At 67.3% G+C, this 99,094-nt stretch carries 93 protein-coding genes and 1 other RNA gene; 40 read left to right on the plus strand and 54 right to left on the minus strand.

Translation table 11 applies throughout. From position 1 onward, the window contains the following. Nucleotides 1-1,080 (minus strand): DNA polymerase III subunit gamma/tau (dnaX, locus tag N5K27_RS19770; protein WP_279818290.1); only part of this gene is annotated, 1,080 nt, incomplete at its 3' end. A 307-nt stretch (nt 1,081-1,387) separates the two neighbouring features. Between dnaX and ffs the strand changes: the two genes are divergently transcribed. The 6 genes from ffs to N5K27_RS19800 all read left to right on the plus strand — a co-directional run bounded on the left by ffs (nt 1,388) and on the right by N5K27_RS19800 (nt 8,062). Beyond that, an RNA gene (gene ffs, locus N5K27_RS19775) (signal recognition particle sRNA small type) lies at nt 1,388-1,485 on the plus strand. A 322-nt stretch (nt 1,486-1,807) separates the two neighbouring features. Further along, the gene (gene trxA, locus N5K27_RS19780; protein ID WP_087840746.1) at nt 1,808-2,134 is read left to right on the plus strand and encodes a thioredoxin TrxA; all 327 of its coding nucleotides are present in this window, start codon (nt 1,808-1,810) and stop codon (nt 2,132-2,134) included. A 195-nt stretch (nt 2,135-2,329) separates the two neighbouring features. After that, complete coding sequence (gene rho, locus N5K27_RS19785) at nt 2,330-3,586, plus strand: transcription termination factor Rho (RefSeq protein ID WP_087840747.1); 1,257 nt, start codon at nt 2,330-2,332, stop codon at nt 3,584-3,586. Nucleotides 3,587-4,353: 767 nt separating this feature from the next. Next, nucleotides 4,354-4,620: a type B 50S ribosomal protein L31 gene (locus N5K27_RS19790; RefSeq protein WP_087840748.1), complete on the plus strand. Its 267-nt coding sequence runs from the start codon at nt 4,354-4,356 to the stop codon at nt 4,618-4,620. Between the two features lie 212 nt (nt 4,621-4,832). Then, the gene (locus tag N5K27_RS19795; protein ID WP_243724439.1) at nt 4,833-6,635 is read left to right on the plus strand and encodes a glycosyltransferase; all 1,803 of its coding nucleotides are present in this window, start codon (nt 4,833-4,835) and stop codon (nt 6,633-6,635) included. After that, nucleotides 6,632-8,062 carry an MATE family efflux transporter gene (locus N5K27_RS19800; protein WP_087840749.1) on the plus strand — a complete coding sequence of 477 codons (1,431 nt, stop codon included), beginning with the start codon at nt 6,632-6,634 and terminating at the stop codon, nt 8,060-8,062. The genes N5K27_RS19795 and N5K27_RS19800 overlap by 4 nt, the downstream gene beginning before the upstream one ends. Here the strand turns inward: N5K27_RS19800 and orn are convergent. Next, complete coding sequence (gene orn / locus N5K27_RS19805) at nt 8,059-8,604, minus strand: oligoribonuclease (RefSeq protein WP_087840858.1); 546 nt, start codon at nt 8,602-8,604, stop codon at nt 8,059-8,061. The genes N5K27_RS19800 and orn overlap by 4 nt on opposite strands. A 188-nt stretch (nt 8,605-8,792) precedes the next feature. On the opposite strand from orn, the gene N5K27_RS19810 reads away from it, so the two are divergent. The 4 genes from N5K27_RS19810 (at nt 8,793) to N5K27_RS19825 (ending at nt 12,258) form a co-directional block, all read left to right on the plus strand. Further along, the gene (locus N5K27_RS19810) at nt 8,793-10,055 is read left to right on the plus strand and encodes a M48 family metallopeptidase (protein WP_132979439.1); all 1,263 of its coding nucleotides are present in this window, start codon (nt 8,793-8,795) and stop codon (nt 10,053-10,055) included. Beyond that, complete coding sequence (locus N5K27_RS19815) at nt 10,052-10,396, plus strand: 4a-hydroxytetrahydrobiopterin dehydratase (protein ID WP_087840750.1); 345 nt, start codon at nt 10,052-10,054, stop codon at nt 10,394-10,396. The genes N5K27_RS19810 and N5K27_RS19815 overlap by 4 nt, the downstream gene beginning before the upstream one ends. Further along, on the plus strand, nt 10,393-11,322 hold the full coding sequence (gene rsgA / locus N5K27_RS19820; RefSeq protein ID WP_087840751.1) for a ribosome small subunit-dependent GTPase A: 930 nt from the start codon (nt 10,393-10,395) through the stop codon (nt 11,320-11,322). The genes N5K27_RS19815 and rsgA overlap by 4 nt, the downstream gene beginning before the upstream one ends. Before the next feature lie 108 nt (nt 11,323-11,430). Next, complete coding sequence (locus N5K27_RS19825; protein ID WP_279818295.1) at nt 11,431-12,258, plus strand: EAL domain-containing protein; 828 nt, start codon at nt 11,431-11,433, stop codon at nt 12,256-12,258. A 15-nt stretch (nt 12,259-12,273) separates the two neighbouring features. Here N5K27_RS19825 and N5K27_RS19830 read toward each other — a convergent pair whose 3' ends face one another. The 8 genes from N5K27_RS19830 to N5K27_RS19865 all read right to left on the minus strand — a co-directional run bounded on the left by N5K27_RS19830 (nt 12,274) and on the right by N5K27_RS19865 (nt 19,867). Continuing rightward, nucleotides 12,274-12,834 (minus strand): ferritin-like domain-containing protein, encoded by a 561-nt coding sequence (locus N5K27_RS19830; protein ID WP_087840753.1) that lies wholly within the window; start codon nt 12,832-12,834, stop codon nt 12,274-12,276. Between the two features lie 68 nt (nt 12,835-12,902). Next, the gene (locus N5K27_RS19835) at nt 12,903-14,948 is read right to left on the minus strand and encodes a TonB-dependent receptor (RefSeq protein ID WP_243724440.1); all 2,046 of its coding nucleotides are present in this window, start codon (nt 14,946-14,948) and stop codon (nt 12,903-12,905) included. A gap of 194 nt (nt 14,949-15,142) precedes the next feature. After that, nucleotides 15,143-15,307: a hypothetical protein gene (locus N5K27_RS19840; protein WP_165963085.1), complete on the minus strand. Its 165-nt coding sequence runs from the start codon at nt 15,305-15,307 to the stop codon at nt 15,143-15,145. Nucleotides 15,308-15,322: 15 nt separating this feature from the next. Beyond that, nucleotides 15,323-16,381 carry a YeeE/YedE thiosulfate transporter family protein gene (locus tag N5K27_RS19845; RefSeq protein WP_279818368.1) on the minus strand — a complete coding sequence of 353 codons (1,059 nt, stop codon included), beginning with the start codon at nt 16,379-16,381 and terminating at the stop codon, nt 15,323-15,325. Nucleotides 16,382-16,504: 123 nt separating this feature from the next. Next, a complete protein-coding gene (locus N5K27_RS19850; RefSeq protein ID WP_087840860.1) occupies nt 16,505-17,455 on the minus strand; it encodes a rhodanese-like domain-containing protein in 951 nt (316 codons plus the stop codon). A gap of 207 nt (nt 17,456-17,662) precedes the next feature. Continuing rightward, nucleotides 17,663-18,442: a fumarylacetoacetate hydrolase family protein gene (locus N5K27_RS19855; RefSeq protein ID WP_087840756.1), complete on the minus strand. Its 780-nt coding sequence runs from the start codon at nt 18,440-18,442 to the stop codon at nt 17,663-17,665. Then, nucleotides 18,439-19,260, minus strand: a complete 822-nt coding sequence (locus tag N5K27_RS19860; protein ID WP_087840757.1) for a fumarylacetoacetate hydrolase family protein — start codon at nt 19,258-19,260, stop codon at nt 18,439-18,441. The genes N5K27_RS19855 and N5K27_RS19860 overlap by 4 nt, the downstream gene beginning before the upstream one ends. Nucleotides 19,261-19,360: 100 nt before the next feature. Next, entirely contained in the window at nt 19,361-19,867 is a 507-nt protein-coding gene (locus N5K27_RS19865; RefSeq protein ID WP_279818301.1) for a MarR family transcriptional regulator, read from the minus strand. 186 nt (nt 19,868-20,053) lie between these two features. Between N5K27_RS19865 and N5K27_RS19870 the strand changes: the two genes are divergently transcribed. The 3 genes from N5K27_RS19870 to N5K27_RS19880 all read left to right on the plus strand — a co-directional run bounded on the left by N5K27_RS19870 (nt 20,054) and on the right by N5K27_RS19880 (nt 23,624). After that, complete coding sequence (locus N5K27_RS19870; protein ID WP_087782228.1) at nt 20,054-21,511, plus strand: 2-hydroxymuconic semialdehyde dehydrogenase; 1,458 nt, start codon at nt 20,054-20,056, stop codon at nt 21,509-21,511. 47 nt (nt 21,512-21,558) lie between these two features. Beyond that, complete coding sequence (locus N5K27_RS19875) at nt 21,559-22,533, plus strand: LysR substrate-binding domain-containing protein (RefSeq protein WP_279818303.1); 975 nt, start codon at nt 21,559-21,561, stop codon at nt 22,531-22,533. Nucleotides 22,534-22,652: 119 nt separating this feature from the next. Continuing rightward, complete coding sequence (locus tag N5K27_RS19880) at nt 22,653-23,624, plus strand: tripartite tricarboxylate transporter substrate binding protein (RefSeq protein ID WP_279818304.1); 972 nt, start codon at nt 22,653-22,655, stop codon at nt 23,622-23,624. Between the two features lie 15 nt (nt 23,625-23,639). On the opposite strand, the gene N5K27_RS19885 is transcribed toward N5K27_RS19880, so the two are convergent. Then, entirely contained in the window at nt 23,640-24,530 is an 891-nt protein-coding gene (locus tag N5K27_RS19885; protein WP_087840761.1) for a LysR substrate-binding domain-containing protein, read from the minus strand. A 99-nt stretch (nt 24,531-24,629) separates the two neighbouring features. On the opposite strand from N5K27_RS19885, the gene glcF reads away from it, so the two are divergent. From glcF to N5K27_RS19925, 8 genes are all read left to right on the plus strand, one after another. Next, nucleotides 24,630-25,991, plus strand: coding sequence for a glycolate oxidase subunit GlcF (glcF, locus tag N5K27_RS19890; RefSeq protein WP_087840861.1), 1,362 nt, complete (start codon nt 24,630-24,632; stop codon nt 25,989-25,991). Nucleotides 25,992-26,040: 49 nt separating this feature from the next. After that, complete coding sequence (locus N5K27_RS19895; protein ID WP_087840762.1) at nt 26,041-27,555, plus strand: FAD-binding oxidoreductase; 1,515 nt, start codon at nt 26,041-26,043, stop codon at nt 27,553-27,555. Nucleotides 27,556-27,565: 10 nt separating this feature from the next. Further along, complete coding sequence (locus tag N5K27_RS19900) at nt 27,566-29,134, plus strand: sulfatase-like hydrolase/transferase (RefSeq protein ID WP_087840763.1); 1,569 nt, start codon at nt 27,566-27,568, stop codon at nt 29,132-29,134. A gap of 239 nt (nt 29,135-29,373) precedes the next feature. After that, on the plus strand, nt 29,374-29,910 hold the full coding sequence (locus tag N5K27_RS19905) for a 3-hydroxyanthranilate 3,4-dioxygenase (protein ID WP_124690483.1): 537 nt from the start codon (nt 29,374-29,376) through the stop codon (nt 29,908-29,910). Then, complete coding sequence (locus N5K27_RS19910) at nt 29,907-30,803, plus strand: MBL fold metallo-hydrolase (RefSeq protein WP_087840765.1); 897 nt, start codon at nt 29,907-29,909, stop codon at nt 30,801-30,803. The genes N5K27_RS19905 and N5K27_RS19910 overlap by 4 nt, the downstream gene beginning before the upstream one ends. A 29-nt stretch (nt 30,804-30,832) precedes the next feature. After that, on the plus strand, nt 30,833-32,008 hold the full coding sequence (locus N5K27_RS19915; protein WP_087782232.1) for an ABC transporter substrate-binding protein: 1,176 nt from the start codon (nt 30,833-30,835) through the stop codon (nt 32,006-32,008). A gap of 91 nt (nt 32,009-32,099) precedes the next feature. After that, nucleotides 32,100-33,266, plus strand: a complete 1,167-nt coding sequence (locus tag N5K27_RS19920) for an ABC transporter substrate-binding protein (protein ID WP_087782233.1) — start codon at nt 32,100-32,102, stop codon at nt 33,264-33,266. A gap of 78 nt (nt 33,267-33,344) precedes the next feature. Continuing rightward, the gene (locus N5K27_RS19925; protein ID WP_279818305.1) at nt 33,345-34,388 is read left to right on the plus strand and encodes a glycosyltransferase family 9 protein; all 1,044 of its coding nucleotides are present in this window, start codon (nt 33,345-33,347) and stop codon (nt 34,386-34,388) included. Between the two features lies 1 nt (nt 34,389). On the opposite strand, the gene msbA is transcribed toward N5K27_RS19925, so the two are convergent. Next, entirely contained in the window at nt 34,390-36,141 is a 1,752-nt protein-coding gene (msbA, locus tag N5K27_RS19930) for a lipid A export permease/ATP-binding protein MsbA (protein ID WP_279818306.1), read from the minus strand. 186 nt (nt 36,142-36,327) lie between these two features. Here msbA and N5K27_RS19935 point away from each other — a divergent pair, with 186 nt between their 5' ends. Genes N5K27_RS19935 through N5K27_RS19945 form a run of 3 tightly spaced genes read left to right on the plus strand, consistent with a single transcriptional unit; the run spans nt 36,328 to nt 39,472 of the window. Continuing rightward, nucleotides 36,328-37,236: a glycosyltransferase family 9 protein gene (locus N5K27_RS19935; protein ID WP_279818307.1), complete on the plus strand. Its 909-nt coding sequence runs from the start codon at nt 36,328-36,330 to the stop codon at nt 37,234-37,236. Then, the gene (locus N5K27_RS19940; RefSeq protein ID WP_279818308.1) at nt 37,233-38,411 is read left to right on the plus strand and encodes a glycosyltransferase family 9 protein; all 1,179 of its coding nucleotides are present in this window, start codon (nt 37,233-37,235) and stop codon (nt 38,409-38,411) included. The genes N5K27_RS19935 and N5K27_RS19940 overlap by 4 nt, the downstream gene beginning before the upstream one ends. Further along, entirely contained in the window at nt 38,408-39,472 is a 1,065-nt protein-coding gene (locus N5K27_RS19945; RefSeq protein ID WP_279818309.1) for a glycosyltransferase family 4 protein, read from the plus strand. Before N5K27_RS19940 ends, N5K27_RS19945 begins: the two co-directional genes overlap by 4 nt. Here N5K27_RS19945 and N5K27_RS19950 read toward each other — a convergent pair. The 6 genes from N5K27_RS19950 to N5K27_RS19975 form a co-directional block, all read right to left on the minus strand. Next, complete coding sequence (locus N5K27_RS19950; RefSeq protein ID WP_279818310.1) at nt 39,457-40,242, minus strand: glycosyltransferase family 25 protein; 786 nt, start codon at nt 40,240-40,242, stop codon at nt 39,457-39,459. The genes N5K27_RS19945 and N5K27_RS19950 overlap by 16 nt on opposite strands. After that, complete coding sequence (locus N5K27_RS19955; RefSeq protein ID WP_144389564.1) at nt 40,239-41,525, minus strand: O-antigen ligase family protein; 1,287 nt, start codon at nt 41,523-41,525, stop codon at nt 40,239-40,241. Before N5K27_RS19955 ends, N5K27_RS19950 begins: the two co-directional genes overlap by 4 nt. A 4-nt stretch (nt 41,526-41,529) precedes the next feature. Next, the gene (gene dnaE, locus N5K27_RS19960) at nt 41,530-45,021 is read right to left on the minus strand and encodes a DNA polymerase III subunit alpha (protein ID WP_132979370.1); all 3,492 of its coding nucleotides are present in this window, start codon (nt 45,019-45,021) and stop codon (nt 41,530-41,532) included. A gap of 69 nt (nt 45,022-45,090) precedes the next feature. Further along, on the minus strand, nt 45,091-46,062 hold the full coding sequence (locus N5K27_RS19965; protein ID WP_087840772.1) for a tripartite tricarboxylate transporter substrate binding protein: 972 nt from the start codon (nt 46,060-46,062) through the stop codon (nt 45,091-45,093). Nucleotides 46,063-46,081: 19 nt separating this feature from the next. Then, nucleotides 46,082-47,062: an alpha/beta fold hydrolase gene (locus N5K27_RS19970; RefSeq protein ID WP_132979371.1), complete on the minus strand. Its 981-nt coding sequence runs from the start codon at nt 47,060-47,062 to the stop codon at nt 46,082-46,084. Beyond that, nucleotides 47,049-47,375: a hypothetical protein gene (locus N5K27_RS19975; protein ID WP_132979372.1), complete on the minus strand. Its 327-nt coding sequence runs from the start codon at nt 47,373-47,375 to the stop codon at nt 47,049-47,051. The genes N5K27_RS19970 and N5K27_RS19975 overlap by 14 nt, the downstream gene beginning before the upstream one ends. A gap of 84 nt (nt 47,376-47,459) precedes the next feature. Between N5K27_RS19975 and N5K27_RS19980 the strand changes: the two genes are divergently transcribed. Then, complete coding sequence (locus N5K27_RS19980; protein WP_165963087.1) at nt 47,460-48,374, plus strand: LysR family transcriptional regulator; 915 nt, start codon at nt 47,460-47,462, stop codon at nt 48,372-48,374. Between the two features lie 4 nt (nt 48,375-48,378). On the opposite strand, the gene N5K27_RS19985 is transcribed toward N5K27_RS19980, so the two are convergent. Next, nucleotides 48,379-48,843 (minus strand): MarR family winged helix-turn-helix transcriptional regulator, encoded by a 465-nt coding sequence (locus N5K27_RS19985; protein WP_279818316.1) that lies wholly within the window; start codon nt 48,841-48,843, stop codon nt 48,379-48,381. A 129-nt stretch (nt 48,844-48,972) separates the two neighbouring features. Here N5K27_RS19985 and N5K27_RS19990 point away from each other — a divergent pair, with 129 nt between their 5' ends. After that, complete coding sequence (locus N5K27_RS19990; RefSeq protein WP_243724442.1) at nt 48,973-50,127, plus strand: M20 aminoacylase family protein; 1,155 nt, start codon at nt 48,973-48,975, stop codon at nt 50,125-50,127. Between the two features lie 21 nt (nt 50,128-50,148). After that, nucleotides 50,149-51,126 (plus strand): tripartite tricarboxylate transporter substrate binding protein, encoded by a 978-nt coding sequence (locus N5K27_RS19995; RefSeq protein ID WP_243724443.1) that lies wholly within the window; start codon nt 50,149-50,151, stop codon nt 51,124-51,126. An 83-nt stretch (nt 51,127-51,209) separates the two neighbouring features. On the opposite strand, the gene N5K27_RS20000 is transcribed toward N5K27_RS19995, so the two are convergent. The 10 genes from N5K27_RS20000 to N5K27_RS20045 all read right to left on the minus strand — a co-directional run bounded on the left by N5K27_RS20000 (nt 51,210) and on the right by N5K27_RS20045 (nt 60,362). Next, a complete protein-coding gene (locus N5K27_RS20000; protein WP_087840776.1) occupies nt 51,210-51,989 on the minus strand; it encodes an SDR family oxidoreductase in 780 nt (259 codons plus the stop codon). A 139-nt stretch (nt 51,990-52,128) separates the two neighbouring features. Continuing rightward, nucleotides 52,129-52,824, minus strand: coding sequence for an ABC transporter ATP-binding protein (locus N5K27_RS20005; protein WP_087840777.1), 696 nt, complete (start codon nt 52,822-52,824; stop codon nt 52,129-52,131). Nucleotides 52,825-52,839: 15 nt separating this feature from the next. Continuing rightward, the gene (locus tag N5K27_RS20010) at nt 52,840-53,595 is read right to left on the minus strand and encodes an ABC transporter ATP-binding protein (protein WP_087840778.1); all 756 of its coding nucleotides are present in this window, start codon (nt 53,593-53,595) and stop codon (nt 52,840-52,842) included. Further along, entirely contained in the window at nt 53,592-54,602 is a 1,011-nt protein-coding gene (locus tag N5K27_RS20015; protein WP_087840779.1) for a branched-chain amino acid ABC transporter permease, read from the minus strand. Before N5K27_RS20015 ends, N5K27_RS20010 begins: the two co-directional genes overlap by 4 nt. 122 nt (nt 54,603-54,724) lie before the next feature. Next, nucleotides 54,725-55,639 carry a branched-chain amino acid ABC transporter permease gene (locus N5K27_RS20020; protein WP_087840780.1) on the minus strand — a complete coding sequence of 305 codons (915 nt, stop codon included), beginning with the start codon at nt 55,637-55,639 and terminating at the stop codon, nt 54,725-54,727. A 295-nt stretch (nt 55,640-55,934) separates the two neighbouring features. After that, a complete protein-coding gene (locus N5K27_RS20025; RefSeq protein WP_087840865.1) occupies nt 55,935-57,095 on the minus strand; it encodes an ABC transporter substrate-binding protein in 1,161 nt (386 codons plus the stop codon). Between the two features lie 38 nt (nt 57,096-57,133). After that, a complete protein-coding gene (locus tag N5K27_RS20030) occupies nt 57,134-57,325 on the minus strand; it encodes a 2-hydroxymuconate tautomerase (protein ID WP_087840781.1) in 192 nt (63 codons plus the stop codon). Between the two features lie 10 nt (nt 57,326-57,335). After that, on the minus strand, nt 57,336-58,790 hold the full coding sequence (locus N5K27_RS20035; protein ID WP_087840782.1) for a 2-hydroxymuconic semialdehyde dehydrogenase: 1,455 nt from the start codon (nt 58,788-58,790) through the stop codon (nt 57,336-57,338). A 10-nt stretch (nt 58,791-58,800) separates the two neighbouring features. Continuing rightward, entirely contained in the window at nt 58,801-59,502 is a 702-nt protein-coding gene (locus tag N5K27_RS20040; protein ID WP_207958608.1) for a class II aldolase/adducin family protein, read from the minus strand. Further along, nucleotides 59,499-60,362, minus strand: coding sequence for a VOC family protein (locus N5K27_RS20045; RefSeq protein WP_087840783.1), 864 nt, complete (start codon nt 60,360-60,362; stop codon nt 59,499-59,501). Before N5K27_RS20045 ends, N5K27_RS20040 begins: the two co-directional genes overlap by 4 nt. Nucleotides 60,363-60,567: 205 nt before the next feature. Here N5K27_RS20045 and N5K27_RS20050 point away from each other — a divergent pair, with 205 nt between their 5' ends. After that, a complete protein-coding gene (locus N5K27_RS20050) occupies nt 60,568-61,299 on the plus strand; it encodes an FCD domain-containing protein (protein ID WP_242621595.1) in 732 nt (243 codons plus the stop codon). 456 nt (nt 61,300-61,755) lie between these two features. Here the strand turns inward: N5K27_RS20050 and N5K27_RS20055 are convergent, their stop codons facing one another. The 12 genes from N5K27_RS20055 to N5K27_RS20110 all read right to left on the minus strand — a co-directional run bounded on the left by N5K27_RS20055 (nt 61,756) and on the right by N5K27_RS20110 (nt 72,079). Then, a complete protein-coding gene (locus tag N5K27_RS20055; protein WP_087840785.1) occupies nt 61,756-62,712 on the minus strand; it encodes a PDR/VanB family oxidoreductase in 957 nt (318 codons plus the stop codon). A gap of 20 nt (nt 62,713-62,732) precedes the next feature. After that, the gene (locus N5K27_RS20060; RefSeq protein ID WP_087840786.1) at nt 62,733-63,152 is read right to left on the minus strand and encodes a RidA family protein; all 420 of its coding nucleotides are present in this window, start codon (nt 63,150-63,152) and stop codon (nt 62,733-62,735) included. A gap of 58 nt (nt 63,153-63,210) precedes the next feature. Further along, a complete protein-coding gene (locus N5K27_RS20065) occupies nt 63,211-64,230 on the minus strand; it encodes an aromatic ring-hydroxylating dioxygenase subunit alpha (protein ID WP_087840787.1) in 1,020 nt (339 codons plus the stop codon). A gap of 10 nt (nt 64,231-64,240) precedes the next feature. Then, nucleotides 64,241-64,471, minus strand: coding sequence for a recombinase-like helix-turn-helix domain-containing protein (locus N5K27_RS20070; RefSeq protein WP_207958609.1), 231 nt, complete (start codon nt 64,469-64,471; stop codon nt 64,241-64,243). Beyond that, nucleotides 64,468-64,791, minus strand: coding sequence for a hypothetical protein (locus N5K27_RS20075; RefSeq protein ID WP_087840789.1), 324 nt, complete (start codon nt 64,789-64,791; stop codon nt 64,468-64,470). The genes N5K27_RS20070 and N5K27_RS20075 overlap by 4 nt, the downstream gene beginning before the upstream one ends. Nucleotides 64,792-64,800: 9 nt before the next feature. Then, complete coding sequence (locus tag N5K27_RS20080) at nt 64,801-65,760, minus strand: VOC family protein (RefSeq protein ID WP_087840790.1); 960 nt, start codon at nt 65,758-65,760, stop codon at nt 64,801-64,803. A gap of 129 nt (nt 65,761-65,889) precedes the next feature. Continuing rightward, a complete protein-coding gene (locus N5K27_RS20085; RefSeq protein ID WP_087840867.1) occupies nt 65,890-67,365 on the minus strand; it encodes an aldehyde dehydrogenase in 1,476 nt (491 codons plus the stop codon). Between the two features lie 6 nt (nt 67,366-67,371). Then, on the minus strand, nt 67,372-69,051 hold the full coding sequence (locus N5K27_RS20090) for a thiamine pyrophosphate-binding protein (protein ID WP_087840791.1): 1,680 nt from the start codon (nt 69,049-69,051) through the stop codon (nt 67,372-67,374). Beyond that, the gene (locus N5K27_RS20095) at nt 69,044-69,841 is read right to left on the minus strand and encodes an SDR family oxidoreductase (protein WP_087840792.1); all 798 of its coding nucleotides are present in this window, start codon (nt 69,839-69,841) and stop codon (nt 69,044-69,046) included. The genes N5K27_RS20090 and N5K27_RS20095 overlap by 8 nt, the downstream gene beginning before the upstream one ends. After that, nucleotides 69,841-70,683 carry an IclR family transcriptional regulator gene (locus N5K27_RS20100; protein WP_087840793.1) on the minus strand — a complete coding sequence of 281 codons (843 nt, stop codon included), beginning with the start codon at nt 70,681-70,683 and terminating at the stop codon, nt 69,841-69,843. The genes N5K27_RS20095 and N5K27_RS20100 overlap by 1 nt, the downstream gene beginning before the upstream one ends. Nucleotides 70,684-70,829: 146 nt before the next feature. After that, nucleotides 70,830-71,147: a chaperone modulator CbpM gene (locus N5K27_RS20105; protein ID WP_087840794.1), complete on the minus strand. Its 318-nt coding sequence runs from the start codon at nt 71,145-71,147 to the stop codon at nt 70,830-70,832. A gap of 2 nt (nt 71,148-71,149) precedes the next feature. Next, the gene (locus tag N5K27_RS20110) at nt 71,150-72,079 is read right to left on the minus strand and encodes a DnaJ C-terminal domain-containing protein (RefSeq protein ID WP_132979374.1); all 930 of its coding nucleotides are present in this window, start codon (nt 72,077-72,079) and stop codon (nt 71,150-71,152) included. 256 nt (nt 72,080-72,335) lie between these two features. Here N5K27_RS20110 and gluQRS point away from each other — a divergent pair, with 256 nt between their 5' ends. After that, the gene (gene gluQRS, locus N5K27_RS20115) at nt 72,336-73,226 is read left to right on the plus strand and encodes a tRNA glutamyl-Q(34) synthetase GluQRS (RefSeq protein ID WP_279818329.1); all 891 of its coding nucleotides are present in this window, start codon (nt 72,336-72,338) and stop codon (nt 73,224-73,226) included. Between the two features lie 43 nt (nt 73,227-73,269). Here the strand turns inward: gluQRS and N5K27_RS20120 are convergent, their stop codons facing one another. Then, nucleotides 73,270-74,670 (minus strand): DEAD/DEAH box helicase, encoded by a 1,401-nt coding sequence (locus N5K27_RS20120; RefSeq protein WP_279818331.1) that lies wholly within the window; start codon nt 74,668-74,670, stop codon nt 73,270-73,272. Nucleotides 74,671-74,852: 182 nt separating this feature from the next. On the opposite strand from N5K27_RS20120, the gene N5K27_RS20125 reads away from it, so the two are divergent. Both N5K27_RS20125 and dinB read left to right on the plus strand, forming a co-directional pair. Then, a complete protein-coding gene (locus N5K27_RS20125; RefSeq protein ID WP_087840798.1) occupies nt 74,853-75,587 on the plus strand; it encodes a glycosyltransferase family 2 protein in 735 nt (244 codons plus the stop codon). 27 nt (nt 75,588-75,614) lie between these two features. Continuing rightward, nucleotides 75,615-76,691, plus strand: coding sequence for a DNA polymerase IV (dinB, locus tag N5K27_RS20130; RefSeq protein WP_279818333.1), 1,077 nt, complete (start codon nt 75,615-75,617; stop codon nt 76,689-76,691). Here the strand turns inward: dinB and N5K27_RS20135 are convergent. The 10 genes from N5K27_RS20135 to sugE all read right to left on the minus strand — a co-directional run bounded on the left by N5K27_RS20135 (nt 76,658) and on the right by sugE (nt 84,793). Next, entirely contained in the window at nt 76,658-76,867 is a 210-nt protein-coding gene (locus tag N5K27_RS20135) for a cation transporter (protein WP_087840800.1), read from the minus strand. The genes dinB and N5K27_RS20135 overlap by 34 nt on opposite strands. A gap of 56 nt (nt 76,868-76,923) precedes the next feature. Next, the gene (locus N5K27_RS20140) at nt 76,924-78,174 is read right to left on the minus strand and encodes a TIGR03862 family flavoprotein (RefSeq protein ID WP_279818336.1); all 1,251 of its coding nucleotides are present in this window, start codon (nt 78,172-78,174) and stop codon (nt 76,924-76,926) included. 19 nt (nt 78,175-78,193) lie between these two features. Beyond that, nucleotides 78,194-79,024 (minus strand): IclR family transcriptional regulator, encoded by an 831-nt coding sequence (locus N5K27_RS20145; RefSeq protein ID WP_132979378.1) that lies wholly within the window; start codon nt 79,022-79,024, stop codon nt 78,194-78,196. 83 nt (nt 79,025-79,107) lie between these two features. After that, nucleotides 79,108-79,878 carry an SDR family oxidoreductase gene (locus N5K27_RS20150; protein ID WP_243724445.1) on the minus strand — a complete coding sequence of 257 codons (771 nt, stop codon included), beginning with the start codon at nt 79,876-79,878 and terminating at the stop codon, nt 79,108-79,110. A 21-nt stretch (nt 79,879-79,899) separates the two neighbouring features. Next, nucleotides 79,900-80,748: an ABC transporter permease gene (locus N5K27_RS20155; RefSeq protein WP_087840804.1), complete on the minus strand. Its 849-nt coding sequence runs from the start codon at nt 80,746-80,748 to the stop codon at nt 79,900-79,902. After that, entirely contained in the window at nt 80,748-81,743 is a 996-nt protein-coding gene (locus N5K27_RS20160) for an ABC transporter substrate-binding protein (protein WP_087840805.1), read from the minus strand. The genes N5K27_RS20155 and N5K27_RS20160 overlap by 1 nt, the downstream gene beginning before the upstream one ends. A 62-nt stretch (nt 81,744-81,805) precedes the next feature. Then, nucleotides 81,806-82,591 carry an ABC transporter ATP-binding protein gene (locus N5K27_RS20165; protein ID WP_087840806.1) on the minus strand — a complete coding sequence of 262 codons (786 nt, stop codon included), beginning with the start codon at nt 82,589-82,591 and terminating at the stop codon, nt 81,806-81,808. A gap of 370 nt (nt 82,592-82,961) precedes the next feature. Further along, the gene (folE, locus tag N5K27_RS20170; RefSeq protein ID WP_087840807.1) at nt 82,962-83,507 is read right to left on the minus strand and encodes a GTP cyclohydrolase I FolE; all 546 of its coding nucleotides are present in this window, start codon (nt 83,505-83,507) and stop codon (nt 82,962-82,964) included. A 149-nt stretch (nt 83,508-83,656) separates the two neighbouring features. Further along, complete coding sequence (murI, locus tag N5K27_RS20175) at nt 83,657-84,463, minus strand: glutamate racemase (RefSeq protein ID WP_087840808.1); 807 nt, start codon at nt 84,461-84,463, stop codon at nt 83,657-83,659. Between the two features lie 15 nt (nt 84,464-84,478). Further along, complete coding sequence (gene sugE, locus N5K27_RS20180) at nt 84,479-84,793, minus strand: quaternary ammonium compound efflux SMR transporter SugE (protein ID WP_087840868.1); 315 nt, start codon at nt 84,791-84,793, stop codon at nt 84,479-84,481. Between the two features lie 320 nt (nt 84,794-85,113). Between sugE and gdhA the strand changes: the two genes are divergently transcribed. After that, on the plus strand, nt 85,114-86,457 hold the full coding sequence (gdhA, locus tag N5K27_RS20185) for an NADP-specific glutamate dehydrogenase (protein WP_207958610.1): 1,344 nt from the start codon (nt 85,114-85,116) through the stop codon (nt 86,455-86,457). 195 nt (nt 86,458-86,652) lie between these two features. Here gdhA and N5K27_RS20190 read toward each other — a convergent pair whose 3' ends face one another. Next, nucleotides 86,653-87,864 carry an AI-2E family transporter gene (locus N5K27_RS20190; RefSeq protein ID WP_279818342.1) on the minus strand — a complete coding sequence of 404 codons (1,212 nt, stop codon included), beginning with the start codon at nt 87,862-87,864 and terminating at the stop codon, nt 86,653-86,655. Between the two features lie 108 nt (nt 87,865-87,972). Between N5K27_RS20190 and N5K27_RS20195 the strand changes: the two genes are divergently transcribed. The 4 genes from N5K27_RS20195 (at nt 87,973) to N5K27_RS20210 (ending at nt 92,533) form a co-directional block, all read left to right on the plus strand. Then, nucleotides 87,973-88,971, plus strand: coding sequence for a DUF4105 domain-containing protein (locus N5K27_RS20195; RefSeq protein ID WP_207958611.1), 999 nt, complete (start codon nt 87,973-87,975; stop codon nt 88,969-88,971). Between the two features lie 102 nt (nt 88,972-89,073). Next, nucleotides 89,074-90,054 carry a tripartite tricarboxylate transporter substrate binding protein gene (locus tag N5K27_RS20200; protein WP_087840812.1) on the plus strand — a complete coding sequence of 327 codons (981 nt, stop codon included), beginning with the start codon at nt 89,074-89,076 and terminating at the stop codon, nt 90,052-90,054. A gap of 13 nt (nt 90,055-90,067) precedes the next feature. Further along, nucleotides 90,068-91,462: an MmgE/PrpD family protein gene (locus N5K27_RS20205; protein ID WP_279818345.1), complete on the plus strand. Its 1,395-nt coding sequence runs from the start codon at nt 90,068-90,070 to the stop codon at nt 91,460-91,462. A gap of 3 nt (nt 91,463-91,465) precedes the next feature. Next, nucleotides 91,466-92,533 carry an enolase C-terminal domain-like protein gene (locus tag N5K27_RS20210; RefSeq protein ID WP_279818347.1) on the plus strand — a complete coding sequence of 356 codons (1,068 nt, stop codon included), beginning with the start codon at nt 91,466-91,468 and terminating at the stop codon, nt 92,531-92,533. A gap of 2 nt (nt 92,534-92,535) precedes the next feature. Here N5K27_RS20210 and fusA read toward each other — a convergent pair whose 3' ends face one another. Next, nucleotides 92,536-94,647: an elongation factor G gene (fusA, locus tag N5K27_RS20215; RefSeq protein ID WP_087840815.1), complete on the minus strand. Its 2,112-nt coding sequence runs from the start codon at nt 94,645-94,647 to the stop codon at nt 92,536-92,538. 219 nt (nt 94,648-94,866) lie between these two features. Here fusA and prpF point away from each other — a divergent pair, with 219 nt between their 5' ends. From prpF to N5K27_RS20235, 4 genes are all read left to right on the plus strand, one after another. Continuing rightward, complete coding sequence (gene prpF / locus N5K27_RS20220; protein WP_279818349.1) at nt 94,867-96,033, plus strand: 2-methylaconitate cis-trans isomerase PrpF; 1,167 nt, start codon at nt 94,867-94,869, stop codon at nt 96,031-96,033. Between the two features lie 111 nt (nt 96,034-96,144). Continuing rightward, complete coding sequence (locus N5K27_RS20225; RefSeq protein ID WP_132979383.1) at nt 96,145-97,098, plus strand: tripartite tricarboxylate transporter substrate-binding protein; 954 nt, start codon at nt 96,145-96,147, stop codon at nt 97,096-97,098. Nucleotides 97,099-97,162: 64 nt separating this feature from the next. After that, nucleotides 97,163-97,645, plus strand: coding sequence for a tripartite tricarboxylate transporter TctB family protein (locus tag N5K27_RS20230; RefSeq protein ID WP_087840818.1), 483 nt, complete (start codon nt 97,163-97,165; stop codon nt 97,643-97,645). 3 nt (nt 97,646-97,648) lie between these two features. Then, nucleotides 97,649-99,094 (plus strand): tripartite tricarboxylate transporter permease (locus tag N5K27_RS20235; protein WP_279818352.1); only part of this gene is annotated, 1,446 nt, incomplete at its 3' end.

The following is a 99,094-nucleotide window of genomic DNA, read 5'->3' on the forward strand; positions in this document are numbered from 1 at the left end:
GGCCGTGAATGCCAGCATGCGCAGGCACGCCATCACGAACCCGGCGTATTCGTCGGGCGCCAACGCAAGCTCTGCGCGGCTGTGCACGGCGATGGAATAGAACAGCTGGATCTCGTCGGCGGAAAATTCCCCGGCCAGCCGCTGGATGTCCGGCGCCAGCGGATCCTCTTCCGACACCGCGCCCGGCACGCGCTGGGCCATGCCCATGCGCGACAGCATCACGGCCAGGTCGGCCAGCGCCCCGGCATACGACAGGCTGCGCGCCGCCAGCTCGTCGGCCACGCCCACCACCCCGGCGCCGTCCGCCGCGCGGATCGCGTCGAGCAGGCGCACCAGGTGGCGCTGGTCGATCGTGCCCAGCATGCCGCGCACGGCCTCTTCCGACAGGTTGCCGGCGCTGTAGGCGATGGCCTGGTCGGTCAGCGACAAGGCATCCCGCATGGAACCGCGCGCCGCCTGGCCGATCAGGCGCAGGGCCGGGATCTCGAACGGCAATTGTTCATGCGCCAGCACGTGCTCGAGGTGGCCGACGATGGCCTCCGGCGGCATCTGCTTGAGGTTGAACTGCAGGCAGCGGCTCAGCACCGTGACGGGGATCTTCTGCGGATCGGTGGTGGCCAGGATGAACTTGACGTGGGGCGGCGGCTCTTCCAGCGTCTTGAGCATGGCGTTGAACGCATGCCCGGTCAGCATGTGCACTTCGTCGATCATGTAGACCTTGAAGCGGCCGGAGGTGGGCGAATAGACCGCCTGCTCGAGCAGCTGCGTCATCTCGTCCACGCCCCGATTCGACGCGGCGTCGAGCTCGAGGTAGTCGACGAAGCGGCCGGCATCGATCTCGGTGCACGCCCGGCACTGGCCGCACGGCGTGGCCGTGATCCCGGTCTCGCAATTGAGCGATTTGGCCAGGATGCGCGACAGCGTGGTCTTGCCCACCCCGCGCGTGCCCGTGAACAGCCAGGCGTGATGCAGGCGCTGCGTGGAAAGCGCGTGCGTCAGCGCACGCACCACGTGTTCTTGTCCGACCAGCGTATCGAATGAACGCGGCCGCCATTTACGAGCCAGCACCAGATATGTCATGAAGGATATTGTACCCCCCTACGCCCTTCGGGCGATGGGGAAACCCACCCCCTACGCGCTGACGCGCGCCCCCTCAAGGGGGCGATGCGGGTGGACCGGCAAAGCCGGATCCACCGCATCCTGGGCCTAACCCCTTTGCCCTGATTTTGGGGCACCCATTTACCGCTGCTGCCAGCGAAGCACCGGTGCCCCAACCCAAGAAACCGGCCCTAGACCCAGGGCACAGCGGATCCGGCTTTGCCGGTCCGCCAGTGCCGCCCCCTGGGGGGCGCCCGAAGGGCGTAGGGGGGGTGCTATAATTCTTATTGGCGGGCCCCTTCGCATGGCGGAGCGGTGAACCTGGTCAGGTCGGGAACGAAGCAGCCATAGCTGTAAACCGTCAGTGCCGAAGTCAGGCTCGCCACCCAATTCCCTTGTCCTGGGCTCTAAAAACCACACTAGCCGGACAGGCTCTTGGAAAAACCGCTTTTTTGCGGTTACCATTGGTTTATCTCGGGCTCTACGCCGACCGATTCCGGCGCCTACCTGCCCCGCTCCCCTCGCGTTTCGCGCTTCCCACGCATCGCCCAGGGGTACTCCCGTCAGGATCCGCGCATATAAAAAAATTCCCCTCAGGGGTCTGGAATCCAAGCACACGCGCCCACATATATCTATCGAATCACATACCCGTTTACCGCGCACTGCACCACTCTTCCCGCGCTTTGCGCACACCTCCAGAAGGAAAACCATGAGCGACGCGATCAAGCACGTGAGCGACTCCAGCTTCGATGCCGACGTACTTCAAGCCAATGAGCCTGTCCTGGTCGATTACTGGGCAGAATGGTGCGGTCCCTGCAAGATGATCGCCCCCATCCTGGAAGAGGCCGCCTCCCAGTACAAGGGCAAGCTGACGGTCGCCAAGCTGAACGTCGACGACAACAACGCCACGGCCGCCAAGTACGGCATCCGCGGCATTCCGACCCTGATGCTGTTCAAGAACGGCCAGGTCGTGGCCACCAAGGTGGGCGCGCTGTCCAAGTCGCAGCTCACCGCCTTCCTGGACAGCTCGCTGTAAGCAGGTAGCACGACACGGACCGGCCCAGAGCCGGTCCTTTCCGATCAACCTTTACCACGCCCTCTCCTTGCGCACCGGCGGCGCGCCCCGGCCTCGGGATCCAGCCCTCCGCCCCAAGAGCACCAGACTCCCTGCGCAAAGTCCTCCCACGAGGACGTGTCACCACCAAGAACTCCCCCCGGAGCTTTACCCGAGATGCATCTCAATGAACTGAAGGCGCTGCACGTTTCGCAACTGCTGGAAATGGCCGCCACGCTCGAGATCGAGAATGCCAGCCGCCTGCGCAAGCAGGAGCTGATGTTTGCCATCATGAAGCGGCGCGCCAAGCAGGGCGAGCCAATCTTCGGCGATGGCGTACTGGAAGTGCTGCCCGACGGTTTCGGCTTCCTGCGTTCGCCCGAAACGTCCTACCTCGCCAGCACCGACGATATCTACATATCGCCTTCCCAGATCCGGCGCTTCAACCTGCATACCGGCGACTCCATCGAGGGCGAGGTCCGCACTCCCAAGGACGGCGAACGCTACTTCGCCCTGGTGAAGGTGGACAAGGTCAACGGCCAGGCGCCCGAGACCATGAAGCACCGCATCATGTTCGAGAACCTGACGCCGCTGCATCCGAACAAGCCGCTGCGCCTCGAACGCGACATCAAGAGCGAAGAAAACCTGACCGGCCGGATCATGGACATCTTCGCCCCCATCGGCAAGGGCCAGCGCGGCCTGCTGGTGGCAAGCCCGAAATCGGGCAAGACGGTGATGATGCAGCACATCGCGCATGCCATCACCGCCAACCATCCCGACGTCACGATGATCGTCCTGATGATCGACGAACGTCCGGAAGAAGTGACCGAAATGCAGCGCTCGGTGCGCGGCGAAGTGGTCGCCTCCACCTTCGACGAACCCGCCACCCGCCACGTGCAGGTGGCCGAGATGGTCATCGAGAAGGCCAAGCGCCTGGTCGAGCTCAAGCACGACGTCGTCATCCTGCTCGACTCCATCACCCGCCTGGCCCGCGCCTACAACACCGTGGTGCCCGCCTCCGGCAAGGTCCTGACCGGCGGCGTCGACGCCAACGCCCTGCAGCGGCCCAAGCGCTTCTTCGGCGCGGCCCGCAACATCGAGGAAGGCGGCTCGCTCACCATCATCGGCACCGCCCTGATCGAAACGGGCAGCCGCATGGACGACGTGATCTACGAAGAGTTCAAGGGCACCGGCAACAGCGAAGTCCACCTGGAACGCCGCCTGGCCGAGAAGCGCGTCTACCCCGCCATCAACCTGAACAAGTCCGGCACCCGCCGCGAAGAGCTGCTGATCAAGCCGGACGTGCTGCAGAAGGTGTGGGTGCTGCGCAAGTTCATCTTCGACATGGACGAGATCCAGTCCATGGAATTCATCCTGGACAAGATGCGCTCGACGAAGAACAACGCCGAGTTCTTCGACATGATGAAAAAATAGGTCTCCCCTACGCGCTTCGCGCGCCCAGTATGGTGAGCCCCCAGCCGCTACGCGGCAGCCCCCCCGAGGGGGCCGGGACCCGCCTTGGGGCGGCCCGGCGCCGGGTCCCGGGGGGCGATGCGGGTGGCCGGCGGAGCCGGATCCACCGCATCCTGGGGTACTACCAGGCTGGTGGGGCGTGGCGTTCTTGCATGCCGCCATCTCCCCCACCTCACTTCCGCCTTCCCCCACGTTTTCTGCCCTCCTTGCTCTCTTCCCGGCCAACTTCCGCCGGAGGCCGTCTCCTGGGCGGGCGCAGCCCCGTGGGCGCATTGGAGCCGCCGGTGTCGGCACGGTTGGCGGGGAAGCAAGGGCGCAGCTGTTTGAGCACGGCTTTCGGGGTAGCCCAGTGGGCTACCCCGGTGCGAGTTCTGCGCCCGCCCCGCCAACCGTGCCGACACCGGGTAGTCCCGGCAACGCCGGGACCGGCTCCGTTGCGCCCACGGGGCTGCGCCCGCCCAGGAGACGGCCGGATAAAGAACCCGATCGCCTCGTCAAGCGATGCCTTTGAAGCGCAAAACGCCCAAAACATCGTACTGATTGCACAAATCCGGGAATCCCGCGATAATTTACGGCTTAGCTCTAGAAATTGGGCACGTTGTCGGGCCGGCGCTCCGTCCAGCAGTAAACACACGGAAGCCGCCATAAAGGAACCCCCCCTGGGGAAAACCGCCCCCAAGGCGCAAACCTTCGTCCGGCTGGCGACCCGCATACTCCCAAGGAAGACCATGAAAGAAGGCATCCACCCCGAATACCGCGACGTCGTGTTCCAGGATCTGCAGACCGGCAACAAGTTCATTACCCGCTCGACCCTGAACACGCGCGAAACCATCGAACTCGATGGCAAGACCTACCCGCTGTTCAAGTGCGACGTGACCTCGGAATCGCACCCCTTCTACACCGGCGCGCAAACCCGCATCGTGGAAACCGGCCGCGTCGAGAAGTTCCGCGCCCGTTTCGCCCGCACCACCGGCGCCGGCAAGACGTCCGCCTGACGGCACCGTCCGCGCACCCAGAAGGCAGCCTGCGGGCTGCCTTTTTTCTGCGCCCTGCTTGCGCTCGCCCGGCCGGGGTTCATGGCGCGGGAATCCGCCCGCCGCTGCAATTGCTTGCAATCCGGCTTCGCATTCCGCCATTTTTTGCGTGTCGCGGCCTGCCGGGACACTAGAATCCGTCTTGTCGCCTGTTAGGTAATCCCAGCGGTTCGATGCCTCACCGATTCCCGTCGCCCTTCCATACGTCCATCCTGCCGCCCACCCCCGCTCGGCTGACCGCGCTCGCGGCAACCAAGCTGCCGCGCTGGGGCCTGCTGGCCCTGTGCCTGTTGTACATCGTGACCGGCCTGGTCATGCGCGAACCCTGGAAGAGCGAAGACGTCATCGGCCTGGCGCAGATGTGGTCCGCCTACGATGGCGGCTGGGCGCAATGGCTGGCGCCCGAGGCGGCCGGCGTGGCGGTGTCGCAGGAAGGCCCCCTGGCGACGTGGGTGGGCGCGCTGTGCATGGCCGTCTTCTCGCCGCTGCTGGGGCACATCCTGGCGGCGCGCGTCCCCAACCTCATCTGGTTCGGCATCGCCAGCACCAGCCTCTGGTACGGCGCCTACCTGCTGGGCCGGCGAGCCGAGGCCCAGCCGCTGGCGCTGCCCTTTGGCGGCCAGCCCGAACCGCGCGACTACGGCCGCATGCTGGCCGACGCCGCGCTGCTCCTGCTGCTGGCCACCCTGGGCATATTGTGGCGGTCCCACGAGACCTCCGCCGAGCCGGCCGCGCTCGCCTTCCACGCGCTCGCCTTCTATTCCCTCGCGCGGATGCTCGACCATCCCCGCTCCGGCGCGCTGACGCTGGGGCTTGCGCTGGGCGGCGCATTCCTGGCGCGAGGCTTCCCCGCCGTCATGCCGCAATTGCTGGCCGTCGCGGTCCTGGCCGGCACCAGCCCGGCGCTGCGGCCCGCCGTGCGCTGGATCGCGCTGCTGAGCCTGCCGCTGGGCCTGGCGCTGTCGCTGGCCTGGTGGATCGCCACCGCGCAGCTCCACCCCTATTGGATGAGCGGCTGGTGGCACTGGAACGCCAGCGTGTTCGGGATGCTGACCCCGCGCGGACTGTCGGACGCGCTGCGCAACATGCCGTGGTTCCTGTGGCCCACCGGACCGCTCGCGCTGCTCGCGCTCTGGCGGTGGCGTGGATACCTGCTCTCGCCCCACGTGCAGATCCCGGCAGCGCTGATGCTGGCGGGCCTGGCCATGCTGCTCGCCACCCGCGAGCCGGTCGATGCGGAATACCTGGCGCTGGTCATCCCCTGCGCGATGCTGGGCGCACTCGCGCTGCCCACGCTGCGGCGGGGCCTGATCAACGCCCTGGACTGGTTTGCCGTCATGGTGTTCTCGGCAACCGCCTGCGTGGTCTGGATGGGATGGATCGCCATCATGACCGGCGTACCGCCCAAGATCGCCCGCAACATCGCCCGCCAGACCCCGGGCTTCGACGCCGATTTCTCGCTGTTCGCCTTCACCGCCGCGGTCGCGGCCAGCCTGGCCTGGATCGCGCTGATCATCTGGCGCTTCCGCTCGCGCCCCACCGGGCTGTGGCGCGGAACGGTGCTGTCGGCGGGCGGCGTGGTCGCGTGCTGGCTGCTGATCATGACGTTGTGGCTGCCCTCGATCAACTACAACAAGAGCTACCGCGAGGTCTCGAACGGCATGGCGCATGCCCTGGCCGCCGAGCGGGTCCGCACGGGCCGGCAGGAATGCGTGCGCAGCTCGGGCCTGGGGCTGTCGCAGCGCGCCTCGTTCGCGGTCTTCGACAACCTGCGCTTCGAGCTGTCCGGCGACTGCCCCCTCGTCCTGCTGCAAGGCAACGCCAGCGTACTGCGCAACGTGCTCCAGCGCGGCGAGTACGCCGGCAGCCGCGTGCTGTGGGAAGGCACCCGGGCGGCGGAATTCCGCCGCGCGCCCCAGTTCCGCGAGTATTTCATCCTGCTGCGCCCGGCCCCGGCCGGGCGTCCCGCCTCGTGAGCGAAGCCGGGCTCGCGCTCCCATCCGGCTGGGGCGCGACCCTGCGCCGCATCCTGCAACAGGGCTGGCCGGTCCTGGTCGGCCAGTGGGCCAGCATGGCCTTCGGCGTGCTCGATACCGCGATGACGGGCCATGCCTCGCCCGTGGCACTGGCCGCCATGGCGCTGGCGGTGTCCATCTACGTCACCGTGTTCATCGGCCTGACCGGCGTGCTGCACGCGCTGATTCCCATCGCCGCCCAGCACTTCGGCGGCCGCAGGCTGGCCGAGATCGGCCGCGCCTGGGGGCAGGCGGTCTGGCTGTCGCTGGGCCTGTCGGTGGTGGGCGGACTGGCGATGCTGTTTCCCGATACCTGGCTGGCGATGTCCGGAGACGTGGACCCTGCCGTGCGCGCCCAGGTACGCGGCTACCTGGCCATGCTGATCGTCGCCCTGCCCGCCGCGCTGGTCTTCCGCACCGTCTACGCTCTGAACACCGCGGTATCGCGGCCCAAGGTCGTGATGATGATCAACATTGCCGGCATCGGGTTCAAGGCGCTGTTCAACTGGCTCTTCATCTACGGCAAGTTCGGCCTGCCCGCGCTGGGCGCGGTGGGGGCGGGACTGTCCACCGCCCTCGTCTTCTGGATAAGCGTGGGCCTGAGCGCCCTCGTCCTGCGCCGCGACCCGTTCTACCGGCAATTCGGCCTGCGCATCGGCCGTCCGGACAGAAAGACGCTGGGAGAGCTCCTGCGGCTGGGCCTGCCCATGGGCGGCTCGTACCTGATCGAGGTCACGTCCTTCACGTTCATGGCGCTGCTGGTGGCGCGCGAGGGCGTCTACGCCACCGGCGGACACCAGATCATGGCCAACCTGGTCGCCCTGTGCTTCATGATGCCGCTGGCGCTGGGGGTGTCGACCGGCGCGCTCACGGCGCAGGCCATCGGCTCGGGAGATCCGCTGCGCGCACGGCGCACGGGCGCGGCCGGACTGATGATCAGCACCACGGGCGCGCTGCTGACGATCGCGGCCGTGATGCTGGCGCGCGGCCCCATCGTCCAGGCCTACACCAGCGATGCGCAGGTCGCCGTGGTGGCGCTGGGGTTGCTGGGCATGCTGGCCTTCTTCCACCTGTTCGATTCGCTGCAGTGCATGACCAGCTACCTGCTGCGCGCCTACAAGATGGCGGTCGGCCCCATGCTGATCCAGGCCGGCGCGCTGTGGGGCATCGGCCTGCTGGGAGGATGGTGGCTGGCATTCGGTCCGGGCGCCGGCGCGCTGCGCGGCGTGGTCGGGATGCTGATGCCCGGCGCGCCCACGGGCGCCGGGACCATGTGGTTGATGGCGACCTTCAGCATGGCGGTTTCGTCGCTCATGCTGCAATACGTCTACTGGCGGGTGGCCGCCCGGCGTCCGGCCACTCCCGCGGTGCCGCAGCCCAGGGCCTAGACGCGCAGGAAGTGCTCGCGGTAGTACTTGAGTTCGTCGATGGACTCGTAGATGTCGGCCAGCGCCTCATGCCGGCTTTTCTTCTCGAACCCCTTGTAGATCTCGGGCTTCCAGCGGCGGCAGAGCTCTTTCAGCGTGCTGACGTCCAGGTTGCGATAGTGGAAGAACGCCTCGAGCCGCGGCATGTAGCGGACCATGAAGCGGCGGTCCTGGCTGATGGTGTTGCCGCACAGGGGCGACTTGCCAGCCGGCACGTACTGGCCCAGGAACGCCAGCAGCTCGTCCTCGGCCTGGGCTTCGGTCAACGAGGAAGCCCTTACTTTGTCGATCAGCCCGCTGCGCCCATGGGTGGCCTTGTTCCAGTTGTCCATGCCGTCGAGCAGTTCGTCGGACTGGTGCAGGACCAGGACCGGCCCTTCGGCCACCACTTCGAGCTGGGCGTCGGTCACGACCACCGCGACTTCGATGATCCGTTCCTTTTCCGGATCCAGGCCCGTCATTTCCATGTCGAGCCAAACCAGGTGATTTTCGTTCAACGCCATATAATCGGTGCTCCGGAACCATGCATGATCGCGCGCGCGGCGCCAGGACGGCGGCGCGGGCACAAATGGCAATTTTCTCACAGGCTGGCGCCTCCTCTTTCCGAACCCGCACCGGGGTCCGTCGGGGCTTGTGCGTACGCCCCCCCTGACTACGAGCCGTCATTGTGTTTACCCTGCTGTTCGTCCTGATGCTGCTGGCCGGCGTTGCTACCCGGCTGTGGCTCTCCACCCGCCAGACCCGCCACGTCGCGCTGCACCGCGACCGCGTACCGCCCGAGTTCGCCGACCGCATCGGGGAAACCAGCCACAGGCGGGCGGCCGACTACACCATCGCCCGCATCCGCTTCGACATCGTGGCGCTGCTGTTCGATACGGCGGTGCTGATCGGCCTGACCCTGCTTGGTGGACTGCAGGCCCTGAACGAGCTGGCCGCCTCGCTGGCCTCGTCCGATTTCATCCGCCAGCTGCTGCTGGTGGCGATGGCCGCAGCCCTGCTGTCGCTGCTGGACCTTCCCTTCACCCTGTGGCGGCAGTTCGTGCTCGAGGCCCGGTTCGGGTTCAACCGGATGACCTTGCGGCTGTTCGCTGCCGATACCATGAAGGGCCTCGCGCTGGCGGTGGTGTTCGGGTTGCCGCTGCTCTCGGCCCTGCTCTGGCTCATGGCGGGTGCCGGAACCTACTGGTGGCTGTGGGGCTGGGGCCTGTGGATCGTCTTCAACCTTTCGGTCATGCTGCTTTTCCCCACCGTCATCGCGCCCTTGTTCAACAAGTTCACGCCGCTGGCCGACCAGGCGCTGGCCGAGCGCATCCAGGCGCTGGCCCGCCGCACCGGCTTCGCGCTGAACGGGCTTTTCGTCATGGACGGCTCGAAGCGGTCGGCGCACGGCAACGCCTATTTCACCGGCTTCGGCAAGAGCAAGCGCATCGTCTTCTTCGATACGCTGCTGGCCCGCCTGGCCCCCGAGGAAATCGAGGCCGTGCTGGCGCACGAGCTCGGCCACTTCAAGCACCGGCACATTCTCAAGCGCCTGGCGTTCAGCTTCGGCGTGTCGCTGGTGTTCTTCGCCCTGCTGGGCTGGCTGTCCAGGCAGGTGTGGTTCTACACCGGGCTCGGTACCATGCCCCTGCTGGGCGGACACAACGACGGCCTGGCCCTGATCCTGTTCTTCCTCGTGGCGCCGGTCTTCACCTTCGCCTTCATCCCGCTCGCGAGCTGGTACTCGCGCAAGCACGAGTTCGAGGCCGATCGCTTCGCCAGCGAGCAGACCGATCCCGCGAACCTGGTCTCGGCGCTGGTCAAGCTCTACGACGACAACGCCGCCACCCTTACCCCCGACCCCGTGCATTCGGCCTTCTACGACTCGCACCCGCCCGCCGGCATACGCATCGGCAGGCTGCGAGCCGCCGCGCCGCATGCCGCCCCGCTCGACCGTCTCCAGGAACCGGCATGAACCGCGTATTGAGTATCGAACAGCTGCGCTCGGGCCGCTGCGTGCCCATGAAGAACCGGGCGCCGATGAGCCCGGCCCACATCGACGAGCAGATCCACGTCCTGCCCATCTGGGCGCGGCGCGGCGACGTCCTGGAGCGCGACTACGAATTCGCGGACTATGCCCGCACCATCGCCTTCGTGAACGCCGTGGCCGAGATCGCCGGGCAGGAGAACCACCACCCCGAGATGCTGGTGGGTCACGGGCGGGTACGCGTGCACTACACCACGCACGAAATAGGCGGCATTTCCATCAACGACTTCATCTGTGCGGCCAAGATCGACGCGCGCTACGAACCATGAAGCCCCAGCGGCGCACTCCGGGGACCGGCCTGCAGGGCCGTGTCGTGGCCGCTTTCGGACGCCATTTCACGGTCGAGTGCGACGACGGCTCGACCCGCCAGTGCTACCCGCGCGGCAAGAAAGGCACCGCCGCCGTGGGCGACCGGGTCGAGGTGGCGCCCGAGGGCCCGGCAGAAGGCGCCATCCAGTCGGTGCTGCCACGCCGCAACCTGCTCTACCGCTCCGATGAAATGCGGACCAAGCAGTTCGCCGCCAACGTCGACCAGTTGCTCATCGTCGTGGCCACCGAGCCCGATTTCTCCGACGAACTGGTGGGACGAGCCCTGGTCGGGGCCTTCAATGCCGACATCGCTCCCATCGTCATCCTGAACAAGGTCGACCGCACGGCCGGCCTGGCGGCCGCGCGCCGCAAGCTGGCGCCCATCCAGGCACTCGGCGTACCGGTGCTGGAACTCAGCGCCCACGACGCCACCGCCACGCGGGCCGCCCTGGCGCCCAGGCTGGCCGGGCGCACGAGCCTGTTGCTGGGCCAGAGCGGCATGGGCAAGTCCACGCTGCTCAACGCCCTGGTCCCGGATGCCCTGGCCGCCACCCAGGAGCACTCTCAGGCGCTGGGCGCCGGCAAGCATACGACCACCAGCACGCGCCTGTATCACCTGCCCGCCACGCTGGCCGCCGGGGCCGACCTGATCGACTCGCCGGGATTCCAGGCCTTCGGCCTGCAGCACCTGGACGGCGCGCAGATCGTCAAGGGCTTCCCGGAATTCTCGCCCTACCTGGGACACTGCCGCTTCTACAACTGCACCCATATCCACGAACCGGGATGCGCCGTGCTGGAAGCCCTGGAGGCGGGCCGGATCGCGCCCCAGCGCCATGCGCTCTACGGCCGGCTGCTGGACGAACTGCAGCTCGGCCAACGCTATTGAGCCTTCAGAACCTGAAGAAATATCCGATCGGCGAAACAATCGTTTGGCGTTATGGTGTTCGGCGGTACGCTCGGGGGAATCCTCCAAGCGTACCTTCAGGAGCATTACGTGGCATACGCGGCGATCCGGACACTGATAGAAAAGCTCTCCAGCCAGCCCGACCTGCACGCTGCGCTGCGCCTGGCCCCCGACGGCACCGTCCTGGGCAGGTTCTACGAATTCGAACTGGCCAGCGGCTTCCAGCCGGTGGTCAGGATCGATACGCGGGCGGTGGCCGGCTATGACGCCTATGCCCGTTCGCACGCGACCGACGGCGACGTCATCAGCCCCTGGGGCCTGTTCTCGCGGGCCGCGGACGACGCGACGCTGGTACGGCTGGACCGGCTGTGCCGCCTGGTCCATACGCTGAATTATTTCTCGAAGGCCGGCGCCCTCCACCCCTTGTATCTGCGCGTCCACGGCCGGCTGCTGGCCGCCATCACGCATGACCACGGGCAGGCGTTCCGCCGCATGGTCGAGGCGCTGGGCATCCCGCCCGCGCGCATCGTGTTGCAGTTGCCGGCCGAGGCCGCGCAGGACGTCCTGCTGGCCGGCATGATACTGGGCAACTACAAGAAGGCCGGCTTCCAGTCGGGCGTGCATGCCAACAACGTGGGCGAGGCGCAGTCGCTGCTGCACCTGCATGCGCCGGAGGTCATCAAGCTGGACCTGCGCACGGTGGCCGATCCCGAACGCGAACTGCCCCCGCTGCTGGAAACAGCCGCGGGACTTTCGTGCCAGGTGGTGTTCAAGCGTGTCGAGGACGAGGCCAGCCTGGCCCGCCTCGCGACGCTGGGCGCGCAATACGCCCAGGGCTATCTGTTCGGCGCGCCATCGGCTTCGCTGGCGTCGCCGTCCCCGCAGGCGGCAGCGGCTCCCGAGCCGCCCGCCGCCTAGAGGCCGGCCTCGGGGCTAGCCGCGCGCGAGCAGGTCGGACATGTCGTCCGCGTGCTCTTCCTCGACCGCCAGGATTTCCTCCAGCATGCGGCGCGTGGTCGGGTCCTTGTCCCCCAGGTAGCGGACCATGGCCCGGTAGCTGTCGATGGCGATGCGCTCGGCCACCAGGTTCTCCTTGATCATGCTTTCCAGCGTGTCGGCCTCCACGTACTGGGAATGGCTGCGCCGGGACAGGCTGTCGGGCGAAAAGTCCGGCTCGCCGCCGAGCTGCACGATGCGCTGGGCGATCTGGTCGGCATGCTGCTGTTCCTGCGCGGCATGCTCGGCGAACTCGGCCGCGACCGGATCGGCATGGATGCCGCGCGCCATGAAATAGTGGCGCTTGTAGCGCAGCACACAGACCAGCTCGGTGGCAAGGGCCTCGTTCAGCATCTTGAGCACGACGTCGCGGTCGGCGCCGTAGTCCTGGGTCACCGCGCCCTCGTCCAGATGCTTGCGCGCCCGGGCGCGCATGGCCTCCACATCGATGGAAAACTTCTCGGCACTGGGGGCCTGCGGCTTGACTGCCTGCTCCATATTGCTCTCCTGTCTCGAGTGAAAACTCCATCCAGGATAGGCCGCGCCCCCGGTCACCGCTGTAACAATCAGAACGTCAGCCGCACGCCCATGACGATGTTCCGCCCCATCAGCGGCGCGGCATTCTTGATGAACGACGTATGCCGGTAGGCGAGCTTGTTCGTGAGATTGTTGGCGCGGACGTAGATCTGGTAACGGGTCCCGCTCATGCGTCCTTCGTAGGCCGCGCCAAGGTTGAGCATCGTGTAGCCGGCCGTCTCGGTCTCGAACTCGGCCACCTTGTCCTGGCGACCCACGTACGACAGCTCGACGTCGCCGCTCCAGGCCTGCCAGCGCGCATCGAGCCGCGTGCCGATCCGGTAGGCCGGGATGCGCGGAAGATTGCCGCCGCCGTCCAGCTTGGCGCGCACGTAGTCGCCCATCAGCGAGACGGCGAAGATGCGGTCGATCTGGTGGCGCACCTTGGCCTCCAGCCCGGTGAAGGTGGCATCGTGCTGCGTGTATTCCAGCAATTGCAGGTTCTGGTAGACGTCCAGCGTGCGTCCATAGATGAAGTTGTCCATCTTGTTGTGGAACACCGAGACCGAGAACGTGGTGGGCCCGGCGAACTTGCGCAGCGTGAGGTCGATGTTGTTGGACGTTTCCTTCTTCAGGCTGGCGTTGCCGATCTCGTAGGTGGACGTGGCCAGATGCAGGCCGTTGGCATAGAGTTCCTCGGCGGTCGGCAGGCGGTGCGAGCGCGACGCCGACACGCCCAGCGAATACTGCGGCGCGAACTTCCAGACGGCTCCGGCCGACACCGAAGTGCCGCGGTGGCGCGTGTCGGGCGCGCCACCCTGCACGTCGATGCGCTGCCATTCGTGCCGCAGCCCGCCCTCGAAGCGCCAATCGCCCACCGTGTATTCCTCGAGCATGAACAAACCGTTGTTGCGCGTGACGGTGGGCTGCACGTAGGCTTCCTCGCCCAGGGCGCTGAAGGCGCGGCGCGTCGTCTGCGCGCCGATCACGCCCCGCAGTCCGCCTATGGGCGCGTGCTCCAGTTCGACGCGGCCGTCGTGCGCCTTGTTCTTGAACGTGGTGGCGACCGTGTCGCCCTCGATCTCGTCATGCTGGTAGTCGGTGAAGCCGGCGCGCACGCGCAGCCGGGTGAAGCCGGCGAAAGGATCGCGCAGTTCGCCGCGCACGTCCCACCGCTGGCTGCGCAGCTTCACGAAAGGTATGCCGTGGCTGTCGCCGTCCTCGTCGTGGCCATGGTCGTGGCCGTCCTCGTCGCCGTGATCGTGGCCATGTCCGTCGTCGGGGCAGTGCAGGTGCGTGCCGTGCACATGGCAGCCCTCGTAGGCGTGGTCATGGCCCGGCAGGCCGTAGCGGTTGCGCTGGCTGGTGTAGGCCAGCCCGATGTAGCCGCGATCGCCCACCCACGACAGTCCCACGCTGCCGGTCTCGGTGTGGTTGTACGAACCGTCCACGCGGTTGCCGCCGGCCCAGCCCCGGCCTACCTTGTAGTCGTTGGCGTTGCGCTTGAGCCCCTCGGCATGCAGGACCAGCCCCTTGCCGCCGGTGGTCAGCTCGAACGCGCCCGACGTCTCGCGCGGCCCGGTCGCGCCGCGCAGCTCCACGCTGCCTTCCACGGCGTTCTCCGGCATTTCGGTGGGAATCTTGTTGTCGAGCACATTGACCACCCCGCCCATCGCCCCGCCGCCATACAGCAGCGCCGCCGGCCCGCGCAGCACTTCCACGCGCTGGGACAGCATGGGCTCCAGGCCCACCGCATGATCGGGGCTGATGGTGGAGGCGTCCTGGACCTCGGCGCCGTCGGACACGATCTTGACCCGCGCGCCGTCCATGCCCCGGATGATGGGGCGGCTGGCGCCCGCGCCGAAATGCGATGAAGTGATACCCGGCTCCTGCTCCAGCGTCTCGCCCAGCGTGGCGGCGCGCTTGGTCAGCAAGTCGTTCTCGTCCAGCACCGTAACCGGCGCCGCCAGGTCCTGTTCGCTGCGCGACAGGGGCGTGGCGGATACGGTGACTTCCTTCAGGGTCTGCGGCGCGGGCGCGGTAGGCGTTTCCGCCTGTGCCCAGGCGGCCGCGGGCAGGCCCCAGGAAACACTCATCAATGCCAATACGAGGGGGTTCAGCCTTCCCAACATCACGGTTCCTTCTTCATGGATGGCGCAAAAATGCCGCAGGCCGCCGGCAAGGCAGATCCTTGCCGGCCGCGAGCGGCATTCTTGCTCAAAACTGAAGTTAATGCAACTCTATTGCATATGCATGATGGTTGCACATGGGGAACCCTGGCGGGCGCGGATCAGAACGCCGAGCAATGCCCCCCGCTGGGAGCCTGCCCCGAGCCTATGGCCAGGATGGCGGGTTCCTTCCGATGGTTGACGGGACTGGAGTGGGTCCAGTCCCAGGCGAAGAAGGCGATCAGCACGGCCCAGAGCAGCACGACGGCGGAAGTACGGGAAGTCATGTCCATGTCCCCCGTTCACACGCCCAGCCGGCGGCGCAGGCGCACGCCGATCAGCGAGCCGGCGAAGGCCAGCACGACCCAGATCCAACCGTGCAGGCTACCCGTGGAAATGCCGCTGACCATGGCGCCGACGTTGCAGCCGAACGCCAGCCGCGAGCTGTAGCCCAGGAGGAAACCCGCGACCAGCACGGCCGCCCACTGGCGGCCGGTCAGCGGCTTGCCGCTGGACGGCTTGCGGGCGGCGATCCACAGCGCGCCGGCCATGATGCCGATGTTGGTGATCGAGGTGACGTCCAGGAACACGCTCTGGTCCAGCGTGCGCAGGTTGCCCGCCTGGCTCCAGAAGGCGTTGGCGGCGGGATCGAACACGCCGGCCGCCATCGCCACCTTGGCCGCCCACAGGCCGAAACCGTAGACCACGCCCCAGGGCTGGCCGGCCACCACCAGGTTCGCCACCGCCAGCAGGGCCAGGCCGACGCCGGCCAGCAGCAGCTTGCGGTTCCAGGGAGAAGATGCGGCCGCCCCGCCCTTGCGGCTCCAGACCCAGGCCGCCAGGCCGAAAACGGCCAGGCCGGCGAAGGTCAGCGCCAACGCGCCGCCCGCTCCCCAGTCGCGGACCAGGCTGACCGGCGCGATGGCGCCCAGCGACAGCCAGCCGTGCAGATGCACCGACCCCAGGAAACTGCCCAGTGCGAACAAGGGCAGCACGCCCATGTTCAGCGGAATGCCCAGTCCGGCCTTGTACAGCGTACCCGACCCGCAGCCATCGGCGATCTGCATCGTGATGCCGAACACGAAGGCGCCGATCAGCAGGCTGATGCTGGGAGGGCCCAGGGCCGCGGCCAGGTCGCCGGGAAACTTCGCCAGGAGCGGAATGGAAATGGCTGCCGCCACCGCCAGCAACGCAATCTGGGCGAACACGCCGCTGGCGTCCCGGGCCTCGATCAACCGGCGCCAGCCGGTGGTGAAGCCGAAGCGTGCGCCGGCCAGCAGGCCGCCCATGCCGATGCCGATGACGAACAGCACCGACTGGCGCACGGTCACGAACCAGGCCAGCGCCAGCACGGCAAGCAGGATCGCGGCCGTCAGCGGCCAGCGTGCATGGCCAAGCGCGGAGGACGCGGGAGAAGCGATGGCGGGCGAGCCCGCCTGGGAAAGCGTCGTTTGCATCAGGGGGATTCCTTTCGTGCTGGCGCCTCAGGAGTTGCCGAACAACTTCTTGAATTTTTCCGAGATCTGGCTGGCCCGGCCCGGCACGTTGTCCATGGGCAAGGCCTGGTCCGCGTTGGTCCAGTCGGCCAGGGATTCCGGATACATGCGCACGTGCGGCAGCCCCGCCAGTTCGGACAGCGCGAACCAGTCGGTCGCCGCCCAGTGTCCGGTGTTGCAGAACGCGATGTTGTCGCCGCCCGCGTCCGGGAATTCCCGGGCGGCGATGGCGCGGGCCTCGGCGGCCGAGACGATCTGCGTGCTGCCGGGGGCGAACCAGACGCTGTGCGGAACGTTGGTGGCGCCGTGGATGGTGCCGGGCACCGAGGCCGTCGGGGCCTTGACCAGGCCTTCGAAGAAATTCTTGGGCCTCGCGTCGATCAAACGGGTGCCGCCGCCGGTCGTGCCTGCCAGCACGTCGGCCTGGGTAGCCTTGATGGCGGTGTTCAGCCTGGGCTCGTAGCGGCTGGGGGCCGGCTGTGCCGGCGCGTCCTGGCTCAGGGGCTGCTGCGCCTGCTGCCAGGCCTGCATGCCGCCGTTCAGGATGGACAACTGGGTCAGGCCCAGGTATTTGAGCGTCCAGTAGACGCGGGCGGCGGCGCCGAAGTCGGTCACGTCCGCGCCCGAGGACACCACCACGGCATGGCGCTCGGGCGCCAGCCCGAGCTTGCGCACTTGCGCGGTCAGCTTGTCCAGCGGCGGCAGCGTGCCGGGGCTGTTGGCCGGTCCGCGCCAGGAGCCGTAGGGAGCGGACAAGGCGCCGGGGATGTGGCCTTGCAGGTAATCGGCGGGCGGCCGGATGTCGATGACCGTGACCGAGGGCGAGGACAGCACCGCCTTCAGTTCGTCGGGCGACAGGATGGGGGACGGGGCGGCCTGGGCGCCGGCCTGCGCGGCGAAGGCGATCAGCCAGGCGGAAAGAATGGCAAGGATTCTCATGATGATTGCGCGCGGCGCGCAGGGAATGGGCATCCTGAGAATTTTAAGACCTGGCCAGGGGATGGCTCAGACCAAGTCCCCATATTCATATAACATTAAATTATATGAAAGCGCTGTGAATATAGCTCCTGGCCATACGCCCGGAGGGCGCGGGCCAGGGCATCGGGCAACCCCGGCCGGGGCTGCCCGTAACGGCCGTGAACCGCCTCAGGCCGTGACGTGGAAGCCCACGCGGCCGAGATTCTGCATCTCGAGCTCGACCCAGGTACCGGCCACGAGCGCCTCGGCGGCGCTGGCGCCGCCGGCCATCACGATCGACCCCTCGGGCAGGATCTCGCCCGCCTGCGCCACCAGGCGCGCGGCCGCGACCAGCGAGCGCACGGGATGGCCCAGGATGGCGGCGGTGGTGCCGACCTGCTGGGCCTTGCCATTGCACGACATGATCAGGCCCAGGTTGGAGAAGTCGATGCTGGGCTTGTGCCAGGCTCCCAGCACCACACCCGACGACGAGGCGTTGTCCGCCACCACGTCTTCCAGCGAGAACTTGAAGGCCTTGTAGCGCGAGTCGATGATCTCCAGCGCCGGGGCGATCGCCTCGACGGCGTCCAGGGCCTCGATGGGCGACACCATGCCCGACAGCGGCTTGCGCAGCAGGAAGGCGATCTCGGGCTCGACGCGCGGATGCACGCGGGTCGACAGCTTCAGTTCGCCGCCCTCGTCCACGCGCATGTCATGCGTCAGGCGGCCCCAGATCATGTCGTGCACGCCCATCTGGACCATCTTGGCGCGGCTGGTGAAGCCCATCTTCATGCCGATGCGTCGATGGCCGCGGTCGATGCGGCGCTGGATCAGCATGCGCTGCACTTCGTAGGCCTCGGCCAGCGTCAGCGGACGGCGTTCGACGAACTGCTCGGCGGCGCGCGGCGTGCTGGCGGCTTCGTCCAGCTCGCGGGCCACTTCGGGTAGGGACAACAGCGGACCGCTCATGCTTGCTCCTTCGCGCCAAACACCGCGCGCACCGAACCCAGTCCGGCGATGCGCGCTTCCAGAATTTCCTCTCCCTGCACCGCGACCATGGGGCCCAGCGCACCACTCAGCACCACGTCGCCGGCACGCAGCGGATTGCCACGCTCGGCCATCTTGCGCGCCAGCCACAGGGCCGCGTTCAGCGGGTGGCCCAGGCACGCGGCGCCGGCGCCGATCGATACCTGGTCGCCATTGCGCTCCATGACCATGCCGCACAGGCGGGCGTCGAAGTCGCCCAGCTTGACCGGCCGGTTGCCCAGCACGAACAGGCCGGACGAGGCGTTGTCGGCGATGGTGTCGACGATGCTGATCTTCCAGTTGGCGATGCGGCTGTCGACGATCTCGATGGCCGGCACGGCATAGGCCACCGCCGAGATCAGTTCGGCCATGGTGGCCATGGGCTGGGCCAGGTCGCGCTCCATGACGAAGGCGATCTCGGCTTCGACCTTGGGCTGGATCAGGGTCGACAGCGGCACTTCCTCGCCGTCGCATACCGACATGTCGGCGAACAGCATGCCGTAGTCGGGCTGGTCCACGCCCAGCTGCGCCTGCACCGCCTTGGAGGTCAGGCCGATCTTGCGGCCGACCAGGCGGCGGCCCTGCTTGATCCAGTGGTCGGTATTGGCCTGCTGCACCGCGTACGCGGCGTCCAGGTCGCCGGCCGGCAATTGATCCCGGATCGGATCGATCGCGACGCGGCTTTCATGAGCACTGCGCAGGCGTTGCGCAAGCCCGGCGATCGCCTCGGCGGCGACGCCCCCCTGTCCTATCTGCCCCATGGGTAGTCCTGTTTGGAAGTTGGAGAAAAGAGAAAAACACCTTTATGCCGTATACGTACGAATATACGGGAGAAACCTGCGCGCGGACAATGCCGGCGGTTCATGGCCCCACTCCGGCCATCAATTTGAGGCATTTGACGAACAACGCCCGATATTCGAGCGGGAGGGCCGCGATGATGGCTTCCTCGACCTCCCGGTCGCGGGGCAGCACGCGCTCGAGCACGTCCACGCCCGCCTGGGTGATGGTGACGGCATACGCACGCTTGTCGTCCGCCGAGCGCCGGCGCCGCAGGTACCCCTTGCGCACCAGGCGGTTGATCATGTCGGCCAGCGAATTGCGGTCCAGCGCGATGTCCTCGGCCAGCTGATTCTGCGTGGCGCCCGGATGCTTGCAGACGGTGATCAGCAGCGCCTTCTGGCGCGGCGTCAGGTCCTCGTCGTGGAAAGTCTGCATGAACAGGGCCTCGGCGCGAAAATGCGCGCGCCGCAGCAGGTGCGACACGACGTCCGTGAGCTCGAACGCCCGCACGGCATCCGTGCAAGGCACGGTTTCAGGTTCGGGAGACGGCGCGGCGGGCGGGCGTCGCAAGGCGGAGGATCGGGTCATGGTGGCGAGCCGGAGCGGACTTGAGATCTTAACTGATGTCGCGCGCCCGGCCAGCGGCGCCCTGGCGTTTCTTCGAACCGGCTATGGCTGGCACCTAAGTTGTTATGCCCCCGGGGATGGACCGGTCGCGCGAAATTCCACTATATTATGACGTATACGTACTATACCTCAACGGAACCCAGCACCATGTCGGTCAAATCCCTGCGCAACTTCATCGGCGGCCGCTTCGAAGACGGCATCCGCACCTTCGACAAACTCAACCCCGCCAACGGCGAACTGGTGGCGCGCGTGCACGAAGCCAGCCGCGACCAGGTGAACGCCGCGGTGGCGGCGGCCCGCCAGGCCTTGCCGGCCTGGGCGGCGCTGCCGGTCAACCAGCGCACGGACTACCTGTACGCGCTGGCCGACGGCATCGAACGCCGCTTCGACGATTTCCTGGCGGCGGAGATCGGCGACACCGGCAAGCCCGTGGGCTGGGCCAGCCAGATCGACATCCCGCGCGGCGCGGCCAACTTCCGCGCCTTCGCCGAGATCGCCCGCACGCTGGACATGGAAAGCTTCATGACCGATACGCCGGACGGCCGGCAGGCGCTGAACTACGCCTACCGCAAGCCGCTGGGCGTGGTGGGCGTCATCTCGCCGTGGAACCTGCCGCTGCTGCTGTTCACCTGGAAGGTCGCGCCCGCGCTGGCCTTCGGCAACACCGTGGTGGCCAAGCCTTCCGAGGTCACGCCTTCCACCGCCACCCTGCTGGCCGAAGTGGCGGCCGAGGTCGGCCTGCCCGCCGGCGTGTTCAACGTGGTCCACGGCTTCGGCCCGAATTCGGCCGGCGAATTCATCACTACCCACCCTGACATCGACGGCATCACCTTCACCGGCGAATCGGCCACCGGCAGCACCATCATGAAGGCGGTCGCGCCGGGCGTGAAGCCGGTATCGTTCGAACTGGGCGGCAAGAACGCCGCGCTGGTATTCGAGGACGCCGACTTCGACGCGGCCGTCGCCGGCGTGGCCCGCTCGGTCTTCGCCAACTGCGGCCAGGTCTGCCTGTGCACCGAGCGCGTCTACGTCCAGCGGCCGATCTACGACCGCTTCGTCGCCGCCCTGAAGCTCGAAGCCGAGAAACTGGTGCTGGGCCGCCCCATGGACAGCGCCACCACCATGGGCCCGCTGGTGTCGCACGAGCACCGCGAGAAGGTGCTGTCCTACCTGCGCCTGGCGGTCGAGGAAGGCGCCACCGTGGTCACCGGCGGCGGCGTGCCGACCTTCGGCGACGAGCGCGACCAGGGCGCCTACATCCAGCCGACCATCTGGACCGGCCTGCCCGAGACCGCCCGCTGCATCAAGGAAGAGGTGTTCGGCCCGGTCTGCCACATCGCCCCCTTCGATACCGAGGAAGAAGCCATCCGGCTGGCCAACGACACCCACTACGGGCTGGCGGCGGCCGTCTGGACCACCAACCTGACCCGCGGCCATCGCGTGGCCCAGGCCATGCAGGTGGGCCTGGCGTGGGTGAACTGCTGGTTCCTGCGCGACCTGCGCACGCCCTTCGGCGGCAGCGGCCTGTCGGGCATAGGGCGTGAAGGCGGCCGCCACTCGCTGCATTTCTATACCGAGCCGACCAACGTCTGCGTGAAGCTGTAGGCGCGCGAATGGGCGATAATCGCAGGGGAATGTCCCCTGCGGCCGCCATGTCCAACTTCCGTCTGACTCCCAACGCGCTGGGGCACAAGCTCAAGCTGCACCAACTCCAGATCTTCGAGCGGGTGCTCGAGCGCCGGTCGCTGTCGCGCGCGGCCAATGAACTGAACCTGACGCAGCCCAGCGTCACCAAGGCCATCTACGAGCTGGAGAAGTTCGTGGGCGCGCCGCTGTTCGAGCGGTCCAACCGCGGCGTGGTCCCGACCGAGCTGGCGCATCTCCTGGGCCGGCGGGTTAAGACGCTGATGGCCGAGCTGCGCTACATGACGGACGAACTCAATGCCGCGCTGACGGGGGAAAGCGGGCACGTCATCGTCGGCACCCTGATCGCCGCGTCGGCCAAGCTGCTGCCCGAGGCGATCTCGATGCTGATGCGGGAGCACCCGGGCATCCGCGTCACCGTCTCCGAAGGCCCCTCGTCGCAGCTCTTCCCCGCCCTGGCCACGGGCGACCTCGACATCGTGGTGGGACGCCTGCCCGAGCGCGACATCGCGCTGGGCTATGCCTATCCGCTCACCCACCACACGCTGTACGAAGAAAAACTGCATGCCGTCGTCGGCGCCCATCACCCGCTGGCGCACGCGGAAAACCTGGAACTGGGCCAGTTGATGGATCTGCCCTGGATCCTGCCCTCCGCCGAATCGCCGCTGCGCTCCGCGGTGGAGCAGACCTTCCACCGCACCGGGCTGGGCATCCCGCCCCGCCACATTGAATCCCTGTCGCTGCTGACCAACCTGGGCATCCTGCTGCGCGGCGAGGCCATCGCCCTGATGCCGCAGGACGCCGCCGCGCAGTTTCTGGACCACGGACTGCTCAAGCTCCTGCCGCTGGCCGAATTCGGCCTGTTCGGACGCGTGGGCTACTCGGTGCGGGCGAATCGGCAGCTCACGCCCGCCAGCCAGCACCTGATCGAATACCTGCATCGCATCTGCGACCTGCGCCGGACCGGGGCCCAGGCGGACTGAAGCGGCGGATCCCGCGCCACGATATCGAACGGATATCAATCGCTTCCAATTTTGTATTGGCCAGGCGCGCGAGCCCTGCGCAGAATCTCCCTCACCCAGATCCTCACGAAGGAGTCCTCATGCGAGCGCCGATCACGTTTGCCCTGGCTGCATCCATCCTCTTCGTCTGCCCGGCCCAGGCAGTCTCCACCGCGCCGCCCTTTCCCGCCAAGCCGATCACCATCGTCGTTCCCCTGACCGCGGGCGGCCCGGTCGACATCCTGGCCCGGCTGGTGGCCGAAAAGATGGCGGCGGAATTCAAGCAACCGGTCATCGTCGAGAACAGACCGGGGGGCGGCGGCAACATCGGCGCAGAACAGGTTGCACGCGCCCGTCCCGATGGCTACACCATCCTGTGCGCAACGGACACGCCCATGACCGTCAACCCGTTCATCTACAAACGCTTGACGTTTTCCGCCGCACGCGACCTGACACCGGTATCGCTGGCGGCCACCTTCGCCCAGATGCTGGTGGTGAATCCCGCCATGCCGGCAACCACGCTGGAGCAGTTCATGGCGCTGGCCAGGCAGCGGCCCGTGACGTTCGCATCCGGCGGCAACGGCAGCCCCGGCCACCTGACCGGCATGTATTTCGCGGACAAGTCGGGCATCCCGCTCACCCATGTTCCGTACAAGGGCAACTCGCAGGCCGTGGGCGATCTGCTGGGCGGCCAGGTCGACGCCGGCTTCCTGGCGACACCGGGCGTCCTGCCTCACATCAAGGCGGGCAAGCTGAAAGCCATTGCCGTCTCCAGCGCCAACCGCTCGCCGCTGTCGCCCGCTACGCCCACGTTCTCCGAGGCCGGCCTGCCGGGCTTCGAAGCCATGTTCGCGATGCTGTACATGGCGCCGGCCGGCACACCGCCCGAGGTGATCGATACCCTGAACCGCGCCATCGACCGGGCACTGCGGGCCGACGACGTGCGGGCCAGGCTCTCGGCCCTGGACATCGCGCCCGGCGGAGGCTCGCCCGCGCAGGCCGGCGCCTATCTGGCACGCTACCGTGCGCTCTGGGGCGGCATGGCGGCGAAACTGGATCTGCAGGTCGACTGACCGGCCACGCGGCCCTCAGGCGGGCAACATCCCGAGAAACGCTTCCAGCACACGGGAATTGTTGTCCACCCGCCAGGCCGCGGAAATCTCCATGACCCCGGGCTCGGCGCACGGGATGAACAGCAGTTGGTCCTGCCATCCCGCCACGCAACAGGCAGGCGCCAACGCCACGCCCGTGCCCGCGGCCACGAGCGAAAGCATCACCGGAATCTGCGCGGCTTCGCGGATGTGTTCCGGCACGTAGCCGGCGCCGTGGCACAGCTCCAGCACCTGGTCGTAATAACCGCGCGCCGGATACCGCGACAGCGTGATGAGCGTCTCGCCGTCCAGGTCGCGCAGCGCCAGGCGACGGCGACGCGCCAGCCGGTGGCCGTTCGGCAGCGCGATCTCCATGGGATCCTCCCGCAAGGTGCGCAACTGCAGTTCGCTGCCATCGACCCTGAGCGGCCCCCAGCGCCCCGGCACGTCGACCAGCGCCACGTCCAGCGCGCCATTGGCCACCGCATGCGTCTGCTCGGCCGAGGACATCTGGCGCAGATCCAGCTCCACTCCCGGATAGCCCTCGCGAAACCGGCCCAGGAAGGGCGTGATGAGCGGCAGCATGGCCGCGCTCATGAAACCGATGGCCAGCCTGCCCTGGGCGCCCCGCGCGAGGCGCTGGGCTTCATCCACCGCCTGCTCGACGGCCTTCAGGATGACACGCGCCCGTATTAGGAAAGCCTCCCCCGCCTCGGTCAGCGTCACCTTGCGGAACCGCCGGTCGAACAGATCGAAGCCCAGCCTGGCTTCCAGCACCTGGATCTGCTGGCTCAGGGGCGGCTGGGAAATGTGCAGGCGTTCCGCGGCCTTGCTGAAATGCCTTTCCTCTGCCACGGCGACGAAGTAGCGCAGGTGCCGGAACTCCATACCATATCCATTCGATATCAAAACCGATGAAATATATATTAGATATCTGGAACGACCGGGGCAACAATGGCTTTCACCAATACCCTCGGCGTTGCCACCATGAAAACCGCGTTCACGATTCGCCAGTTGGAAGACCCCGGGATCGCCGAGGCGGACCGCATCCTCCAGGACTGCGTGCACTACGGTTTCTGTGTCTCCGTCTGTCCGACTTACGTCCTGACGCGGGACGAGAACGAATCCCCCCGAGGCCGCATCGACCTGATCAAGGAGATGCTCGAATCGGACCAGCCGCCCCGGCCCGCCACCGTCAGGCACATCGACGGATGCCTGTCCTGCCTGTCGTGCATGTCCACCTGCGCAGCCAGCGTGGACTACGCGCACCTGGTGGACACCGCGCGCAGCCACATCGAGGAACACTACCGCCGCCCCCTGGCCGACCGGCTCATGCGCGGCCTGGTGGCGGCGGTCATTCCGCGCCCCGCCCTCATGCGGCTCGCGCTCCGGGCCGCCCGCCTTGCCGGACCCATCGCACCGCTGCTGCCCGGACGGCTGCGGGGCATGGTCGAGCTTGCCCCAGCCCGCCGCGCCGCGGCGCCAGCCATCCCCACGGGTCGGTTGCTGCCCGCCGAAGGCCAGGCGCGGCGGCGGGTGGCGCTCATTCCCGGTTGCGCGCAACAGGCCCTGGCGCCTCACCTGAACGAAGCGAGCATCCGCCTGCTGCGCCGGCATGGCTGCGACGTCGTGGTTCCCGCCATGTCATGCTGCGGCGCCCTGACCTTGCACATGGGCAAGACCGGGCCCGCCCGCCGCGCGGCCGCCCAGACCCTGTCCACACTGGGCCGCCTCCAGCGCGAATTCGACCTGGACGCAATCATCGTCAACGCCTCGGGCTGCGGCACGACCATGAAGGATTACGCGCACCTGATGGCCGGCGAGCCGCAGGCCGATGAGGCCGCCGCCATCGGAGGGCGAGTCCGGGACATCACCGAGGTCCTGCTGGACCTGGGCCTGAATCCTCCGGTGCGCCGCACCGGCTTGCGGGTCGCTTATCACGACGCATGCTCGCTGCAGCATGGGCAGAAGGTGGTCCAGCCGCCGCGCCAATTGCTCCGACAGGCCGGATTCGAGGTGCTCGACATTCCGGAGCGCCATTTCTGCTGCGGCTCGGCCGGCACCTACAACATGCTGCAACCGGACACCGCCGCCGAACTGGGCCGCCGCAAGGCCGGCCATATCGCCAGCACGGGCGCGCACGTGGCCTGCGCCGGCAACCTGGGCTGCCTCGAGCAGTTGCAGCGGCATGCCTCTTTGCCGCTGCTCCACACCGTGGAACTGCTGGACTGGGCCACCGGGGGTCCCGTCCCAGCCTCCCTGGAAACCCTTGGTGCCATCCCGCCCGCGGCCGCCCCCGAGGCGACCGAGGCCAACATGGCGACGGCCGACGAAGACACGCTGTGGTGACCGTCGCCACGACGCCCCCTACCCGTTTCGACCCAGACGGAATCCGACGATGACCGACTCCCTGACCGATTTCCTTTCCGCGATGCACGACCTGCTGGGCCCCGACTGGGTGAACACGGCACCCGACACGCTGTATCGCTACGGAGAGAACACCCTGCCCGGCGGCAACCGTCCGCCCGCCGCGGTGCTCTATCCTTCCTCGACGGCCGAGGTCCAGGCCATCGTCAAGGCCGCCAACCGCCACGGCGTCGCCCTCCACCCCATCAGCTCGGGCAACAACATCGGCCTGGGTACCCGCTCGGCCATGCAGGCGGGCCAGGTCGTCGTCGATCTCGGACGCCGCATGAATCGCATCCTGGAGGTCAACGACACGCTCTGCTATGCCGAGATCGAGCCGGGCGTGTCCTACCAGGCGCTCCATGACGAACTCGTGCGGCGGGGCAATCACCTGATGAGCGATTGCACCTCGGGCCCGCCCCAGGGCTCCGTACTCGGCAACGCCATGGACCGCGGCGCGGGCTACACCCCGTCCTTCGATCATTTCGGCGCCATTTGCGGCATGGAGATCGTGCTGGGCAACGGCGAGGTCATCCGCACCGGCGACGGCGGCATGGACAGCAGCCGGATGTGGCATGTCTCCAAATATTCGTTCGGCCCCGCGCTGGACGGCCTGTTCGTGCAATCGAACTTCGGCATCGTGACGCGGGCGGGCATCTGGCTGCAGATGCGCCCTCCCGCCATGAAGACTTTCCACTTCAGCTTTCCCGACGACGCCGACCTGGGCGACATCCTGGACCTGGTGCGGCCGCTGAAACTGACCAATCTCGTCCCCAGCCTGTTCCGGGTCGCCAATGACCTGTGGCTGATCGCCGAACACGAAACCCATCCGGAATATGCCCGGACCCAGGGCAGGACCGCGCTGTCGGACAGCGCGCGCCGCGAGCTCCAGGCACGGCACGGGCTGGGCGCCTGGGTTGCCTCCGGCGCGGTCTACGGCGCCTCGGCCCAGGCGCTCGACCCCGTCGTCGACAGGATACGCAGGCATTTCTGCAAATCCGGCCGGGCACGCTACATCAGCGACGAGGAGGCGGACGCGCTACCCGGCCTGTCGACGGCGAAATCGGTGTTCTACGGCATCCCGTCTTCGCAGGAACTCAGGCAGTGCAAATGGCGTCCGGGAGGCGGGCTGACCACCTTCACGCCCGGCACGCCGCTCGTCGGCGAACAAGCCCTGCGCCTGCAGGACCTGGCCCGCGCCATCCTGGCCCGCCACGGCCTGGAGTACATCTCGATGTGGGTATGCGCGGCGCGCTTCGCCCGCGGCCTGCACCAGATCGTCTTCAACCGCGAGAACCCCGAGGAACGTCAACGAGCGGACGACGCCTACCTGGAGCTGGCCCGCTCGTTCGCCGAGGCCGGCTACTCCGTGGGACGCTCGCCCATCGACTACCAGGCCCTGCATTTCGGCCAGTTGTCGCCCGAGGTACGCGCTCTCCAGGCCGGCATCAAGGATCTGTTCGATCCGCGCCACGTCCTTTCCCCCGCCCGCTACGGCCTGTCCTGAAGGGAAATCCATGCAACCCAATTTCGTCTTCCTGATCGCCGACCAGTTGCGCGCCGACCACCTGGGCGCCTACGGCAACACGGTCGTCCGCACCCCGCACATCGACACGCTGGCGCGCGGCGGAACGCGGTGGGACGCCTGCTACGTCGCTTCTCCCATCTGCATGCCCAACCGGGCCAGCCTGATGACCGGGCGCATGCCCCTGACCCATGGCGTCCGCCACAACGGGATCCCGCTCGACATGCGCGCCGCGACCTTCGTCGACGCGCTGCGACGCGCCGGCTACGCCACCGCGATGATAGGCAAGTCGCACCTGCAGAACATGACCGGCCGCCCGGCGTTCTATCCGCCCCCCGAAGCGCGATTCGAACGCGAGGCATTCGAGCCCGGCGACGGACGCTATGACCAGGAATGGATGCCGTCCTGGCGCGACGACCCGGCCCAGGACACGGCCCTGCCCTTCTACGGTTTCGACCACGTCGACCTGACCATCGAGCACGGCGACGACATATGGGGCCACTATCGCCGCTGGGCCCGCGAACAACGCTCCGACATCGACGCGCTGATCGGCCCGGAACATGCCGAGCCGGCGCCCGGCTACGCCCTGGCGGACTGCGGCCAGGCCTGGCGCACACGGGTCCCGGAAGACCTGTACTCGACCGCCTATATCGCCCGGCGGGCCGAGGAGCGCCTGGGCGAGTTCGCCCGCGCAGGCCGCCCGTTCTTCCTGAAATGCTCCTTTCCCGACCCGCACCACCCGTTCACGCCGCCGGGGCGCTACTGGTCCATGTACGACCCGGACGACATGCCCCTGCCTGCCTCCTTCGCGCCGCACGACGCGCCTCCGCCCCACCTGGCCTGGCTGCTCGCCCGGCGCGACGAAGGCGCCGCGGTCAAGCACACCCAGGTGATGTTCGGCTGCACCGAGCGCGAGGCGCGAGAGGCGATCGCGCTCAACTACGGCTCGATCTCCTTCATCGACGACGCCATCGGCCGCATTCTCGGCGCGCTCCGGGCCCATGGGCTGGAGCGCGATACCGTGGTCGTCCTGACCGCCGACCATGGCGACTACATGGGCGACCACCAGCTCCTGCTCAAGGGCCCCCTGCACTATGAAGGCCTGATCCGGGTGCCGCTCCTCTGGTGCGACCCGGCCGGATCCGGCACGGCCACGCGGACCGAACTCGCCAGCACCGTGGACCTGGCACCGACGATACTCGCCCGCGCCGGCGTCCCCGCCTACCACGGCATGCAGGGCCGGTCCCTGCTGCCGCTGCTTCAAGGCGAGCGGCCGGACTGGCGCGACGCGCTGCTGATCGAGGAAGAAGGCCAGCGCACCTATTGCGGCTTTCCCGACCGGATACGCATGCGCACGCTGATCTCGCCGCCCTACCGGCTGAGCGTGTACGAAGGCGTGGGCTGGGCCGAACTCTACGACCGCGGCCGCGACCCGCACGAAATGCGCAATTGCTGGAACGACCCGGCCTACGCCGACATCCGGACCGGATTGCTGCACCGGCTCGCCCAGGAAATGATCGCGTGTTCGGAGACCAGCCCTTACCCCTCGGCCGTGGCCTGAACCGCCTGGCGCCTCGTCCATCGCCATGGCGGGCCGGCTCGCCATAGCCATTCCGCATACCCCCGTCGGTACTTTCTATTTCGCCCCGCCTCGCATCTCACATAGACTGCCGGTCAGGATCGGAATTCTCTGGCTCGCGCAAGCCGCGCAGCACCCACAAGCCAGCCGCCATCGACGGCCCCGGCCGATGTCGCCGGGCTCGGCCATGGCGCGCTCACCGAAGACAGGACGAGAGCACCATGTACAAATACGGTCTTCCGCTCAATTTCCAGAAATGGATAGACGACAACGCCCACCTGCTCAAGCCCCCGGTCGGCAACCAGCAGATCTGGCAGGACTCCGATTTCATCGTCACCGTGGTCGGCGGCCCCAACCACCGCACCGACTACCATGACGACCCGCTGGAAGAATTCTTCTACCAGATCCGCGGCAATGCCTACCTGAAACTCTGGGTGGAAGGCAAGGAAGAGCGCGTGGACCTGAAGGAAGGCGACATCTTCCTCTTGCCTCCGCACCTGCGCCACTCTCCCCAGCGCCCCGAGACCGGCAGTGCCTGTCTCGTCATCGAACGCCAGCGCCCCGAAGGCCTGCTGGACGGCTTCGAGTGGTACTGCCTGCATTGCGGACACCTGGTGCACCGCGTCGAGGTCCAGCTCAAGAGCATCGTGACCGACCTGCCGCCGCTGTTCGAGGCTTTCTACGCCAGCGAAGACAAGCGCCGCTGCCCCTCGTGCGGCACGGTGCATCCCGGCAAGCACATCCCGGGCACCGCATGACGGCAAGGTTCGACTTCGGCGGGGTCGAACTCACCCGCATCGTCGAGGCCGAAGGCCCGCTGCTTCGACCCGCCGAGATCTTCCCCGATTCGACCCCCGAGGCCATCCAGGCCAACCTGGACTGGCTGGCCCCGCGGTTCTACGACCCGGCCTCCGACCGGCTGGTCATCTCCATCCAGTCCTTCCTGCTGAAAAGCCGCGGCCGCCTGATCCTGGTGGACACCTGCGTGGGCGACTGCAAGGCGCGGGTACGCCCCGACTTCGACCGGCAGCACTGGGGCTGGCTGGATCGCCTGCAAGCGACCGGCGTGCGCCCCGAGGACATCGACATCGTCGTCTCCACCCACCTGCACGTCGACCACGTCGGCTGGCACACGCGGCTGGTCGGCGGCGCATGGGTGCCCACCTTCCCCAACGCGCGCTATCTCTTCACCCACGAGGAATGGGCCTATTGGAAGGAGCACGAGGGCCACTCGGGGCTCGTGCGCACCGGCGACTACGTGGGCGACTCGGTCCTGCCCGTGTTCGAAGCCGGCCTGGCCGACCTGGTCGACATGGACCACCGCATCGACGAAGCCATCCGCCTCGTTCCCGCGCCCGGGCACACGCCCGGCCACGTGGCCGTCGAGATCCAGGGCGAGCACCAGCGCGTCCTGCTGACCGGCGATGCCTTCCACCACCCGCTGCAGTGCTGCTACCCCCAGTGGAGCACGCGCTTCTGCGCCGACCCCGACCACGCCCGCCGCACCCGGCAATCGCTGCTGGAAGCCTGCGCCCGCGACGGCACGCTGGTCCTGCCAGCCCACTTCCCCGCCCCCACCGCCGGCCACATCCGCCGCGCGGCACCGGAAGACGAACACGAATTTCGTTTCGAATTCCAAAAATTACTTTAAACTTAAAACGTAAGTCCAAGGAACCGCCCATGACTTTGCAGCGCCCGGTCCCGGCCCTGGTGGCCAGCCTTTGCCTCGCGTTCGGCGTCACCGCCGCCGCGCACGCCGACATCAAGATCGGCTTCCTGGCCACGATGTCCGGACCCGGCGGCACGCTGGGCCAGGACCAGTACGACGGTTTCATGCTGGGCGTGGAAGCCGCCGGCGGCAAACTGGGCGGGCAGGCAGTCAAGATCATCCAGGAAGACGACCAGCTCAAGCCCGAGGTGGGCCGCCAGGCCGCCAAGAAGCTGATCGAGCGCGACCGCGTGCAGCTCATCACCGGCCTGAGCTTCTCGAACGTGCTGATGGCGGTCTATCGCGACGTCATCAACAGCGGCACCTTCCTGCTGGTGAACAACGCCGGCCCCAGCCAGATCGCCGGTTCGATGTGCTCGCCGCTGTATTTCTCCACGTCCTGGCAGAACGACCAGCAGCACGAGGCCATGGGCAAGTACGCCCAGCAGAAAGGCTACAAGCGCGTCGCCCTGATGGCGCCGAACTACCAGGCCGGCCGCGAGGCGCTGACGGGCTTCAAGCGCTACTTCAAGGGCGAAGTCCTGAGCGAGACCTACACCCAGGTCAACCAGCCCGACTACTCGGTGGAAATCACCCAGCTGCGCACCGCCAGCCCCGATGCCGTCTTCATCTTCTATCCCGGCGGCATGGGCGTGAACTTCGTCAAGCAATACCACCAGGCCGGCCTGCTGGGCAAGGTGCCGCTGCTGTCGGGGTCGACGGTGGACGGCACGACCCTGCCGGCGCTGCAGGACCTGGCCCTGGGCGTGATGTCGGGCGGACCGTGGTCGCCCGACCTGCCCAATGCGGCCAACCGCAGCTTCGTCGAGCAGTTCCGCAAGAAATACGGGCGCATCCCCTCGCACTACGCGGCCTATGGCTACGACTCCGCGCAGGCCCTGAATGCCGCGCTCAAGGCCACCGGCGGCCGCCTGGACGACAAGAAAGCCTTCGAACAGGCAATGGTCAAGGCGAATTTCCCCTCAGTGCGGGGCAACTTCAAATTTAACAATAATCACTTCCCCGTATCGAACTACTACGCATTCGAAGTGGTGCGCGACCCCGCGGGCGGCGTGACGCTGGCCACGCGGGAAACCGTGTTCCCGGACCACCAGGACCCCTACCATGGGGAATGCAAGCTGAAATAACCGTCCGGCACCGGCGTCGCGCCGCCGACCGCAGTATCCCGGGGGCCGGGCATCCGGCCTCATCCACCCCGCAGGCAAGCCAGGAGTCCGCATGAAAACCGCCAAACTGATAGCCATCGCATCGATACTGCAAGCGGCCTTCGCCGCCCCCTCCTTCGCCGCCGTCAAGATCGGCTTCGTCTCCACGCTGTCCGGTCCGGGTTCGGTGCTGGGGCAGGACCAGTACGACGGCTTCATGCTGGCCGTGGAACAGGGCCAGGGCAAGCTGGGCGGGGTCGACGTCCAGGTCCTGAAGGAAGACGACCAGATGAAGCCCGAGGTCGGCCTGCAGGTCGTGCGCCAGTTGCTCGAGCGCGAGAAGGTCCCCCTCATCACCGGCCTGATCTACTCGAACGTCATGATGGCGGTCCACCGTCCCATCACCAGCGCGGAGGTCTTCCTGGTCGGCTCGAACGCCGGCCCCACCCCGATCACGGGCAAGGGCTGCTCGCCCTACTTCTTCTCCACCTCGTGGAACAACGACCAGTTGCACGAGGCCGGCGGCGAGCTCGCCAACAAGATGGGCATCAAGAAGATCCAGTTGCTGGCCGCCAACTACCAGGCCGGCAAGGACGCCATGGAAGGGTTCAAGCGAACCTTCAAGGGCCAGGTGGTGGGCGAGACCTTCACCCAGGTCAACCAGCCCGACTACTCGGTCGAGATCTCCGCCCTGGCCTCCAGCAAGCCCGAGGCCATCTACACCTTCTATCCGGGCAGCATGGGCGTGAACTTCGTCAAGCAGTACCGGCAGGCCGGCATGTTCGACAAGGTCCGCATGCTGTCGACCTCGACCATCGACGGCTCCACCCTGCCCGCCCTGCAGGACGCCGCGCTGGGCGCGGTCACGGCCGCTCCGTATTCGCCCGACCTCGACAATCCGGCCAACAAGAAATTCGCCGAGGCCTTCCGCAAGAAGTACAACCGCGAACCCTCGATGTATGCGGCGCAATCCTACGACGCCGCCAGCCTGATCGCCTCGGCCCTGGCCAAGACCAAGGGCAATGTGTCCGACAAGGCCGCGTTCCGCGCGGCGCTGCGGGAAGCCAAGTTCGATTCCGTGCGCGGCTCCTTCGCGTTCAACACCAACCAGTTCCCGATCGCGCCGTTCTACCGGGTCGACGTGGCCAAGGACGCCAACGGCAAGCCGGCGTTCGTGACCAAGGGGGTGATCTACGAGCACAGCAAGGACTCGTATGCGGGCGAATGCCAGATGAAGTGACGTGTGAATGGGGGCCTCAGGGGCCCCATTCATGAGCATGTCCGCGTGCCGGCAATGCGAATGGCCGATTGAGCTATCATGCGCGGGCAAGCTTCGACTTCCGGCACCGTGCAGACTTCCTCCATTCCTCGGGAAAACACCGCGTTATTGACATCTCTGGCCATCGGCGATTCGCTGCTGCTGATGATCGTCGCCCAGAACCTGAGACGGCACGGGATTGCGGTCACGGTCTTCGGGCCACATATCCACCGGCTACGCGCCTGGTTTCCCGGTTTCGATATTCGCGAAGAGTTGCCTGGTGATGCAGCGGAATGCCCGGCGGAATTCCGGACCGTCATCCAATTGCACGAACCGGGCACGGATGCGCCGCAGCGGCGCATCGTGGCGCTGGAAAATCTACGCAGGCTGAAGGTACCGGCCTCGCTGGCCCAAAGGCTGGCCAACTTCAGCCGTGATTCGTTGGGCCTGCCCCAGGCTGACAAATACAACGGCCTTGTCCCGCCTCCCGGACTCGTCTACCGCAAGCATGCCTCCCGTGTCGCCATCCATCCCATGGCCAGCACTCCCGACAAGCGCTGGCTGGCGTCCCGCTTCGTCGCTCTGGCCGTTCGGCTCAAGCGCCGGGGCCTGGACCCGCAATTCATCGTAGGTCCCTCCGAGCGGCCGCAGTGGGAGCACGTCCAGGAACTGGGTATAGGCCTGCCCCGGCTTGGCGCGCTGGAGAATGTCACCGCCTGGCTGTTCGAGTCGGGATGGTTCATCGGCAACGATTCCGGCATCGGCCACCTGGCCTCGAATCTGCATGTTCCTGCGTTGTCGCTGTTCATGCGCCGGGGAAGCGCCCGGACATGGCGCCCCGACTGGGGCCCCGGTCGCATTCTGATCGGCAGCGACGGCATTCCCATGGGCAAGCTCAAAGAAAAGCTCTGGAAATACGCGCTGACGTCAGGACGAGTGGAGCGTGCCTTCAACCAGTTGCAGTCGCAGGTTTCCGCGAAACAGACCGATCTCCCCTGGGACAAGGCCCAAGAAAACACGGCCCGGCCCAGCGGAAACGCGACTCGCGCCATCATGCCCCCAGCCAGGTTCCTGCCGGCTCCGGCCGACGATACGGAATCCTGATTCAGGCCGTCTCACTGAACTGCATCTTGTAGAGCGCGGCGTACAGCCCGCCGGCCGCCAGCAGATCCGAGTGCCCGCCTTGTTCCACGATACGGCCCTTGTCCAGCACGACAATGCGATCGGCATTCTGCACAGTCGACAACCGGTGGGCGATGACCAGGGTGGTGCGACCTTTCATGAGCCGTTCCAGCGAAGCCTGCACCTGCCGCTCGGATTCGTTGTCCAGGGCCGAGGTGGCCTCGTCCAGGATCAGGATGGGCGCATCCTTGATCAGCGCGCGGGCAATGGCCAGGCGCTGCCGCTGTCCGCCCGATAGCCTGGCGGCGTTCTCCCCTACCCTGCTATGCATGCCTTGCGGCAGGGAATCGACGAACTCCAACAGATTCGCATCGGCCAGGGCCTGCCGAATGATCTGCTCGGAGGGTTCGCTGCGGGCGCCGTAGCTGACATTCGCAGCGATGGTCTCGTCGAACAGCACCACGTCCTGGCTGACCAGCGAAATCGCGTCGCGCAAGCTGGTCAATGTCAGCTCCTCGATCGGCACCCCGTCCACCCGTATCAAGCCCGAAGATGGCAGCGCAAAGCGCGGCAGCATCGATACCAAGGTCGTCTTGCCGCTCCCTGACCGGCCGATGAATGCCACTGTCTGCCCCGGTTCCACCTTGAACGAAATATCGGCCAAGGTATCCCGGGCAGCCTCGGGAAACCTATGCGACACGTTCTCGAACTCAATGCGGCCGCGCACCGGCTGGGCCAAGGTGCGCGTACCGGCATCCGGCTCGGGCATCTCGTCCACCAGGGCGAATACACTCTCGGCCGCCACCAGCATGCGTTGCATGGGGCTGGCGACATTGGCCAGCCGCTTGAGCGGATCCAGTATCTGCAGCATGGCCGTCACGAAAGCGGCGAAACCTCCTACCGTGATCTGGTTGGCACCCGACTGCCCCAGCGCGGTCGCTACCACGATGGCCAAGGCAACCGCGGAAATGGCTTGAGTGATGGGCGCCGACGCCGCCGTGGCCACGGCATTGCGCATGGCAAAACGGCGCAACCGGCTATTGACCTGGAGGAACCGGGCCTCTTCGTGCTCGTAGCCGCTGAACAACTTGATCACCCTCTGCCCGTCAATGGCTTCGCTGACAATGCGGGTCAACTCGCCATTCATGGCGATGGTCTCGCGGTTGATCCTGCGGATGCGGCGGGAGATGGCCCGCATGATGAAGGTGGACAAGGGAAAAGCCACCAGCGCGATCAGCGTGAGCTGCCAGGACAGATACAACAGCACGCAAACCAGCGACACCACGATCAGCGTCTCGCGCACCAGCACGGTGATGACTTCGGTGGCCAACTGCATCACGCCCGCTGCATCCACCACGAAGCGGTTGAGCAACAACGACGACCCCATGCGCTTGAAATAGGTATCGGGCAGGCGCAACAGGCGATCGAACATTTCCCCGCGCAGGTCCGCCAGCACATGGTTGGCCGACCACGCCAGGAGGTAGTCACTCAGGAAGTTCAATACACCGCGGACCAGGAAAATACCGACGATGGCCAGCGGGATCTTCCAGACATAGTCCGGATTCTGACCATTGAAACCGCCGTCCAGCAGCGGCTTCATCAGCATCGCCAGGACAGGCTGCGATGCCGCCACCCCTGTCAGGAACAACATGCCGAGCGCGAGCGCTTTCCAATACTTCAGGACCCGCGTATAGACGCGGCGCCACAAATCGGCTTTGACGGGATGGGAGTTCACGAGGGAGTTTTCCGGAGCCAGACCGAATGCCGCTTCGACCTTCCCGCGGCGGCAGGCCCGCTTACAATACGAAGCTTCACATTGTACGCGCAGGCGGCCATCCGCCGGACTGCCCGCCCCTGCCTCTTGATGCCACGCGCCGACTCCATCTACGTACGCCTGCCTAACTGGGTTGGCGATGCCTGCATGTGCCTGCCCGCCCTCGAGTTGCTGCGGCGGGAAGGCCACCCGCTGGTGCTTTGCGGACGCGCCTGGGCCCAGGACCTGTTCTCCGGCCTGACGGGCCATGATGGATTCATCGCGCTGGGCCGCTCGTTCGGCGAAAACAGGCAGACGCTGCGCCGCTCGCTGGCCGGTCACGGCTCGGTGCGTGGCCTGATATTCCCCAATTCACTGTCCAGCGCCGCACTGTTTCGCCTGGCCGGCATCCGATCCGCCGGCTATCGCGGCGATGGCCGGTCGCTGCTGCTGAGCTGGGCATTGCCCAAGCCGCATGGCCTGCACGAGGTGGAGGTGTTTTACCGGCTGGCCTACGAGACGCTACGGCGCTGGCACCCCGGTCCGGCCAGCCGGCCTCCGGAGCCCGGCAAGCGCCTCGCGCTGCCCCTGACGGCGGCCCACCACGAACACGCCACGCAAACATTGGCGCAGGCAGGCATCACGGGCCCCTTCGTCCTGCTGGCGCCCATCGCCGCCGGGCTGCACCACGGCCGGCCCAAGGCATGGCCGGGGTTCGGCGCCCTGGCCGAGGCGCTCGGGCAACGCGGATGGACTTGCGCGATCTGTCCGCCCCCGCACGAGGTGGCCGTCTCGCGCGCGGCCGTCCCGTCCGCCACGGTACTGCCGCCGCTGTCCCTGGGTGCCTTTGCCGCCCTGACCACGCACGCCGCCGCGGTGGTATGCAACGACTCGGGTACGTCGCATGTTGCCGCCGCCGCGGGCGCCCGCCAAGTCACCCTATTCGGCGTCACTCGCCGGGAGCGCACCGGCCCATGGTCGCCCGATGCAGTCTGCCTGGGCGCCGAGGGACAATGGCCGGCCGTGCCCGAAGTCGTCGCCGCCGTCGAACGGCTGGCCCAAGGGGACACCGCATGAGCCGCAGGACTGCCGCGAAGACACCGCGGATCCTGGTCGTCGCCCTGCGCTACCTGGGCGACGTGCTGCTGACCACCCCCCTGCCCCATGCGCTGCGCCGGCACTATCCTGGCTGCGAGGTCGACATGCTGGTGTTCAAGGGCACCGAAAGCATGTTGCAGAACAACCCGGACATCCGCCGGGTCTACACCATCCCCGAACGCCCGGCACGCGAGGAAATCCTTGCACTCGCCCGCCAGCTCTGGCGCCGTTACGACCTCGCCGTGGTGCCGCAACCCGGCGACAAACCCCACCTGTTCGGTTTCGTGGCGGCACCTCGGCGGATTGGACTGGTCTCGACCGAACGCAGCCATTCCTGGTGGAAAAGGCTGTTGCTGCGAAACGCTCTGTCGGTCGACGGGATCACCCACCGCGTTCGCGAAAACGAACAGGTAGTGCAGATGCTGGGCGTGCCGTCCGCCCGCACCGTCATCCCCCCGACGGGCCAGATAGCTCCTGAGGAGTGGGCGGAAAAACTCTCGCCGTACCTGCACGGCACCGCTCCTTTCGATCCACGCCAGCCCTTCGCGGTGATCCATCCCTCGCCACGCTGGCGCTACAAGCGGTGGCATACGGCAGGTTGGGCCAGCCTCATGGGCGAACTGCGGCAGCAAGGCTTACGCCTACTGTTGAGCGGCGGTCCGGGCGAAGCGGAAAGCCGGTACCTGGACGAGATCCTGGCCGCGCTGGACGCCCCGACCCGCGCGGCCGTCATTCGCATCCAGGGCTGCCTGAGCCTGGGCGAACTGGCCGATCTCCTGCATCTGGCCCGGCTGTACGTGGGACCGGACACCGCCACGACCCATCTGGCCGCCGCCTGTGGCACTCCTACCCTGGCACTGTTCGGCCCAACCGAGCCCCGCCAATGGGGCCCCAGCCCGCCCGACGGGCTGGAGCCGCCCTGGGACCAGCGCGCATCCAGCCAAGTACGCGGCAACGTCGTCCTGCTGCAGGAACCCTTCCGCGCATGCGTGCCGTGCCAGCAGGAAGGCTGTGAGCGGCACCGCGAAAGCCACTCCGAATGCCTGGACCGCATGGCTCCGGAACGCGTATGCCAGGAAGCGGTCGCCATACTGCGCCGGCAACCCGGCGGCGGGGATGCTGTCCCTGCCCCACCAGCGGAAACCCAGCCATGAAACTCGCTATCGCCTGCCACCGTTTCGGCTACGGCGGCGGCATGGAACGCTACACCATGGACCTGGTGCGTGGGCTGCATCGGCTGGGAGTGCGTCCCCTGGTCTTCGCCCGCGAATTCGACACGGCCATTCCCGAACATGCCTACGTGGAACCGGTACGGATCAACGTCCGGGCCTTGCCCTCGAAACTGCGCGATCACTATTTTTCGGCGCGAGTCCACGCGCTCAAGGACAGCCACGGGGTGGACGTCCTGATCGGATGCAGCCGCACCGCCGCGTCCGACATCGCCATTTGCGGCGGCACGCACCAGGGATTCCTCGCCCATGCCCAACGCTCGCCCAAATGGTCGGATCGCTGGCAGATCCGGCTCGAATCGCGCCACTACGCCCATGCCCGCAAGGTGGTCGCGCACTCCGGCTTCATGGCGCAAGAACTGGAACGGTATTACGACCTCCCCGCCGGCAAACTCCATGTCGCCTATCCGCCGGTCGACGCTACCCGATTCGTACCCGTGACACCCGAGCGCCGCCTCGAATTGCGGCGGGCACTGGGCATCTCCGACGGGCAAGTCGCGTTCCTGTTCCCCTCCACCGGCCATGGCCGCAAGGGATACGAGCAACTCGCCTCGTTCTTCCAGGACACGGCGCTGCCGGTGTGCCTGCTCGTCGCCGGCCGGCCGGTCGACGCGCAGTCGCCCCGGATCCGCTACATCGGCTACCGGCAGGACATCGAGGACTGCTATCGCGCCGCCGATTTTACGATTCTGGCCTCGCGCTACGAACCCTTCGGCCTGGTCGGTCCGGAGTCCGTGCTATGCGGCACTCCGGCCGTGCTGCCGCGCGACACCGGCTGCGCCGAGGTGCTGTCGCGCGAGGCATGCGTCACGTTCGACCTGGATAGCCCGGCGTCGCTGGCTGACGCCATCGCCGGCTGCGTGGCACGGGTCCACGAGGGTCGCGCACGGCTATCGTCGCCGTCCGCCCACCTGTCCTATGCCACTGACGTCCTGGCCCATGCGCGCATCGTTCTCGACCTGGCCACCGCTCAGGCCGGCGGCTGAGATGGCGGACGCTGCCGTGCGACCCGCAGGAAGGGCCGCACCAGGATCTGATGCAGGAAACGCTGATACAAATAGCGCTTGAGGTAATAGCCGATGCTGCGCCGGGATTTCTCGGCAGTGTCCAGGTCGACCCGCCCGCCCTCCAGGTACGAGGTCTGCGCGAGTTCGGTCAACCCTATGCAGCTGGGCACGACGGCCCGGACCCGAACGATGCCCCGGCGCTCGAATCCCGCCCAGAAATCGGCTGCGCTCCAGACCGGCTGCAAGGCCGCCAGCATGCGCTCGGCGGCTCCACGCGTCACGATGTAACCATGGGCAAGCCACCAATGTCCGTATCGCCTTACCAGATGCCTCTGGCCGTCCAGCGACTGGCGGCCCCAGCGCGTGTACTTGTCGACATGGGACAACAGCACCACCGTCGGGCTCGCCGGGTCCAGTACGCGCTCTAACTCCCGCAGGACTCGCGGCACGTCGACGCCCGGCGCGGCATCGTCCTCCAGCACCAGAGCCCGGTCGGCGCCTTCGTCCAGCATCCGCCGATAGACGGCCAGATGGCTCAGGGCGCAACCGAGCTCGCCACGCGACAGCGGCCGGTAATCGCGTGTAGCGGCAACCTCATCGTACAGGGCGGAGACGGCCTGCGCGTCAAGTTGCGCCCCATCCACGGCCTGGCAAAGCACGTAGGACAGCCCCAAACGATCCAACTGCGTCCCGATTTTCCGTCGACGCTCGGCGGCACGCTCGAGATTGATGACGTATATCGGCATCATGAGTGAACGGCCTCCTGGCTCATCGCGCCTCTCGGGGCCGGCTCCCGGCAAACGATGAATGCCACCAGCCACGCCATGATCAGAACGTAGAAGGCATTGGTGATCGAAATACTGAACATGGCCTCGGTCAGCCCGAAAATGAAGAAACTCACAGCCGTGGTCAGTCCCATTGCCGCCGCACACGCAACACGAGGGTCCGCACGGCGCAACCTCCTGCCGAAGAAAACCGCGGGAGCCAGATAAAGCGTCAGTACCGCGATGAGACCGGGAACGCCGTAGGCGGCCATCGCATACAGAATATCGTTATGGGAATGGGCAAGCTCTGCGGCTTCTCGTGTGATCAGCCCCGCCTTGGCCTGTTCCCTGAGCGCATCTCTGAAATGCTCCCTTCCCACCCCGGTCCAGGGATGTTCTGCAAAAAGTCTCAGCGATGCGTGCCACACCTGGATGCGACCACCGCTCGAACTATCCAGCGTGTTCTTGCCGCCCGCCAGTGCCGCCACGCTTTCGGCCACCCGCTCCCGCACCATGTCGCTGGTACCCGCAATCGATACGCCGACGACCACCAGCGCGCTCAGCGCCATTACCCGCAGCTTGCGGGAACCATGACGATATGAGGCACATACGACACAGACCAGCACCGGGACGGCCAGCCAGCTACCGCGGGTCTGCCCCGAATACGCGACATACATGCCGGCCAACATCGCCAGCAGCTTCACCCCATGGATCGCATACTGCCGAGGCTCGTCCCATCCGATGGAGATGGCCGCCAGCGCCCCCATCAACAAAGCCAGGTTGGAAAAAGGGATGATGTTGTAGATTCCCACGTGGTCCGGTCGCATCTCGAGGGTGGCGAAATGAATCCACACCGCGGCATAGCAAGCCGCCGCGGCACACCCCCAGGCCATCCACTCCAGTCGTTTCGCCCCCAGCCTGGTCAGGCCCCAGGCCAGCACGAACAGCAGGACGAAGCGTGTGAACAGGTAAGGAATGTTGATCGGCTGCCCGGCCACTGCCTGCTGGATGGCCACCGCCAGCGGCCACAGCAGAAATGCCAGGCTCAGGCCACCGGCGCTGCGCCAGTAAGTGCCCCAGCGCTCCCGGTCGCGTCCGGGCATGAGCAGGCATCCAAGCCCCCAACAAGCCAGCACGGTGAACAGCGCGTTGGAAACCGACATCTTCGGCAGCAGGAACACCGGGAACAGCGCCAGCAATACCGCGAGCAGCCCCTGCAGACCCGCGAACCCCATCGCCGAACGAACAGCCCTCGACAGACCAACCACGCCGCTAGTACTCCAGCCCGACGTCGGCCGGCTGCCCCGTCAGCTTGCCCAGTTGCTGGATCAGCACGTCGGGCACCCGTACCCGCCAGTCCTCGCTCAGGCGCACCACGCACTTGGCATCGCCGCGGTTGTAGACGATCTCGACCGGCGTACCCGGGAAGCCGTTCTCGGGGTCGGCGCGATGCGGGTTGAGGACTTCACGCAGGGAGTCCGCGTGCGCGTTGCCGTTCAGGCGGATGGACAGCGCGCGGGCCTTGGCCTCGCGCGCCATCTGCAGGTCGAACAGTTCGTCGGCCACGATACGCATGCCGCCGGAGTACTCGTCGTTGCTGACCTTGCCGGAGACGATCAGCAACTGGTCTTCGCGCAGCCGGCTGCGGTGCCGCTCGTACAGCTCGTTGAACACCGAGATCTCGACCTGCGCCGTGCCATCGTCAAGCACGGCGAACACCATCTTCCCGCGCCGTGTCATCTGCGTGCGCACGGCCGACAGGATGCCCGCCATCCATTGCAGGTCGCGGCTGGGCTGCAGGTTGGACAGGGGGGTTCGCACGAACCGGCGGACTTCGGTGCGATAGGCGTCGAACAGGTGGCCGCTGAAGTAGAAACCCAGCGCGGTCTTTTCCTGGCCGAGGCGCTCGCGCTCGTCCCAGGGCTCGACATCGGCCAGCTCGCCCGCCAGGTCGGCGTGGTCGTCGCCGCCGAACAGCGACACCTGGCTGGCCGCGCGGGCGGCCTGTTCCGCGGCGTCCATCGCCGTGCCCAGGGTCGCCAGGACCGCGGCGCGGTTGGGCGACAGCGTGTCGAATGCGCCGGCCTTGATCAGGGCTTCGATGGCGCGGCGGTTCACCACGTGGCGATCGATGCGCCGGCAGAAATCGAACAGGTCGGTGAACGGCCCCTTCTCGGCCCGCGCGCGCAGGATTTCCTCGACCGCGCTCTGCCCGGTGCCCTTGACCGCCCCCAGCCCGTAGCGGATGGTGCGCGGCGGCTGCCCGCGCGCCGAATATTCGTCCAGCACCGGCTCGAAGCGGTAATTGGACAGGTTGATGTCGGGGGGCAGCACCTTGACCTTGTTGGCCACCGTGTCGGCCCAGAATATCTGGACCTTGTCGGTGTCGTCCATGTCGGACAACATGGTGGCGGCCATGAACTCGGCCGGATGGTGAGCCTTGAGCCAGGCCGTCTGGTAGGCGATCAGCGCGTAGGCCGCGGTATGCGACTTGTTGAAGCCGTATTCCGCGAACTTCTCCATCAGGTTGAACAGCGTGACCGCGATCTCGGGGTCATAGCCCTTCTTTTCCGCGCCCGACTGGAAGATCTCGCGGTGCTTGGCCATTTCCTCGGGCTTCTTCTTGCCCATGGCCCGGCGCAGCATGTCGGCGCCGCCCAGCGTGTAGCCGCCGATGATCTGCGAGATCAGCATCACCTGTTCCTGGTAGACGATGACCCCGTACGTGCTCTTGAGGACCGGTTCCAGGTCCGGGTGGAAGTATTCGGCCTTGGCGCGGCCGTGCTTGCGGTTGACGAAGTCGTCCACCATGCCCGAGCCCAGCGGGCCCGGCCGGTACAGGGCCAGCACGGCGATGATGTCTTCGAAGTTGCTGGGGCGCAGCTTCTTGAGCAGTTCCTTCATGCCGCGCGATTCCAACTGGAACACGGCGGTGGTGTTGCCGTCGCTCAGCAGCTTGTAGGAATCGAGGTCGTCCAGCGGCAGCGCCATGACGTCGAAGTCGCGCATGCCCTCGTTGAACTCGCGCACGTAGCGCACGGCCCAGTCGAGAATGGTCAGGTTGCGCAGGCCCAGGAAGTCGAACTTCACCAGGCCCACGGCTTCCACGTCGTCCTTGTCGAACTGCGACACCGCGATGTGGCTTTGGCCAGGCTGGCAGTACAGCGGGCAGAAATCGGTCAGCTTGCCCGGGGCGATCAGCACGCCGCCGGCGTGCATGCCGATGTTCCGCGTCAGTCCCTCGAGCGGCTGGGCCAGGTCGATCAGCGCGTGCGCTTCCTCGTCGTTGTCGTAGCGCTCCCTGAAGGCGGGCTCTTCGTTCAGCGCCCGCTCCAGGCTCCAGGGGTCGGCAGGCGAGTGCGGGATGATCTTGGACAGGCCGTCGCAGAACAGGTAAGGCAGGTCCAGCACCCGCCCCGCGTCGCGGATGACCGCCTTGGCGCCCAGCGTACCGAAGGTGGCGATCTGGCTGACCGCGTCGCGCCCGTATTTCTGCTTGACGTACTCGATGACCTTGTCGCGGTTGTCCTGGCAGAAATCGATATCGAAGTCGGGCATGGAGACCCGCTCCGGGTTCAGGAAGCGCTCGAACAGCAAGTCGTAGCGGATCGGATCGATATCGGTGATGCCCAGGCTGAACGCGACCAGCGAGCCTGCGCCCGATCCCCGGCCCGGCCCCACCGGCACGCCATTGTTCTTGCCCCAGTTGATGAAGTCCTGAACGATCAGGAAGTAGCCAGGAAAGCCCATGTCGATGATGGTCTGGCATTCCTTGTCCAGCCGCTGGTCGTATTCCTCCTGGTGCGCGGCGCGTTCCTTCTCGTCCGGGAAGAGCTGCGCCATGCGGCGCGCCAGGCCCTCCTTGGACAGCTGCACCAGGTATTCGGCCAGCGTCACGCCCTCGGGCGTGGGGAAATTGGGCAGCTTGGGATTGCCCAGTTCCAGCGTCAGGTTGCAGCGCGTGGCGATCGCCACCGTATTGGCCAGCGCCGAGGGCACGTCAGCGAAGCGTTCGGCCATTTCCTGCGAGGACAGCAGGTACTGCTCTTCCGTGTAGAGCCGTTGGCGGCGCGGATTGGCCAGGATCTCGCCTTCGGCGATGCAGACGCGGGCCTCGTGGGCGCGGAAGTCGTCGCGTTCGAGGAACTGTACCGGGTGCGTGGCGACCACCGGCGCGCCGCATTCGGCCGCCAGCCGCATCGCGGCCTGCACGTAGGTCTCGTCGCCTTCGCGGCCGGCGCGCTGCAGCTCGATGTAGTAGCCGCCCGGAAACACCTTCAGCCAGTGCCGCGCGAACGCCAGCGCCGCGTCGTGGTTGCCGGCCTCCAGCGCCTGGCCCACGTCGCCCTGGCGTCCGCCGGACAGGGCGATGAGCCCCGCGCCGTAGGTCTCGAGCCATTCGGGCCGGATCTCGCCGCGGCCGCGATGCTGGTTGGTCAGGAAGGCCTGCGTCAGCAGTTCGCACAGGTTCAGGTAGCCGGCGCGATCGCGCACCAGCAGCAGCATCCGGTAGGGCTTGTCGCGGTCGGCGTCGTTGGACACCCAGACGTCGCAGCCGGCGATGGCCTTGATGCCCTTGCCCCGCGCCGCCTTGTAGAACTTGATCAACCCGAACAGGTTGGAAAGATCGGTCAGCGCGATGGCCGGCTGTTCCAGCGCGGCGACTTTCTTGACCAGGTCGGGGATGCGGACGATGCCGTCCGACACCGAGAACTCGGAGTGGACGCGCAGGTGGACGAATGGGGGGGTAGGCGACTGGGACATGCCGGCATTTTAGCCTCTCGGCGCAGGGTCCGGGACACCCCCTGCGCCCCCTTTCCCCGCGGGCAGGCCCTACTCCTTCTCGATGCCCGCGGCCTGGATGACCCGGCTCCATTTGTCCAGTTCGGAGCGGCCGAAAGCCGCCAGTTCCGCGGGCGTGCTGTAGGACATCTCCAGCCCCAGGCCGACCAGGCGTTCGCGCACGGCCGGATCGCGCGTGGTCTTCTCCAGCGCACGGCTGAGCCGCTCGATCACCGGCGCGGGGGTACCCGCCGGCGCATACAGCGCATACCAGGCCAGCAGCTCGAATCCGGGATACTGCTCGGCGATGGGCGGCACCTCGGGCAGCAGCGGCCACGGCCTGGCGGAACTGATGCCCAGCGCGCGGACCTTGCCGGCCTTGACCTGCTGGGTGCCCGTCACGATGTCGGTGAACATGACCGAGACGTGGCCGGCCATGACGTCGTTCAAACCCAGCGGAATGCTCTTGTAGGGCACGTGCAGCATCTGGATGCCAGCGGCGGTCGTGAGCATCGCGCCCGGCACCAGGGTGCCGGCACTGCCCGAGGCATAGGACAGCTTGCCGGGCTGTGCCTTGGCCAGCTTGACCAGATCGGCCAGGGTCCTGACCGGCAGCGCGGGATTGGCGACCAGCAAGGCCGGCGTGTAGGCCACGCGCCCCACCGGCGCGAAGTCCTTGACGGGGTCGTAGCCCGGCGTCTTCATCAGGGCGGGATTGGCCGCCTGGGTGGTCTGCGTGGTGAAGAACAGGGTGTACCCGTCGGCAGCGGCCCGCGCCGCCGCCTGGGCCGCGATGGCGCCCTGCGCGCCGGCGCGGTTCTCGATCACCAGCGGCTGGCCCAGTTCGCGCGACAGCGCCTCGCCGACGATGCGGGCGGTCGTGTCCACGCCGCTGCCGGGTCCGAACGGCACCAGCACGGTCACGGGACGATGGGGATAGGAATCGGCCGCCATGGCGCCCGCCGCGCCGAGCGCGGCCAGGGAAGCCAGGGCGTACGCGCCCATGCGGATGCTCTTGGTCATGTTGTCTCCGGTTTATGGTTCAAGGGTGCCGCGGGTCGAGCGCGTCCAGCCAGCGCAGCACCCGGTCGGCGATGAGACCGCTGTTGCGGTCCATCATCAGGAAATGGGAATTGCCGCGCACGCCTTCTGCGGGCAGGTCCAGGGACTCGACCGCCGCGCCACTGCGCGCCAGCACGGCGGCGTACGCGTCCACCGTGGCGCGATATCGGCGCCAGACAGGGTGGTCGCCGATATGGTCGCCCCACACGATCAGGTGCGGCGGGATCGCCGCCGGCGGGGCGGCAGGCGCACCGGAAGGTTCGAGCGCAACCACGGCGCGCACGGACTCGGGCCGCTCCTGGGCCGCCAGCAGTGCAAACCCGCCGCCCTGGCTGTGCCCGACGACGATGCAAGGCCCCACCCGATCCAGCAGCGCGCGGTAGGCGGCGCTGGTGACGGCCTCGTGGCCGGCCCAGCGCGGCACCCATTGACGCGCGAACTGGTCGAAGGCGCCGACCGGGAACTGCTGCGCGGCGTGGGCCAGGCGGGCGGCCGGATCCGTGCGGTAGCCATGGGCCGGCCCCATCCGGAACATGTCCCAGGCCTCGTCCATGGTGCGGAACAGCGGCGCACCGGCATACAACTCGGGAAAGCGCGCCCAGGAAGCGCGGCCGCGCTCCACGGCGTCGGACACATAGACGTCGTATCCCGCGCCCAGGAAGCGCCACAGCCAGCCCGGACGGCCGTCGGGAGTCGTCTCCCAGTTGACGCCCGTCATGCCACCGCCGTGCCAGAACAGCACGGGCAGCGCGTGCCGTGGCCGCGCCAGCCGGTAGGCCTGCACGTACATCTGGCCGACGACATGGTCGCCGTTGGGATCGACCGGCCTGGGCTCGGCCCCCTGCGCCAGGCGCCTGGCCTCGGTGGGCAGGCCGCGCAGCGTGCGCACCTCGCCCCCCACGTGGAAGCTTTCGATCGCGCGCAGGCAGATCTCGTCCGGGGCCGGTTCAGTTGCGGGCATGGAGAAAATCCTGGTCCTCGGAAAAGCAGCGTATGCGGGGCACGGCGCCGAAGCAGGCGCCCAGGGCGTCCTCCATGGCCGCCATGAAACGCGCGACGACCTGGGCGTCGCGGCGTTCGTTGCGGCGGAACTGGACCTCCAGGTAGACGGGGCAGCCGCGCGGGACGGCGTGCGCCGCCACCACCACCAGTTGCACCTGGGCGGCCTGCGCGCCCAACAAGTCCACGCAGGCGCGCTCGGTGGCGCTGCCCAGCGGATCGAGCGGCGCGCCGGCCAGCAAGGGACTGGAAACGAAAACTTTGATGACGGGCATGGCGATCACGAACGAAAGGTGACGACCATGATGCCGACGGCCAATAATGAAATCCAGTGCAAATTATTGCGATATTATTGCGTTATGCGCACCAATTGCGACCTTCCCGACCTCCAGGCCTTCTGCGCCCTCGTGCGCTGCGGCGGCTTCAACAAGACCGCCGATCTGCTGGCGCTCTCGCCCTCGGCGTTGAGCCGGCGCATCAGCAAACTGGAGGAAGCCCTGGGGGGACGCCTGGTCGAACGCACCACGCGCACCATGGTGCTGACGCCGCTGGGCCTGGCCCTGCACGAGCGCCTGGCGCCGCTGCTGGACAGCCTGGACGACTGCCTGGCCGGAACCGCACGCATGGCGCGCGGCGAAGGCGGCCAGATGACCGTGGCCTGCATCACCACCGTGGCGTATTCCTTGTTCCCCGCAGCCCTGTCGCGCCTGCGGCAGCGGCATCCCGACGTGCGCGTGGATCTGCGCGACGACACGGGGGCGCGCGTGCGCGATGCCGTGCTGCGGCGGGAAGCCGAGTTCGGCATCACGGTTCTGTGGGAAGACGAACCCGAGCTGGCCTGCCAGTCGCTGCGCGACGACCCCTACGTGCTGGCATGCGCTCCCGGCCACCCGATGGCCGCGCGCGCCCAGGCGGCCTGGGCCGACCTGGCGGGGCAGCGGGTGCTGGCCCTGCGCCGCAGCAGCGCCAACCGCCAGCAGATCGACGCCGCCCTGGCCGTGGCGGGCGTGCCCGCGCCCTGGTTCGACGAGGTGGAGCACCTGTCGTCCATGATCGGATTCCTGGAACACGGCGGGTGGATGGCGGTGCTGCCCCGCCTGGCGCTGGCGGCGACGACCCGGGTCGCCACCATCCCCTTGACGGCCCCGACCATCGCGCGCCGCATCTGCCTCGTGCGGCGGCGCGACACGACGCTGAGCCGGCCCGCGCGTGCGCTGTGGGACGAACTGGCGCGCAGCATCACGGCCCCGCCGTCCGCGCCTGCTCCCGCCTGACCGGTCAGGCCGCTTCTCCCGTCCCGCCGTCGCGCGCAGCCCGCAGCGACCGCATGAGCTTGTCCAGCAGCGCGTCGAGCTGGTGCAATTCCTGTTCGCTGAAATCGCCGAACATCACCTCGCGCTCATGGCCGCCGCCGATGCGGTCGGCCTGCTCGCGCATGCGGCGTCCACGGGCGGTCAGGGTCAGCTCGAACGCCCGCGCATCGCGCGCGCTGATGCTGCGCTCGGCCAGGCCGAGTTCGATCAGCCGCGACACGACCTTGGACAACACGGTCTTTTCTATGAAGGTCGCGGCCTGCAGGGCCGACACGCTGATGCCGGGCGCATCGCCGATCTGGCGCAACACCCGCAGGTCGCGCACCACCAGCCCGAGTTCCTTCCGATAGAGCTCGTTGACCTGCCGCACCGCCTCGCTCTTGATGAGATCGAGCTTGTAGGTGAAGTAGGTCTCGAGTTTCTTGGTCACGGCGGTCTCGTGCGGGCGGCGGGGCATCGCGGCATTGTATGCCGCGCCTCGCCAGCGGGGTAAATACTGAGTGCAATTTTCAATAGTTGAAATAGCATCCTATTTTTCGCTTCAGACGATAGGATTGCAATGAAAATCGAGGTCTCGGACACGCACGCCCAGGACATGACCACATGGCGGCGCACGCTCCACCGCAACCCCGAACTCGGCTTCGAGGAACACGAGACGGCGGCCTTCGTCGCCGAACGCCTGCGTGAATGGGGCATCGAAACCCATGCCGGCATCGGCGGAACGGGCGTGGTCGGCGTCATCCACGGCGCGCAGGGTCCCGGCCGCAACCTCGGCCTGCGCGCCGACATGGACGCGCTGCCCATGCAGGAACAGACCGGGCTGCCCTACCAGTCGGTGCGTCCCAACCGCTTCCATGGCTGCGGCCACGACGGCCATACCGCCATCCTGCTGGGCGTGGCTCGCCATTTCGCGTCGAACCGCGACTTCCGCGGCACGCTGAACCTGATCTTCCAGCCTGCCGAGGAAACGCTGCGCGGCGGCTCGACCATGATCCAGGACGGCCTGTTCGAACGCTTTCCGTGCGACGAACTCTACGGCCTGCACAACCACCCCCCGCTGGAGCCCGGCCGCGTCGGCGTGCGCAACGGCGCCACGCTGTCGGCCTGCGACCTGTTCCGCATCCGCATCCACGGCGTCGGCGGCCATGCCGCCAGCCCGCACCGCACGGTGGATCCCGTGGTGGTCGGCAGCGCGCTGGTGCAGTCGCTGCAGACCATCGTCAGCCGCTCGGTGGATCCGCTGCAGACCGCGGTGGTCAGCGTCTGCCAGTTCCACGCCGGTACCGCCATCAACGTCATCGCCGACCAGGCCGTGCTGGAGGGCACGGTGCGCACGCTGGACCACGGCGTGCAGGCGGAGGTCCTCAAGCGACTGAAGGAAATCTGCGCCGGCGCCGAACAGGCCCACCGCTGCCGCATCGAGTTCGAGCATCTGCAGACCTCCCCCGCCACCATCAACAACGCCGAACAGGCGCAGGTCGTACGCGAGGCCGCGCTGGCCGTCGTCGGCCCGGACGGCCTGGAGCCCGACATTCCGCCGCTGATGGCCTCCGAGGACTTCGCCTACATGCTGCAGGAAAAACCCGGCTGCTACTTCTTCCTGGGCAATGGCGGCCACATGTGCCACCACCCCAAGTTCGATTTCAACGACGACGTGCTGCCCGTCGGCATGTCGATGATGATCGAGATCGCGCGCCGCCGTCTGGTGGCCTGACCCCAAACCGAGGACTCCGCCATGCACGCATCCCGCTACCTTGCCGCCCCCGTCCTGGGGCTCCTCATGCTTGCCGCCGCGCCGGCGCAGGCCCAGACCGCCTACCCCACGCGCCCCATCCACCTGATCGTCAACGGTGCGCCGGGCAGCCTGCCCGACCTGTTCGCCCGCCCCATCGCCGAGAAGATGCGGACATCCCTGGGACAGGCCGTGGTGATCGACAACCGCCCCGGCGCGGGCGGCCTGCTCGCCATGACGAACCTGAAGAACAGCGCCGCCGACGGCTACACGCTGGCGGTGGTCACCAACGCGCATGCCGTCTGGAACCAGTATCTGTTCAGCAAGCTGCCCTACCACCCGCAGGCCGACCTCCAGGCCGTCAGCCCCATCGCCGTCATTCCCATGGTGCTGACCGCCAGCCCCGCCCTGCCCGCCGGCTCGCTCAAGGAACTGGTCGCGCTGGCCAAGGCCAGGCCCGGGGTGCTGAACTACGCCTCCTCCAGCACCGGCTCGCCGCCTCACGTCCTGTTCGAGATGTTCAAGCTGCAGACCGGGGCCGACATCCTCCACGTCCCGTTCAAGTCCGGCCCCGACGCGCTCAACTCCACCATCAGCGACCGGACCCAGCTCTACCTGGCCGGCTCCGCCCTGATCGAGCCGCAGGTCAAGGACGGCCGGCTCAAGGCCCTGGCCGTGAACACCCGGGAACGCCTGCCCGGCCTGCCCGGCGTCCCCACCTTCGCCGAGCAGGGCTACCAGGGCCTGGAAGACACCGTCTGGCTGGGAGTCGTGGCCCAGGCCGGCGTGCCCGCCGACATCGTCCAGCGGCTGAATCGCGAGATCGCCAAGGCGGTCCGGGCCGAGGACATGAAGAAGCTCTACGACGCGCACGGCTCGGTGGTCTACACCTCCAGCCCGGAGGAGTTCGCCGCGCGCATCAAGGCCGATCATGCGCTGTGGGGGCCGGTGATCAGGAAGGCGAACATTTCACTCGACTGACCGGCCAAGCGGAAATCCCGCGCTGAAATGCAAAGGCCCCGGCGGCGCATGCCCCGAGGCCCTTGTCGATCACCGCGCGATGCCTACTCCCGGGCCGCGCCCGGGACTTCCACCGTATAGTTCAGCGCCAGGCGGCCGCCGTCGACGAATACCGTCTGCCCGGTCACGTAGCTGGCGTCCTCGCTGGCCAGGAACACCGCAGCGCCGGCCACTTCTTCCGGCCGCCCCAGCCGCGTCATCGGGATGCGCGACAACACCGTGTGCAGCGCCTTGGGATTGTCGGTGATGGTCGACATGATGTCGGTATCGATGCTGCCCGGCCCCAGCGCATTGACGCGTACGCCGTGCGGCGCCATCGCCAGCGCCATGGCCTTGGTCATCTGCCGCACCGCGCCCTTGCTGGCGCCGTAGGCCAGCTGGTTGGACATCGCCAGCTCGGCCGTCATCGACGACAGCGTGATGATGCTGCCGCCGCGTCCACCCCGCACCATGGCCTTGGCGGCGGCCTGGGCCACGAGGAAGGTCCCGCGGACGTTGACGTTCATCACGAAGTCCAGGTCCTCCAGCGTCACGTCCAGGAACTCGGCGGCGCGGATCACGCCGGCATTGCAGACGCAGATGTCCAGCCCGCCGAACTCGCGCTCGCACAGCGCCACCATCTCGGCCACCTGGGCCGGATCGGTGACGTCACCGCGCATCGCGCGCGCCGGGCCGGGCATGGCCGCCAAGGCCTCGCCCTCGACCTTCTCGGCGCGATCCACCAGCACCACGTTGGCGCCTTCCTGGCTATACCGCTTGGCGATCGCCAGCCCGATACCGCCCGCGGCGCCGGTCACCAGCGCCGTCTTGTCCTTCAACCTCATTGCTACTCCAATCGATCCCATGACTACAAGCGGGAAAAACGCCGGCCATCGTCAGCCGGATGGTGCCCCGGGGGCACGGCGGATCCGGCTTTGCCGGTCCGTCAGTGCCGCCCCCTTGAGGGGGCGTAGGGGGTGGGTCCTAGACGCCGACGTACTGGGCGATCAGCTCGGGACGTGCCGAGAGTTCCGGCGACGTGCCGCGCCAGACCGTCACGCCCTTGTCCAGGATGAAGTTGCGGTCGGACAAGCGCAGCAGGGCCTTGGTGTTCTTGTCCACCACGATCATGGTCAGGCCTTCCTGCTTGAGCTGGGCCAGCACGCTCCAGATCTCGGCGCGCACGATGGGGGCCAGGCCCTCGGTGGCCTCGTCCAGCACCAGCAGGCGGGGGTTGGTCATCAGCGCGCGGCCGATGGCCAGCATCTGCTGCTCGCCACCCGACAACTGCGTGCCGAGGTTGGAGCGCCGCTCCTTCAGGCGCGGGAACAGGCCGTAGATCTTGTCCAGCGTCCAGGCCGAGGCGTCGGTGCGCTTGGACGTGGCGATCAGGTTTTCCTCCACGGTCAGCGTGGGGAATATCTGGCGCCCTTCCGGCACCAGCGACAGTCCCAGCCGGCCCACGCGGTACGGCGCCATGCCGTTCAGCGTCTGCCCGTCGAAAGTGATGCTGCCGGCCGCCGGCTTGAGCAGGCCGAACAGGCAGTTGATCACCGTCGTGCGCCCCATGCCGTTACGGCCGATCAGGCCCACGACCTCGCCGCGCTTGACCTCCATGTCGATGTCGAACAGTGCCTGGCAGGAACCGTACTTGGCCGCCAGTCCTTGTATGGAAAGCATGCGTGAACTCCTGCCTCAGGCATCGGCGTCGTCGCCCAGATAGGCGCGGCGCACTTCGGGATGGTTGCGGATTTCCTCGATCGAGCCGGTCGCGACGATCTTGCCGTAGACCAGCACGCTGATGCGGTCGGCCAGCGAGAAGACCGCGTTCATGTCGTGCTCGATCAGGAGGATGGTGTAGCGGCCCTTCAGGGAACGCAGCAGCTCGATGGCCGCGGCGCCTTCGGCCGCGCTCATGCCGGCCATGGGCTCATCCAGCAGCAGGATGCGCGGATCCGCCGCCAGCGCCATGGCGACCTCGAGCTGGCGCCGCTGGCCGTAGGCCAGGTTGGACACCACGGTGTCGGCCACGTCGGACAGGTGGCACTGCTCGATGATCGCGCGGGCCTTTTCCATGACATCCCCGTAGGACGACATGGGCTTCCAGACGGCCCAGCGCACGCCTTTCTTGCGCAGCGCCGCCAGGCACACGTTCTCGACCACGGTGAAGGCGTCGAAGATGGACGTGATCTGGTAGGACCGCAGCAGGCCCATGCCCACGCGGTGCTGCACGGGCGTGCCGCTGACTTCTTCGCCGCCCAGCACGATGCTGCCTTCGTCCGAGCGCAGCTCGCCGGTCAGCAGGTTGATGAGCGTGGTCTTGCCGGCACCGTTGGGGCCGATGATGGCGTGCAGTTCGCCCGGCTCGATCTCCAGCGTCACGCCGTCGGTGGCGCGCAAGCCGCCGAAGCGCTTGACCAGGTCCTGGGTACGCAGTCCGATGGCGTTCATTGCGATTCTCCCGCGGAAACGGCGGCGACCTTGGGCGCCGCGGCAGGCGCCGCGGACGGCGCCGGGGCGGACGCTTCGCGCGGGCGGATCAGCCACGCGAAGCCGTTCCTGGTCAGCAGAGCGATCACGACGATGACCGGCCCCATGATCAGCATCCAGTGCTGGGTCAGGCCCTTGAAGAACTCTTCCATGACCAGGAAGGCGATCGCGCCCACGATGGGACCGGTGATCGTGCCCAGCCCGCCGATGACCAGCATGACGATCAGTTCGCCCGACACCGGCCACGACATGTAGCTGGGCGAGGCGAAGGCCGTCAGGTTCGCCAGCAGGAGGCCCGCCAGCCCGGTCAGCACGCCGGACAGGACGTAGGCGGCCAGCTGCACGCGGAAGACCGAGTAGCCGAAGGCGTTGACGCGGCGGGGGTTGATGTGGGTGGCCTGCAGCACCATGCCGAACGGCGACTTCTTGAGCCGCGCCAGGAACACCGTGACCGCCAGCAGCACGGCCCAGGCCGCCCAGTAGACCTCGGAACTGCCCGACAGCTCGAACAGCCCGAAGTTGCTCGGCTCATTGATGTTCAGGCCATCGTCGCCGCCGAAGGTGGTCATGCTGACCATCAGGAAGTAGAACATCTGGGCAAAGGCCAGCGTGATCATGATGAAGCCGATGCCCGAGGTGCGCAGGCATACGGTGCCCACGACCAGGCCGACCAGCGCGCACACGACCACGGCGGTCAGCAGTTGCAGCCAGCCATCGCTGATGCCGTAGTAGCTGAGTATGCCCACGGCATAGCAGCCCAGGCCGATGAACATGGCATGGCCGAAGCTGACCAGGCCGGCGAATCCCAGCACGAGGTTCAGCGCGCAGGCGGCCAGCGCATAGATCAGCACGCGGGCGAAGAACGTCACGTAGAACGGCTCGCCTATCGCCTGCGCGACGAACGGCACGGCCGCCAGGATTATGAACAGGACCGGGATCATCCAGGCCCCGAATTTGACGCGATTCATATCGTCTACCTTGCAGGAATATCAGTTACCGCCGCAACCAGACCCAGGGCACCGCGGATCCGGCTCCGCCGGTCCGCCAGTGCCGCCCCCTGGGGGGCGCGCGAAGCGCGTAGGGGGGGGGCCTACTTCTTGTTCAGGATGCCATTGGGGCGGAAAGCCAGCACCAGCGCCATCAGCACATAAATCAGCATGGAGGCCATGGCCGGGCCGACGGCGTTGGCCGAGGCGGGCTGCATGAACGAGCCGAGCAGGTGCGGAATGTAGGCGCGCCCCAGCGTATCGATCACGGCGATGATCATCGCCGCCACCAATGCGCCGCGGATGGACCCGATACCGCCCACCACGATGACCACCAGCGCAAGGATCAGGACCGGTTCGCCCATGCCGGACTGCACCGACAGGATGGGCCCGGCCAGCGCGCCAGCCAGTCCCGCCAGCCCCGCCCCGAGCATGAACAGCAGTTTCTTGAGCAGGTCGATGTTCACGCCCAGCACGCTGACCATGGGCGAATTGCTGGCGCCGGCGCGGATCAGCATGCCGAAGCGCGTCTTCTGGATCAGGTACCAGGCACCCAGCGCCACCAGCACGCCGACCGCGATGATCAGGATCCGGTAGACGGGATACTGCGACCCGAACAGCGTCACGGCGCCGTCCAGCGCCGACGGAATGGCCGCGTAGTAGGGACGGTTGCCGAAGATGACGATGGCCAGCTCGTTGAAGAACATCATCAGGCCGAAGGTCGCGAGCACCTGGTACAGGTGGTCGTGCCGGTACAGCGGCTTGGCGACCAGGTGCTCCAGCAGCAGCCCCACCAGCCCGGCCGAGATGATGGCCGCGGCGATGGCGAAGATGAAGGACCCGCTCGCGTTGTAGGTGGCGGCGCCGATGAACGCGCCGACCATGTACAGCGAACCGTGCGCGAGATTGATGAAATTCATGATGCCGAAGATCAGGGTCAACCCTGATGACAGCAGGAACAACAAGACGCCGAGCTGCACACCATTGAGCAACTGCGACAAAAACAGCGAACTATTCATTGACAGACTTCCGTGTCAAAACCCGGGTCTTCCCCGCATACCCGGTTCTTTCGTTCTTAGTGCCCATGCACTCCCCGATCCCGTGGCGGCGATCGCCACCCAGCATACCGGCGCCCGCCCCCATCATCCATCGGTGCCACCCCTGAAAGGGAAGCCCCAACCCAGGATAAGGGACCTAGACCCAGGATGCGGTGGATCCGGCTCCGCCGGTCCACCCGCATCGCCCCCTTGAGGGGGCGCCCGAAGGGCGTAGGGGGTGGGCTTTCCTTGCGCGCGTAAGCGCGTAGGGGGGGGTCTACATCTTGCATTCAGCCGCGTACGCGTCCTTGTGGTCCGTCAGGACCTGCGACAGTTGCTTGTAGCCCACGCCGTCGCCGTTCTTGACGATCTCGTAGGCGTAGTAGTGCTGGATGGGCATGTTGTTGGTGTTGAAGGCGAACTTGCCACGGGCCGTGGGGAACTTGGAGCCGGCTTCCTTGACGGCGGCCGCGAAGGCCTTCTTGTTCGACACCTTGCCGCCCAGCTTGGTGATGGCGGCATCCAGCAGGTAGGCGGCGTCATAGGCGGCCACCGCGTACTCGGTGGGGGGACGCTTGTACTTGGCTTCGTAGCCCGACACGAATTTCTTGTTCTGCGGATTGTCGAGCACCGGCGCCCACGGCGTGCCGTAGATCGAACCGACCGCCTGCTGCTTGAGCGCGGCCAGCGAGTTGGAATCGATCAGGCTCTCGGACAGGAACGGCAGCTTGCCCATCAGGCCGGCCTGGTTCAACTGGCGCACGAAGTTCACGCCCACGCCGCCGGGATAGAACACGAACAGGGCATCCGGCTTGGCGCTCTGGACGGCGGCGATCTCGGCCGCGTAGTCGAGCTGGCCCAGCGGGGTGTAGACCTCGTTCTGGATCGCGCCGCCGTAGAAGCGCTTGAAGCCGGCCAGCTTGTCCTTGCCGGCCTGGTAGTTCGACGTCATCAGGTAGACGTTCTTGTAGCCCTGTTCCTTGGCGTACTTGCCCATGGCTTCGGACATGCCGTCGTTCTGCCACCCCATCACGAACAGGTTGGCCATGCAGCCCTTGCCGGCGATCGGGGCCGGACCGGCGTTGGTCGACAGCGCGACGACGCCCGAATCCTTGATGCGGCGGGTCTCGGCCATCAGCACGTTCGAGAAGCCCAGCCCGACGATGGCGTCGACCTTGTCGCGCTCGATGAACTTCTGGACGATCTGTGCGCCGACGTCCGGCTTGAGCTGGTCATCCTCGCGCAGCACGGTCACGGGCTGGCCGCCCAGCTTGCCGCCCAGTTGCTCGACGGCCAGCATGAAGCCGTCGTACTGGTCCTGGCCCAGCGCCGCCATGGGGCCCGACAGCACCCCGGAAAAACCGATCTTGACCTCGGCGTGCGCGGCGCCGGCAACCATCAGGGCCGCCGCGACCAGTACGGCGGTTTGCTTCTTCATCATCGACTATGTCTCCTTCGTCGGGAAATAGCGGGAAATCAGCGCCCCAGCGCCTTGGCGGTCTTGCCGCCTATCCCGAAATTCGTCTTGGGCACTTCGACCAGCACCACGCGCACGGACTCGCGGGGAGCGCCGATGGCGCGGTGGGTCGCTTCGGTCAACTCCTCGATCAGGGCCGCGCGCTGTTCGTCGGTGCGGCCCTCCATCATTTGCACCTGGATGAGGGGCATGGCGAGCTCCTTACAGTTTCACGCAGACGTTGCGCAGTTCGGTGTAGAACTCCAGCGAGTGCACCCCGCCCTCGCGGCCGATGCCCGACTGCTTGGCGCCGCCGAACGACGTGCGCAGGTCGCGCAGGAACCACGAGTTGACCCAGCAGATACCGACGTTCAAGGCCTTGCCCAGGCGATGGGCGGTCCCCACGTTCTGCGTCCACACCGTGGCGGCCAGGCCGTACGGCGTGTCGTTGGCCATCTTGATGACTTCTTCCTCGGTGTCGAAGGGCGTGATGTGGCAGCAGGGTCCGAAGATCTCCTCGCGGATCACGGCGGCCGTCTCGGGCAGGCCGGTCCAGATCGTGGGCTGCACCCAGGCGCCCTCGGACATCTTGCCGGGCATGTCGGGCACGCCGCCGCCGGTGACGATGGTGGCGCCTTCCTCGCGGGCCTTGGCGTAATAGCTCAGGACCTTCTCGCGATGCACCTGCGAGACCAGCGGACCGAAATTGGTGGCGTGGTCGTGCGGATCGCCCAGCTTGAACGACTCGGCCTTGGCCTTGAGCGCGGCAACGAACTTCTCGAAGATGGGGCGCTGCACGTAGACGCGCTCGGTACCCAGGCACACCTGGCCGCTGTTCTCGAACGCGGAACGGGCGATGCCGGCGACAGCCTTGTCGAAATCGGCGTCGGCGAACACGATGCCGGGGTTCTTGCCGCCCAGTTCGAACGACACCGGGCGCACGCCCTTGGCGGCGGCCTTCATGATGGCTTCGCCGGTACGGGTCTCGCCGGTGAAGGTAATGCCGTCCACGTCGGGATGCTGGGTCAGGAATTCGCCGGCGGAGTCCGGGCCGAAACCGTGGACGACGTTGTAGACGCCGGGCGGCACGCCGACCTCGTTCATCACCTCGCCCAGCAGCGTGGCGGTGGCCGGGGTTTCCTCGGACGGCTTGACCACGACGGTGTTGCCGCAGGCCAGGGCCGGGCCGACCTTCCAGGTCATCAGGAGCAGCGGCAGGTTCCACGGGCAGACCACGCCGATGACGCCGCGCGGCACGCGTACCGCGTAGTTCAGCGCGAAGCCGTTGTCAGGGGTCTCCATGTCGAAGCTTTCGCCCGGCACATTGCGGATCAGGTCGGCGAAGACCTTGAAGTTGGCGGCGCCGCGGGGGATGTCGACATGGCTGGCGAGCACGTGGGGCTTGCCGGTATCGGCCATCTCGGCCGCCAGGAAATCATCGAACCGGCGGTTGATGCCGTCGGCGATGGCGTGCAGCATTTCCACCCGCTGCTGCACCTTCATGGTCGCCCACGGGCCCGACAGGGCGGCGCGCGCGGCCTTGACGGCGGCATCGACTTCGGCACGGCCGGCCTCGTGCACGGGACCGATCAGGCTGTTGTCGACGGGGTTGCGGTTCTCGAAGGTCTTGCCGGTGGCGACCCACTGGCCGTTGATGAAATTCTTGAATTCGTTCATGGCTGTATTCTCAGATGACGTTTGCAAATTCGGGATCGCCGTCGCACAGGTATTCCCACATGCGTTCGAAGATGCGGCCTGCGCCGGTGGCACGGCGGGCCGCCTCTTCCGGCGACAGCGTCGGGCCGTCGGCCAGTCCGGCCGCGCGCAGTTGCAGCTCGATGCGCGCGGCGTCTTCCAGGTACCAGTTCAGCACCACCGCCTGCTCGATATTGGGCGCGGCTACCACCGCGCCGTTGCCGCGCATGACCACGGCCGCGGCGGTGCCCAGCTTCGCGGCCACGCCGGCGGCCTGCTCGTCGGTGCGGATCAGTTGCGGATCGTCCCAGAGCGGGACGGCCGGCGAGAAATACGAGCCCATGCCATGGCGCGGCGCCGGCGTCACGCGCGCGGACGACAGGGTCATCACGTCGCGCGGCATGCTGCGGATCACCGCTCCGACCTCGGGCCGCAAGCGATAGATGTGCTGGTGGATGCGGACTTCCCCCAGCACGCCTTCGGGCAGTTCGCCGCGAACCGGGACCACGGTGCCGTCCTCGTGCGGACCGATCATGCCCATGGGCTTGGCGGCGCACACCAGGAAACGGTCGGCATCCAGCCGCAGGCTGCAATGGCCGTAGGCATGGACCAGGTTGGCGCGCGCCAGGGCGCGGGCGGCCGCCCGCACCAGGCTCTGCTGCCGGGCGGTCGGTGCGTTGTCGTGCTGGCTCAAGTCTTGAACTCCGGAATATCGGGTTTGGATCCCCACATGCAGAACGACGACGGGATGGCAGGGAAAGTGCGGGGACGGTAGGTCTTCTCGTCCTCTTCCGTGATCAGGCGCACGCCCGTCGAGTATTCGTAGATCATGCCGTCCGGTCCCTCGAAATACAGGAACATCGCGCCCGAGGTCGGATGGCGGCCCGGGCCGAAGCGGATGGGGATGCGCTTCTCCAGCAGGATGTAATAGGCCCGCATCACGTCGTCGATGCTCTCGACCTGATGGTTGATGTGCTGCACGCCGGGGTAGCTGGACGGGAACAGCGCGATCTTGTGATGCACTTCGTCGATGCGCAGCAGGGGCGCTTCGCCGATGCGGTCGCTGACCTTGGCGCTGAGCAGCTGGGTCCAGAAGGCTTCGTCGCGGCGGGGATTCAGGGTGCGCAGGCCGATGTGGCTGAATCCCGTGATGCCCGCGTCGCGCGACGGGAAATAGCGGCGGCCGCTATGGTGCGGCGCATGGACCAGGTCGACGCTGTTGCCCGACGGGTCCTTGAAGTTGATGAAGTCGCGCACGTGGCGCTTCTCGGCTTCCTCGACGCTGCCGCGGGTGGCCGCGTAGCCCGACTGCTCCAGCAGCACCATGGCCTGGTCGAGTTCTTCGGGCGTGTCGACCTCGAAGGCCGAGGTGTGGTCACGCGGATCACCTTCGAAATAGCAGAGCGTGTGATCGCGGCTGTCGGACTTCAGGTAGACCGCCTTGCCGACGCGGCGGGCCACTTCCAGACCCAGGACTTCGGTTGCATAGCGCACCGAACCTTCCAGGTCGGGCGTGCCCAGCCGCACGTAGCGGATGTCGTGTAGATGAATCACCGGTGTCTCCAACTGGGGGCCGTGAAAGCCCCCTGCACTTTCGTAGGCGGACACGATACGCCACAAAATATCGGTTGGAAATATTTTTATCGAGATTTTATGGATTTCCCTAATGCCCGGGGATTTCATCGAGAATCGACTAGAATCTAGCCATCGCTCATGAGAGGGGGCACCCAGCCGCCCGAGACGCATGCCTGGAATCCCATTGGAACTACCGCCCCTGGCCCACGCAGCCGCCCCCACCACGCTCGTGGGCACGGCCTATGCCGCCCTGCGGCGCGACATCATCGAAGGCAAGCTTGCGCCGGGCTCGCGCCTGCGCGTGGAACACCTGAAGGATTCCTATGGAGTCGGCGCCGGCACGCTGCGCGAGGCGCTGTCGCTGCTGGTGTCCGATGCGCTGGTGGTCTCCCACGGCCAGCGCGGCTTCCATGTCACGCCCATCTCCATGGAAGATTTCCTGGACATCACCCGCAATCGCATCCTGCTGGAGTGCGAAGCGCTGCGGCAGGCCATCCAGGCCGGCGACGACGTCTGGGAAAGCCGCATCATCGCCGCCTTCCACCGCCTGAGCCGGGCCGAGGAACGCCTTGCCACGAATCCGGTCAACCGCTTCGACGAGTGGGAAGACCGCAACCGCGAGTTCCACCAGGCGCTGATCAGCGCCTGTACGTCACGCTGGATGCACCACTTCCTGGGCATCCTGTACCAGCAGGCGGAGCGCTACCGGCGGCTGGTCGTCACGCGCAAGCCCATTCCGCGCGACGTGCACGACGAGCACCGCAACATCCTGGAGGCCTCGCTGGCGCGGGACGGCGAACGCGCCGGCCAATTGCTGTCCGAGCACATCAGCACGACCTACGAGGCGGTCAAGCACCTGCCGGCGGACCTGTTCACGAACGTCACGCCCATCGCCGACGGCGCGGCGGCGCCGTAGGGCTCCGCCCGGGGACTTTGCCCTCCCCCGTATTACGCCTGCCTATCAAACGGACATAAAAAAGGCGGTGCCCAAAGACACCGCCCGACTCCCGCCCCCCTCGGCCCCAGGATGCGGTGGATCCGGCTCCGCCGGTCGGGGAAACCCACCCCCAAGCGGCCTTCGGCCGCGCCCCTCAAGGGGCGGCACTAGCGGACCGGCAGGAGAGCCCACCCCACGCGGCCTATGGCCGCGCCCCCAAGGGGCGGCACTAGCGGACCGGCAAAGCCGGATCCGCGGCGCCCTGGATCTAGTACCGGTTTTTTGGTACGCCACACCGTTACTACCGCTGGCAGCCAGCGAAGCACGGCTGCCACAACCCAAGAAACGGGTACTAGACCCAGGATGCGGTGGATCCGGCTCCGCCGGTCCACCCGCATCGCCCCCTGGGGGGCGCGCGTCAGCGCGTAGGGGGGGTCAAATATCCAACACCAGCTTGGCGCCCTTGCAGCCCGACACGCAGACCATCATGGTCTTGTTCGACTCGCGCTCGCGCTCGGTCAGCACCGAGTCGCGATGCTCGGGCGTGCCTTCCAGCACGGCGGTCTCGCACGCGCCGCACACGCCTTCGCGGCAGCTGTAGTCGGCGTCGACGCCGGCTTCCAGCAGCGCATCGAGCAGCGACATCCCGGCCGGCACGTCGATGGTCTTGCCCGACTTGGCCAGCTCGACCTGGTAGCTGCCCTCCTGCGAGGCCGTGACTTCGCCGGCGGCGGCGAAGCGTTCGATGTGCACGTTCTGGTAGCCCAGTTCCTTGCAGGTGGCCTCGAAGGCGTCCAGCATGGGCGTGGGGCCACAGCAGTAGAAATGGGTGTCCGCCGGCTGCGAGCCCAGCAGCTCGCGCAGGTTGGGCGGGCCGCCGGCCTGGTCGTCGAAGCGCGTCGTCACCTTGCCGCCCGAGGCCACCAGCTCGTCGACGAACGCCGCCTCGCTCTTGGTGCGCGCGCAATAGACCAGTTCCACCGGCTTGCCAATGGCGCGCAGGCGGTTGTACATGCAGAAGATGGGCGTCACGCCGATGCCGCCGGCCAGCAGCACCGACTTGGCCGCCGACTCGTCCAGCTCGAAGTTGTTGCGCGGCGGCGCGATCTTGATGGTCGAGCCCACGCGCAGCTGCTCGTGCACGAAGCGCGAACCGCCGCGGCTGTTACGGTCGTTCAGCACGCCCACCACGTAGCGATGCCGCTCTTCGGGCGAGTTGAACAGCGAATAGCTGCGCACCAGGCCGTTGGGCAGATGCAGGTCGATGTGGGAGCCCGCGGCGAAGGCAGGCAGTTCTTCGCCCGTGGGCGAGCGGAACTCGACACTGATGATGCCCTGCGCTTCAAGGCGGATGGCGTGAACCAGTACCGTAAGGAGTGAGCTGCTGTTCATGAAAAGGTCGGAAAAAACGGTTATGCGTCGGCACGCAGGGCGATGTCGAGCCGCGCAAACGCATCGATCTCCACGGTCAGACCGGGAAAAACGAGGCCACGCACCTCGACCAACGTGGAACACGGATAAGGCGCCCGGAAGAACTCCTTGCGGGCCCTTCCGACTTCATCCTTGTCCTGGATGTTCGTCACGTAAATCACCAGTTTATAAATATTTTGCACCCCTCCGCCAGCGGCCTCGACCAAAGCGCGGATTTTGCCTAGCACAATCAGGGTTTGTTCGTAGGTGCCCAGCGGTGCGGCGGCCGTGGATTCAGGGTTGGCCGTCATGCCCGACATCGAGATTTCATTGCCCAGGACCAGGCAATTGGACCAGGTGGCCGTCTCGCGCTCGGGCACCGACGGCGCGATGACGCGGCGCGCCGCCGCGCCGCCGCTCATCGCCGCCTCCAGGCGCCGCGGATTCCCCGGACGGAGAATCCATGCCCGGCACGGCGGCTCACGCCGTCTTTCCTTTCAGTTGCTCGAACTGCTCGGTCGCCAGGTTGCGCAGGTGGCGGCGCAGGCGGACCAGCCCGATGTCGTGCTGGTACAGGTTCTCGCGCTGGTTGGCGTCCGGTTCCATGACTTCCAGCACTTCGCGGTCCTGCTCCAGCACCGCCCAGTGGCGCGCTTCCAGCCGGTTGCGGTACAGGAACTGCCACGCATGGCGCTGCCAGCCCGAGACCTTGCGGCAGCGCCAGTGGAACACGGCGGCCAGGTTCTCGGAAATGGGCGTGTAGGTGCCGACGATAGCGAAGCTGCCGCCGGGGCCGCCGGTGGCGGGATACGGGATCTCGAGCCGCAGCCAGTGCAGGCCGGTATTGGCCCACTCGGTCCAGTCGAAGTTCACGCCGCGCTGGCCCTTCTTCTCGAACACGAAGCCGTGCTCGGTGTCGCGCACGCCGAACTCCGCCACCGAGGAACCTTCGGCCATCGAGTGCGACTGCTTGTGCAGGTAGGTCCCGTGCATCGGGTCCATGACGTTGTCGATGACGTAGCGATAGTCGCCGCGCCACTCGGTGTAGCACAGGAAAGAGGCGAACTCGTCCGAGACCAGTTCTTCCGGCAGCGTGAAATCGGGAGCCTCGTCCACGTTGTTGGCCGAGTTGTACAGGAACACCGCGCCGTTGCGCTCGACCACGTGGAAGGAACGCGCGGCGCGCTTGCCTTCCAGGCTGCAGCCGGGGCTGCCCGGCACGTTGGTCACCACGCCGTCGGCGCGCACCTGCACGCCGTGGTAGCCGCAGGCGATGCGGTCGCCCAGCAGGATGCCGCGCGACAGCGGCGCGCCACGGTGCGGGCAGTGGTCTTCCAGCGCGTACAGCTTGCCGGCTTCGTCGCGCCAGAACACCAGCTTCATGCCCAGGCGGCGCAGCGACACGGGCTTGTCGGTAATGAAATTGGACGGACAGATCGCGTACCAGGTGTCTTTCAGGCCGTTCGCGAGCAGGGTGTCGGGGCTATCGATCTTGATCATGGCGGACTCCTCAGGCGGTCTCGGCCAGGCGGGCCAGTTCGGATTGCAGCAGTTCCTCGGTCCAGGGCACGCCGTTGGGGGCCGGGGGGCCGGCATGGTTCAGGTAGTCGACGATGGGAGCCAGTTCATGCTTGCCCGCCGCGAACGCGCGCTCGAGCGAATCGCCCAGCAGGCTTTCCCATTCCGTGGGAGTACGGCGCCGCGCCTGATGCGGTTCCAGATAACGGTCTTCTTGCATCATTTACCTCCGTTGCGTACGCGTTCGCGGATGCGTTCGCGAACGGGAACAAAGTCATAAGTGGGATAGCACTCGGTGCGGAACACGCCCCAGGCCGAGCGCTCGAGCTCGACATTGACCGTGGCCAGCAGATGCGGCGGCACCTCGAGCGTCACGATCTGCCCCAGCCCCATCGCCACGGTCCAGGACACGATCTTCACGCCCTCGGGCGGGAACCGTTCCCACCAGTCGGCTTCTTTCAGCTTGGTCTGGACCGCGTCCAGATTGTTCGACTGATCGTGCTTGAGCAGCACGGTCAACATCACATTCGCCGGCTCGGCCATACGTCGCCCCTATTTCTTCTCGGTAAGAAACTTGCCGTCGGGCGCCTTGGCGTTCTTCTGGCGGCGGGTGTTGCCGTCCAGGCCGCCGTCGATCGCCCATTCGGCGAACACCGTGGGACCGGGCTCGAAATCGCGGGCTTCCCACTCGGCGTCCAGGTAGTCGTCGTCGGCGTAGTACTCGATCAGGCCGCCGCCCGGGAAATTGAAATACCAGAAGTAGGCCGACGATATCGGATGGCGGCCCGGGCCGAGCTGCGTGCTCCAGCCATGGCGGGCCATCGCCATGCCGCCGCCGAACACCTCGTGGATGTCGCGCACGGCGAACGCCACGTGGTTCAGGCCGGCGCGCGGCTGCGGCGGCTGCAACAGGAACAGGTCATGGTGGCCGCCCTCGGGCGCGCAGCGCAGGAAGGCGCCCTTGCCCGGATAGCGGTCGGAAGCCACGAAACCGAAGTTCTCGGTGTAGAACTGCTCGCAGGCCTTCACATCCTTCACGAAGAACACCACGTGGCCGACCTCGATGGGCGTGGCGCGCTCGTAGATCGGGCTGCGCTGGTTGCGACGGGCCTTGGTGCCCCAGGTGTTCATGCCCGGGCTGTCGAGGTCGATGTCGATCTTGCGGGTGGTCTGGAAACGCACCGCCAGGCCGTTGGGGTCGGTACAACCGACCCGCCCGCCTTCGTTCACGTAGCCCGGCTTGTCCTTCAGGCGAGCGGCGAAGCGCTCCAGCACTTCGTCGCTGGACACGCCCCACACCACTTCACGCAGCGTCGGGCCATCCTCGATCGCCGGCGGCAGGCCCGGGAAATCGGTGGTCTTCACGATCACCCGGCACTTGTTCATCGACTCGAACACCAGCGACTTGTCGGTTTCCTCGGCCAGCGTCAGGCCCCAGTCGGACAAGAACTGTTTGCACGCGGCCAGATCGTCGGCGCCGTAGGTGATTTCGTCTATACCCAATACGTCCATCATATCTCTCCAAAACTTGGTGCTCCGCACCAAGACGCCCCACCTAGACCAGGGCACGAAGGATCCGGCTCCGCCGGTCCTTCGCCGCCCGCCCCCTGGGGGGCGCGCGTAAGCGCGTAGGGGGGAGCCCTACACTGCCCAAGGCAAAGGATTCTGGTTCATGCCCCAGTACATGCCTTTCTGTTCCATGTACTGCAGGATGCCGAGTCGGCCCTTCTCGCGACCCAGGCCGCTGTCGCGCCAGCCGCCGAACGGCGTGGAAATCGAGAAGAACTTGTAGGTGTTGATCCACACCGTGCCGGCCTGCACGGCGCGGCCCACGCGCCAGGCGCGCTTGTAGTCGCGCGTCCAGATACCGGCGGCCAGCGCGTACACACTGTCGTTGGCCTGCTCGATCAGGTCCTCTTCGTTGTCGAACGGCATCGCCACCAGCACCGGCCCGAAGATCTCCTCCTGGCTGATGCGCGCCCGGTTGTCCAGGCCCTCGATGATGGTGGGGCGATAGAAATAGCCCTTGTCGTAGATGCCGCCTTCCGGACGATGTCCGCCGGTGCGGATGCGGCCGCCCTCGGACACGCCCAGCTCGACGTAGCGCTCGATCGATTCGCGATGGCGGCCGGTGATGAGCGGGCCCATCTGGGTACGCTCGTCGGCAGGGTCGCCCACGCGCAGCGCCGCGGCGCCCTTGGTCAGGCGGTCCAGGAACTGCTCGTAGATGGACGAGGCGACGAACAGGCGCGACCCGGCGATGCAGGATTCGCCCGACGAACTGAAGATGCCGTACAGCACGCCGTTGACGGCATGGTCCAGGTCGGCGTCCTCGAACACCATGGTGGGCGACTTGCCGCCCAGTTCCAGAGACACCGGCATCATCTTGTCGGCCGCGATGTGGGCGATGTGCCGGCCGGTGGTCGTGCCGCCGGTGAAGGACACGCGCTTGACCAGCGGGTGCTTGGTGATGGCGTCGCCGATGATCGAGCCCTTGCCCGGCAGCACGCTGATGATGCCCTTGGGCACGCCGGCCTCTTCACAGATGGCGGCTAGGTCCAGGGCCATCAACGGCGTGACTTCGGCGGGCTTGACCACCAGGGCGTTGCCGGCGGCCAGCGCCGGGGCCATTTTCTGGGCCTCGCTGGCGATGGGCGAGTTCCAGGGGGTGATGGCGGCCACCACGCCCATGGGGTCGTACACGCTCATGGAAACGTAGTCGCCGCGCGACGGCGTGATCACTTCCTCCAGCGTCTCGCAGGCGGCCGCGAAGAACTGGAAGGTACCCGCGGCGCTGGCCACCAGCGCGCGCGTCTCGCTGATGGGCTTGCCGTTGTCCAGGCGCTGGCGCTGGGCCAGGTCCTCGGCGCGCTCGCGGATCAATTGCGCGATCCGGTACAGCACGGCGGCGCGCTCGTGCGGCTTGCGCTGGGCCCAGCCGCTGGTGCGGAAAGCCTTGTGCGCGCCCTGGATCGCCTCTTCGACGTCGTCCAGGCTGGCCGCGTTCAGGTAGGCCACGGGCTCGCCGGTGGCCGGATACACGGTCGCGTAGCGGTCGCCGCCGCCCTCGCGCCAGACGCCGGCGACGCAGATGGGAAGATTCTTGTCGGAAATCAGCATGGTTCAGGCTCCCGCCTTGTCGGTCGCGGCCTTGACCGGGGGACCCGCGAACTTGGTGTTGAAGCCGCCGACCGACAACATGTCGATCTCGACGATGAACGGGCCCTTGGCGGCCAGGCCCTGCCTGAGCGCGCCTTCCAGCTCGTCCAGGTTCTTGACGCGGGCATGGCCCAGGCCCATGGACTGCGTCAGCAGCGCATAGTCGGGGGTATGCAGTTGCACGTAATGCTTGCGCCCGCCATAGACCGCGTCCTGGATGTTCTTGATGACGCCGTACGACTGGTCGTTCATCAGGACGATGAGCATGTCGGCCTGTTCCTGCACGGCCGTCGCCAACTCGCCCAGGTTCAGGATGAAGCCGCCGTCGCCGGCCAGCGTGAAGGTCTTCTTGCCCGAGCCGGTCACGGCCGCGCCGACGGCGGCGCCCACGCCCATGGCCAGGCCCAGCCCGATGCCGCCGCCCAGGGCATGCACGCCGGCCTTGGGCTCGTGCAGGCAGGGCAGGCGGTTGCCCCAGATGCTGTTGGACAACGTGACGTCGCGGACCCAGTTGAAGGACTCGCCCACCACCGACTGCAAGGTGTCGATCAGCCGGGTGTACGGGCCGACGTCATCGCGCAGCTTGGCCATCGCGGCCTGCTTGGCGGACCGGATGTCGTCCAGGAACTTGGGATCGACCGACATCTTGCCTTCCAGGCGGTCGGCCAGGCCCTTGAGCGCCAGCGTCGCGTCGCCGTTGACGAAGAAATCGGTGGTATAGGCGCGGCCGTCCGCCTGCGAATCGGCGTCGATGCGGTACCGGGTCGCGGGCAGCTTGATCGCGTACTTCAGCGTCTCGTTGCTGCGCAGGCGCGAGCCGACCACCAGCAGGGCGTCCACCGTCTGGTAGAGGTTCTCGACCGGCTTGGCGACCGTGAACGAACCCAGGCAGGCCGGGTCGTTTTCCGGGATCACGCCGCGGCCCTGCGTGCTGGTGATCACGCCGAAGCCCATCTTGACCAGACGGCGCACCTGTTCGCCGGCCTGGCGGGCGCCACCGCCCAGCCACAGCAGCGGGCGCTTGGCCTGGGCCAGGCGGTTGGCCAGTTCGTCCAGCGCGGCCTCGGACGGCGCCAGGGGCACCACGGGCAGCGGATTCAGGTCGGCGGGTTCGTCGATCAGCGCGGCCTGCACGTCGATGGGAATCTCGATGCTGACCGGGCCGGTGGGCGCGGTCATGGCGATCTGCACGGCGCGCTTGACGATGCCGATGGCGGTCTCGGGCGTACGGATGCGGAACGCGGCCTTGGAGACGGCCTGCAGCATGTCGAGCTGATGGTTGGCTTCGTGGATGAAGCCCAGGTTCTGGTCCAGGTAGGGGCTGTCGATCTGGCCGGTCAGGTGCAGCAGCGGCGTGCCGGCGGTGATGGCTTCGACCATCGAGCCCGCGGCATTGCCGGCGGCGGTGCCGGTGCTGGTCACGGTCACGCCCAGGCCGCCGGTGGTGCGGGCATAGGCGTCGGCCATGTTGGTCGCGCCCGCCTCGCCCCGGGCCATGACGAAGCGGATGTTGCCGCGTTCGCCGAAGGCGTCCAGGATGGGCATGTTGTGGATCGAGATGACCCCGAATGCCGCCTTGACGCCGCAGTTCTCCAGGAACTGCGCAATGGCTGCGCCGACGGTGATACGGTTGACATTAGGCATGACGGCAAACCCCTCCGGAAATATCGATATGGCTGCCCGTCGTGTAGGAAGACAAGGGCGTGGCAAGGAAGAAAATGGCCCGCGCGGGCTCTTCGGGGCGGCCCAGGCGGCCCAGCGGGATCTGTTTCTCGGCGGCGATGCGGCCCGTCCATTGTTCCCAGGTCAAGGAGCGATCCTTGCGCTCTTCGTAGCGGCGGCGCCATTGGCCCGATTCCACCAGTCCCAGCAGGATGCCGTTAACGCGGATCTTCTTGGGGGCCAGTTCGAAGGCCAGCGAGCGCACCAGGTTATGGATGCCGGCGCGCGCGGCCGACGTGGCCACCATGTGCGGTTCGGGCTGGATCGCCAGGAGCGAGTTCACGCACACGATCGCGGCGTCCTCGCTCAGTGAAAGCTGCGGGATGAAGCTGCGGGTCGGGTTGATGACCGAGAAGAACTTCAGTTGGACTTCGTCCAGCCACGCCGAGTTCTCGGTGCTGGCGAACGTGGACACGCGGCCCTGGCCGGCGTTGTTGACCAGGATGGACGCCGTTCCCAGTTCTTTCTGCACCTGGGCGGCGAAAGCCTCGACCTGCTCGGGCACCAGCACGTCGCACCGGGCCGCGAGGATGCGGGCGCCGGGAAAGCGCGCCAGCAGGCCTTCCCTGGCCTGGTCGAGCTTGTCCTCGTTGCGGCCGCAGAAGGCGACTGCAGCGCCGGCTTCCAGCAGCAAGCCGACCGTCGCGAGTCCGATGCCCGAGGTTCCCCCCGTGACGACGGCGACCTTCCCGTCAAGCTTATACATAGTCATCAGGCAACCATTCCGTTCAGTTTTTCATCGAGACCGTAGGCGGCATCCTGCCCACGGTAGTTGAGCAAAGAAGAAAGTTCGGCGGCGCTTTCGCAGACGCTGCGCGCCAGGCGCTCCAGGCGTCCGGCCTCGAGCGGCACGGCGGGCATCGCCACGCCCAGCGCGGCGGCGATGGCGCCGCCCTGCTCGCGCACCGGCGCGGCCAGGGTGGAGATGCCCGACTCGAAGAAGCCTTCGTGCAACAGATAGGGCCGCCGGCGGTCCTGCACCAGCAGCGCGTGCAATTGTTCCACCGAGCGGGGCGTGAACGCGTTGACGACGGGCAGCGTCCCCTGCGGGTACAGCTCGCGCAGCGCTTCCAGGGACATGTCGGCCATCAGCACCCGGCCCAGCACCGTGGCATGGGCCGGCAGGCGCGTGCCGACGTTCACCGAGCTGGCGAGGGGCGTGTTGGCGGCGGCCTTGGCGACGTAGACGATGTCCGCGCCGTCGCGCACCACCAGATGGCAGGAGAGATTGAATTCGTTGCGCACCCGCTCCAGCAGGGGCGCCCCCAACTGGGTCAGCTCGAGCGAGGCGAGGTACTCGAAGCCCAGGCGCAGCACGGCCATGCCCAGCGAATAGTCGCGGCCGTTGTCCGCGCGATGGATGAAGCCCATGCGCTCGAGCGTGGCCAGCAACCGGAATACCGTGGTGCGGGGCACGCCCAGCCGACGCGCCAGTTCGGGCGCGTTCATGGCGCCCTGGGCCTGGCCGACCTCGCACAGCACCCGCAGGCCGCGCTCGAGGCCGGGAACGACGTACTTGTCCTGCGGGGTTTCCTGGGGGGAAAGCGGGTTCACGGCGCGCGCTGGGGTTCGGACGAGTGGCTAAGGGATGCGCATGGATATCGTTTCAAATATGAACTGACAATCCATACACGGAACAGAACGAAATATAGCCGCTCCGCCCCTTCGTCGGCACTAGGGTAAACCCGAAATCGTGGTATTCAGCGGGCTTCGGCGTCCAGGCCCAGCACACGCAGCCGCGCGCGCAGCCGCCGTATCTCGTTGCTCATGTCGAGGATCAGCGCCGCCGCGTCCAGGCTGGCATCGAAATCGCGCTGCAGGTCGCGGGCAGCCAGCGCCCGCCGCAGCGCGGCGCTGTCGAAGCACCAGTCGGCCGGACGGCCGCTGGCCTCGATGATGCCGACCTTGACCAATTGCAGCACCCAGGCTTCCTCGGCGCCGCAGGCCCGGGCCAGGTCCCCGGTGCTGAGCGGCTGGTCCTTGCCCACCAATGTGGCGGTGACGGCCACCGTCTTCATCGTCAGTCTCCCAGGTTCCGGCGCGGGTCGAAGGGTATTTCCTGCGCCAGGTGTCTATAGGCGGCCTTCGCCTTTTCGGTATCGGCGGGCGGCCAGGCGATCTCCAGCACCAGATAGAGGTCGCCGGCCGGGTCGCCCGGGATGCCCCTGCCCTTCAGGCGCAGCTTGCGGCCGTTGCGCGAGTTCGCCGGCACGCCGACCTCGACCGGGCCGTGCGGCGTGGGCGCCCGCACCGTGGCGCCCAGCGCGGCTTCCCACGGGGCCACCGGCAGGTCCATGTACAGGTCGCGGCCCTCGGCCCGATAGCGCGGGTGGGGCTTGATCCGGACCTCGAGATAGAGGTCGCCATTCTCGCCGCCGCCCAGGCCGGGCATGCCCTGCCCCGCCAGCCGGATGAACTGTCCCTCGCGAATCCCGGCCGGGATGCGGACGCTCAGCGTGCGCGTCTGCAGCCGGGGCTGGCCGTTCTCGTCGTGGCCGATGGAGCGCAGCGAGATGTCGCGGGTCGCGCCGTGCAGGGCGTCGTCGAGGTCGATCTCGATGGCGGCGTGATGATCCTCGCCCCGGGCGCGCATCTGCGCGCCGCCCGGACGATGGCGCGCGCCGAACAGCGACGAGAAGAACTCGCTGAACGCGGCGTCGTCGCGAGGACTGGCCCCGCGGAACTCGAATCCGCTGTCCCAGTCGGGCGGAGGCCGGAAATCGCCGCCGGGCGAGACGCCGGCCGCCAGGTTGTCGTAGGCGGCCCGCTTCTCGGGATCCTTCAACACCTGGTAGGCCTCGTTGACGTCGCGCATGCGCTGCTCGGCGTCGGCCTCCTTGCTGACGTCCGGATGGTACTTGCGGGCCAGCTTGCGGTAGGCCTGCCGGATATCGTCGTCCGACGCCCCCTGCTCGACGCCCAAAGTAGCGTAGTAGTCCTTGAACTCCATAGCCGCGGTCTCGCAAAGTAAAGTGCGCCCCCTGCCGTGGGATGGACCCGGCGGCCGAAGACGCCGGCCCGGCACACCGCCGGGCCGGCCAGTTACTGTCTTATATGTGGGACACGCCGACCGATTTCAATCGTCGGGGGCGAAGACCGGCCTTCGTCCGTTTCCAGTCTATCAGGGCGGGCCGGACAGCAGAACCTCGTTGATTTGTGCCGTATCCTTCGAGGACTTCATTCGAACTCAAGGAACGGCGTCCCTCATGCACGCGCCATCGGACTACGTCGGCCGCTTCGCCCCCAGCCCCACCGGCCCCCTGCACCAGGGCTCGCTGGTGGCCGCGCTGGCCAGCTACCTGGACGCCCGCGCCCACGGCGGGCGCTGGCTGGTGCGCATCGAGGACCTGGACGCTCCCCGGGTCGTGGAAGGCGCCGACCGCGTCATCCTCGAGCAACTGCGCGCGCTGGGCCTGCACTGGGACGGCGAGGTCCTCCACCAGTCCTCGCGCCACCAGGCCTACCGCGACGCCTTCGATGCGCTGCGGCGGCAGGGCATGGTCTACGCCTGCGGCTGCACGCGCAAGGAAATCGCCGACTCCATCCTGAACTCGCGCGGCTACCTCCCGCCCGGCGAGCTGCCCTATCCGGGCACCTGCCGCGACGGGCTGCACGGCAAGCCGGCGCGCGCCTGGCGGCTGCGCGTGCCGCCGGGCGACGTGCGCATCGAAGATCGCTGGATGGGGGTGATCGAGCAGGACGTGGCGGCCGACGTGGGCGACTTCGTGCTTTTTCGCGCGGACGGGATGTGGGCCTACCAATTGGCCGTGGTGGTGGACGATGCCTGGCAAGGCGTCACCGACGTCGTCCGCGGCGAGGACCTGCTCGGATCGACGCCCAGGCAGAAAGTCCTGCAGACGCTGCTGTCCCTGCCGGTTCCCCGCTGGATGCACGTACCGGTGGTGGTCAATGCCGACGGGCAGAAACTGTCGAAGCAGACCGGCGCCGCGGCGATCGATACGCGCCGGCCGCTGGCCGCGCTGCAGGAGGCATGGCGCCACCTGCAATTCGAGCCGCTGCCGGCGGCGGACGCTCCGGCCTTCCTGGCCAAGGCCACGGACCGCTGGGCGCGGCGATGGGAAATACGCGGGGGGTGAGGCCGGGGCGCGGCCGGCGCCCCGATCATGCGCGGCGAGAAACTCAGTCCTTCTTGCCGCCGCCCAGCAGCACGGCCAGCGGCCGCTTGGCGGAGGTGCGCGCCGGCACGGGAGGCGCCTCGGTGCGGGCAGGCTCGGCGCCGGCCGCGGGCACGTAGGGACGGAAGAAGAAATCGTCGACGGGCTTGGACGGCGGCTCGTAGCGATGGCGTTCGCCGCGCTCGCCGCGTCCGCCATGGCTACGGACCGGACGCTCGCCGCGCGACGAGGCCAGCAGCGAGGCGGGCAGGTCCAGCTGGCCGCGCGGGATCTGGCGCTTGATCAGCTTCTCGACGTCGAGCAGGAACTTCTCTTCCTCGGGCGTGAACAGCGCGATGGCCTCGCCCGTGGCGCCGGCGCGGCCGGTGCGCCCGATGCGGTGCACGTAGTCCTCGGCGTTATAGGGCAGGTCGTAGTTGATCACGCAGGGCACGCCGGCCACGTCCAGGCCCCGGGCCGCGACGTCGGTCGCCACCAGCACTTCCAGCTCGCCGGCCTTGAAGGCCTCGAGCGCCTTCATGCGATCGGCCTGGGTCTTGTCGCCGTGGATGGATTCGGCGCGCACGCCGTCGCGCTCGAGCTGCCGCGCCAGGCGGGCGGTGCCGATCTTCGTGTTGGAGAACACGATGACCTGCTTCAGGCCGCGCGACTTGACCAGGTGCACGACCGCTGCACGCTTGGCGTCGCCGCTGAGCTTGTAGGCGATCTGGCTGACGGTGTCGGCGGTGGCGTTGCGCGCCGCGACCTCGATCTCGACCGGCTGCGTCAGGTACGAGCGCGCCAGCTTGCGGATCTCGTTGCTGAAGGTGGCCGAGAACAGCAGCGTCTGGCGCTGCTGGGGCAGCAGGCGGATGATGCGCTCGAGATCCGGCAGGAAGCCCATGTCGAGCATCCGGTCGGCCTCGTCCAGCACCAGCATGCCGACCTGGCCCAGGTTGATGGTCTTTTGCTCGACGTGGTCGAGCAGGCGCCCCGGCGTCGCGATCAACACCTCGCAGCCGCGCCGCACTTCTTCCTTCTGCGGGCCGATGTCGACCCCGCCGAAGACCACGGCCGCGCGCAGGGGCGTGAACTGGCTGTAGCGCTTGACGTTGTCGGCCACCTGGTCGGCCAGCTCGCGCGTGGGCGTAAGGATCAGCGCGCGGACGGGATGCCGTGCCGGCGAGGCGCTGTGGTTGGCCAAGGGCATGAGCCGATGGAGGATGGGAAGGGTGAAAGCCGCGGTCTTTCCGGTTCCGGTTTGCGCTGCGCCCATTACGTCGCGGCCGCTGGTGACGACCGGAATCGCTTGCGCCTGGATAGGCGTCGGAATGGTGTACCCGGTGGCGACGACCGCCTTGAGTATGTCGGGGTGCAGGCCGAAATCGGCAAAAGAACTGGGCCCTGATGCCGCTGTATCTGTCATGGTGGGCGGACCACCAATGCCGCAACACGATGATGCGTATCAATAGTCCAGAAAAATCAAAGACTTAGATTTTACCCCAAAAGCCGCCCTGTCAGCCAGGAAGAAAAACGGCGGCGACCTGGCCCGCCGCCTCGCCCCACCATGCTGTAATGGCGGCATCGCCACCCTGCTCCGCATGCGCCATGCGCCTGTCCGTCATCATCATCGCCCGCAACGAGGCCCGCAATCTGGCCGACTGCCTGGAATCGGTCCGCTTCGCCGACGAAATCGTCGTGGTCGACTCGGGCAGCACCGACGAGACGGTGGACATCGCGCGCAGCCTTGGCGCCCGGGTCGAGGTCACCTCGGACTGGCCGGGCTTCGGCCCGCAGAAGAACCGCGCGCTGGCCCTGGCCACCGGCGACTGGGTATTGTCGCTGGACGCCGACGAGCGGGTGACGCCCGAACTGGCCGCCGCCATCGCCGACACCCTGCGCGCTCCGCGCCACGATGCGTACGACATGCCGCGGCTGTCCAGCTTCTGCGGCCGCTTCATCCGGCACAGCGGCTGGTGGCCCGATCGCGTGCTGCGCCTGTTCCGGCGCGGCACGGCGCGCTTCAGCGACGACCTGGTGCACGAGAAGGTGGTCGCCGACGGCGAGGTGGGGCACCTGGCGCCGCATCTGCTGCACTACACCTATCCCGACCTGGACAGCGCCATCGCGAAGATGAACCGCTATTCCACCGACAGCGCGCAGGCTTTACACGCGCGCGGCCGGCGCGCCGGCATGGGCGCGGCGATCGGCCATGGCGCCTGGACCTTCGTGCGGCTGTACCTCTTCAAGCGCGGCTTCCTGGACGGCCGCCATGGGTTCCTGCTCGCGGCCACCGCGGCCGCCGGCAGTTTCTATCGCTACGCGAAGCTCAGCCTGAAGTAGGCGCGGAGGCAAAACCGGCGAGCGGCCATGCGCAAGATCATCCACTGCGATTGCGATTGCTTCTACGCGTCGATAGAAATGCGCGACGACCCCAGCCTGCGCGGCCGGCCGCTGGCCGTGGGCGGGCGCCCCGAGACCCGCGGCGTGGTGGCCACCTGCAACTACGAGGCGCGCAAGTACGGTATCCATTCCGCGATGTCGTCGGCACGCGCGGTACGGCTGTGCCCGGACCTGCTCATCATTCCGCCCAGGATGGAGATGTATCGCGTGGCCTCGGCGCAGATCATGGACATCTACCGCGACTACACCGAACTGGTCGAGCCGCTGTCGCTGGACGAGGCCTACCTGGACGTGACCGGCAGCAACCGGCTGCGGGGCAGCGCCACGCTGATCGCCAGCGAGATCCGGCAACGCGTGGCGCAGACCGTCGGCATCACGGTCTCGGCGGGCGTCGCGCCCAGCAAGTTCGTGGCCAAGATCGCCAGCGACTGGAACAAGCCGGACGGCCTGTTCGTGGTACGCCCCCAGGACGTGGACGCCTTCGTGGCGGCCCTGCCCGTGTCCAAGCTGCACGGCGTGGGCAAGGTGACCGGCGCGCGGCTCAAGGCGCTGGGCGTGGAAACCTGCGCCGACCTGAGAGCGTGGGAACACGACCGGCTGCGCGAGGAGTTCGGCGCGTTCGGCGAACGCCTGTACGACCTGTGCCGCGGCATCGACCACCGCGAGGTCTCGCCCACCCGCGAGCGCAAGTCGGTAAGCGTGGAGCAGACCTTCGTCACGGACCTGCACACCCTGGAGGCGTGCCAGGAACTCCTGCGCGAGATGCTGGACCAGCTCGACGCGCGCGTGCGCCGCGCCGATGCCCAGAACCACATCCAGAAGCTGTTCGTGAAGCTGCGCTTCTCGGACTTCAACCGCACCACCGCCGAGGGCGTGGGCGCGGCGCTGGACGAGGAACAGTTTCGCATCCTGCTGGCCACGGCCTTTCGCCGCAACCCCCGCGCCGTGCGGCTGATGGGACTGGGCGTGCGCCTGGGCACGCCCGGCGGACAGCTCGCACTGTTCGGCGATCAGCCTACGGTTTCGGAACCCGACACCGTATAGCCGGCCTCTTCGATCAGCTTGGCGATGCGCGCGGCATCGCCGGCCTGGTCGACGCGCACCTTCCCGGCGCCCAGGTCGACCTCGACATGGGCCTGGGGATAGGCGGACTGCACCGCCTGGGTAACGGACTTGACGCAGTGTCCGCAGCTCATTCCCTGCACCTGGAATTCAAACATGGCATGACTCCTTTCGTGATGGTGTAGCCAGTATTTCCCTTCCCACGATGGCAAGGTCAAGCGCCGTTGCGCCGCGCCAACCAACGGGCCGCGCCCAGCCCCGACCAACGGCCGCTGGCCAGGCAGGCCGTGAGCAGATAGCCCCCGGTGGGCGCCTCCCAGTCCAGCATTTCGCCGGCGCAGAAGACACCGGGCAGCGCACGCAGCATGCCGTGCTCGTCCATGCCTTCGAACGCCACGCCGCCCGCGCTGCTGATGGCCTCGTCGATCGGGCGCGGCGCGCGCAGCGTCAACGGCAGCGATTTCACCCAGGCGGCCAGCCGGACGGGATCCTGGAAATCGGCGGCCGGCACGATTTCGCGCAGCAGGCCCGCCTTCACGCCATCCACCTTGATGCGCGCGCGCAGATGGTTGGCCATGGACTTGCTGCCGCGCGGCCACGCCAGTTCCCGCGCGACGCGCTCGAGGCCAAGCCCGGGCGCCAGGTCCAGCCTCAGCTCGGCGCGGCCGTGCCGGGCAATGGCCTCTCGCAGGCGGGCGGACGCGGCGTAGATGAGGCTGCCTTCGACGCCATAGTCGGACACGACGAACTCGCCGCTTCGGCACCAGTCGCCCTGGTCATCGGACATGGAGAGCGTGACGGCGCGCACGGGCTGCCCAGCGTAGCGCTCGCGCAAGTGCGGGCTCCAATCGATCTCGAAACCGCAGTTGGCCGGCACCAGCGGCTCGACGCGCACGCCGCGCCCGGCCAGCCACGGCACCCAGGCCGCATCCGAGCCCAGCCTCGGCCAGCTGGCCCCGCCCAGGGCCAGCACCACCGCGTCATGGCGATGGGCCGTGCGGCCACCGGGCGTATCGAAGGCCAGCGCGCCGTCCGCCTCCCATCCCAGCCACCGATGCCGCATGTGCAGGCGCACGCCCCGTTCCCGCAGGCGATGCAGCCACGCACGCAACAGCGGCGCGGCCTTCATCTCTTTCGGAAAGACCCTGCCCGAGGATCCGACGAACGTATCTATGCCCAGGCCTTCGGTCCAATCGCGTACGGCCTGGGCGCCGAACGCCTCGAGCATGGGAGCGAGCACGCGGGCCCGGTCGCCGTAGCGGGACAGGAAAGCCGCATGGGGTTCGGAATGAGTGATGTTCAGGCCGCCTATGCCGGCCAGCAGGAACTTGCGGCCCGCCGACGGCATGGCGTCGTAGACGTCCACGGCGATGCCGGCCCCGGCCAGCACCTCGGCCGCCATCAGGCCGGCGGGCCCGGCCCCCACCACCGCGGCGCGGGCAGGCACGGTCAACGGCGCCGCCATGCCCGGCATTCCGCCCCGGTCACAGGTTGGCGACCCGGCCCATGGCCTGCATTTTCTCGGGCGAATAATTCAGGAGGCGCGACAACTCCATGGCGGTGCTGCGCACCCGCGCCACCAGGTCGTCGATGCGCTCGGGCTCGAAGCGCGACGAGGGAATCGTTGCCCCGAGCGCGGCGACGATGCGGCCGGTGGCGTCGCGCACCGGCGCGGCGATCGTCGAGACCCGGGCCTCGAAAAAGGCCTCCTGCAGGACATAGCCGCGCTGGCGATCCTTCTGCACCAGCTCGTAGAGTTCCATCACGGTCGTGGGCGTGCTGGAGGAATAGCTTTCCAGGTGCTCCTCGGGAAACAGCTCGCGCAGTTCGTCCAGCGTGAGGTCTTCCAGCAGGACGCGGCCCAGCACCGTGGCATGCGCCGGCAGCCGCGTGCCGACGTGGACCGAACTGGTGAAGGGCGTGGGCGCCGACGACTTGGCGACATAGACGATGGAGCGGCCGTCGCGCACGACCAGGTTGCACGAGAATCCGATCTCGCCGCGCAGGCGCTCCAGCAGCGGCGCGCCCAGCTCGGTCAATTCGAGCGAGGCCAGGTATTCGAAGCCCAATCGCAGCACCGCCAGCCCGAGCCGGTAATCGTGCCCGCCCTCGGCGCGCTGGACGAAGCCCATGGATTCCAGGGTCATCAGCAACCGAAAGACCGTGGACCGCGGCAGGCTGAGGCGGCGCGCCAGCTCGGGCGCCGACAGCTTGCGGTCGACATGGCTGAATTGTCCCAGCAGCAACAGGCCGCGCTCCAGCGCCGGAACCAGATACTTGTCCTGCGCGACCTCCGAAATGTTCCCTTTGCTCATGGTGTGACCGACTGTCTGTATGGCTCGCGGACGGAATGATACCGGTCCCGACAGGCGGCGCCGGCCACACCGCTGGCCTTTTTTCAATTCATCACGAATCCACCGTTGACCGGAAGCAGTTGTCCGGTCACGAAGCGCGCGAGGTCGGACAGGGCGAAGAGGACCGAACCGCTCACGTCCTCGGGCACCTGCTCGCGGCTGATCGCACGCTGGTCATGGTAGAGCCGGTGCCGGGCCTCGGGCACGTACTCCGTCGCCTCGACCAGGGTCAGTCCGGGCGCGATGGCGTTGACGGTGATGTCGTCGGCGCCGAACTCGCGCGCCAGCGACCGCGTCATCGCCGTGACCGCGCCCTTGCTGGCGACGTAGGCCAGCAGGTTGGGCGCGCCCCACAGCGCGGTGTCGGACGCCAGGTTGACGATGGCGCCGCGCCCCGACGCCTTCAGCGCCGCATGGCAGGCGACGGACATCAGCCAGGTGCCGCGCACGTTGACCTGCATGACCTTGTCCCACACCTCGACATCGAGCTGGTGCGCGGTGCGCCCGCCCGAGTTGGTGATGGCAGCGTTGTTCACCAGCCCGTCCAGCCCGCCCAGCAGTTCGACGGCGCGCGCCGCGCACCGCTCGACGGACGCCTTGTCGCCCAGGTCGACCTCGATGCCGTGCACCGGGAAACCGCGCGCCTGCAGCGACTCCACCGCCTGCTTCAGCGTGTCGGCCAGGATGTCCGCCATGGCCACCTGCGCGCCGGCCTGGCACAACGCCACCGCGAACTCGTAGCCCAGCCCGCGCGCCGCGCCCGTCACCAGGACGCGGCGGCCCCGCAGAAGATTACCGATAGTGCTTGAATCCAACTTTGCTCCCATTACCCGCGCTCAGACCGTGGTGGTGGCCGCGCGCGGCAGATAGTGAAGTACCCGCTTCTCGGCCCAGACGACGCCCGCGTAGGCGACGATGCCGATCAGCGTGAGCACCGCGATCGTGACGAACACGGCCGAAGTGTTGCCCTGCCCCTCGCCGTCGACCAGCAGGAAGCCCAGGCCCAGATTGCCCCCGACCAGTTCGCCCACGGTCACGCCGATGACGGCCAGCGTCGAGGCGATGCGCAGTCCCGAGAACAGCGCCGGCAGCGCCGACGGGAACTCGACCAGGCGGAAGATCTGCCAACGGCTGGCATTGAGCGTGCGGACCAGGTTGACCATGTCGGGATCCACGGTGCGCACGGCCGACAGCACGTTGATCATGACCGGGAAGAACACGATCAGGATCGCCACCAGGATCTTCGGATAGATGGTATAGCCCAGCCACATCACGAACAGCGGCGCGAACGCCACCTTGGGCGCGATCTGCAGCGCCAGGATGTACGGCGACAGGATCGATTCCGTGGTGGGCGACAGGCCCAGCACCACGCCCACCACCAGGCCCAGCAGGGCGCCCAGGATGAAGCCGACGATCACCTCGAACGCGGTGATGCCGCTGTGCATGAGCAGCTCGCTGTTCTGCCACATGTGGCCGAACTCCTGGACGACCCGGCTGAAGCGGGGCAGGATGAATTCCGGCATGTTGAGCAGGCCGGGGCCCCATTCCCAGGCGGCCAGGAACACCAGCAGGACCAGCACGCTGCCGCTGGCCGTGGCGACCTTGCCCGAGAAGAACGGCCGGGCCGCCGGCTTGGCGGCGCCCGCCACGGCGGGCGCGTTTTCATTGGATACGGATACAGACATTACCGCTCAACCCCGACGAACTGGTTCGTATAAAGATCGGTCAAGGGCGCGGCCTTGGACACGATGCCTTCCGACACGTAGAACTTCTGCACCTCCGCCAGGCGGGCGGTATCCATCTGGCCCAGCACCTTCTGGTCGGCGTACACGTACTTGTTGTACAGGCGCAGGATGCGCTCGAGCTTCTCTTCCTTGCCCTTGAAGGCCGGCGCGGCCTGCGCGTAGGTGGCGGCGGCGCTCTTGGGATCCTTCATCACGTCCTGCATGCCGCGCAGGGTCGCGCGCACCAGGCGCTTGATCAGGTCCGGATTCTTCTTGATCGTCTCGTCCGAGGCGATGATGGCCTGCGCCATGCTGTTGAAAGGCTTGTCGATCTTCAGGTATTCGACGTTGCCGTTGGTGGCCTCGTCGGCATCGACCAGCCAGTCGGGCGTGGCGGCCATGCCCTCGGACTTGCCGGCGGCGAACAACTGCCAGACGCCGGCCGGGCCGGCTGCCTGGATGGACACGTCGTTCTTGCTCAGGTTGTACTTCTTGAGCGTGCCCAGCAGCGCGTAGTAGGTCGTGTCGCTGTAAGAAATCACGGTCAGGGTCTTGCCCTTGAGGTCGGCCACCGACTTGATCGGGCCGTCCTTCTTGACCGCCAGCGCCGACAGCGAACCGGCGCCAAGCACGGCGACGGCCTTCACCGGCACGCCGTTGGCGCGGACGATGATGGGCGTGTCGCCGATGGCGCCGCCGATCACGGCGTTGCCGGCGCCGATCTGCTTGGCGACGTCGACGCCGCCCTTGCCGAGCACGAAATTGACCTTGATGTTCTCATCGGCGTAGTAGCCGCGCTGCTGCGCGATCATCCACGGGGCGAAGGCCGGCAGCGTGGGCGGGGCGGGCAACAGATAGTTCACTTCCTCGGGCGCGGCGTGGACGGCGAAGGGCGACGCGGCAACCACGGCGACGGCGGCCAGTTTGAAGCTGAACGAGACCAGAGCGTTTTTCATAGGGCTTCCTGTAAGAATGGGCGCCCACGGGCGCGACGTGCGAGATCGGGGGGACGGGCGGTTCAATGCAGTTCGGCGGTTTCCTTGCCCACTTTCAGCAGTTCCATCAACCGCCCCTGCAGCGGGCCGATTTCCGGCAGCTTGCGCCGCTCCAGCGGGTTGTCCCGCATGGGCAGGTCGACGATGATTTCCTCGATGATGGTGCCGGGGCGCTCGCTCATCACCAGCAGGCGATCGGACAGCGCGATGGCCTCCACCAGGTCGTGGGTAATGAACAGCGCCGTCTTGCGTTTCTCGTACACCATCTTGGCCAGGTCCTGCTGCAGCACCATCTTGGTCTGCGCATCCAGCGCCGAGAAAGGTTCGTCCAGCAGCAGCACCTGCGGGTCGACGGCCAGCGTCCGGGCCAGGGCGGCGCGTTGGCGCATGCCGCCCGACAACTGGTAGGGGAAGTGTTCCTCGAATCCCTTCAGATGGCACTTGGCCAGCAGTTCGTCCGCGATCACCCTGCGCTCGCGGGCGGGGGCGCCGTCGATCTCCAGCCCCAGCTCGACGTTGGCCCGTATGGTGCGCCACGGCATCAGCAGGTCTTTCTGCAGCATGAACGCCACCTTGCGCACGGGCTTGGTGACGCGCTCGCCGCCCACGTAGACCTCGCCCTCGCTGGGCAGGTAAAGGCCCGCGCCCATGTTCAGCAACGTGCTCTTGCCGCAGCCGGACGGACCGATGATGGACACCACCTCGCCGCTGCGTATGCTGAGATTGACGTCCGTGACCGCGGTACGGGGCTGTCCCGTCTGGCGGTCCATGAAGCGCTTGCCAACCTTGCGGAACTCGATTTCATTCATGTTGCGGGCCTGTAGGAACCGGGTCTCGATTCAGCGGCGAACGGGAACGGAACCGCCCCGCCCCCGCGGTTGCGGGGGGCCGGACACTGCGATAGTGTTATTCCATCGCTGGGCCGGCATCGTTCGTCGTCTTAAATACGAAACCTCATCTCATATACGGAACAGTAGCAAAAATATAGCGCCTCGATTTTGGAGGCGCGACTGGGGTAAACCACTACCTAAGGCCTAGCAAACACCGGGCCAGGTCCAAGACCGGCCCCTGTACCGAGCAGGACGCGCCATGGCGGTGCGGCCTTGCACCATCCATGGTCAGAGAAACAGTGGGGGCGCACCCGTCCGGTGCGCGGCCATGGCGGACCGGCCGACCCGGTCAGCGGATCAGTTCGAGGAATTCGGCGCGCGTCGAGGGGTTTTCGCGGAATGCGCCCAGCATGACCGAACTGACCATGGAAGAGTTCTGCTTCTCGACGCCACGCATCATCATGCACATGTGCTGGGCCTCGATGACCACGGCCACGCCCAGGGCATCGGTCACCTGCTGGACGGCCTCGGCGATCTGCAGACACAGATTTTCCTGAATCTGGAGGCGGCGGGCGTACATGTCGACGATGCGCGCGACCTTGGATAGCCCCAGCACCTTGCCGTTGGGCAGGTAGGCCACGTGGGCCTTGCCGATGAAGGGCAGCAAGTGGTGCTCGCACAGGGAATACAGTTCGATGTTCTTGACCAGCACCATTTCATTGGTGTCGGACGAGAACAGGGCGCCGTTGACGATCTCGTCGAGGTTCTGCGTATATCCCTGGCACAGGTATTTCATGGCCTTGGCGGCGCGCTTGGGCGTATCGCGCAGGCCCTCCCGGCGCGGATCCTCGCCGAGCTGTTCGAGTATGGACGTGTAGTGCTGTTCGAGCGACATGAAGGTTCCCGAGGTATCCGTGAAGACGGCGGCGCTGGGACCGGCCGGGCGCGGCGCGAAGGCCCGCGGAAGGCGTGAGGATACCCCATCGCCTGCGACGGAGCCGGAAAGGCCCTACCCCGCTCCCGAGTCGGGGCCGCCGTGCGGTCTCAGCAATATTGCAGGGGAAGGCGCTCGACCGTGGTCTCCCGCCCGGTCAGGCGGGCGATGCGCCGCGCGACCTCCGCCGGATCCCCGCTGGTCATGAAGGCCACGCCGCCCTCGCCCGCCTCGCGCGCCAACCCATGGGCCAGCAATTGCCGCTGCAACTGGCGGGCGAACGGCACGCCCGTCTCCAGCACCGCCACGTCCGGCCCCACGTGGCGCCGGATCGGCTCGATCAGGAAGGGAAAGTGCGTGCAGCCCAGCACCAGGACGTCGGCGCCGCGCTCGACCAGTTCGGCCAGCGGCTCGGCCACCAGATGGTCGCGGTCCGGCGTCCAGCCTTCTTCGGCCAGCGACACCCAGCCGGGACAAGGCTTGAGCAGCACATCCACGCCGGGCGCCTCGCGCCGGACCAGCGCGTGGAAGCGGTCGCTCAGGAGGGTGCCCGTGGTGGCCAGCACCCCTATCACCCCGGAACGGGTCAACCGCACGGCCGGCTTGACAGCGGGCTCGATGCCGACGATGGGCAGTTCCGGGTAGCGGTCGCGCAGGGCATCCACCGCGACCGCCGTGGCGGTGTTGCAGGGGATGGCCACCGCCCTGGCCCCATTCGAAAGGAAGAACTCCGCCAGGCGCAAGGCGCGCGCCACGATGTAGGCCGGCGTCTTCTCTCCATAGGGCAGGTGGCCGCTATCGGCCACGTACAGCAGGTCTTCATGGGGCAACGCCTGCCGGATGGCGCTCAGCACGCTGATGCCGCCCACGCCGGAGTCGAAGATGCCCAGGGGTCCGTCGTGAACGGCGAGGGTCATGGGATGAAATGCACGCTAGGAAGCCAGTTTCAGCCCTATGATACCTGCGACGATCAGCCCCAGGCTGACCAGGCGCGCCGGGCTGGCAGCCTCGCCGAACAGCAGGATGCCCAGGGCGGCAGTCCCCACGGCGCCAACCCCCACCCAGATGGCATAGGCGGTTCCCACGGGCAGCGTGCGCATCGCCACGCCCAGCAATCCCATGCTGACGACGATGGCGGTGACAGTGCCCACCGACGGCCACAGCCGCGTGAATCCATGCGTGTACTTCAAGCCGATCGCCCAGCCGACCTCCATCAGTCCGGCGATGATCAAAAGGGTCCAAGCCATCATTTTCTTCCTGGTTGCGGGGCCGTCCCCATTCGTCATGACCAGCGGGGTCGTCCCCGCGTCGCTCCGTCCCTATTTAAACGCCGGGAAACGCTTCCGCACCATGCTCCGTCCCTTTTTAAAAATCGCACTAAATACGTGCATAAAGTCGTCGTTTACCGACATGATGACGGAAAAACGCGATTACAATGCCGCGTTTTTTCGGTGCAACGCACCACATCAGAGCAATTGCCGCACGCAAAAGGTGCAGCCCTCGATGCCGCTCGCAGCTCGCTGCGGCAGGACGACCCCAAGCGCCCGGACATTCAACGGAGCCGATATTGAAACACGCCAGCCTAGACAGCTTTCTCTCGCAGGTCGCCCTGCGCGATCCTCACCAGCCGGAGTTCCTGCAAGCCGTCAAGGAGGTCATGACCAGCCTCTGGCCTTTCCTGCAGAAACACCCGCGCTACGCCGAACATGGCCTGCTGGAGCGGTTGGTGGAATCCGAGCGCATCATCCAGTTCCGCGTCTGCTGGGTCGATGACCGGGGCCAGACCCAGGTCAACCGCGGCTTCCGCATCCAGCACAACTCGGCCATCGGCCCGTTCAAGGGCGGCATGCGGCTGCACCCGTCGGTCAACCTGTCGATCCTGCGCTTCCTGGCATTCGAACAGACCTTCAAGAACTCGCTGACCACCCTGCCCATGGGCGGCGGCAAGGGCGGCTCCGACTTCGACCCTAAGGGCAAGAGCGACGGCGAAGTCATGCGCTTCTGCCAGGCCCTGATGGCGGAACTGTACCGCCACCTCGGCCCCGACACCGACGTGCCCGCCGGCGACATCGGCGTGGGTGCGCGCGAAGTGGGCTTCATGGCCGGCATGATGAAGAAGCTGTCCAACAGCGCGTCGGCGGTGTTCACCGGCAAGGGCCTGGCCTTCGGCGGCAGCCTGATGCGTCCCGAGGCCACCGGCTACGGCACCATCTATTTCGCCGAGCAGATGCTGTATCGCAAGAACCAGAGCTTCGACGGCAAGTCCGTGTCGATCTCCGGCTCGGGCAACGTCGCGCAGTACGCCGCCGAAAAAGCGCTGGACCTGGGCGCGAAGGTCGTGAGCCTGTCCGACTCCGACGGCACGCTGTACGTGAAGGACGGCATCGGCGTCGACATGCTCAAGGAGATCATGGACCTCAAGAACGTCCAACGCGGCCGCCTGGCCGACTTCGCCTCGCGCAACAAGCTGTCGTTCGAAGCCGGCAAGCGCCCCTGGCACATCCCGGTCGACATCGCCCTGCCCTGCGCCACCCAGAACGAACTCGACCACAACGACGCCGAGACCCTGGTCCGCAACGGCGTCCTGTGCGTGGCCGAAGGCGCGAACATGCCCTCGACGCTGGAAGCCGTGGACGTCTTCACCCGGGCCGGCACCCTGTACGCCCCCGGCAAGGCCAGCAACGCCGGCGGCGTGGCCGTGTCGGGCCTGGAAATGGCGCAGAACTCGCAACGCCTGTCGTGGCACCACGCCGAAGTCGACGAGCGCCTGCGCGCCATCATGAAGGACATCCACGAGAACTGCGTGCGCCACGGCAGCCGCGCCGACGGCTCCATCAACTACGTAGACGGCGCGAACATCGCCGGCTTCGTGAAGGTGGCCGACGCGATGCTGGCGCAAGGGGTGTATTAATTCAGTCCCCCCTACGCCCTTACGGGCGCCCCCCAGGGGGCGATGCGCGAGGACCGGCGGAGCCGGATCCTCCGCATCCTGGGTCTAGTACGGTTATCCTGGTTTGGAGCAGTGATGCTTCGCTGGCTGCCAGCAGTTGGAAATGAAGAAAAAATGGCCTCGCTTTGTGAAAGCGAGGCCATTTTGTTTTGCCCTCTACCCAGGGCGCCGCGGATCCGGCTTCGCCGGTCCGCCAGTGCCGCTCCCTTGAGGGGGAGCGGCCGGAGGCCGCATGGGGGTGGGCTTTCCTTCCGGTCCGCCTGTGCCGCCCCCTGGGGGGCGCGCGTAAGCGCGTAGGGGGGGGCTTCCTCTAGGGGGGCTTTCCTCTCGTAGCCATTCGCGCCAGATCGCGACCAGCAGGGCCATCAGGACCGGGCCGACGAAAAGGCCGACCAGGCCCATGGTTTGTACGCCGCCCACCAGGCCGATGAAGGTAGGCAGGAAGGGAAGCTTGACGGGGCCGCCCACCAGGCGGGGGCGCAGGGTCTTGTCGACGATGAAGAGTTCCAGCGTGCCCCAGGCGAACAACCCGATGCCGGCGATGAGCTTGCCCGAGCCGACCAGGTACAGCGAGACCATGGTGAAGGCCAGCGGAGCGCCGCCGGGCACCAGGGCCATGAAGCCGGTGATCAGCCCCAGCAGGGCCGGCGACGGCACGCCGGCTATCCAGTAGGCCGTGCCCAGCACGACGGCTTCGCCGATGGCGATCAGGCCCATGCCGGTCACGGTCGCGCTGATGGTGGCCGGCACCACGCGCGAAAGCCGGGTCCAGCGCACCGGCAGTACCCGTTCGCCCACGGTATCGAGCTGGCCGACCATGCGCTCGCCGTCCTTGTAGACGAAGAACAGGATGATCAGCATGAACACCACCGTCAGCGCCAGGTGGAAGACATTGCCCGTGGTGGACAGCACCACGCGGTAGATGTTGCCCAGGTGCTCGCCGCTGATCAGTTGTACCCAGGCGCCCAGCGCATGCGGCCGCGACAGGTGTTCTTCCCAGTATCCCGCCAGGCGCTCGCCGATCAGCGGCAGCCCCGTCACCCAGTGCGGAACGGCCAGGCCTTCGCGATTGGCCTCGAGCAGCCAGCGGATGAGGTTGCTGGCCTCCTGGATGGCATAGGACAGCCCGTAGGCGAAGGGCACGATCAGCCCGACCACGATGACCAGCAGCGCGCCGGAGGCCGCCAGCGTCGTGCGCCCGCCGCAGACGCGGACCCAGCGCCGGTACAGGGGCCAGCTGGCCAGGCCGATGATCAGCGCCGCCAGGCCGGGAACGAGGAACCCGCTGAAGAAGTAGGCGCCGGCCAGCAGCATCAGGATCAGCAGCCAGCGGGCCACGAGGCGGGCGGAAAAGACAGGAAGCGTCATGAATGGTCGCGAGCGGTGAGCCGAGGAACGTCGCCGACAACTGTACCAGTTGGCAGGCGCATTGCGGGGGACTGCCGCCGGATGGCCGGCGGTGGTATGTTCCGGCCCATGCGCACATTTCTACTGTCGGCCCTGGCCGTCCTGGTCTTTCTTCCCACCACGCTCTGGGCGGCCTTCGCCCTGCGCTATCAGGTGCCCGGTCCGCTGCCCGTCAAGATCGCGGCGGCCGTGGCCGGCGCGGCCTTCGGCCTGGGCATGCTGTGGCTGGCGCTGGCGGGTCGCCCCGCCTGGGGCGTGGGCCTGTACGTCGTGGCCTTCGGCCTGCTGCTGGCCTGGTGGCACAGCATCGCGCCGTCGAACGACAGGGTCTGGGCGGACGACGTCGCGCAGATGACCACGGGCCAGGTCGACGGCCACGTGGTCACGCTGCGCAACGTGCGCAACTTCGACTGGCGCGGCCCGAACGACTACACCCCGCGCTGGGAGACACGCAGCTACGACCTGACCAGGCTGGCCAGCGTGGACCTGATCCTGTCCTACTGGACCATCGAGGCCATCGCCCACACCCTGGTTTCGTTCGGCTTCGAGGATGGCCGGCAACTGGTGTTCTCGGTCGAGATCCGCAAGGAACGGCACGAGAAATTCTCGTCCATCGGCGGTTTCTTCAAGGAGTTCGAGACCAGCGTCGTGGCGGCGGACGAGCGCGACATCGTCCGGGTACGCACCAACATCCGGGGCGAAGACGACTACCTGTACCGGGTGTCCATGCCTCGCGAGGCCATGATGTCCCTGTTCCTGGCCTACGTGGACGAGGCCAACAAGCTCGTGTCGAAGCCGCGTTTCTACCACACCATCACGGCCAACTGCACGACCATCGTCTACCACATGATGACCCGGATCATTCCGGGCCTGCCCATGGACTACCGACTGGTCCTGGCCGGCTACCTGCCCGGCTACATCTACGATGTGCGCGGGCTGGACACCTCGCACACGCTGGCGGACCTGAAACGGCTGGGCCGTATCACCCAGCGGGCGCGGGATGCCGACGCGGACCCGGACTTCTCCCAGGCCATACGGCGCGGCGTGCCAGGCATCGCGGCGCGGTAGCCGGCACTTATTTCCGGACTTTTCGCCCAGCGAAACAGCGCTGTGATGTAATCCTCGCACCCGGTGCCACGCTTCAAGAGCACGAAAAAAACGAGGAGACTCATGGCGTTGACCTATCGCATCCGCGCGCTCTGCCTGGCGTTTGCCGGCCTGTGCTGCGCGCCCGGCGTCCATGCCGAAGATACCCGGTACCCTGCCAAGCCGATCAAGCTGGTCGTTCCCTACGCGCCTGGCGGCCCCACCGATCTGGTAGGGCGCTCCCTGGCGGCAGCGCTTGCGCGGCAGCTCGGCCAGCCTGTCGTGGTCGAGAACAAGGCCGGCGCCGGCGGCGTCATCGGCGCCAGTTCGGTCGTGAACGCAGCGCCGGACGGATATACCCTGCTGTTGGGCCTGCAGGGCCCGATCACCATCAATCCGGCACTGACCAAAGTGCCCTACGATCCGTTCCGCGACCTGATCGCGGTACGGATGATCGCCACCTCTCCGATGATATTGATGGCCAGCAAGAAATCGGGCATCGGGACGCTGGGCGACATCTCCACGCGCGCGAAAGCCGGCTCCGCCGGCCTGAACATCGGGTCCTCGGGCACGGGTACGCTCCCTCACGTTGCGGCCGAACTCATCAAACACGAGACCGGCGCGAATCTGGTCCATGTACCGTACAAGGGTGCGGGCCCCGCGCTGATCGATCTTCACGCCGGGCATATCGATCTGCTGTTCTCCGACCTCCAGGTGGGACTTCCCTACGTCCAGTCCGGCCAGGCGACGGCGCTCGCCGTCACCTCGTCCCAACGCTCGTCCATGCTGCCCAACGTACCGACGCTCGCCGAGAGCGGACTCGGCAAGGTCAAGCTGGCCGGGTGGTACGGCATCTTCGCGCCGCGGGGCACGCCGGCGGCGATCCTGTCCGCGCTGGACCGGGCCGTGGACGGCGTATTCCGGGACACGGCCTTCAAGCAGACCCTGGAAAACCAGGGCTCGACGCCCAGTGCGCTGGGCGGGGCGAAGTTCGTCGAATTCCTGCGCGCCGAGTACGGCCAATGGTCGCGGCTGGGCCAATCCATCACCATCAAAATGGACTAGAGCCATGCATGGAATGAGCGAACGGCTCGCGGACTGGGCCACGAACCTGTCATGGACCGACATTCCCCGCGACGTCAAGGATCTCGCCCGGCTGCAGATCCTCGATGCGGTCGGCGTCATGCTCGCGGCCAGGCCGCTGGAGCCCGTCCATGCCGCGGTCCGCGCCATGGCGCGGACCGACGCCGGCTCGCAGGCCAAGAGCCTCGGTTTCGATCAATCGCTGTCGCTCTCGGGTGCCGCGTTCGTCAATGGCGTCATGTCTTCGCTGCTGGAATTCGACGATACGCACATCGAGTCGTTCGTCCACCCGACCGTGGCTCCCTTCTCGATCGCGCTTCCCTACTGCCAGTCATCGCATCTGTCCGGCGCGCGGCTGATGCAGGCGGTGATCATCGGCAGCGAACTCAGTTGCCGGCTCGGCTTGGTCCCTCCCATGCGCCTTCATAGCGTAGGCATACACCCGACCGCGATCATGGGTGCGTTCGGCGCCGTATACGCGCTCGCCTGGCTGGAACATCTCGATTGCCGGCAAGTCGTCGATGCCATCGGCCATTGCGCCAGCATGTGCGGCGGCCTGATGGCGTCATGGGAAGACGGCGCGTCGACCAAGACGCTCCACGTCGGGATGGCGGCGAGCCAGGCCGCGCGCGCGGTCGCGCTGGGCCGGGAGGGGATCAGCGGTCCGCGCCTGGTATTCGAAGGGCGCTTCGGCTGGTTCCAGACGCACGTCCAGAAAGCCGACCCGTCGGCCTTCCGCTACGCCCTGGCGACAGACGGCCTCGGCAGCCGGTGGGAACTGCTCAACGTCGCCTCCAAGCCCTACCCCAGCGCATTCACCATTCATCCCTATGTCGACGCGGTGCTCGCCCTCAAGGCGGCGCATGCGATAGCGCCCGCCGACATTGCCGAGATCCGGTGCCGGATCGCCCCCAGCTCCGTGGCGACGCTTTGCGAACCGGCTGCCGAGAAGCTGCGGCCGTTGACCTCCTGGCATGGCCGCATCAGCTTGCAGCACTCGCTGGCCGAGGCCCTGGTGCGCGGCGGCATGGACAAGCACGCCTACAGTCCGGAGGCGCTTGCGGACCCGGTCATCAACGCCCTGGCCGACAAGGTGGTGTACGAAGCCCATGCCTCCCAAAGCGCCGACCCGAAGAAGGCGGGCGCCCACGTCCGCATCCGGCTGAACGACGGCTCATGCCTCGAGCACGTCATCGAGAGTGTGCGCGGCACGCGCGCCAACCCCATCTCGGAAGAAGACTACATCCGGAAATTCCGCTCGAATGCCGACGGGGTCATCGCTCCCGGCAGAATCGACGAGGCCATCCACCGCTTGATGCGGCTCGATGCGATCGATGACGTCGCTGCGGTATTCGACGCCCTTGCAACGCCAACCGTACATTCCGAGTAAGCCATGCACGTCGCCCACGTATCCGTCATACCCTGCCCCCAGCGCATGCGTGACGCCTCCTGGAAGTTCGCCCGCGCCTCGGTACCGTCGATAGAGGGTTATCTACTGGCGCTGACCGACGACATCGGCACGACCGGACTGGGCTACGCCCATGCCATTCCGGCCATCACCACCCATGGCGAAGGCGTACGTACCGCGCTCGAACTGCTGGCACCCGTAGTAACGGGGAGGGGGCTGGGCGAGATCGCCGCAATCATGAGCGACGTCGATCGCAAACTGGCCTTCCAGTACAGCGCCAAGGCCGCCATCGACATGGCGCTGCACGACCTGCTGGCCAGGCGCCTGGGGGTGCCGATCAGCGCCCTGCTCGGCGGGCAGGTCCGTGCCGAGCTGCGGCTGTCCCGCATTCTTTCCATCAAGCCGCCTTCGGAGATGGCGGCCAACGCCGCCGCATTGGTGGCGGGCGGATACCGGCAACTCAAGCTCAAGCTGTCCGGCGATACCGAACTCGACATCGCGCGCGTCGCCGCCGTCCGCGGGGCGGTCGGGCCCGAGGTCGTGCTGACGCTGGACCCCAACCAGTCATACCACGCCAAGCAGATGATGGCCGCGTTCGCGCGCATGGAGCGGTACGACATCGCGCTGATCGAACAGCCTGTTCCGGCGCATGACTGGGCAGGCCTCTCGCTGCTCGCGCGCAGCCTGCCCACGGCCATCGAAGCCGACGAAAGCGCCGTCACCGTCCAGGACATCCACAGGCTCGTCGCCGACCGGGTCGTCGACGCGGTCAACCTCAAGGTCACCAAACTGGGCGGCTTTCGCCACTTCATGGAAGCGGTCCACATCTGCGAAGCCGGCGGCGTGACATGCCGCGTGGGCGCCGCGTTCGGCCCGGCGCTCATGCAGGCCATGAACGCCCAGGCCGCCAGCACGATCGGCGCCCTGCCCTACGCCTGCGAACTGTCCGAACACGAGCAATTGCTGGACGATCCCTGCACGGGACTGAGCATCGCAAACGGCATCCTGACGCTTCCCGGCACGCCGGGCTGCGGCGTCGAACTCGCTGCCTAGCCTTAGCCTCCTTGCTTGCGGGCGCCGATCACGGCCTCGGCTACCTGGCGCGGCACCTCGGCGTAGTGCTTGAACTCCATGGTGTACGTGGCACGCCCCTGCGTGAGCGAACGCAGCGTGGTGGAATAGCCGAACATCTCGGCCAGCGGCACCTCGGCGCGCACCAGCTTGCCGCCTCCGCCGGCGATGTCCTCCATGCCCTGCACCATGCCCCGCCGCGACGACAGGTCGCCCATCACGTTGCCCATGAAGTCCTCGGGGGTCTCGACCTCGACGCTCATCATGGGCTCCAGCAGCACCGGATTCGCGCGCCGCATGGCCTCCTTGAAGGCCATCGAGCCGGCCATGCGGAACGCGTTCTCGTTCGAGTCCACGTCGTGATAGGAGCCGAAGGTCAGCGTGACCTTCACGTCCACCACCGGATAGCCCGCCAGCACGCCCGAACCCAGCGTGTCCTGGATGCCCTTGTCGACCGCGGGAATGAACTCGCGCGGCACCACGCCGCCCTTGATGGCGTCGACGAACTCGTAGCCCGAGCCGGCCGGCTGCGGCTCCAGCGAGATCACCACGTGGCCGTACTGCCCCCGGCCGCCGGACTGCTTGATGAACTTGCCCTCGACGTCGCGCACCGAGGAACGCACCGTTTCCCGGTAGGCGACCTGCGGCTTGCCCACCGTGGCCTCGACGCCGAACTCGCGCTTCATGCGGTCGACCAGGATCTCCAGGTGCAGTTCGCCCATGCCGGAGATGATGGTCTGGCCCGATTCCTCGTCGGTGCGCACGCGGAAGGACGGATCTTCCTGGGCCAGCCGGTTCAGCGCCAGGCCCATCTTTTCCTGGTCGGCCTGGGTCTTGGGCTCCACCGCCTGCGAAATGACCGGCTCGGGAAACACCATGCGCTCGAGGATGATGGGGTGGTCGGGCTCGCACAGCGTATCGCCCGTGGTGGCCTCCTTCAGCCCCACGGCGGCGGCGATGTCGCCCGCGTAGACTTCCTTGATCTCGCGGCGCTCGTTGGCGTGCATCTGCACGATGCGGCCCAGCCGCTCGCGCTTGCCCTTGAGCGGGTTGAAGACCGTGTCGCCCGAGCGCACGATGCCCGAATACACCCGGAAGAAGATGAGCTGGCCCACGAAGGGATCCGTCATGATCTTGAAGGCCAGCGCCGAGAAAGGCTCGTCGTCCGAGGGGTGGCGCTCGATCTCGCGGTCGTGCTGGTCCACGCCCTTGATGGCCGGGACGTCCACCGGCGACGGCAGGTAGTCGATGACGGCATCGAGCATGGCCTGCACGCCCTTGTTCTTGAACGCGCTGCCGCACAGCATGGGTACGATCTCGCCCGCCACGGTGCGCTTGCGCAGTCCGCGCTTGATCTCGTCCTCGGTCAGCGTGTCGCCGTTCAGGTACTTGTCCATCAGCTCGTCGTCGGCCTCGGCCGCCTCGGCCACCATCTTGTCGTGCCACTCGGCGGCCGTGGCCTGCAGCGCGGCCGGGATGTCGCGGTATTCGAAGCGCACGCCCTGGCTGGCCTCGTCCCAGATGATCGCCTTCATCTTGACCAGGTCCACCACGCCCTCGAAATGGTCCTCGGCGCCCACCGGGATCTGGATGGGGACGGCCCGCCCTTTCAGGCGATCCACGATCTGCCGCTGCACGCGGAAGAAATCCGCGCCGACGCGGTCCATCTTGTTGACGAACGCGATGCGCGGCACGCCGTACTTGTTGGCCTGGCGCCAGACCGTCTCGGATTGCGGCTGCACGCCGCCGACCGAGTCGTACACCATGCAGGCGCCGTCGAGCACGCGCATGGAGCGCTCGACCTCGATCGTGAAGTCCACGTGCCCCGGCGTGTCGATGATGTTGATGCGATGCTCGGGATAGTTGCCCGCCATCCCCTTCCAGAACGCCGTCGTGGCGGCGGAGGTGATGGTGATGCCGCGCTCCTGCTCCTGCTCCATCCAGTCCATGGTGGCATTGCCGTCATGGACTTCCCCTATCTTGTGATTGACCCCGGTGTAGAACAGGATGCGCTCGGTAGTCGTGGTCTTGCCGGCGTCGATATGCGCGCTGATGCCGATGTTCCGGTAGCGCTCGATGGGGGTCTTGCGGGTCATGGCTATCTCGTCGAAAGGTTGAGGGAACGAAACGCGAGCCGCGCCGGTTCCCGGGGGAAACGGCAAAGGAAGCTAGTTTGCACCGATTCGGGCCGGGCCGGGAGGGCCAACGCGCCACACCCCTGCCGGCAGCCCGGGCATTCCCGCGCGCCTCGTAGTAACCTCGTAAATATGGGCGCGTTTCCTGAAAACAATCTGAAATTGGCAATCCGATCCGCCATGACCACCTTCGACAGACAACGTGCCATTCCCGCCCTCTACATGCGCGGGGGCACCAGCAAGGGCGTGTTCTTCCTGCCCTCGGACCTTCCCGCCGATCCCGCCGCCCGCGACCGCGTCCTGATGCGGGTGGTCGGCAGCCCCGACCCCTACGAGAAGCAGATAGACGGCATGGGCGGCGCCACCTCCAGCACCAGCAAGGTGGTCATCGTCGGCCCCAGCACCCGCCCCGACTGCGACGTCGACTACTGGTTCGGCCAGGTCGCCATCGGCCAGCCCGTGATCGACTGGAGCGGCAACTGCGGCAACCTCAGCGCCGCCGTCGGCCCCTTCGCCATCCACCGCGCACTGGTACGGCCGGCCGGCGACGGTATCGCCGTGGTCCGCATCTGGCAGGCCAACCTGGGCAAGCGCATCATCGCCCACGTGCCGGTGCGGGGCGGGCAGGTCCAGGAACTGGGCGACTTCGAACTGGACGGCGTGACCTTCCCGGCGGCCGAAGTCCGGCTGGAATTCCTGGATCCGGGCGGTGGCGACGGGCCTGAAGGCGCGATGTTCCCCACCGGCCGCACGGCCGACGTGTTGACCATTCCAGGAGTGGGGGAAATCCGCGCGACGCTGGTCAACGCCGGCAACCCCACCGTCTTCGTCGCCGCCTCGTCCCTGGGACTGGCCGGCACGGAATTGCAACCCGATGTGAACAGCCGCGCCGACCTGCTGGCACGGGCCGAGGCCATCCGCGCCCATGCCGCCGTGGCCATGGGGCTGGCGCCCGACGCCGCCCATGCCACCGCGCACCGCCAGCACACGCCCAAGCTCGCCTTCGCCGCCCCGCCCGCGGCCTATACCGCTTCAAGCGGCCGCGCCGTCGCCGCCGGCGACATCGACCTGAACGTGCGCATCTTTTCCATGGGCAAGCTGCACCACGCCATGACGGGCACCGGTGCCGTCGCGATCGCCGCCACCGCCGCCGTGCCCGGCACGGTGCTGGCCGACGTGCTGGGCGGCCCACGCGGCGAACTGCGCTTCGGCCACCCGTCGGGCACGCTGAAAGTGGGCGCCCAGGCACGCAGCCAGGACGGGCGCTGGAGCGTCGCGCTGGTGGCCATGAGCCGCACGGCGCGCCGGCTGATGGACGGCGTGGTGCTGTTGCCGCCATGGGAATGACTTTCCGCCCGCGCGCGTTTGGACGGATACTGTCTTCGTAGCGGAACGGCCCCTTGCCGTTCCCTCTTATCAGGCGGCCTGCCCGCCGCCCCTCGCAGCAAGGAGACATGCATGAAGTTCGTCAAGAAAACGGTTGCAGCCCTCGCCATCGCCGTCGCGCCGCTGGCCGGCATCGCGGCCCCCGCCAAGGTCATGGCCCCCGGCGGCCCCGGCGGCGGCTATGACGGCGCCGCGCGCGTGCCGTTGCAGGTCATGCAGCAGACCGGCATCTTCACCGACGGTTTCCAGGTCACCAACAAGGGCGGCGCGGGCGGCACCATCGGCCTGGCCGAGTTCGTACGCACCGGCAAGGGCGACGACAACGCCATCATGTCCATGGGCGCCATCCTGGTCGGCGCCATCATCACCAACAAGTCTCCCGTCACGCTGGACCAGACCGTGCCGCTGGTGCGGCTGACCGACGACGCCGGCGCGATCGTGGTCGCGCCCAACTCGCCCATCAAGACCATCGCCGACGCGGTCCAGGCGATGAAGGCCAACCCCGGCGGCACCGCCGTGGCCGGCGGTTCGATAGGCGGCACCGACCACGTCACCGCGGCGCTGCTCGCCAAGGCGGCCAAGTTCGACCCGACCAAGGTCAACTACCTGCCCTACACCAGCGGCGCGGAAGTCGTCACCTCGCTGGCCAGCGGGCAAGCCAAGATCGGCATCTCGGGCCTGTCCGAGCTGAAGACCTTCGTCGACCAGGGCCGCATCCGCATCATCGCGGTCTCCTCCGAGAAGCGCCTGCCCGGCATCGACGCCCCCACGCTCAAGGAAAGCGGCTACGACGTCGTCATCGGCAACTGGCGCGGCATCATCGGCGCGCCCGGCATGAGCAAGGCCGGCCGCGACATGTGGCTGCAGCGCTATGCCAAGCTGCACGCCTCGCCCGAATGGAAGAAGGCGCTGGCCGATCGCGGCTGGGACGACGCCTACCTGGCCGGTGACGACTTCGCCGCCTTCCTGACCAAGGAGAAGGCGCGCCAGGCCGAAGTGCTCAAGGACGTCGGACTGGTCAAGTAAGGCCCAGGCCGACATCAGCGAGAAGGCACCGGCGCCGCCGCCGGCGCCCATCGGAGACGACACGATGACAACACCCTCAAGGCGCCCCTGGTGGCTGGGCCTGGCCGTCATGGCCATAGGCGCGGTCTGGCTCTATGAAGGCGGCACCCTGCCCCAGATCGGCGGCTATGCCGCGCTGGGCCCGGGCTTCTTCGTCAGCGCCATCGGCGCGGCGCTGATCGTCCTGGGCATCCTGCTGCTGGTGCAGATCGCCCGCGGCGAGACCTTCTCGCCCCAGGAAGTGGAAAACGCCGAGGCCGATGCCGGCGCCTCCTGGCCGGCCCTGCTGTGGGCCGCCGCCGGCGCCGCCCTGCCCCTGCTGACCATGCAGCCGCTCGGCTTTCCCCTGACCGCCATGGGGTCCTTCGCCCTGGTCACCCGGGCCTTCGGCTCGCGGCGCCTGGTGTTCGACTGTGCCATCGGCCTCGCGCTGGGCGTGATCTGCTGGCTCGGCTTCTCCCGGCTGGGCGTCGGCCTCGGCCCGGCCTTTCCTCCGGCGGGGTGGTGATCCATGGATACCTTCAACGCCCTGCTGTCCGGCTTCGGCGTCGCGCTGCAGCCGATGAACCTGTTCTGGGCCTTCCTGGGCTCCGTGCTGGGAACCGCCATCGGCGTGCTGCCCGGCATCGGCCCGGCCCTGACCATCGCGCTGCTGCTGCCGGTTACCGTGCAGATCGCCCCCACCGCCGCCTTCATCATGTTCGCCGGCGTCCTGTACGGCGCCATGTACGGCGGCTCGACCACCTCCATCCTGCTCAACGCGCCCGGCGAGAGCGGCTCCATGATGACCGCGCTCGAAGGCAACAAGATGGCCCGCTCCGGACGCGGCGCCGCCGCGCTCGCCACCGCGGCCATCGGCTCCTTCGTGGCCGGCACCATCGCCACGCTGGCCCTGAGCTTCGTGGCGCCGGCCATCGCCGAACTGGCCTTCGTGTTCGGCCCGGCCGACTACTTCGCCTTGATGGTGCTGTCCTTCACCTCCGTCTCGGTGGTGCTGGGCACCTCGCGCGTGCGCGGCTTCATCGCGCTGTTCCTGGGCCTGGCCATGGGCGTGGTGGGCATCGACGGCCAGACCGGGCAGGCCCGGCTGGCCTTCGGTTCGGCCGACCTGCTCGACGGCATCGAACTGACGGTGGTGCTGGTGTCGCTGTTCGCGGTGGGCGAGATCCTGTATGTCGCCAGCCGCTACAGCAAGGCCCCGCCGCGCATCAACCCGCTCGCGGGCGGCACCTGGATGACGCGCCAGGACTGGAAGCGGTCATGGAAACCCTGGGTGCGCGGCACCGCGCTGGGCTTTCCCATCGGCGCGCTGCCCACCGGCGGCACCGAGATCCCGACCTTCCTGTCCTATACGATCGAGCGCAAGCTCTGCAAGCATCCCGAGGAATTCGGCAAGGGCGCCATCGAAGGCGTGGCCGGCCCCGAAGCCGCCAACAACGCCGCGGCCGCCGGCGTGCTGGTGCCGCTGCTGACCCTGGGGCTGCCCACCTCGGCCACGGCGGCGGTGCTGCTGGCCGCGTTCCAGAGCTATGGCCTGCAGCCCGGCCCCTTCCTCTTCACCAACAGCGGCGAACTGGTCTGGGGCCTGATCGCCTCGCTGTACATCGGCAACCTGATGCTGCTGGTGCTGAACCTGCCGCTGGTCGGCCTGTGGGTGCGGCTGCTGCTGATTCCCCGGCCCTACCTGTACGCCGGCATCCTGATCTTCGCGATGGTGGGCATCTGGGGCGTGGCCACGTCCTGGTCCGACCTGGCGCTGATGTTCGGCATCGGGCTGATGGGCTACGTCATGCGGGTGTACGACTTCCCCATCGCGCCGGTGCTGATCGGACTGATCCTCGGGCCCATGGCGGAAACCCAGCTGCGGCGCGCCCTGGCCGTGGGCGAGAGCAATCCGCTGATCCTGGTATCGACGCCCACCTCGGCCACGCTGCTCGCCCTGGCCGCGGCCGCCCTG

It is taken from the genome of Pigmentiphaga sp. GD03639, from assembly GCF_029845405.1.
Taxonomy (GTDB): Bacteria; Pseudomonadota; Gammaproteobacteria; order Burkholderiales; family Burkholderiaceae_B; genus Pigmentiphaga; species Pigmentiphaga daeguensis.

What these genes read in the sequence shown, in the direction of transcription:
- N5K27_RS20080 (WP_087840790.1), bottom strand. Translation starts at nt 65,760, where the DNA reads ATGGACGTATTGGGTATAGACGAAATCACCTACGGCGCCGACGATCTG.
- N5K27_RS20055 (WP_087840785.1), bottom strand. Translation starts at nt 62,712, where the DNA reads ATGAACAGCAGCTCACTCCTTACGGTACTGGTTCACGCCATCCGCCTT.
- N5K27_RS19790 (WP_087840748.1), top strand. Translation starts at nt 4,354, where the DNA reads ATGAAAGAAGGCATCCACCCCGAATACCGCGACGTCGTGTTCCAGGAT.
- N5K27_RS20020 (WP_087840780.1), bottom strand. Translation starts at nt 55,639, where the DNA reads ATGAATAGTTCGCTGTTTTTGTCGCAGTTGCTCAATGGTGTGCAGCTC.
- N5K27_RS20225 (WP_132979383.1), top strand. Translation starts at nt 96,145, where the DNA reads ATGAAGTTCGTCAAGAAAACGGTTGCAGCCCTCGCCATCGCCGTCGCG.
- N5K27_RS19945 (WP_279818309.1), top strand. Translation starts at nt 38,408, where the DNA reads ATGAAACTCGCTATCGCCTGCCACCGTTTCGGCTACGGCGGCGGCATG.
- rho (WP_087840747.1), top strand. Translation starts at nt 2,330, where the DNA reads ATGCATCTCAATGAACTGAAGGCGCTGCACGTTTCGCAACTGCTGGAA.
- N5K27_RS20105 (WP_087840794.1), bottom strand. Translation starts at nt 71,147, where the DNA reads ATGAAGACGGTGGCCGTCACCGCCACATTGGTGGGCAAGGACCAGCCG.
- N5K27_RS19950 (WP_279818310.1), bottom strand. Translation starts at nt 40,242, where the DNA reads ATGATGCCGATATACGTCATCAATCTCGAGCGTGCCGCCGAGCGTCGA.
- folE (WP_087840807.1), bottom strand. Translation starts at nt 83,507, where the DNA reads ATGTCGCTCGAACAGCACTACACGTCCATACTCGAACAGCTCGGCGAG.
- N5K27_RS19995 (WP_243724443.1), top strand. Translation starts at nt 50,149, where the DNA reads ATGCACGCATCCCGCTACCTTGCCGCCCCCGTCCTGGGGCTCCTCATG.
- N5K27_RS20205 (WP_279818345.1), top strand. Translation starts at nt 90,068, where the DNA reads ATGAGCGAACGGCTCGCGGACTGGGCCACGAACCTGTCATGGACCGAC.
- N5K27_RS20035 (WP_087840782.1), bottom strand. Translation starts at nt 58,790, where the DNA reads ATGAACGAATTCAAGAATTTCATCAACGGCCAGTGGGTCGCCACCGGC.
- N5K27_RS19965 (WP_087840772.1), bottom strand. Translation starts at nt 46,062, where the DNA reads ATGACCAAGAGCATCCGCATGGGCGCGTACGCCCTGGCTTCCCTGGCC.
- N5K27_RS20125 (WP_087840798.1), top strand. Translation starts at nt 74,853, where the DNA reads ATGCGCCTGTCCGTCATCATCATCGCCCGCAACGAGGCCCGCAATCTG.
- N5K27_RS19935 (WP_279818307.1), top strand. Translation starts at nt 36,328, where the DNA reads ATGTGCCTGCCCGCCCTCGAGTTGCTGCGGCGGGAAGGCCACCCGCTG.
- rsgA (WP_087840751.1), top strand. Translation starts at nt 10,393, where the DNA reads ATGAAGCCCCAGCGGCGCACTCCGGGGACCGGCCTGCAGGGCCGTGTC.
- N5K27_RS19830 (WP_087840753.1), bottom strand. Translation starts at nt 12,834, where the DNA reads ATGGAGCAGGCAGTCAAGCCGCAGGCCCCCAGTGCCGAGAAGTTTTCC.
- N5K27_RS19920 (WP_087782233.1), top strand. Translation starts at nt 32,100, where the DNA reads ATGAAAACCGCCAAACTGATAGCCATCGCATCGATACTGCAAGCGGCC.
- N5K27_RS20160 (WP_087840805.1), bottom strand. Translation starts at nt 81,743, where the DNA reads ATGAAAAACGCTCTGGTCTCGTTCAGCTTCAAACTGGCCGCCGTCGCC.
- murI (WP_087840808.1), bottom strand. Translation starts at nt 84,463, where the DNA reads ATGACCCTCGCCGTTCACGACGGACCCCTGGGCATCTTCGACTCCGGC.
- N5K27_RS20210 (WP_279818347.1), top strand. Translation starts at nt 91,466, where the DNA reads ATGCACGTCGCCCACGTATCCGTCATACCCTGCCCCCAGCGCATGCGT.
- N5K27_RS20030 (WP_087840781.1), bottom strand. Translation starts at nt 57,325, where the DNA reads ATGCCCCTCATCCAGGTGCAAATGATGGAGGGCCGCACCGACGAACAG.
- N5K27_RS19980 (WP_165963087.1), top strand. Translation starts at nt 47,460, where the DNA reads ATGCGCACCAATTGCGACCTTCCCGACCTCCAGGCCTTCTGCGCCCTC.
- N5K27_RS19810 (WP_132979439.1), top strand. Translation starts at nt 8,793, where the DNA reads ATGCTGCTGGCCGGCGTTGCTACCCGGCTGTGGCTCTCCACCCGCCAG.
- N5K27_RS20060 (WP_087840786.1), bottom strand. Translation starts at nt 63,152, where the DNA reads ATGAGCGGCGGCGCGGCGGCGCGCCGCGTCATCGCGCCGTCGGTGCCC.
- N5K27_RS19865 (WP_279818301.1), bottom strand. Translation starts at nt 19,867, where the DNA reads ATGACCCGATCCTCCGCCTTGCGACGCCCGCCCGCCGCGCCGTCTCCC.
- N5K27_RS19905 (WP_124690483.1), top strand. Translation starts at nt 29,374, where the DNA reads ATGTACAAATACGGTCTTCCGCTCAATTTCCAGAAATGGATAGACGAC.
- N5K27_RS20165 (WP_087840806.1), bottom strand. Translation starts at nt 82,591, where the DNA reads ATGAATGAAATCGAGTTCCGCAAGGTTGGCAAGCGCTTCATGGACCGC.
- N5K27_RS19855 (WP_087840756.1), bottom strand. Translation starts at nt 18,442, where the DNA reads ATGAGCGGTCCGCTGTTGTCCCTACCCGAAGTGGCCCGCGAGCTGGAC.
- N5K27_RS19815 (WP_087840750.1), top strand. Translation starts at nt 10,052, where the DNA reads ATGAACCGCGTATTGAGTATCGAACAGCTGCGCTCGGGCCGCTGCGTG.
- fusA (WP_087840815.1), bottom strand. Translation starts at nt 94,647, where the DNA reads ATGACCCGCAAGACCCCCATCGAGCGCTACCGGAACATCGGCATCAGC.
- N5K27_RS19915 (WP_087782232.1), top strand. Translation starts at nt 30,833, where the DNA reads ATGACTTTGCAGCGCCCGGTCCCGGCCCTGGTGGCCAGCCTTTGCCTC.
- dnaE (WP_132979370.1), bottom strand. Translation starts at nt 45,021, where the DNA reads ATGTCCCAGTCGCCTACCCCCCCATTCGTCCACCTGCGCGTCCACTCC.
- dinB (WP_279818333.1), top strand. Translation starts at nt 75,615, where the DNA reads ATGCGCAAGATCATCCACTGCGATTGCGATTGCTTCTACGCGTCGATA.
- N5K27_RS19835 (WP_243724440.1), bottom strand. Translation starts at nt 14,948, where the DNA reads ATGAGTGTTTCCTGGGGCCTGCCCGCGGCCGCCTGGGCACAGGCGGAA.
- N5K27_RS20145 (WP_132979378.1), bottom strand. Translation starts at nt 79,024, where the DNA reads ATGAGCAAAGGGAACATTTCGGAGGTCGCGCAGGACAAGTATCTGGTT.
- N5K27_RS19795 (WP_243724439.1), top strand. Translation starts at nt 4,833, where the DNA reads ATGCCTCACCGATTCCCGTCGCCCTTCCATACGTCCATCCTGCCGCCC.
- N5K27_RS19900 (WP_087840763.1), top strand. Translation starts at nt 27,566, where the DNA reads ATGCAACCCAATTTCGTCTTCCTGATCGCCGACCAGTTGCGCGCCGAC.
- N5K27_RS19975 (WP_132979372.1), bottom strand. Translation starts at nt 47,375, where the DNA reads ATGCCCGTCATCAAAGTTTTCGTTTCCAGTCCCTTGCTGGCCGGCGCG.
- N5K27_RS19940 (WP_279818308.1), top strand. Translation starts at nt 37,233, where the DNA reads ATGAGCCGCAGGACTGCCGCGAAGACACCGCGGATCCTGGTCGTCGCC.
- N5K27_RS20190 (WP_279818342.1), bottom strand. Translation starts at nt 87,864, where the DNA reads ATGACGCTTCCTGTCTTTTCCGCCCGCCTCGTGGCCCGCTGGCTGCTG.
- sugE (WP_087840868.1), bottom strand. Translation starts at nt 84,793, where the DNA reads ATGGCTTGGACCCTTTTGATCATCGCCGGACTGATGGAGGTCGGCTGG.
- N5K27_RS20200 (WP_087840812.1), top strand. Translation starts at nt 89,074, where the DNA reads ATGGCGTTGACCTATCGCATCCGCGCGCTCTGCCTGGCGTTTGCCGGC.
- N5K27_RS20155 (WP_087840804.1), bottom strand. Translation starts at nt 80,748, where the DNA reads ATGTCTGTATCCGTATCCAATGAAAACGCGCCCGCCGTGGCGGGCGCC.
- N5K27_RS20015 (WP_087840779.1), bottom strand. Translation starts at nt 54,602, where the DNA reads ATGAATCGCGTCAAATTCGGGGCCTGGATGATCCCGGTCCTGTTCATA.
- N5K27_RS20110 (WP_132979374.1), bottom strand. Translation starts at nt 72,079, where the DNA reads ATGGAGTTCAAGGACTACTACGCTACTTTGGGCGTCGAGCAGGGGGCG.
- glcF (WP_087840861.1), top strand. Translation starts at nt 24,630, where the DNA reads ATGAAAACCGCGTTCACGATTCGCCAGTTGGAAGACCCCGGGATCGCC.
- N5K27_RS20010 (WP_087840778.1), bottom strand. Translation starts at nt 53,595, where the DNA reads ATGAACGCCATCGGACTGCGTACCCAGGACCTGGTCAAGCGCTTCGGC.
- N5K27_RS20025 (WP_087840865.1), bottom strand. Translation starts at nt 57,095, where the DNA reads ATGAAGAAGCAAACCGCCGTACTGGTCGCGGCGGCCCTGATGGTTGCC.
- N5K27_RS19870 (WP_087782228.1), top strand. Translation starts at nt 20,054, where the DNA reads ATGTCGGTCAAATCCCTGCGCAACTTCATCGGCGGCCGCTTCGAAGAC.
- N5K27_RS19880 (WP_279818304.1), top strand. Translation starts at nt 22,653, where the DNA reads ATGCGAGCGCCGATCACGTTTGCCCTGGCTGCATCCATCCTCTTCGTC.
- N5K27_RS19850 (WP_087840860.1), bottom strand. Translation starts at nt 17,455, where the DNA reads ATGAGAATCCTTGCCATTCTTTCCGCCTGGCTGATCGCCTTCGCCGCG.
- prpF (WP_279818349.1), top strand. Translation starts at nt 94,867, where the DNA reads ATGACCACCTTCGACAGACAACGTGCCATTCCCGCCCTCTACATGCGC.
- orn (WP_087840858.1), bottom strand. Translation starts at nt 8,604, where the DNA reads ATGGCGTTGAACGAAAATCACCTGGTTTGGCTCGACATGGAAATGACG.
- N5K27_RS20070 (WP_207958609.1), bottom strand. Translation starts at nt 64,471, where the DNA reads ATGATGCAAGAAGACCGTTATCTGGAACCGCATCAGGCGCGGCGCCGT.
- gluQRS (WP_279818329.1), top strand. Translation starts at nt 72,336, where the DNA reads ATGCACGCGCCATCGGACTACGTCGGCCGCTTCGCCCCCAGCCCCACC.
- N5K27_RS19875 (WP_279818303.1), top strand. Translation starts at nt 21,559, where the DNA reads ATGTCCAACTTCCGTCTGACTCCCAACGCGCTGGGGCACAAGCTCAAG.
- N5K27_RS19910 (WP_087840765.1), top strand. Translation starts at nt 29,907, where the DNA reads ATGACGGCAAGGTTCGACTTCGGCGGGGTCGAACTCACCCGCATCGTC.
- N5K27_RS20090 (WP_087840791.1), bottom strand. Translation starts at nt 69,051, where the DNA reads ATGCCTAATGTCAACCGTATCACCGTCGGCGCAGCCATTGCGCAGTTC.
- N5K27_RS20120 (WP_279818331.1), bottom strand. Translation starts at nt 74,670, where the DNA reads ATGACAGATACAGCGGCATCAGGGCCCAGTTCTTTTGCCGATTTCGGC.
- N5K27_RS19990 (WP_243724442.1), top strand. Translation starts at nt 48,973, where the DNA reads ATGAAAATCGAGGTCTCGGACACGCACGCCCAGGACATGACCACATGG.
- N5K27_RS20075 (WP_087840789.1), bottom strand. Translation starts at nt 64,791, where the DNA reads ATGGCCGAGCCGGCGAATGTGATGTTGACCGTGCTGCTCAAGCACGAT.
- N5K27_RS19860 (WP_087840757.1), bottom strand. Translation starts at nt 19,260, where the DNA reads ATGGGGCAGATAGGACAGGGGGGCGTCGCCGCCGAGGCGATCGCCGGG.
- N5K27_RS19895 (WP_087840762.1), top strand. Translation starts at nt 26,041, where the DNA reads ATGACCGACTCCCTGACCGATTTCCTTTCCGCGATGCACGACCTGCTG.
- N5K27_RS20230 (WP_087840818.1), top strand. Translation starts at nt 97,163, where the DNA reads ATGACAACACCCTCAAGGCGCCCCTGGTGGCTGGGCCTGGCCGTCATG.
- N5K27_RS19840 (WP_165963085.1), bottom strand. Translation starts at nt 15,307, where the DNA reads ATGACTTCCCGTACTTCCGCCGTCGTGCTGCTCTGGGCCGTGCTGATC.
- N5K27_RS20135 (WP_087840800.1), bottom strand. Translation starts at nt 76,867, where the DNA reads ATGTTTGAATTCCAGGTGCAGGGAATGAGCTGCGGACACTGCGTCAAG.
- N5K27_RS20065 (WP_087840787.1), bottom strand. Translation starts at nt 64,230, where the DNA reads ATGATCAAGATCGATAGCCCCGACACCCTGCTCGCGAACGGCCTGAAA.
- N5K27_RS19885 (WP_087840761.1), bottom strand. Translation starts at nt 24,530, where the DNA reads ATGGAGTTCCGGCACCTGCGCTACTTCGTCGCCGTGGCAGAGGAAAGG.
- N5K27_RS20000 (WP_087840776.1), bottom strand. Translation starts at nt 51,989, where the DNA reads ATGAGGTTGAAGGACAAGACGGCGCTGGTGACCGGCGCCGCGGGCGGT.
- N5K27_RS19970 (WP_132979371.1), bottom strand. Translation starts at nt 47,062, where the DNA reads ATGCCCGCAACTGAACCGGCCCCGGACGAGATCTGCCTGCGCGCGATC.
- N5K27_RS20095 (WP_087840792.1), bottom strand. Translation starts at nt 69,841, where the DNA reads ATGACTATGTATAAGCTTGACGGGAAGGTCGCCGTCGTCACGGGGGGA.
- N5K27_RS20140 (WP_279818336.1), bottom strand. Translation starts at nt 78,174, where the DNA reads ATGGCGGCGCCGTTGACCGTGCCTGCCCGCGCCGCGGTGGTGGGGGCC.
- N5K27_RS20195 (WP_207958611.1), top strand. Translation starts at nt 87,973, where the DNA reads ATGCGCACATTTCTACTGTCGGCCCTGGCCGTCCTGGTCTTTCTTCCC.
- N5K27_RS19925 (WP_279818305.1), top strand. Translation starts at nt 33,345, where the DNA reads ATGCGCGGGCAAGCTTCGACTTCCGGCACCGTGCAGACTTCCTCCATT.
- trxA (WP_087840746.1), top strand. Translation starts at nt 1,808, where the DNA reads ATGAGCGACGCGATCAAGCACGTGAGCGACTCCAGCTTCGATGCCGAC.
- N5K27_RS20005 (WP_087840777.1), bottom strand. Translation starts at nt 52,824, where the DNA reads ATGCTTTCCATACAAGGACTGGCGGCCAAGTACGGTTCCTGCCAGGCA.